The following is an 81,268-nucleotide window of genomic DNA, read 5'->3' on the forward strand; positions in this document are numbered from 1 at the left end:
CAAACACCGTCCCGCCAACCATCCGATGCTGAAACAAGGAAATCCACACCGCATACAACACCGGCACCACAAACACCACCACAAACACCAACGCAAACGGCCCCATAAACAACCAACCACGCCAACGGGCAGCCGTCCGCGAATGCTGCGGCACCGATGCCGTGTGACCGCCTGAGCTCACAACTCTCCTACCCATATCTTGACCCTTTTCAACAAACTCAAAATAACAGCGCGGCTATCCGCCTCTCGACAGGAACGTTTACATATAGGCAAGCGTTCCTGCCGAGGACAGTATGGGTTTCCTGTGCGCTAGCAGCTATTTGATAACAGCTATTTAACTGTGAAGCCCTGCTGACTTGCATATTTCTTCAAGCTATTCTGCCAATCGGTAATTGCTTGCTTAAAAGTGGATTGGCCATAGTAAGCCTTGGACGCATAATCGCCATAGATGCTGCTTGCATAAACATTAAACAGAATATTTTTGAAATGAGGATCGACATCTTTTGCGGCCTGCGACAGTACTTCGTTGAACTTTTGCCCGCCAAAATACTCAACAGCCTTGCCATCGCCCCCCTTGACAGACGTTGAATCCAAGAACTGCTTATCTGCCAAAGTCTTGGTATCGGCAGGGAATGCCCCAGCCCCAACGCGCAATTTGATAGATCCGCGGTCATGGGAGGCATATTGCACGAATTTGTATGCGGCATCAGCCTTAGAAGTCTTGTCGATCACAGCCAATACTGACCCTCCGTTTTCGGAGTTATGCTTATCGCCTTCATGCAGAACAGGCATGGGAGCAACTCGCCATTTACCAGCGGCCTGCGGAGCTGACGAAAGCAGATTCGGCGGCATCCAAGCCCCAATCAAAAGCGCGGCGGTAGAACCATCTCCTAAGCTTCTATTCCACTCATCCGACCACACGGACAGCTTTTTATTGACCAGATTCTCATCTGACATGCGTTGCCAAAATTCCAAAAACCGCTGAGTTCCTTTGTCACTCGAAAGGTTGATCGTTATATTTTGCCCATCGCTTGAGTAATCATATGGATGACCGCCAAAGGCCCATATCATGGCTTTGAAGAATCCAGCATCGCCGGAATCAGCCTCGATGTATGATCCGACTGCCTTTACTTTCTTGGCCGCCTCGTAATATTCGTCCCAGGTCTTCGGAGGTTCGGTCACGCCGGCCTTGTCAAAAACTTCCTTGTTGTAGAACATAGCCATGGGACCGGAATCCATTGGCAGCCCATAAATACCACCATTGATAGCAGATGAGGCCCAAGTTCCCTTTGTATAATCGTTCTTGAAATTACTGGGAACGTACTTGCTAATATCCTTAACAATATGCCTGATCTGAAACTCTGGAAGGTCTTCGTAGCTGAATTGGGCGATATCTGGCAAACCCGAACCTGCCTCTGAGGCATTGTTCAATGCTTTGTACTGATCATTGCCAACCCCGACATTGACTAATTTGACTTTGATATTAGGATACTTGGCTTCAAACGGCTTTATTACAGTTTGATATGTCTTTTCCCAAGCCCAGACTGTAATTTCCGTAGACCCTGCGGCATCTGATTGCCCCCCGGATTGAGAACTGCCGCATGCAGCCAAGCCCAACACTGACAATACGACTGTTCCGCTCGTCAGAATCTTTTTTACCGATATCATTGTTCCTCCCGCTATCCAGCGGCAATCGCATGACGCTTTTATGAATGAATCATCTTTGACTTCACGAAGCAACTTCAACATCAATGTTGATTTGACATTAAACCATACTCTAACACCTGCGCGTTAATACGCAACTACATGATCGCCAAACCGAACCTGACTGGACGCGGAAAATACCATTTAGGCCTCTGCAAAGGAGAAGACAATATTAAGCAGAGATATGGTGCTGTGCTCAATCAGCTCACCATCGAAAACAATTAACGATCATGACTATTATCGCCACCCAACTCCCTGTCAATCGCAAGAGCCTGTCCGCTTGTACGCAGTTGGGGGAGACTTCTGAAAATTTCAGACCTCATCACCTGGTTAGCCTCCATCACCTTGTGCCTTTGAACACCCTCCTCATATGCCCGGACGCCCAACCGTCTAGAGTAGACATCAGGAAGCGTTACAGCTTTAAGGCACCAAGGGAGCGGCCATTATGAAACCTATGTCTGGCTATGCCAAAGATCTGCAGCACTCGGGCATGATCGCCCGCGACTTGGACGAGACCATCGACTTTTACACCGACAAACTCGGATTCGAGCTGGTCGGCATATACCCCAACGGCGAGAACCGCTGTGCCTTCCTGCGCCTAGGTCATTTGACCATCGAAACCTGGGAGGGTGAGCCTGCGCCCATGCGCACCGGAGCGATCAACCACTGGGCGCTGGATGCACCAGACATCGATGCGGCTTACGAGCATGCCCTGGAGATGGGATTGAACATCAGAGAGGACTCCGTCCAATCCATTCCCACCTTCTGGCAGCGCGGAATCCGCTACTTCAACGTCATTGGCCCCAACCAGGAGACCATCGAATTCTGCCAGATTCTCTGAATGCCACCCGCATAAGCTGCAAAAGCCACACCCAGACGCGCGAATCGTGCAGGCAGTATGTGCATGGCACCTTGCCGGATGCTGCGCTCTGGCAGGACTGCCCCATACGGGCAATCCCATGTGAGTAATAAGACACATTTATCTGTGACCGGCAAGGAACTGAACCCACCTGAATTTCCTTAGAAAATAGCCGTTTTAGGCACAAAACCCCTTGCTATTCGACTTGTGTCTTTCCGCTAAAATGAGCATTGCGTCCAACGCAGGATGCCAGATAATGAAAGAAGTTTCTCATGACGAACATTGAGAATGTCACGGTGGCCGGCGGCGGGGTGCTGGGCAGCCAGATCGCCTTCCAATCAGCATTCAAGGGCAAGAAAGTCACAGTCTACGACATCAACGATGAGGCCATTGCAGCAGCTGAGCAGCGGATCAAGAACCGTCGCGGCCTCTACAAGCGGGACATCAACGCCACCGACGAGCAGTTCGATGCAGGGCTGAATAATCTGAGCTACAGCGCAGACCTGGCTGAAGCCGTCAAGAACGCCGATCTGGTCATCGAAGCCGTCCCCGAGAAACCCTCCATCAAGCACAACTTCTATCAGAGCCTGGCCAAGGTAGCCCCCGAGAAGACCATCTTCGCCAGCAACTCCTCCACCTACGTCCCCAGCACCTATGCTGCCGACACCGGTCGTCCGGCTAAGTTCCTCTGCCTTCACTTCGCCAATCACGTATGGCGCATGAACACCGCCGAGATCATGGGCTCCGACCAGACCGACCCCGACATCTTCAACGAAATCGTGGACTATGCCAAGGAAATCGGCATGGTCCCCATCCCTCTCCATAAGGAGCAGCCCGGATACATTCTCAACAGCCTGCTGGTCCCCTTCCTGGAGGATGCCGGCTACCTCTGGGGCAATGACATAGCAGACCCTGAAACCATCGACAAGACCTGGATGATCGGCACTGGCTCGCCCGTTGGCCCCTTCGGCGCCTATGATGCGGTCGGCCTGCGGACCATCTACAACATCATCGAGGAGCAGAAAGGCGACGACCCTGGCTTCAAGCCCTTCCTGGAGAAGGTCCGGAAGATGCTCGACGAGGGGAAGACGGGTAGTGACGCGGGCCATGGATTCTATGATTATCCGAACCCGCGCTACAAGGATGAGGACTTCCTCAAGGCCTGATCGTCTGTCTGCCGCATCTGTGAGCCAGGCCCTTCCAAGACCTGACTCTATTATAGAAGAGCGTATCCAAGGATGGATACCACAAATGAAAGAGGTTTCTATGACGAACATTCATAATGTCACGGTTGCTGGCGGCGGTGTGCTTGGCAGCCAGATCGCCTATCAATCTGCCTTCAAAGGCAAGAAGGTGACGATCTACGACATCAACGACCAGGCTGTAGCGGCGGCAGAGGAGCGCGTCAAGAACCTGCGCGATTCCTACAAGCATGACATTAACGCCACCGACGAGCAGTTCGATGCAGGCCTGAACAACATGTCGTACAGCTCGGACATGGCTGAGGCTGTCAAGAACGCCGATCTGGTCATCGAAGCCGTCCCCGAAAAGCCCTCCATCAAGCACGACTTCTACCAGAGCCTGGCCAAACTGGCACCCGAGGATACTATCTTCACCAGCAACTCGTCCACCTACGTACCCAGCACCTTCGCACCCGACACGGGCAGGCCGGACAAGTTCCTGAACATGCACTTCGCCAACCAGGTCTGGCTGAACAACACCGCAGAGATCATGGGCTCCGAGCAGACTGACCCCAGGGTCTTCAACGAAATCGTGGACTATGCCAAGGAAATCGGCATGGTTCCCATCGTCCTGAAGAAGGAGCAGCCCGGATACGTCCTGAACACCCTTCTCATTCCCCTGCTCAACGCCGCCGCCCACCTCTGGGGCCACGACATTGCAGACCCAGAGACCGTGGACAAGACCTGGATGATCGGCACGGGCGCCCCCATGGGACCCTTTGCCATCTTTGACGTGGTGGGGCTGCGGACAGCTTTCAACATCACCAAGGAGCAGCAGGGCGACAACCCAGACTTCAAGCCCTTCATGGAGAAGATCCAGAAGATGATGGACGAGGGCAAGACCGGCAAGGATTCGGGACAAGGATTCTACACCTATCCTAACCCCGCCTTTGCTGATCCTGACTTCCTGAAAGCTTGACAGGACCGCTCTTTCACCGAGCAGAGCCCACCCGTTCCAAGGGATCACGTCGTGACGTGCCTCCCCCAACGGGCGGGCCCGTTTTTCATCCGGCACGCTCAAACGAAGCCGCCCTCACGATGCACATTGACTTGGGCACCCGACACCGGCCGACCCGGTACATTCCTAAACATGCATTACGCCGACTGAATCTAGCGGAGGAAAACCGCTGAAATCACGAGAAACGATCGGACGGATCCGGGCCTCTACAACCGAACCGTTCCATTTGCCCGGCAGATTGACATAGTCCCCATCCAGCTGCAAAGGAAGCAGCCTGACTTAAGTATTTAACACGATCCTGATGCTGCTCGTGAGCGCGCCCAAGCGCTCGTTCGGACCGCCTACAGCATCCACTGCCAACGCTGGAACGACAATCCTCAAGCCCAGCCTCTTCCCGAACGAGCTTAGAGAAGAGACCGATCAGAGCGTCTGCCATCCACCTGATCCTGACTACCGGAACCTCGGATTCCTCGAGGACTGGAGCGAAGCCTGCTAAGTGGGCTGTGAGTCTGGAGCATGGCCCTTTCGCAGTCCACAACAGAGGGCGTGGTAAGCTTTGTATTTATGACATTTTTGTGAAAACCGCTAAAGGAAGAGGCAGATAGGGAAATCACAAAGGCGGAAAAGAGGAACAACGGCCTAGTGGCCGGAGAAGGAACAATGGCAGAGGACGATAAAATTTCGGCTGCAAAAAAGAGCGGCCAGCGCGAGCAGAAACAGCGTGATCGACAGACAGCCAAGCAACTGAAGAAGCAGCAGGCGGCAGCAAAACGCAAGGCCCGCAAGCAGAATCCCAGGCCGCATCGCGGCTGGAGCGAGCGTCTGCATCTGACCGATATCAACGTAGTGGACAGATCCACACTCAAACGGGCCATCGCCGGCACCGTGGTCGGTAACTTCATGGAATGGTATGACGTGGGGGTCTACGGCTACCTGGCAGTGACCATTGGCCGCGTCTTCCTGTCCGACGCATCCGATGCCGTACAGCGGCTCTTCTCTCTGGGCGTCTTCGCCGTCACTTTCGTCGCCCGACCCCTGGGCGGCGTGGTTCTGGGCCAGCTGGGCGACAAGATCGGTCGCCAGCGCATCCTAGCCTTCACCCTGCTGAGCATGTCCGCAGCCACCCTGCTGATCGGCCTCCTGCCCAGCTATGCTGTTGTCGGCCCTCTAGCGCCCATTCTGCTCATCGTGCTCAAGCTGATCCAAGGCTTCTCCACAGGCGGCGAATATGCGGGGGCCTCGACCATGGTCACCGAATACTCACCGGATCGACATCGCGGCTTCTTCGCCTCCCTGTTGGATGTGGGATCCTATCTGGGCTACGCCTTCGGGGCGGCGTTGGTTTCCCTGCTGGAGTTCTCCATCTCCCCGCAGGCCATGCTGTCATGGGGCTGGCGCATCCCCTTCATCATCGCACTGCCACTGGCCGCCATCGCGGTCTACTTCCGGGCCAAGGTCCAGGACACCCCCGCCTTCCGTCAGGCACAGGACGCCAGCGACGAGAAAACCAAGAGCCAGCACAAGAGCCTGCTGGACCTGATCCGGGGCTATTGGCGGGAACTGCTCATGGCCTTCATCCTGGTGGCTGCAGCAAACACCCTCAGCTACACGCTGACCGCCTACATGCCCACCTACCTGTCGGGCACCCTGCACTACAACACGGCCCAGGCCAACCTGCTTTCCCTGCCGGTCCTGCTCATGGTGGCCTGCTGCATCCCCATCACCGGAGCACTGTCCGACCGCTTCGGGCGCAAGAAAGTCCTATTCATGGGGGCGCTCACCGGACTGTGCCTGTCCCTGCCGGCCTTCCGCCTGCTGGAGCGTGAGACCACTGGCGCCGTCTTCGGCGGACTGGTTCTGCTGGCCATCCCGGTCATCTTCTTCGTAGCCAACCTGGCCTCCACCCTGCCTGCCCTCTTCCCCACTGCCTCTCGTTACGGCGGCATGGGACTGTCATACAACCTGGCTGTGGCCGTCTTCGGCGGCACTGCGCCTGTCATTATGGAGGGTCTGGTAACTGCGACCGGCAAGTCTCTGGCACCTGCCTACTGGATTATGTTCACCTCGACCTGCGGACTGATCACTGTGCTCTTCCTGGCGGAGACCGCCCGGCGCCCCATGCCCGGCACCCTGCCCACCGTGCTCAATCGTCAGGAGGCGCGCGACCTGGTGGCCACACAGGACCGCAACCCCGATCTGGATGTGAAGACCATCATCAAGGACGCCGAAGAGAGCGGCGTGCGCAAGACACCGAAAAAGCTGGCTACTGAGGCGCGCAAGCTTCTGGGCCTTTCCCGCACAGGCGCTAAGAAGAAGAAATAGTGAGCGCTATCAGGCCGGGTGGATCGGATGGCTGACTAGGTCGCGCTCGATCCAAGCCATGACCAGCCTGGCCAGGACATCAACCTCTGCATCGGTCAGAGACCGGCCGCGCGGAATGTGATGCCAGCGCTCAATGCACCCCCGGCAGCAGGTTGCTGTGGCATGCTGGGCCGTGAAGACCGGATGCCCACGGTAGGGGGTCTGTTTGCCATCCTTGAGCGGATGAGCAGGCCCCACACGCTTGGCCAGCATCTCATGGGCATGGCGGTCGATGGTATCCCTGCCCTTGGCGCGAGCATAGGCGCGATCCTTGGCCGATAGAGAGAATCCAGCCCGAAAGCGTGAATGTCCTAATCTGGCAAGAGTGTCCTGAATCCAGGCTTCATCCGCACTGTTTATCGCTGAACCGCTACCGCTCATTCCCTGGTTGCCTCCGTGTTCGGATTCCCTCTGGGATCCTCGTTCAGCCTAACCAAAGAGTCTGTACCCGATCAAGGTTTCCCATGCGGAATAATTCACCGAACATGGCACCAACAGGGACCAGTGTCGGGGGTAATGTGAAGACAGTACCTATATTCATCAACTATCAGACCCGCCATGATCTGTCATGCCCGGGTCACGAACAAGGGGGCTTCATGGCCAAAAGCAAGATGACTGTAGCCGAGATGATCGGGCTCTTCCTCACCCCTGACGCGCCTGTGCAGGTGACCGCCTTTGACGGGTCGGTCTTCGGGCAGGAGCAAGCGCCGCTGCATCTGGAAGTCAAGAATTCCCGTGCCATGTACTACATCACAGAGAACCCTAACGACCTGGGCTTGGCCCGCGCCTACCTGCAGGGCGATCTGGACTCTCCAGAGCTGCTGCCGGGCAACCCCTACCAGGTTCTCAAGGAGCTGATGGGTCTCAAGCACTTCGTCAAGCATCCCAGCAGGATGGAGCTGGCCCGTGCAGCTGCGGCCGTCTTCTCTCATGGTGTACGCGTGCCCGAGCCGCCGGCCATCGAGGGGCCCTCCCTGGCCAAGCGACTGACCGAAGGCATCCGCCCCCACACCCGCCGGGGGGACGCAGCCACAGTCAGCTACCATTACGACCAGTCCAACGACTTCTACCGGCTCTTCCTGGGCTCCTCCATGACTTACACCTGCGCCGTCTTCGAGAAGGCGGACAACAGCCTTGAGGACGCTCAGTGGCACAAGCTCAACATGGTCTTGGACAAGATGCGCCTGAACAAGGGCGACCGTCTGCTGGACGTGGGCTGTGGCTGGGGCTCCATGGAGATCGCGGCGGCCCGCCGCGGCATTCACGTCATCGGTGTAACTCTGGCCGAGGAGCAGGTCGAATGGGCCCAGAACTGGATCCGCCAGGAGGGTCTGCAGGATCTGGCCGAGGTCAGGCTGATGGACTACCGCGACGTTCCTGAGTCCGGATTCGACGGAATTTGCTCCATCGGCATGATGGAGCATGTGGGCTACAAGCAGTACCCCTCCTACTTCAAGGAGATGATGGACAAGCTGCGCCCCGGCGGCATCCTGCTCAACCACCAGATCACCCGCACCAACTCCCACGACCACAAGAGGGCCGGTGGCTTCATTGACCGCTACATCTTCCCCGACGGCGAGCTGGCCAGCCCGGCCGAGATCGAACTGGCCATTCAGGACACCGGCTTCGAGGTCATCACCCAGGAGAACCTGCGTCAGCACTATGCGCTGACCCTCAAGCACTGGACCGAGAACCTCCAGGAGCATTGGGACCAGGCCAAGCCCATGGTGGGCGCGCCGAAGGCACGGCTCTGGGGCCTGTACATGGCCGGCGCACGGCTCAACTTCGAGCTCGACAACATTCAGATACACCAGTTCCAGTGCATCAAGCCCGATCCCGAGACCGGCACGGACACCTACCCGCTGCGGCCTTGGTGGGATCGCTAGTTGGCCTGAGGCGACCGATAGCTACGCGGCCGATAAAGCCATAAAGCTCTGAAAAGGGGTGGGGAGTCGAAACCTCGCCCCTTCTGTTTCCGCCACCCGTAAAGCCTGCTACTCGTACGTACAGCACGCCATCGCAGAGTTTAGCGGCCTGTTGGCGCTCTAAGGCATCGAATGCCGAACGTTGGGCATAGCAGCCTTTCGGTTTGGATTTCAGGAAGACCTGTCCGCCGAAGCCTCCAGCCGAGCAAGGTCCAGGGCCTTGTTGAAGGCGTCCGAGGTCCAGCTGGCCCCAGCCACCTTTTCCACCTTGAGGTCCTTGAGCGGGCGCCCTTGGACTACGCCAGGCACAGCCTGGGCGAAGCGTTCCATATGGCCCCGCGAGATGGGCGAGTCGGAATGCCCCTGGACCTGTACCCGGCTCACCTTGCCTCCCGACAGGTCAAGATCCACATCGATGCTGTCAGCCCCGTCACGCCCGTACTTGCCCGTCAGAGCGTAGGTGCCGTCGTGATAGTTGCCCGTATCAGCCGGAGCAGTCGGCAGTCCATCACGGGAGACGGCCATGGGATTGCCCTCGCCCGCAGCGCCGGCTCCCGACTCTGGAGCAGAGCTGGACTCGGCGCCTGATCCGGCGAACTCGTCGTCCATGGGCTTGGCCTGCTGGCTTCCGCAACCTCCTAGGAGGGAGCCGACCGCCACCAGCGTCGCTAATGTTGCCGAAGCCGTAACCAGTCCGCGAGACTTGCTTGTGGCCATCTCAGCGTCCTCCTTCTGATTCAGCGGCTGATCCCGGCAGAGACCCGCCTGTCTTGGCTATTTTAGTGGGATCATGGAAGCCCACCGGAATATTCTGGTCCCCGGAATCGCCAGGAGCTCCGCTGAAGGCCGGCCGACCTCCGGCTGCGAGGTAGGCGCGCTTGGCCTCCTCATCATTCCATTGCTCGCCAGCCAGCACACCGTGGTTGAGCATGATCTCCCGCTGAGCGCATGAGGCCACTAAGGCATCATGGGTGACCACGATCAGGGAGGTTCCCTGGTCATGCAATTGCCGAAAGAGGTCCAGCACAATCCGCTCATTGGCCTCGTCCAGGTTGCCAGTGGGCTCGTCAGCCAGAATCAGCTTGGGTTCGTTGATCAGCGCCCGGGCCACGCAGACCCGCTGCTGCTCGCCGCCCGAAAGCTGGCTGGGCAGGTGCCGGGCCCGATCCGCCAGACCTACCCGATCCAGGGCCTTCATGGCCTGGTCCTCATCCACCACCGAATGGTAGTACTGGGCCACCATGACATTCTCCAATGCGGTCAGATGCGGGACCAGGTAGAACTTCTGGAAGACCAGGCCGATCACGTTCTTGCGCACATCGGCCAGCTGGGACTGGCTCAAGTCCTCCAGCGGTCGCCCCTGCAGACGGACCGAGCCACGGCTGGGCGTGTCCATGCAGCCCAGAATGTTCATCAGCGTGGTCTTGCCTGAGCCGGAGGACCCCACCACGGCCAGCCATTGACCTTGCGGGACGCTCAGGTTCAGGTCGTCCAGGGCATGCAGATCACCGTAGATCTTGGAAACATGGTCCAGATCCAGCAGCATGCCGCCGCCCGACTGGCCCTCGCTCGCCTTTGCCTGCGTCATTGTCATTCCTCCCTCAGAACCAGGGCCGGGTCGATACGCGAAGCCCGGAGGACCGGCCGAATGGATGCGATCATGGATATGGCCACGCTCAGCAGGACCGTGCCCAGGGCCAGCCACCAGTTGAATCCCAGCGGCCGCTGGAAGACGGACAGACAGAGCAGCCGGGCAAAGCCATAGCCCAGGGCTGTGCCGATCAGTCCTCCTGCCAATCCATAGCAGGCCGACTCCGCCAGAAACTCCATGGCTATTCCCCGCGAGGAGGCGCCAAGGGCCTTGCGCAGGCCGATCTCGCTGCGCCGCTGGGAGACGATGGAGGCCATGGTGGTCCCAACGCCCACAAAGGTCAGGACCAGCACCACCACCGAGACCAGCCAGAAAAGCGACTGGAGCATGGCTATGGTATGGCTGTCGCCCGCTGTGATTCTGGTGACCGGTCTGGCTTTGACCCCCATGGAGGTCATGTCGTTGATGTCGTTGGCGATGGTCTTTAGGCCAGACGTCATGGTGTTGACCGAATATTCGATAACATCGGTACCCCTCTTATCCCCGGTCAGGAGCTCCAGATCAGACAGGTCGGCGTAGATGATCCGATCCTCGGAGCCGCCGGTATCGACAATGCCCCCCACTCGAAAGTCACGGCCCTGGCCTCCGGCCTTGCCTGTGATGGTGACCTGTCCGGCGGGGTAGCCGATGGTCATCTGCTGGCCGGTGGTCAGCCCTAGCGAATCAGCCAGGTCCCGCCCCACCATGACCGAACCGGGCCGGGGCCAGGAACCCTCCACGCTCCAGTGACGGTTGAGCTGACGCACCTGGTCGGGATGGATGCCGGCCATCACGCGGGCGCCGGCATTGACCTGCACCGTCTCATATCGATAGGTAGCGTACCGGGCTGGGGCCTTGGCGGTCACCATATGGGTAGTATGGTCCACCATGCCTTGCTCGATGCCGGACCCGGACCGATTGCCCCCCTGAATGGGCGAGACGACCAGGTTGGCTCCGTAGGAGCGCATCTCCTGATTGATCTGCCTAGGGGCCTCGATGCAGACCGCCGCCAGGCAGAAGAGGGTGGCCGCACCGACCAAGGAGGCCACTACGGCCATCAGGGCCCGTCCCCGGCGACGAAAGACAGCCCCGAAGAGCATAGTCAGGAACATGCGGGTATTGGTCATATGGCTCTTATGGCGATCAGCGGCCATGAAGCACCTCCGCCGGCCGAAGCCGCAGAATCGATCTGATGGACGAGATGGATGCCAGCAGCACGGTCAGGGCCAGCAGCACGAAGACCAGCACAAAGACCATGGGCCTCATGGTAATGCCCGAGCCGAAGACCACCCTGCCTACGATCTGAGCCACTCCAGAGCCCAGCAGAGCGCCGACCAGAGCCCCGGCCAGGGCGATCAGGGCCGTCTCGGCCAGCACCAGTCTGGACACAGCCCCGTCGGTGGCGCCCAAGGCCTTGAGCAGGGCGAACTCCGAGGAGCGCTCGCTTATGGAGGAGGCCATCAGGTTGGCCACGGCTATGGCTGCCGCCAGCAGGCTGAGCACAGTCATCAGGATCATGACCGCCTGGGTCTTCTGCAGAACGTCGCCCTGCAGGGCTGCCACCTGTCTGACCTGCTTGGCCATGGATCCGGGGATGGCCTCTTCGATCTGGTAGGCGATGGATGAGGGGTAAGCCGTGCAATACCAGGTTTCCCATTCGTCCTGGGAGAGGGCAGCAGGGTTTCGTGCGGCCTTGCGGGCCAGGTCGTTCTCGGGCGTAGTCAGAGCCTTGACCTCCACCTGGTCGATCTGATCGGTCAGACCAGACATCTCCTGCAATGGCTTGGTGGGCAGGTAGAGGGAGGCGGCATCAGCATCACCGGAGTCGAAGATACCCACAATGGTGACGGTCCGCTGTTGATCACCCAGGTCGACCTTGACCTGGTCGCCAACCTGACGGCCGCCCAGCCGTGCAGCCAGTTCTTTGCCCATCATGGCTTCGGTCCCGCCGCCGGGCCCAGCCTCGTCCTTGGGCCAACGGCCTTGAACCTTCCACCAGGGCCGAAGACCTTTCAGACCTGCGGTGCTGCTCTCGCCGCTGTCCACCTTGACGGTCCGACCGAACCAGGTGCCCACCAAGGGGGCGCCTACCTGGTCCACGGTGCCGCGAAGGTCCAGTCGCGGAGCGAAGTCGGTGATGTTGTAGGCCCAGAAGATGGTCTTGATCTTGGGCACCTGGGACTCCTTGAGGAAAGCGGTGGGCGTGGACTCGTCGGCCGAGGAGCCGCCCCCCTGGTCGCCGTAGAGGTCGGAGACCACGGCATCCGCCTTGGCCTGGACCGTGATGTTGGATCCATAAGTGGACAGCTCCGCGTTGAGCTTGTCGCCTACGTCGAAGACCACCCCCAGCATGGCCGTAGCCACGCAGGCCGACAGGCAGACTGTGACGGCGATGAGCATTCTTCGCCCGAACTGGCGGCTGAATGACCGCAGCATCATTCGCATGAAGAACATACCAACCGCTCCCTCCCTCTCTTAGCTCTTGAAGTGCAATGACAGAGCATCCAGATCGGCGGTGCTGATCAGTATGGCGCCCCGGCCGGTCTTGTAGGGCAGAGGGACGGGATTGCAGCCGCCCTTGAACCCGATGGTGGCCAGGTTGATGGCTACGTCGCACTTCTTGCAGATGATCTTGCCGTCTTTTTCGTAGTAGCCCGCATCCCCGCAGTTCTCGCAGGCATCCAGACCGACACCATAGGCCGCGCCATTCTTGCGGATGATGATAAAGCGCATCTCGGTGCCGTCCTTGGCCCGGTAGCTGAATCGATGCAGGTGTCCATCCTCCACCTGGGAGAAACGTATGGTAGCCGTATCGGCAGTCAGGGAGTACCGCTCCGGAGGCGAGAGCACGGGCACCTGGTGAGCCTTGGCCGTTCCCACGGTCAGAGCCAGGGTGACGCCGATCATGGCCACCAGACTCCAGGCCGCCGACGCCAAGGCCCTTCGGCGGAAGGCCCGGTGGCTGCGGTCGTCGGCTGTGGAGGCTCCGGTCACCGGCATGTGCCAGCCTGCAGCCAGGCAGGCCAGGACTGGAATGATGAAGACCAGAACCTGGGCAAGAACCAGGATCAGGTCGGCGTTGTATCCCAGGGCCATGACTCGGAAAGCCCAGCCGTGCAGAAGAACCAGGCCGGTGGTCTGCATCAGGGCCACCAGGGCTACGCCGTGCCGGACCAGCAGCAGGACCACCATGAGCAGGGCGGCCAGGAGGAAGGCTATCCGGGGGCAGGAGTTACGCATGGTCCTCAGAATGGCAGCCACCGTCACAGCGGCAGCCAGACCGAGCAAGAAGCCCAGGGCGCGCAGGAGCATGGCCGAGGTCAGCACAGGCTCCCCCGGCTCTACAAAGGCCGTAAGCTGCAGAATGACATCGGGCAGGGCTCGGAAGGTCGTCAGGGCTATAGCCAGGGCCGCCAAGCCGTTAGCCAGATCCATGGCCCAGGGGCGGCGATGCCTGTCCGCAACCAGCCGGTCGGCGGCCAGCACCACCGCAATGGCCGCCAGATCAGCCAGAACACAAGCTATCAGGGTCGGGTAGTTGACCATGGTCCGGCGGTTAATAATCACGGTGGCGCGCAGGAGGGCAAAGACCAGCGCCCCCAGCACGCCGACCCCTAGGCCAATCAGTCGCCAGGAGGAGGAACGGGGCCGATCGCGGCCCTCGCCCACCCCTAGAAGCACGCTGAAAACCATGACCAGGAGGGCCGGAGCCAGCGTCCCCGGCAACACCGTGACAAATTGCTCAAGCATGGTGCATAGCAGCTTACCACTGGTGGGGCGTGTAGTCCCAGTCCCAGCTGACCACGATAGGCTCGGTCCAGAAGTGACCCTTCACGCCGGTCTCCGGGTCGACGTGCAGCATCCAACCCTTCTTCTCCGGGGAATCAATAGAATAGGTCAGCTTGTAGGATCCGGCCTTCTCCATCTTGATGTTGGCCCCGTAATGCGGGCCATCCGAGGCGTTCATCTGCATGAAGGTGCCGGACTGCTTGTCGTTGGGGTCATCCTTGTTCTGGATGGTGTAGTTGACGGTCAGATCCGGAATGAACTCGCCCTTGGCATAGCCTAGGTTGTTGTTGGGCAGGGCGTGAATATCAGCCTCCAGATGCAGGCTGGCATCGGCCGCCTTCAGACCCATGGATGCGGGCTCCATGTCGATGGGCTGGAAGAAGACTGTGCCGATGTTCAGAGGACCCTTCTGCTGATCGTCCGGCGGGATGGGAATCTCCTCGAATCCAGCCCCCTTGCCATCAGACTGGGAGCTGCTGGAAGCCTCAGGCGCGGGGGCCTCACGGGTGCCTGACCCGCTGGAGCCGCACCCCGCCAAGGCCAGAGTGCCTGAGAGCACCAGCGCGACCAGGGCGGTCAATTGTCTCTTCTTCATGATTGTCCTTCGCTTTTTGGTGTTTGCATAGATGCCGTGACCTCGGAGGGCACAGCCCCTTCGACGGCCTGATCGGCCTCCGTCTGATGGACGGCTGCCGACGGGGGCCCGCCGGAGTCCTGATTCGACTGCGATTGCTCCTGCTTGCGCAGGCGGCGGGTCGACACAATTGCCAGCACGACCACGACCAGGGCTGCCAGGATTTGAGCGCCGATGGTCTGCGTGTAGGGATACAGCCCGATCCAATCGCTGGTGGGCACCCCGGGCAGGTAGGTGGCCGGCACCAGGTCACCCTCGATCAGGGCATGGACGCCGCCCCCGGCGAAGATGACCACCATGACCGCCATGAGCAGACTGGTGATGATAAAGAAAGGCCGGATGGGGATTTTGACCGACGTGAAACGGATGAGCACGAAGACGATGACCAGCACTACAGCGGCAGCCGCAAAACCGGTCCAGATCTCCCGTCTGCCGCCCGGAGCCATGGCGAAGATGGCCTGGTAGAACATGACCGTCTCAGCCCCCTCCCGGAAGACCGCCAGGAAGGAGAGCAGGGCCAGGGAGATAACGCTGCCCTTCGAGATGGCAGCCACTGTCCGGCTTCGGATGTAGTGGTTCCAGGATTCCACAGAGGACTTGGACAGCATCCAATTGCTGGTATAGAGCAGCATGAGCATGGCTACCAGGGCCACCACGCCCTCCAGGATCTCCTGCTGGGGACCATTCCCGTTGAAGAGCAGAGTGAAAAGCAGGGCCACCAGCCCGCTGGCCACGAGGCCCGCTGCAATGCCCCAGTAGATGTGCCGAACTTTGTCTTTATGGCCGGACTTGACCAGGTAGGCAATGATGGCCGCCACCACCAGGATGGCCTCCAGCCCCTCCCTCAGCAGAACCACAAAGGCCTGGCCGAAGGCGGAGGTCAGGAAGGTCGTCCACCCGTTGACATGGTCCGCGGCGCCTCCGTCCAGAGTGGCCGCGTCTTCGATCAGCATGCTCTTGAGGTCGTTCACCAGGGTCTTGGCCGGCTTGCCCGCCACCATGGCCATCCGGGTCTCCTTGAACTGATATTCCACCTGAGAGACCCTGTTGCCGCTGATGGCGTTCATGACGTTCTTTTCGAAGCCCAGCTTTTCGTAATACTGGTAATAGGCCTTGTTGACCAGATCGGATCCCGCCTGGCCCTGTCCCTTGGAAGCCTGGGCGAGCGCCTGATCGAGAATCGGCGTCATCTCATGGACCACCTGGGTCCAGGTCCGGTCGCCCTTGCCATTGTTCCGATGCTTCTTGGCTGCATCCAGCCGTTGACGATCCGCCTTGATCTGCTCCTGCTGAGCCTTGGCGTAGGTCCGGGGATTGGCCAGTCCTGCGGTGGCATCCAGCTGGGTGGACGCAACAGCCAGATCGGCCTTGAGCTTTTCACTGCCCTGAATAAGAGCCTGCCCGGCATCCGGGGCATAGGCCTGATTCTGCAGGGCCTGGAACTGGCCGTCCAGAGCGTTACGCCTGTCCTGGCCTAAGGTCGACTCCACGACCGAGACGAATCCTGAGCCCACGTAACCTACGTTGTAGGCTCCCATGAATTGCGAGGCGGCTCCGGCGCGATCCCCACGAGCATAGTCCTCACACCCTCGGTCCAGCTGGCGAGACACGGAGCTGGCCACCTGAGCCCAACTGTCGTAATCCGTGGCTCCGCTCGCCGCCATGGCCGACTGCGGGGTCTGCAGAACCAGGAACACCAGGGCCAGGAGCAGGCATGAGAACAGGGAGCCAGCGACCTTGGCAGCCCGTGTCCTGCCGACCTGTGCAACCATAGGCGATGATCTCCTTCGTCAGTGCCTCGTCATCGAACCTAAGAGCAACGAAGGTCGATTTGACAGCTACCGAAAAACAATCTAGCCCAAGCACAATATGAAAACCAGACTTGTTTATTGCCTCAGCAGGCCATATAATTCGCTCTCGCCCAAGCCAGAATCAGTCGGCCAGCGTCGTCTCGCCCCGATGCTTCCGCAGGCAAATGCCACCGAAGACCAACAGCCAGAACAATCCCAGTATGGCCGGATACCGGGTATCGGAAGCCAGGAAGAGGGATAGGTAGATCAGGATGAAGAAGACGATGGCAACCGTTCCTGTCACCCGATAGGCCGGCATGATAAACCCGTCAGGCATGAAGTCCGGGCTGGTCCGGTAGCGGCGGTGAGCAAGCAGGGTCAGGATGTAGATGAAGATAATGACCGCGCTGGAGCAGGAGGTGAACAGGACGAAGGTGTCTTCGAAGCCAGGCAGCAGATGCAGCAGGGGGGACAGGAGGATCAGCGCTCCGGACAGGACGATGGCCCTGGCGGGCACTTTGCCGCGGCGCGAAATCGTATGCAGGCTGCGCATTACTGGAGAGCGGCCGGCGCCGGCCAGCTGGAAGAGGTTGCGGCCAGCGGAATAGAGCAGGGAGTTCAGCGAGGAGCTGGCTGCGGTGATGACCACGAAGAAGACCAGAGCAGCCGCCCAGTCGACGCCGGCGTAGCGGAAGACCATGACGAATGGCGAGGTGAAGCTGCCGTCGGCGTTGGGGCGGAAGGAGCGCCAGGGCACGATCAGCATGATGGCGATCAAGGCGCCCACATAGAAGATCAACACCCTCAGGATGATCTGGTTGATGGCCTTGGGCAGGACCTTGCGGGGATTCTGGGTCTCGGAGACGGTCACTCCCACGAATTCGATCATCTCGTAGGCGAAGAAGACCATCTGGAAGCTCATGAAGAAGGCCATCCACCCGTTGGGCGCCAGGCTCAGACCGGTGGTGATGTTGTCCAGGCCCGCATGGCCGGCCGGGCTGATCCGATCCTGTCCCGGCATGTGAACCGCCGGATAGTGGAATCCGGTGATGACCATGACCACGGCCGTGGCAATCATGGCCAGGATCAGGGTGATCTTGATCATGGAGAACCAGAACTCGGTCTCCCCGAAGACCCGCACGGCAATCAGGTTGACACACACCATGGCTGCCAGGAAGCACAGCTCGATCAGCCCCCGCCAGGCGCTCAGATCAATGCCGAAGGTGCCGAAGAAAGTGACGAAGTAGGTGCCCACGGCAGTCAGCTCGGACATGCCGATCAGGATGAGCACGATCCAGTAGGACCAGCCTGCGAAGGATCCCCAACCCTGGCCCAGGTAGCGACTGATGAAGGCGATGAAGGTGTGCTGGACAGGGCTGCGATACATGAGCTCGCCGATGGCCCGCATGAGCAGGTACATGATCAGTCCCACCCCGATGTAGACCAGAATGATGGAGGGTCCGGTCAGCGCTATGGACTTGCCCGACCCCAGGAAGAGCCCGGTGCCGATGGTGCCGCCGATGGCGATGAACTGCACATGACGGTTGCTCAGACCGCGTTCCATGCCGTCGCCTGCCGAGGTGCCGTCACCTTGATTCTGCTGTGCCGAAGGGCCATTGGCCTTACGATTCATCTGACTGCACCTCCTTGTCTTCACAACCCATCTATTATCGCCAGCCAGAAAGAGACGCCCATCGAGGCCGGTAGGACAGCAATATCACAGAGGTGCCGATAACCGGGAACAGACGGCAGGCACCGACGCCCATGGTAGGACCAGACAGTCACCATTCTGTGAATTGACTGTCTCATATGGCGGACGCCTCTATTCCACAATGCAAAGGCATAGTCATTCAGCTCGGACGACTCCGATAGGGTTGGCCCTGTCAGCCGGCCATATTCAGCTGACAACTACCACCATCTAAGGAATGACATCCCCATGGATCAACCCAAGGAGTCGCAGAGCAAGGACCTGCGCAAAACCCTGAAGAACAGGCACATCCAGCTCATCTCGCTGGGCGGCGCCATCGGAACGGGACTCTTCTACGGGTCCGGGGAATCCATCTCATTGGCAGGGCCGGCCATCATCATCGCCTATCTGATAGGCGGTTTGGCCATCTTCATGATCGTCAGAGCCATGAGCGAAATGAGCGTGGAAGACCCCAAGTCCGGCGCTTTCAGCTACTACGCCACCCGCTACTGGTCCAAGCGGGCGGGCTTTGTGTCGGGATGGAACTACTGGATGAACTATGTGCTGGTGTCCATGGTCGAGCTCTCCGTGGTAGGCACCTTCGTCAACTTCTGGTTCCCGGCAATACCCGCATGGGTATCCGCAGCCTTCTTCCTGGTGGTCATCACGGCCGCCAACCTGATGGGAGTCAGCAAGTTCGGCGAGTTCGAGTTTTGGTTCGCCATCATCAAGATAGCGGCCATCATTGCGATGATCATAGGCGGCCTGGCCGTCGTGGTCATGGCCCTGCCCACGGCCAACGGCCTGCGGGCCTCCTTCGCCAATTGGTTCACCGTAGGCGGCGGATTCATGCCCAACGGACTCATGCGTCACGGGTCCAACGGCCAGTGGACCGGTCTGCTCATGTCGCTGGCGGTGGTCATGTTCAGCTTCGGCGGCACCGAGCTCATCGGCATCACCGCCGGAGAGGCCTCCGATCCGCGCCGGACCATCCCCAAGGCCACTAACGCCATCATCTGGAGGATTCTGGTCTTCTACATCCTGACGCTTGGGGTGATCATGGCCGTGGTTCCCTGGAATGCCATCGGCAAGCCCAACGCCCAAGGCATGGTCATCAGCCCCTTCGTCCAGATCTTCGACTCAGTCGGAGTCCACGCAGCCGCAGGCATCCTCAACTTCGTCTGTCTGACAGCGGTCATGAGCGTTTACAACTCGGCCCTCTACTCCAACTCCCGCATGCTCTTCTCCCTGGCTCGGCAGGGCAATGCTCCCAAGTATCTGGGACGGCTGTCCAAGGGAGGCGTGCCCTACGCAGGAGTGCTGACCTCGGCCTGCATCATCGCCCTGGCCGTGGTCGTGGTCTTTCGCTGGCCACAGTTCGCCTTCAACTACCTGATGAGCATCGCCACGATCTCGGCCATCATCAACTGGTCCATGATCATGGTGACCGAGATGCTCTTCCGGCGTGCTGTCGCCCGTGGCGAGGGCCCCGGCGACCTGGCGGGCAAGACCGGCGAAAGCGCTCTGAACGCCCTGCACTTCAAGCTGCCCTTTGCTCGGGTGACTCCCTGGGCGGTCCTAGCCTTCCTGGCCATGATCGTAGTGCTCATGTGCTTCTCGTCCAGCTACCGAGTGGCCGTTATCGCCGGGCCCATCTGGCTGATCGTCCTCCTGGTGGCCTACCAGCTGACCCAGCGACAAGCACGGCAGTGATATAAGCAGACCTCACCAATCGTCATCGAAGACAGGGAAGCCGTTTGAGTCTTGTCTGAGAACCGCTCTATGCTTACCCGTAATTGCAAAGCCACTGAAGAGGTCGCCGAACCTATCAGTAACTGGGAACAGACAGTGCGGTGTCGTGCATGCCCAGCGAAAGGAGGTCCGGCCGAAACGGTTCGGATCCGCCCATCCGCTCCGTTGGGCCCGGGTCGAACAGGTCCGGGACTGTCGCAACCCGAGGTTGCGGAGCGCTATGTACAGTGTCACGGACGGGCAAGCCACCTACCTGGCTTCCGTGTGAACGGAGCCGGTCGAAACCGTCGTCATAGAGCTCTCAGGTCAGTTCGAGGAAAAGAGCAGTTATGGCGACCAGGCAGAGCGGAAAGGACACTCCTTCCGCATCCACCGACCGGGTCCAACGCAACCTCAAGACCCGGCACGTCTCCATGATCGCCCTAGGCGGCTGCATCGGCACCGGACTATTCATGACCTCCGGCTCCACTATTGCCAAGGCAGGGCCAGGAGGCGCCCTGGTGGCCTACGCGGCCATGGGCGTCATGGTCTATTTTCTGATGACCAGCCTGGGCGAGCTGGCCACACACCTGCCTGTGTCGGGATCCTTCTCCGCATACAGCGCCCGCTACGTGGATCCGGCCCTGGGCTTTGCCATGGGCTGGAACTACTGGCTGAACTGGGCCATTACCGTGGCTGTGGACATCTCCACCGCCGCCCTGTTGATCCAGTACTGGCTGCCCAACATCCCAGGATGGATCTGGAGCCTGCTGGTCCTAGTAGTCATCTTCCTAATCAACGCCCTGACCGTGTCGGCCTTTGGCGAGGCCGAGTTCTGGCTCGCGCTGATCAAGGTGGTGACGGTGATCGTCTTCCTGGTCATCGGTCTGGCCATGATCTGCGGAATCATGTTTCGTCCAGCTGTGGGCCTGAGCAATTTCACCTACAAGGACGCTCCCTTCGTGGGAGGGTTCGCCGCCATTCTCAACGTCTTCCTGATCGCCGGCTTCTCCTTCCAAGGCACCGAGCTGATCGGGGTCACGGCCGGCGAATCCGAAAACCCCGGCAAAGCGGTCCCCAAGGCCATCAACGATGTCTTCTGGCGGATCCTGCTCTTCTATGTGCTCTCCATCTTCGTCATCGCCGCCCTGATCCCCTACACCAGCCCCAATCTGCTGAGCTCCTCAGAAGGGGATATTGCCATGTCGCCATTCACCCTGGTCTTCCAGCGGGCCGGCCTGGCCTCGGCAGCCAGCGTCATGAACACCATTATTCTGACCTCGGTCCTCTCGTCCGCCAACTCAGGGGTCTACGCCTCCACTCGAATGCTCTACGCCCTTGCCAAGGACCACTACGCCCCCGCCTTCTTCGGACATACCACCCGTCATGGCATACCCATGGCCTCGCTGGTCGCCACCCTGGTGGTCTCCCTGGCGACCTTCGCCTCCAGCATCTTCGGCCAGAGGATCTACATGTGGCTGGTGGCCGCTTCGGGACTGACCGGATTCATCGTCTGGATCGGCATCGCCCTGAGCCATTACCGCTTCCGCCGCGCATGGGTGGCCCAGGGCCATCGTGTTGAGGAGCTGCGATACCACGCCAAGCTCTTCCCCCTGGGGCCTATTCTGGCTCTGATCCTATGCGTCATTGTCATCGGCGGGCAGAACATCGAGGCCTTCGTCAACTGGAACTGGCAGGAAATCGGCATCACCTACATCAGCGTGCCCCTGGTGCTTACGCTCTACCTGGGCTACAAGATCCGATACCATACTCGGATCGTGCCCTTGAAGAAGATGGATCTGAGCGGGGATCCGGAATCGCTATGAAAGATTTGCCAGCTACCATGACACATGGTGACCATGGAAGCCGAAAGGCCGCATCAATGGCATAGACTCCCTAAGCGTTCAAGGACCGGCTCAAGGACCCGGCCATATTGAATCTTTCCGGCATCCAGTCGGCATATCAGAAATCGCAATTTCAGCACGACCCCGGACTCCCCGGTGCGTCGCCCAGCCAAAAGGAGGAGGATCATGACGCAGAACACCAGCAATGCAGCGTCGAACATCAATCAATCCGACCGGGCCGGGCAAGAGCATCATGGCTACGGCAGCGTCAAGCGCAACCTCAAGACCCGCCACATCTCCATGATCGCCCTAGGTGGCTGCATCGGCACCGGACTGTTCATGACCTCCGGCTCCACCATCTCAGCTGCGGGCCCCGGTGGAGGACTTCTGGCCTACATAGCCATGGGCGTCATGGTCTACTTCCTGATGACCAGCCTGGGCGAGCTGGCCACACACCTTCCGGTGTCGGGATCCTTCGCCGCCTACAGCGCCCGCTACGTGGATCCGGCCCTGGGCTTTGCCATGGGCTGGGACTACTGGCTGAACTGGACCATCTCGGGTGCCGTGGACATCTCCACCGCCGCCCTGCTGATCCAGTACTGGCTGCCCAACACCCCAGGATGGATCTGGAGCCTGCTGGTTCTGGTCATCGTCTTCCTGATCAACGCCCTGACGGTCTCCGCCTTCGGAGAGACCGAGTTCTGGCTCTCCCTGATCAAGGTGGCTACCATCATCGTCTTTTTGGTCATCGGCATGGCCATGATCTGCGGAATCATGTTCCAGCCAGCGGTCGGCCTGAAGAACTTCACCTACAAGGATGCTCCATTCGTGGGAGGATTCCCAGCCATCATGAGCGTCTTCCTGATCGCCGGCTATTCCTTCCAAGGCACCGAGGTAGTGGGCGTGACCGCCGGAGAATCCGAAAACCCCGGCAAGGCGGTCCCCAAGGCCATCAACGATGTCTTCTGGCGGATCCTGCTCTTCTATGTGCTCTCCATCTTCGTCATCGCCGCCCTGATCCCCTACACCAGCCCCAACCTTTTGGGAGCCTCTGACGGGGACATCGCCATGTCGCCTTTCACCCTGGTCTTCCAGCGGGCCGGCCTGGCCTCGGCAGCCAGCGTCATGAACGCGGTGGTGCTGACATCCATCCTCTCGGCCGTCAACACCGGGGCCTATGCATCCAGCCGCATGCTCTACGGACTGGCCAAGGACCACTATGCTCCGGCCATCTTCGCCAAGACCACCAAGAGGGGCATCCCCCTGGCGGCCCTGGTAGCCACGGTCTGCATGTCCCTGGCCACCTTCGCCTCCAGCATCTTCGGGCAGTCCTTCTACATGTGGCTGGTGACTGCCACTGGACTGACCGGGTTCATCGCCTGGATCGGCATCGCCCTGAGCCACTTCCGCTTCCGGAGGGCCTTCAAGCTCCAAGGGCACGACCTGAGCGAGCTCAAGTATCACTCCAAGCTCTACCCTCTGGGCCCGGTCCTGGCCATGGTGCTCTGCGTCATCGTCATTGCCGGACAGGACATCCCCTCCCTGCTCAGCCTGAACTGGTCGCACATGGCCATGACCTACTTCAGCGTGGTTCTGGTCCTGGTCCTCTATTTGGGCTTCAAGTTCGTCAACCACACCAAGATCGTGCGTCTCAAGGACATGGACGTGTCCGGCGCCGAATCCGCCCGCTGAAGCAGCGGGCACAAAGGACACCTTTGAAGGGCCGCGTTCGGCATAAATAAGCAATGCTCCCGCCCAGATGGAATCGACCATCTGGGCGGGAGCACCGCCATGCCGGGGACACAGATCCCGTGTTCCAGCTGCTTCAGCTACTTCATCCGGGTCTGCCTTTCACTGGAACATGCAAGGCGATCCATCCGTGGGGCACGGGGATTGATATACCGAGCGAGCAGTTCACCGCTGCCTTTTCCTCCGAATCCACAGGAGCGCCAAGGCTCCCATCAACAGCAAAGCGGCAGCAGACAGCGCAAGTACAAGGACGGCGACACCTGTGGAGGTCAATGTTCCGGTTTTCCCTTCAGCCTGCTTCTGAATATCAGCTACCTGACGAAGCAAGCCTTCGAGTTCACTGATAGCTGCATCAACCTGCGCCTGCGTAGCAGCCGGGTCAGTCATCACCTTCCGTGCCCCTGCCACAGCCCGTGCAAGACGCTCAGACAGTTCAGGAGAGCCTGCTACAGGCTGCAACTTTCCTGCCTGGTCGAGGACCGCCTTAAGACGACTCTTATCGACCTTCGCGGAACCATGGCCATCTGGATTCAAAGCCTGCAAAGATGCCTGCGCCTGCACCAAATCGAGCACTGCTCGATCCACCTGATCCTGAGTCGCGTTTTCATCGGCCAAAACACCTTTAGCTCGGCCTAGCGCTTTGGAAAATGCCTGCCATGACTGAGTGGTATAAGCCTTCTCCTGCAAAGTATCAGCCCTATTGACGGCTTCTTGCAGCGTTCGTTTATTGGTGGCAGGTCTCACCGAGGCTTTGCTCTTCAACCCTTTGATGGCTTGTTGCAAAGATGCCGTGGCAGCATCGACCGCAGCCTGTTCTGCTTCCGGATCAAGCTGAATACCCCGTGCCTTGTCAAGAGCAGTGCGAAGTGCAGCTGCCGTGTCCTCCGTATAATCACTCTGTTTGATTGAGCCTGCCTGATTGATCACCTCAGTCAGATGCTCTTTATCTGCGCGTTTCTTCAAAGCCTGCTGTGCAGCCGCAAGCTTATTGAACGCATCATCGACATCTTTCTGCGTCGCCTTTGCCTCATCCAGCACTGTTCGAGCGCCTTTCAAAGCTGAACTGAAGTCACCCCAGGTCCCTGGCGTGTAGTCTTCCTCGTGGAGGGCGGATGCTTCCTTGACTAGATTTGTAAGATTGGTCTTGTCGACTTTCTCTGCCTGGTCCGGAGCATGCACCTGCCATTCCGCTACGGCAACGCCAAAGGTTCCTGTGCCTTGATGAGGGTCCAGGACCAGGCGCAATTTATCAGTGTATACAGGGGTGAATTCGGCAGTGCTCCAACCGCCATGATCCGTGGCATGATGCCCCGGGTCATTGCGCACTGTGGCATAACGGGCATTCTCCACATCCCGGAATTTCCCATTCTCATCCAGATATTGGATCTTCCAATTCCTGGGAATTTCCAATCCGCCTTTACTGTCATTGACAGTACGGAAATTAGCCCAGAACTGCACTCTGCTGGAGTCGATGGTGATTTTATGCGGCCATTCGTATTCAGCATACATTCCATCAACCGCCGCTCCCCAGGATCCCCATACTTTGGCATTGACATCAGCATCATCCTCTGATGGCCAAGTGTCATCAATGAGTATGCCATCATTGAGCTTGCCTTGTGCAGGTGACCAGGATGCTTCAGCGCTGACCGATGAGGTCGCGGACTTTTCAACCCATCCCACTTCTTTTTGGTACCGATCTACAACATGAACAGTCAACTTGGCGCGCGTTCCTGCGGCGACATCAGGCACTGCTCCTTCAACCGAATAGTCGCCAGGACGCTGCAAATCAATGGCCGCCACCTGTTGGGCATCCCAAGTCACCGGCAGTCCGCTTTTGTGAACGCCGTTGTTGTAGATGCCTGTAACTGTGGAAGGCAGACGCAGAAGGGTCCTATCGCTCCCTGTATACACCGTCTGCTCACTTGACTCGATACCGTTGATAAAGGGACTGTGCAGGTCAGATCGGACCCATACCGTCGCTGTCGATTTCTGAGAGGCGCCGATCACGGTGCCAGTCAGCTTGAACTCTCCTTCTGCAGACACCATATCTTTCGTTACCTCAGGCCAAAGCACGGTCAGATTCCTTCGCCAGCCTCCGCCATAAGCCACTTCTACATTTGTCGGCAACTGCGGCACGTGGCCAATTTCAGTAGGCAAATCCAGGTCCGGCACAGTCAGCGGATCCTCCGCATAGGTTTCGAACTCACTGACTCCGACAATGGCGCCCTTGGGGAATACAGCTCGAATCCCATCGGTATCGACCTGATCAAAAAGCACGGTATTGGGCCCATCCTTATCGACACCGTAAACCGAGCCAGGCCGCAACTGTACATCCTTCCAGTTCCCGGAGGCCGCGTCATGGTATTGCAGCTTCCACGAACGAACCATGGGCACACCGCCATTGTCGGTCCAGAAATACAGCGAAGCCTTGCTAAGGGGGACGTGCCCGGGCCACTGCAACTGCAGCCACGGCTCCTCTCCAGTATGAGGATCCCCCCAATTGTTCCAGCTGAGATTAGGCGTGCCGCCATCGTTGGACGTATTGCCATCATTGACTACCTTGACATTCCCGCTCGGAAGGTAGCTATTGGTGTAGCTGGCTGTAGCCTTGGCCTGAGGAGCCGTATTGAATAGACCGTCTGATGGGATTCCATGGACCCGTACATCCGCATGGCCATTCTTCTGCCCATCCGATGCAGTCAGTCGTAAGACATAATCCCCTTCCAAATTGAACTTGACCGTTGTGGACGGCGAGGAAGGATCGGCGAATGTCGCCTTTCCCGGGCCGGAAACCTGGGCCCAATTCGTCGTAAGCCGACCGAAAGGCATACCATCATCCTTGACGACTCCGGATAGCTGTGCACCCTGCGAGCCGATTTTTGACACATAGGCCTGCACAGAAGGCGGCTGGTTCTCTGTTGTAGGTGCGGTGATGCCAGTATGGTAGGCCTCAATCTCTTTCAAACCAGTACGCGCACCAGGTGCATGCGTGAATGTGACCCTCAGCTTTCTGGCTTGTATTGCGGGGAATCTGATCAGGTTGTAATTGGCCTCGGGCACATTGGGTGATCGATATTGTTGCTCGACCTGCTTCCACTGACCCGTTGCGTCCTGATACTCCAACCGGTACAGAGTGGGTTCCGCATATCCCTGAACGGTAAAGTTCGCCGCTGTCTTATAAAAATAGAGACGGATCTCATCAATAGTCAGCTGCTTTGCCAGACTCACTTCTAGAGAATCGACCGAGTTCGGCGAACCAGCAGTCCCCCAGAAGGGTTCATTGATGGTGCTACCATCCACGGCGGCACTCGCTGGCTGATTCGGAGCCTCAAAGCTGGCTTTGACCTGGGCCCCACGAGCCAGATCGGTACGGTCAATTGCTCTGGGATCAATGTTGCGGCCCGCCTTGGCGAAGATGTCAGTCACACGCGAATCAGCGGAATAGGTGACATTTTTGGCCTCTGCCAACGATTCGCGATCGAAAACGACCAGGGTTGCGGATGAATCTGCCTGATCACCCAACCGGGCCTTTCCTGTATGCGCATCATAAAGAACATGCGTCAATTTGTCCGAAGTCATGACTCTCCGCCCTGAAAGATAGAGGGAGAATCCTGCCGGCCCGTGATAATGACTGCCGTCCCGATCCCAAACGATTGTCATATCCTGCCCGTGGTAGCTCAGATTGTTGATCGTGAAATAGTTCCAACCTGGTATGGCTATAGGGTTCAGCTCGATTGTGGAATCCTGCCTAGGCACCAGACCTGCAACATCCTCGATCAAAGTCCAGTTCGTGGTTCCAAGCTGGGTGTGATGAATCCACGACCTATAGTCGATTCGCCCGCCATGTTCAGCGGTCGCCGTGTTCCAGAATTCATTTTGATCAGGATACCGGTTATCGCCGCCTTGATAGTGTGCGAAAGCATTCCAATACAGCAGTTTTTTGAACATTTCCTTGCTGATGTACCCCTTGTCGGAAGCATGATACCGACGAATGCCTTGCGCATAAATACGGAACAGGGGCACAGAATTGATCACGGAGAAATTGTTGGAGTAAGTTTTCCCCGGGTTGGCTTCAGCTCTGGCCTTGACGTCCTCTTGATTAGCGGTATAGAAGGGGAAGACAGGGAACTCATCGGCATCGGCGAACAGCCTCAGGGCACGTTCATAATCATCCTTGTAGTCGGCCTCCCCCTGAGCCGGCATCAGCCCAGCTGCGTATGGATAATAGTTGTTGTTCTCTTTCCACTTGGCGAATTGACCGTTGTGTTCCCCGATGAACTTGTGCTGAATGAGTTTGGTATCTGGATTCCAAAGCTGTTCAAGGATCTGCGAGCGGATCTCATCCGCGGTACGCGACATCGCCTCCGCGCCTTCACTGTTGCCCGCTGTGGCAAACGCCTCCGAAGCAGCCTTGGCGTTCGCCCAGACCCAAGCGCTTTCAGCCCTATCCATGGGTTCGCGTTCGTGCTCAAAGAAAGAGACAGCATCAGAATCATTGCCGGTCATGGAAGCCCAGTCCCAGTCGATAAGCTTGTTGCCGTTGCGATTGAAGGATGAATTCTTAGCCCCTATTAGAGCATTGACATCATTGCGCCCATAGGTCCCTATCGCTGAGGCAATATCGGCAGGGCCTCCATGCACCTTGAAGGATTCCCAGGCTGCATCGGTTATATATTGCGTGTAGCTGTTATTCCAGCTCGTTCCACCCGGGTTATCGACATATTGCCGGCTTTTGGATGTCTCGCCAGCCGCTACCCACGAGCCGTAAGCATATGTGGGATCACGAAGATACTTCAAATCATTGATGAACATGCACGTGGTCAGCACAATGGAATTGTTGTATCCGAGCACTCCTTCAATAGCTGCAGGGAACTGGTAGGTATTGCCCGGCATATTAGCATCAATGAAATTGAAACGGCTAAGCCACCACCGGTAGAAGACCGTCTTATCGATATTTGGTTCAGGCGTCTCAATATAGGGGATATTATCGGCCCACCATTTGTTATACGCGGTGACGTGAGCCTTATAGGCTTCTTCAGGCGATTCAGAACGGATGCGGCCATACTCTTGCTTGGAGGAAGGAAGCTCATCGGCAAGCAGCCCAAGCTGGAGTTTCCCGGTCTGCTCGCTGTTGGAGGAAAGGTGCAGATCAGCAGCAAGATGGCCATTCTCAGGACGCATGCCACTGCCCGAAAAGCGTGGATAGACAGTGGTCAAATCGCGGTTTGTCTTAACCACTCCAGTCAGCTCATCCCCATCTTCAACACTGGCAAGCGGCGATGTGGCGCGCAAAGTCACATCGTTCGCTCCGCCCTTGTTGATAATTCGGTATTGAGCGACAAGCACGTTTTCATTAGTGATGTACTTGACCAATTCCACGGATAGGGACGGATCATCCGTCTCAAAGCTGCCTCGCCAATAACTAGGGGTCTGCTTCCGCTTATCAGCAACCTCATGAACAGCCAGCTTTTGTTGTCCTTTATAAAAATCAACGGTAAAAGCGCCCTTGCTGCTGATCGTGTCCTTGTAGGCTATCTCGCCTCCAAACCCGAATACCGATGGTTCATGAGTACGCATATAAGCAGCTCGGCCGCGAGAAAATAGATACTGATTGGTATCTGCACCCTCGTAGGCATAGGTTCCGGCATCGTTGGTCCCCTTGCCGGTCGGCTGGTCGCCTTTTCTGGTGAGAATCCGATCAATCCAAAAATCATGATTAGTGTCTGTCCCCGCCCCCTGGGAAAGATCCTTGTCAAAGACCTTCGCAAGATAGCCAGCAGAGGGATCATAGGCCTGTCCGCTGGCTGGAATCGGATTATCCACACCTTCGAAATGGGGGTACCCGATCTCTGCATTCGCGCTGGAATACTCACTAGCAGACGCAGGCAGCACTCCGCCAGTGGCAAGCGTCGCCACTGCGGCAAAGGCGACCACCAGGGAGGCCAAGCCTTGAGATAATTTATACATACCATGTTCCTTTCGGGCGCATTTGCCGTCAAGCCATGTAGCAATCCACATCACTGTGAAAGAGCACAGCCCGTTGCCCAGCAATTTACCAAGCACAAAACAGCAAATGGCATTGATCTTGAAGCATCGAATTCAGTGTAAATCAGAGAATGCGCTTTCGCAAATCTAATATAGGATTTATTAACTTTGTTTTCGCGTTTTCGCTTTTTTATTTTCCTCGTATTACTTCCCTGTCGCCACACATGGACCGTCAAACATGCTGGCACTCATTGCTCCGCCTGATAACTGGCATCACCGACAGTGGCAGGCCCCAAGCGCTGAAACAATCAGGCCTTATTCGACCTCTCAAATGGTGGAGAGGGATAACCGAATCCCTGCGACAGCCTCGTTTGCAACTTTCCGCACAAACAATACGAGGCCGGGTTATCCCCTAACAATAGGCGCGCAGCGCTGCCGCACCCATGCTGACACCACGAGCATCCTGTACGGACCTGCCATTACACAAGCCGCTGGCTACATATTTCAAGATTCATATAAGGTCAATCGAGACACAAGGACGAGCCATTACACCATCCGAAGGTATCTATAGGCCGTGGACTCCGAGATGGACAGCAGCCTGGCAACCTTCGCCACCGAACCCTTGATGTTGAAACAACCCTGGTCATTCAACCGCCGTATCGCATCAAGTCGCTGTTCAGGACTCAATTGATCAATCCTCGCCCCTGCCTCGACGCAGGTTTGATCGATTACCTGTTCTATGACATCGTCCGCTGAAGCTACCAGGTTCTCTTCCTGCTGCTCGGTGTCATTATGGTCAGACACTGGGAAGTACATATCCTTCAACTGTTCGACCATATGCTCGATAGCCAGCAATGGCGTTTGATCGCTGTTAATACACAGTGCTCCGACAATCTTTCCTCGATGTCTTATCAGGTACGTGGAGGAGACAAGCAGGTTCTTGTTGGTGGAAGACCTTCCCCGGTATCCAACCACGTAATCACTGCCATCAGGTGTCCCATCGCGCACGAGATGAAGCAAAAAATCGGTCGCCGGAGAACCGACTTCCCGAGAAGACACCTGACCATTAGCTATAGCAATGATCGAGTTCTTCGTATTGGCAACATCATGCAACACCACTTCGGTTCTCGGCCCTAAAACCTCACCAAGGAAATTGACCAAAGGAATATACTGCTTCAGATATTGAGCATCATCTGCCGAATCAGACTCCTGATCGACTGTCCTGGCATTATGCACCATACGCGTTCACCCCATCGCATCTGTATACAACCGTATTTCACGCATGTCTGCCCAGGTCAGAGGGTGGCCTCCCAAAACGCTGGCACACTCCGACCTGTTACGGCAGTAGTTCTAAAGTAGACTCTCTCCTTTGGCGATATAGGCGGACATCTCATCCCGGGGCACCATAGACCCGCCAGTGCACCACGCTATATGCGTCGCCCTGGCCATAGAAGCATCATCCAACCCGATCTTTCTGATGTACTCCCCGCCGCTCAGGACTCGCCATGGTCCCACAAATCCGGCAGCAGCCGAAGGCTCGATATTTATGCCTGATGCATCATGAAGACTGGCCTCAATACGGAAGAGCTCATCATCATCTATGGTGAGGAAACCGTCCACTAGACCTTGCATGGCCTTGCCCACGAATCGAGACGGGCGTCCACAGGCCAGACCATCAGCTGCAGTCACATTATCGATTCCAAAGTCCTGAACGCTTACCTTATCGTGCAGACCAGTGTATGTGCCCAAGAACATGGATGGGCAATGGGTCGGCTCAGCAAAGATGCAGTGCACAGCATCACCGAAGACCGTCTTGAGCCCAAAAGCCACACCGCCAGGAGAGCCACCAACCCCACAGGGCAGGTAGACAAAGAGAGGATTATCCTGGTCCACTCGAACATCATAGGTGCGCAACTGGCCCGCCAGACGCCTTCCGGCTACGGCATAGCCCAGAAAGAGGGTGGTGGAATTTTCGTCATCGATGAAGTAAGCCATGGGATCGGACTGGGCCTCTTTCCTGCCAGATGCAACTGCGACCGAATAGTCCGATTGATACTCATAGACATGAACGCCATTGGCGCGAAGCTTGTCCTTTTTCCATTGTCGTGCATCCGCCGACATATGCACACTGGCATCAAAGCCCAGAGCTGCACTCATGATGCCGATGGACAGCCCCAAGTTGCCGGTCGAACCGACTGCGATCTTATACTGGCTGAAGAATTTCTTCATAGCGGGCGTCGCCAGCTTGCGATAATCATCATCGACAGTCAACAGTCCGGCATCAATGGCCAGGTCCTCAGCATGCTTAAGCACCTCGTAGATGCCGCCTCGCGCCTTAATGGATCCGCTGATAGGCAATTCACTGTCCAACTTAGCCCACAACTGTCCCGGCAACTGTTGACCATATCGATTGCCCAGCGCTGCAGCCAAGCCCGGAACCGCGACAAGCGGCGATTCTATGATCCCCATGGAACTCGCTGTGGCCGGGAACAGCGCCATAATTAGCGGTGCAAACCTCTTCAATCGATCTGCAGCGTCGTCAACATCCGTGACCGTCAGGCCCACGCGCTCAATTCCATCCTTTGCAGGCAAAACCTGATCATTGAACCAGGTCGTTTCTTGCTCCTGCATCAGTTCCTTCAAGAGCGGCAGGTCACTGGTCCATTGCGCAGCCGTTTTTCCGTGTATCAATTCATTCATGATTCGACTCCTTTTTATTCTCGCCAAGCCGTTGTCGTTTCTCGGCCAATCAAGTTAAACGACCAGACTCAGCAGCAAAGTAACTCCTAGAGCTATAACGGATGTGATCGATGTGCCGACTGTCAGTGTCTTGTAAGCCTGTGGAACACTTATATGCAAATATTCCTTGACCATCCAGAACAGAGAATCGGTCACATGCGTCAGCCCAATGGCGCCGGCTCCAATAGCCAGAGCCAGAATCGCAGGCGAAAGGCCGGGATTGGCCGCCAGCATGGGCAGCACGATGCCAGCAGCGCTGATCATGGCCACGGTGGCAGAACCGACAGCAAAATGCAGTATCAAAGCTATGAGCCAGGCCAGAATGATAGGACTGACCGGCAAATGGGAGAAGGCCTTGGCCAGACCAGGCGCAACTCCCGAAGCCGTCAGCACCGCATTGAAAGCTCCTCCGGCACCGATGATCAGCAGAATTCCACCGATCGGGCCAAAGGAACCGTCAGTTATTTCTTGCAACTGCTTCAACCCGAACCCCTTGTTTAGCCCGAGGGACCAATAAGCAAACAGGAGAGCAATGGTCAAGGCCGAGATCGGATTTCCGATGACATTGATCCACTTCATCGCCAGAATGTCACTCGGCAGCATCCGTGCGGATATGGTTCTGGTCACCATGATCAACAGAGGCAGAAGAATAGTAAGCAAGGTGATGCCAAAACCAGGAAGCTTCTTCTCGCTCTCTTCATCAAAAGAACCCATACCGCCTTCTTCGTCCTTTATCAGAGCAGGGTCATGTGCCGGTATGGCAAAATGCGCAAACAAGACTCCGCCGACTAGAACGGAAGGGACCGCAACGCACAAACCCAGTAAAATCACTGTCCCAATATCGGCATGCAAGGTCCCTGCGATTGCCGTAGCAGCCGGATGAGGCGGAAGAATGCAGTGCACCACCATCAAAGAAGTAGCCAAGGGAATGCCGATTTTGAGCCGTGATATGCCCGCCTCTTTAGCTACCACAAAGACCAAGGGCACCAGAAGAACAAAACCGACCTCAACAAAAACCGGTATCCCGCAAATTAAGCCAAGCAAGGCCATGATGATTGTTGCGTGCTGTTTGCCGAACACACGCAGCATGGTCTGGGCCAACCGTTGGGCCCCGCCCGAGACCTCCAGCAATTTGCCCAGAACAGCCCCGAATCCAATGATCAGTGTAAGAAATCCGAGGGTATCCCCAACACCCTTTTCTATAGTATCGATGATTTTATCCAGAGGCACCCGGGTAACAAACGCCACAAAGAAGGCCGCAATCAACAGAGCGAGCGATGGATGCATCCGGACCTTGACGATCAGCAGCACAATTAGAGCTATGGCAATCAATAAGACCACCAAAAGCGGACCAGTATCCATGACAACTCCTTTGTTTTCAGAACACTAAGTAAAGAAAATTTTACCGTTGTAACTATTTATTGTCAAACATAGCAGCAAATCGCTCTTGAAATATATCGGCATCAGGTCAAAAAAATCGCCGCCACATGGACGGCGATTCGCAAGAGGCCATAGGCCTCCTAGAGGTCACTGCACCTGGGAGCGGGCGATCTTGCCAGTGAAGGACTGGGCCTCATCGGCATCCTTGACGTCCTTGTTCCAGGAGAACATGGCGCGCAGCTTGGGGCCGACCTCCTCGATCTTCTCGTGGGAGTACTTCTCCTGGAGTTCCTTGAACTTAGGGGCGCCGGCATCCTGGTCGTCGATGAACTCCTTGGCGAAGGAGCCGTCCTGAATGCGCTGCAGCTGGTGGCGCATCCTGTCCTTGGTGGACTCGTCAACCACGGTGGAGGTGAAATCACCGTACTGAGCGGTGTCGGAGCAGGACCAGCGAGCCTTGTTCAGGCCGCCTTCGTTCATCAGATCAACCAGCATCTTGAGTTCGTGGCAGACCTCGAAGTAGGCGATCTCCGGCTGGTAGCCAGCCTCCGTCAGCACCTCGAAGCCGGCCTCGACCAGATGGTTGACGCCGCCCATAAGCACATCCTGCTCACCAAAGAGGTCGGTCTCGGTCTCTTCCTTGAAGGTGGTCTTGATGGCGCCGGCGCGCAGAGCGCCCAGAGCCTTGGCGTAGGCCAGGGTGATGTCCCAGGCATCGCCGCGCGGATCCTGCTCCACGGCCACCACCACGGGCACGCCACGGCCAGCGACATACTCACGACGGACGATATGGCCCGGGCCCTTGGGGGCCACCATGAAGACAGGATGGTCGGCGCTGGGCTTGATGTAGCCGTAATGGATGTTGAACCCGTGGGCGAAGGCGACCGCCGCACCCTCCTTGATGTTGGGCTCGATGTCGTCCCGCCAGATGTTGCGCTGGTACTGGTCGGGGGCCAGAATCATGACGATGTCGGCCTCTTTGGTGGCTTCGGGCACGGTCTTGACCTCCAGGCCCTGCTCCTTGGCGAAGGGCACCGACTTGGAATTGGCACGCAGGCCAACCACCACATCCACACCGGAATCACGCAGGTTCAGCGCATGAGCATGTCCCTGGGAACCGTAGCCGATGATGGCCACTTTCTTGCCTTGCAGAACCGAGAGGTCCCCATCCTTCTCATACCAGATCTGTGCTGCCATTATCTACACTCCTTTATGTGCGGTCCAACCGGACCGGCTCTTCCAGGCCGGGGAACGCAAAATACTGTGAATTCCTGTCGTTGTTCCAGGCGGACGATGCTCTTTCGACCGAGGCGACGGATTTTGTCCTTGACCCCGATCCGTACCCTTTGGGTACGGTATGCCTCCAACCATACTCGTGATATGGCCAGATGGACTGTCCGCAATTCGTTGTTCGGACACCAGCGCGATTGGAGGAACCGGCCGGCGGGATGCATCCAGGGCTTACTTGGCGAAGTCCACATCCTTGGTTTCGTGGCAGGTCAGCACTGCCACCAGGCAGCAGACCGCCATAACGGCCAGGTAGAGCCCGACCGAGCGCACTCCCCAGTGGGAGGAGAGCCAGGTGGCGATGGTGGGCACGAAGGCCGCGCCCACGATGGCCGCCAAGTTGTAGCCGATGCCGGAGCCCGAATAGCGCACGTTGGCGTCGAAGAGCTCCGGCAGGAAGGCGCCTATGGGCCCGAAGGCGATGCCCATCAGGGCGAACCCGACGCAGAGGAAGACCATGACCTGGAAGGTGTTGTGATGGGCCATGAGCAGGTAGGGGAAGACCAGGCTGAAGACCACCAGCATGACGGAGCTGCCGATCAGCACCCGACGACGGCCGATGCGGTCCGCATAGACGCAGGCCAGCACGATGAAGAGGGCGAAGACCAGGATGGAGACCATGAGCATAAGCAGATACTCCTGGTTGCTGAAGCCCAGTCCGCCGCCGCCCTGGGACTTGGGCTTGGTGCCGTAGGCCAGGGACCAGGTGGCCAGGGTATAGAAGAGGGTGTAGGTGACTGCGACCAGGAAGGTGGCCTGGAGCACCTGTCGCCAGCTCTTGCGGAAGACCTCCAGCAGAGGGGTCTTGACAACCTTCTGCTGATCCAGGGCCATCTGGAAGATGGGGGTCTCCTGCATGGAGACGCGCACAGCCAGCCCTACGACCACCAGGATGGCGGAGAGCAGGAAGGGCACACGCCAGCCCCAGCTCAGCATCTGCTCGGGGGTGCAGAACATCTCCAGCAGGAAGTAGGTTCCATTGGCCAGGAAGAAGCCAATGGGAGCGCCCAGCTCAGGGAATGAGCCGTAGAGCGCCCTCTTGCCTTCCGGAGCGTTCTCAGTGGCCACCAGAGCCGCACCGGACCACTCGCCGCCCAGGCCTATTCCCTGGATGAATCGGCACAGGCAGAGGACCACCACGGCCCAGAGCCCCCAGGAGGCATAGGTGGGCAGGACGCCGATCAGGACTGTGGAGCAACCCATGGTCAGCAGGGAGACCACCAGCGTGGTCTTGCGTCCCTGGCGGTCCCCGAAGTGTCCGAAGATCAAGGATCCCAGTGGCCGCGCGATGAAAGCGATGGCGAATGTCAGCAGGGAGGCCAGCAAGGCCACGGTCGGATCGGTCTTGGGGAAGAAGAGCTTGGGGAAATAGTTGGCCGAAGCCGTCCCGTAAGCGTAGAAATCGTAGAACTCGATGGCCGTGCCGACCATGGAGGCCCCGATGACTGTGCGAACCGAGCTGCGGGTCACACGGGTGCGGCCGGACACGGAGGTTGCCGGGGCCGGGGAAGCAACACTGACGTCGTTTGCCGTCATCACTTCATCTCATCTCCTTATAGAAAAACCCCGCTGTCAGCAGGGTCTGATGCGATGAAGCCTATGCTCGTCCAGCCCCGCCTTCCGACGGGGTCGAACAATGAAGATTGCCGAGTCAGTCCGCCGGTGAGGACGGGCTAATAATTCGTGCGGACACGGTGCCGAATCGGCGGGTGTCTGTCAAGCTGGTCATCACGGCGAACCTCCCTTCATCATCCTCGAATCGGATGCGTTCTCTGTGCATCCGCATTGATGCCGACCATAGGCCTGACCTCAGTCGGTCCAGCGAGACTGGTCCACTATGTGGACGGGTGGATGTTGGAGTCAATGAAGAACCGTCCCGGAAATTCGTCGGAGATCACGGCCTGACGGTCGGCATACATCAGCGCACAGGAGAAGGAAAATCCTGCGGCCAGCGAATCCGGCGGCACCAGAAAGAGGGCTGTGGCCAGACCATCAGCCAGGCCCGTGGGGTGTCCGTTATCGTTTTCGCCGGCCACCACCCAGGAGGCCAGCACACGGTCAACCGGACGACCATCGATGGCATCCAGAATGTGGTGAAGCGCCGTCAGCCCTGCCGCGGCCGCATCCTCGGAGCGATCGGTCCAATGGCGGCGACTGGGTGCCGAGGCGCACAAGGAGCCACGGGACAGCTCGATCCGACCCACGCCTGCAGACAGATCGCTGGGATCCTCCATGGCGATGGAGACCAGGCGAGAGGTACGCATACGCATGTCGCCACCGGCATCGATCAGATACTCCTCGACCCGAGGTTCAAGCAGATCGGCAATCAGATCCACCAGATAGCCCTTGCCGACTGCCCCGAAATCAAGGCTGACCGGACCGGCAGTCATAAGGACAGTACCCTGACGCCTGAGGTCATTGCCCCAGGTCGGCCGCCCATGGATACGTCCCAAATGACCGGCGGCATGGGCCTGCAGCCGGAAGGTGGGCTGCCTGCCGTAGCCTAGACGGGTCAGATCCTCGCCCACCATGGGGTCCAAGGCCCCGTCGGTGGCGGAATACAGCCTGTCATATAAGTCAAAAAGCCCCTGGCAGTAGTCAGGAAAGACGAACCTGCCCCCGTGAGAAGCCTGGGCCATTTGCGCAGGTATGGCATCCTGCCTGAACCGCGACAGGGCACGCTCGTAATCCTCGATCAGATCGGCAATGGCCCCGTGCAGCCGTTCTCCCAAAGGCCGATCCGTGGAGATGATAATTCCCGTGCCGACCGCCCCAGGGAAGGCGGTCAGGCAGGGCAGAGCCATGGAACTCCCTCAGCCGATCAGCGAGTGGATCTGTACGATCTGATCGCGGCCCGGACCAGAACCAACGGCAGAAATACGACAGCCGGACAGATCTTCCAGGCGGTGGATGTAGTCCTTGGCCTTGGTCGGGAACTCCCCGAAGCTCTTGGCGCCGGAGATATCCTCGCGCCAGCCCGGCAGCTCCTCGTATACCGGCTGAGCTGATTGGAACTCGGCCTGGTCCACGGGCATCTGATCCACCCTGACGCGGGAGCCGTCGGACCGGGTGATGTCGTAGCCCACGCAGACCGGGATGGTCTCCAGACCGGAGAGAACATCCAACTTGGTCAGCACGATGTCGGTCAAGCCGTTGACCTGCACTGCATAGCGGCTGACCAGCGCATCGAACCAGCCGCAGCGGCGGGAGCGACCAGTGGTCACCCCATACTCGTGGCCCTGACGGCGCAGCCATTCGCCCTGCTCATTGTCCAGCTCCGTGGGGAAGGGCCCCTCTCCCACGCGGGTCACATAGGCCTTGGCCACGCCAACCACCCGGTCGATCTTGGTCGGGCCCACGCCAGTGCCGGTGCAGGCGCCCCCGGCCGTGCAGTTGGATGAGGTGACAAAGGGGTAGGTGCCGTGATCCACGTCCAGCATGGTGGCCTGCCCCCCCTCGAAGAGGACGTTCTTGCCTTGTTCCAGAGCCTGGTTGAGCATTAATGAGGTATTGGCCACGTAGGGCTTGAGCCGCTCGGCGTATCCCGCCAGCTCTTCAACGGTGGCTTCCACCTCAATGGCCCGGCGGTTGTAGAGCTTGACCAGCATCTGGTTCTTCTGATGCAGACTGGCCTCCACCTTGTCGCGCAGATGGTCGACATTGAACAGATCATGCACACGAATGCCCACACGGTTGATCTTGTCGGCATAGGCCGGGCCGATTCCGCGGCCTGTCGTGCCGATCCTATGCTTGCCCAGGAAGCGCTCGGTCACCTTATCCAGCGTCCGATGGTAGGGGGCGATGACGTGCGCGGACTCGCTGATCCTCAACCGGCTGCAATCAACGCCGCGGGACTGGAGTCCATCGATCTCTTCGAAGAGGGCGGCTGGATCCACCACGACGCCGTTGCCGATGACCGGGGTGATGGCCGGGTGAATGATCCCCGAAGGCAGGAGGTGGAGGGCGTACTCCTGGTCACCCACGACCACGGTATGGCCGGCATTGTTGCCCCCGTTGAACCTGGCGACGTAGTCCATGTGCTCGCCGATCAGATCCGTTGCCTTGCCCTTGCCCTCGTCGCCCCACTGGGCCCCCACGATCACGATTCCAGGCATACGATGCTCCTTATCCACTGGTCGCCATCCAAGGAAACGACGGCAGACCATCCATAGATGAGCCTAACCCTACGCATGGAGCGGAAGACGAACCGATCCAGGCATCATAAGAGCCGAACAGACTCAGCTGCCGATCGTGGCTTCCCTGCCCGCATGACCCTCCTCGGACGGAAAGTTGTCAATCATCTCATGGCACGTCCCGCGCTGCCCAGCTGCTGGCAGGCTTCGACTACACGCGCCGCCATCGCGTCCTCGGCCTGGCGTCCCCAGGAACGAGGGTCGTACTCGCTCTTGTCCCCAACCTCCCCGTCCACCTTGAGGACCTTGTCGTAATTGACGAACATGTGCCCGGCCACGGCTCTGGTGAAGGCGTACTGGGTGTCGGTGTCCACATTCATCTTGACCACGCCATGAGCGACGGCCGAGGCGATCTCTTCCGGCTGCGAGCCAGAGCCCCCGTGGAAGACCAAAAGAAAGGGCTTGTCGGCAGGGGCGCCCGGGGCGGGGATGCCGCTGACCCGTCCATCGGATATGGCTCTGGCTGTTCTGTCCTGGATCTGCCCCAGCAGGTCAGGCCTCAGTTTGACCACGCCGGGCTTATAGGACCCATGCACGTTGCCAAAGGTAAAGGCCACCATGTAGCGGCCGCGCTCGCCCAGCCCCAGTGCATCAACCACCTTGGGCCCGTCATCGGGCGAGGAATAGAGCCGCTGATCGATAGCAGCCGAGTGGCCGTCCTCCTCGCCGCCGACTGTGCCCACTTCGATCTCCAGAATGGTGTGGGCAGCGCGGGACAGCTCCAGCAGCTCAGCAGCCGCAGCCAGATTCTTCCGCAGGGGCAGGCCGGAACCGTCCCACATATGTGACTGGAAGAGCGGATCCTGACCGTGGGCCACCTGGTCCTTCTCGTAGACCAGCAGGGGCCGCACCCACTCGTCCAGGTATTGCGGGGCGCAGTGGTCCGTATGCAGGGCCACAGTGATGCTTGGATATCGGGCGATCACCTCGTGGGCGAATCCAGCAAAGGCAATGGAGCCAACCACTCGGTCAGCCAGGCGCTGTCCGGACAGGTAGGCAGCACCTCCCACGGAGACCTGAATGATCCCGTCAGACTGTGCTTCGTCCAGCCCCTGCAGGGCCGCATTCAGGGTCTGAGTACTGGTCACATTGATGGCGGGATAGGCGTAGGACCCCCGTCTGGCCGCGTCAAGCATCGCCGTATACCGTTCCGGAGTCGCTAAAGTCATACCCTCATTATCGTCGGCTGCAAGGAAAAGCGGCCGACAATCCGCAGCCGCAGACATCACCGATGGATTCGCAGGTCTCTGCTCTGATGGCGAACACCCCACGACGCACTTTGACAAGACCTCAAGTCGCATGTATTTTAGCTCCGTACAGTTTGATAAAACGTTACATCAAACAGGTTGTTTGTTTCACGGCAGTAACGAATCAGCCCAGGGAAGGCACGACATAGGTAACAGAGGGTTGGGGCAGCCCATTCTTCTGGGAAGGAGACCAACGTGTCAGCAAGCAAGGGAACCGTCCGCAAGATCATCCTGGATCTGGACACTGGCATCGATGACACACTGGCTCTGTCCTACGTTCTGGGCTCCCCGGATGCCGAACTGATCGGAATCACCGGCACCTACGGCAATGTAGTGCTCGACCGGGGCGTCGACAACGATCTGCGGCTGCTGGCCATGTACGGCAGGGAGGACATCCCGGTCTTCAAGGGGATCGATCACCCCAGCACAGCCGACTCCTTCAGCGTTCCGCCGGACTCCGAGATCTTCCACGGGGCCAACGGCACCGGAAATGTCGAGATCCCCGCGCAGACCGACCGGCAGGCCAGCCAGCAGAGCTCAGTGGACTTCATCATCGACGCGGTTCGCCGTTACCCGAAGGGCGAGCTGGTCGTGGTGCCTACCGGCGCTCTGACCACCATTGCTGCAGCCCTGGAGCAGGCCCCCGACATCGTCGACCGCATCAGCATTGTCATGATGGGCGGCACTTTGACCCAGCCGGGCAATGTGGGTCCCTTCGCGGAAGCCAACATCAACCAGGATCCCGAAGCCGCCAACCGGGTCTTCGCCACTGCCGCAGACATCACCATGGTTGGCCTGGACGTGACCACCCAGGCTCTAATGAGCCGCAAGGACACTGAGGCCCTGCGCGCCACAGGCACCAGCGCCGGGCGCTTCCTGGCAGACATGACCGACTACTACATCGACATCAGCGAAAAGGAGAGCGGGGTCTACCTGGGCGGCTGCAACCTGCACGACCCTCTGGCCGCTGCCGTAGCCATCGACCCCAGCCTGGTCACCACCTTCGCCACCAATCTGATGGTCGAGACCGAGGGGCCGCAGCGGGCCCGTACCATCGGCAACCCCAGCAGACTTCTGGACCCGGTCAAGAACACCAAGGTGGCCCTGTCGGTCGACACCGAGCGGTTCACCCGGCGCTTCATGGACAGGCTTCTGACCCTGGTGAGCAAGACCGAGAGCGAACGATAGGAGGACGGCAGTCATGAGCGAATCCATCACCACCGGGGCTACCGAAGCGGCCATGGACGAGAACCGCCGCAGCACCAAGCGGGCCCTGCCGGCGCTGCTGGCCATCTTCCTGCTGGGCACCCTGATGATCCAAGCCTTCAACCTGGTCTTCCAGAATGTGGGCGACTCCCTAGGGATGTCCGCCAACGCCTCGCTGATCAGCACCCTGCCCGGGATCGTCCTGGGCGTGGTCTGCATGCTCTACGGAACCCTCTGCGACTACATCTCCCCCAGGAAGATGACTCTGTTCGGAGTGGGTGCCTTGATCATCGGCAGCCTCTTGGGCTTCTTCGGCTCATCGAACTTCTGGGCCGTCGTCCTGGCCCGCATGATCCAGACCGCAGGCGGTCAGGTGGCCGGATCAGTCTTTCTGGTCATGGCCATGAAGTACCTGAGCGACAAGGAGCGCGCCTTCTACCTAGGCATCTTCAACGCCGTCTACTACGCATCCTCCGCCGTGGGCATCTTCGCTGGCGGACTGATCACCTCCATCGATTGGCGCTACCTTTTCCTGGTGCCGCTGGTCTCCATTCTTTTGATCCCCCCGGTGCTGAAGTACACGCCGGACACCGGCATCAAGGGCGAGCGCATCGATGTCTTCGGCATCGCCCTGTTCGCGCTGATAGCCGGATTCGTGGCCGTCTACTTCTCCTTCCCGGCCACCTGGATGCTGGGGGTGCTGGCCGTCCTGATCCTGATCTTCGCCGGTTACGTCTGGAAGGGCGCCAACCCCTTCCTGAGCCGCGGATTCGTGACCAACGGCGCCTACATGGCTGTCCTCCTGGCCCTCTTCGTCTTCTACTTCTTCAACTTCGCCTGCGTGCCCATCTACAACGTGATTGGCGACCGCATCTACGGGATCTCCCTGAGCCAGGTCTCCCTCTGCCTGACCATCGTCTACATCGTGGCCACTCTGGTCGGCTGCCTGTCCGGCGCCATCATGAACGCCATGGGACGCCTGCCCATGCTGATCCTGTCAGCCCTGCTCATGATCGTCGGAGCGGCCGGTTCGGCCCTGATGCTCACCTCGGGCTTCTGGGTCCTGACCGCCTTGGCCTCGGTCTTCATCGCCGGCATCACCATGTCCTACACGCCCCTCTACGACTCCTTCTCGGCCACCCTGCCAGTGGACCAGAACGGACGCGGCATCGGCATCGGGGATCTGATGATGAACACCTCAGCCTCCATCGGGATGGCTGTATACAGCGGACTCATGGCCAATCCACAATTCGGGTCGCATGCTTTGGCAGGCGTCAAGACCGGCATCCAGGCCCAGGCGGCCAACATGTTCTGGGTCATGGCGCTGGCCGCCCTGCTGGCCCTGATCATCGTGGCCGTTTTCCACAAGGCCATGTCAGCCAAGGCTCCCCAGGAGCAAGGCTGATGTGACTGACACATACTTGGTCGGATGACCGCATGGCCTGGTCCGCTCTTCCCGGCTTTGGGGATGAGTCAGACCCAGGCCTGGCATCCGGCCGCTCGAACCGGGGAGGAAGCGGAGTTCGGACAGCTTTCGGCAATGTGTAGTCCCCCTCTTCCCTCAGCCGCCGAAAGCGAGAAGACCGCTCCCTCCCCCCGGTGGAGAACCCCCGTCATAGCCATAACTGGCGGGGGTTCTTCCATACCTTCAGCCCCAGCCTTCATGCTTTGCCTATGGTTCAGACCATGGATCGGAGCACAGCCTATGGAGATGTTCGAGTAGAGGGACCAGGGAATACAGCTGCACGGAATTTTCGCTCCCATCTTCAAGATCCGTCGGCCCTGGATCTTGAATCCAAGACAGGGAGCAGTTCAAGGGAGCTGAACCCGGTTTGGCCAAGCATCGAACGACTGATGGACTTGCAAGCGCCTGACTGCCCTGTCATGGCATTGACGAACGCAAATCCAGCCGCTGGCGGCAAGGGGTTTCACAAGAAATATTCGCAGACCAGTATGCACTCCAGAACAAAGAGAACCCGACGGTGCGTGAACACCGCCGGGCGAGAGAGAAGAAAGGGAAATCAGTTGTCGGACGGGGGTCAGCCGCCCGTTCGGTTTTTGTGCCGACACTTATAGTAAAGAACGCCTACCTTATGAGGACGATAGTGTTATCTGAAAATTCTCTGTGAATTCAGCAGGATCGGACGGCGGGCACAGGGCCGATTAGACTGGATTGCGGATGGTCTTCCGCCTGCCGAGAGACCTGCCGCCAACGACTCTGAAGGAGATACCTAGGCATGCTGCTCAGCGATCATGACATCCTGGATGCCCACCAGGCAGGACACCTGAATTTGGACCCGTGGACGCCGGCCATGGTCCAGCCCTCGAGCGTGGACGTACGACTGGACCGCTACTTCCGAGTCTTCAACAACCATCAGTACACCTATGTGGATCCCGCAGAGGACCAGGGTGCATTGACCGAGCAGTTCGAAGTGCCCAAAGACGAGCCTTGGATTCTGCACCCCGGCGAGTTCGTCCTGGGATCCACCTGGGAGTACGTCAAGCTGGACTCGACGCTGGCCGCGCGGCTGGAAGGCAAGAGCTCTCTAGGCCGTCTGGGCATTCTGACCCACTCCACCGCCGGATTCGTCGATCCCGGCTTTGAAGGTCACATCACTCTGGAGCTGTCCAACGTAAGCACGCTGCCGGTCAAGCTCTGGCCAGGCATGAAGATCGGCCAGATGTGCTTCTTCCAGCTCTCCTCACCCGCCCAGTACCCCTATGGTTCCAAGCACAACGGATCCCACTACCAGGGCCAGCGCGGACCGACCCCGTCCCGCTCCTACGTCAACTTCTACAAGGCCGACGTCTCGGACTGACTGCCCACAGCCATATCCACCGTCTCCTTGACTTCGAGCACACTTCAAGAGGTATAGCTGAATCTGCCGGAATGACCCGGACAAGATGACGGCAAGGAGATCAACCCATGGCAATCAAACAGACGGCGGGCCACGATCAGCTCGGCCGGTTCGCACCACAATTCGCCCATCTCAATGATGATGTGCTCTTCGGCCAGGTCTGGTCACGCGAGGATGAGCTTTCGGCCCGGGACCGCAGCATGATCACCTGCGCGGGCCTAATGAGCATGGGGCTCTTTCCCCAGTTGAAGAGCCATATGGTCATGGCCAAGAGCAATGGCGTCACTCGCGCTCAAATGGTGGCGCTGATCACCCATCTAGCCTTCTATGCGGGATGGCCCAAGGCATGGTCGGCTTTCGCCCTGGCCAAGGAAGTCTACGGCGAGGGCGACCGTGACGACAAGAGCCAGGACAAGGCTGCGACCGCAGCTGAATCCAGGACCGAGCCGGATTCAGGACCCTATCCCTTGGGAGATTCAGCTGACGGACCCAATTTCAGCGGCCATGTCTGGCTGCACCGCCTAACTGATCCGGACGCGGAATGCTCAGCCGGCAATGTGACCTTCGCACCTGGGTGCGTCAACCGCTGGCATACCCACCCGCATGGCCAGCTTCTGATCGTCACCGCCGGGCAGGGGTGGGAGCAGGAGGAGGGCCATCAGCCCCGCAGGCTGAAGCCCGGCGACGTGATCTTCTGCCCGGCAGGCGTCAGGCATTGGCATGGGGCCTCGGGCCGGTCATCCATGGCCCACATCGCCATCACTCCGGTCTCGAAGGGACAGCCCCCTGCCGAATGGATGGAGTTCCCAGACCCTGACCAGGTAGCCGCTCTGGGGTGACCCGCGCGCCGATCCACGCAGCCTGATCTGCACAAGTACAGTGAGTCTTCGCCCTGCAGATATCGAGTCCGACGCATGCCTGACCGGTTCCCGCCTGCCTTTACACTAAAGACATGGCTAACAAGAAAGGCCCGACCAAGGGTTCGGGCGGCAAACACCGCAATAAACTGCGCGGGCGGGGGCCTACCCCCAAGGCCGAAGATCGTGTCTACCACAAGGCCTACAAGGCCCGGCAGGCGGCCCAGCGCAGGCAGGCAGCCGATCCGCGTCTGGCTGCCCGTCGCCGGGCTGACCGGTTCGCTTCCGATTCCGACGATCTGGTCATCGGCCGCAACGCCGTCCTGGAAGCCCTGCGCGTAGGAGTACCGGCCAGTCAGCTCTATCTGGCCGCCCGAATGGACCATGATGACAGAACCAGGGAGATCGTGCGGCTGGCCGGACAGGAGGGACTCAACCTGCTGGAAGCTGACCGTCTGGAGATGAACCGCATCGCCCGATCCAGCAGCCACCAGGGCGTGGTCCTCAAGGTCCAGCCCTACCAGTATGCCTCCCTGCAGAGCCTGGTCGACAGGGCCGAGAAGCGCGCGGCTGCACTGGAAGGGGCCGACCAGGCGTCTAGGTTTGCCGCACGTCCGCTTTTCATCGCCCTGGATGGGGTCACTGATCCGCAGAATCTCGGGGCCGTGATTCGTTCCGCTGCGGCCTTTGGGGCATCAGGGGTGGTTCTGCCCGAGCGTCGCAGCGCCTCGGTCACAGCTGCGGCCTGGAAGGTGTCCGCCGGAGCCGCCGCCCATCTGCCTGTGGCCCGCGTGGTCAATCTGACCAAGGCCATTCAAGGGCTCAAGGAGCGCGGCTACTACGCAGTTGGCCTGGACGGCGCAGGCAGCACCATAGTAGGCGAGACCGGCTTCGAGGCCGATCCTCTGGTGGTGGTCCTGGGCTCCGAGGGCAAGGGGCTGAGCCGCCTGGTCCGCGAGAACTGTGATGCCCTGGCCTCCATCCCCATTTCCAGCTCGGTGGAATCCTTGAACGCCTCGGTGGCAGCCGGTATCAGCCTCTACGCCGTAGCGATGGCACGCCGCCGTTCCATCAGCAAAACCAAATAGCCTTGGCAGGTATCGGCAATCTGGACGCGATCAGACCACGCAGCAACAGCCAGCATGCAACAGAACCTTGCCGCACACAAACCCAAGAGTCAGCTGGAGGCCCAGACCGCGTCATCCTGATCGTCCTGGTCGGCAGCCGCATCCAGGCTGCCGGGGGCGTAGACCGATCTCAGCGAGTTTCGGCCGCCATTCGTATCCTCAAAGGATGATTGCGACGGCACTCCCCCGCGCGCTCGATCACGATCCGTCTGGGCGTCTGCTCCGGCCTGGCCTCCAGCCTTGGTCTGGATGTTCATGTCACTGTTGTTCGCGTCTTGGCCGCCCACCTCGCGGCCACCTGCGTCCTTGCCGGTCCTATCATGCGAGGCTTGCCCATCCTGACCAGCCTGAGCATGAGTGCCCTGCCAATTCATCTCGTCATCCACCACACCGGCATCGGCCTCTTCATTGATGGTCCTCATGTCTTCGGAGTCCAACCGGTACTCGGGCAGGGATTCGCTGATATAGCTCTGCACGGCCTCGGCCATGGGCACGTCGTGACCGGCCTTCTCGGCCATCAGCCAGCGGTGGGTCAGCACTTCATGGAAGAACTGGGCCGGTTCGATCTGCGAGCGGTATTCCGGCGGGATCATGCGCACGGTGGGCTCGAAGACCTCGCGCATCCAATCGGTGGCCACAATCTCCAGGTCCTCGCCCTGTCGCCAGGTGGATGCCCGGTAGGCATCCAGATCGTTGAGCAGCCGCCGGGCCTGGTTCTCCTGCACATCCAGACCGGTCAGCCTCAGCAGCTTGCGGGAGGCATAACCGGCATCGACCACCCTTGGGCGCACCAGCACCCGGTTGCCATCCTCCTCGGTCTTCATCTCCAGCTCGTCTACGTCGAAGCCCAGATCGTTGAGCCGGTTGACGCGGCGCTCGATCTTCCACATCTCATCCGGATCGAAGCTGTCCACGTCTGTCAGCGCGCTCCACAGTGAGTGATAGCGGTCCACTAGCCGGTTGCCTACGCCGACCTCGTCCACCTCGCCAGCCAGCAGGTTGCCGGAACCCAGATCCATAAGCTCGCCGATGATGTTGGTCCTGGCCAGGTCGATGTCATACTCGCGCTGCCCGTCGGTCAGGCTGGGATGCAGATCGCCAGTCTCGGCATCGACCAGACAGGCCGAAAAGGCATCGGCGTCACGCAGGAAGAGCACGTTGGACAGGGAGACATCTCCCCAGTAGAAACCTGCCAGATGCAGCCTCACCAAGAGGACCGCCAGGGCATCGATCAGGCGCTCGGCCGTGTCCGGACGCAGATTACGGGCGAATAAGGCGCGATAGGGCAGCGAGAACTTGAGATGCTGAGTAACCAGCATGGCCTCCAGAGGCTCGCCCTCGCGAGTATGCCGACCGGTGACTACAGCGATGGGGTTGACCGTAGGAAGTTCCAATTTCTGCAACTTACGCAGGAGCTCATACTCACGCTCGGCCACCCGCTGGGTGATTTCCTTCATGGCGTAGACATCGTCGCCCACGTGTACAAAGCGGACCACGTGCCGGGAGATGCCTCTGGGCAGGTTGGCCAGCAGATCCCGAGGCCAGGTGGCCAAAGGCCGCTCCCAAGGCAGTGTGAACATCCTGGGATTGGAGCTGGTGGCCGTGATGTGCAAGGCAGCTGGCTCCTGCTCGTAAGAGGGATCGGCCGTGGTTTTTATCGAGGTGGCTTTCAGGGCACGGGGATCCAGAGAGGAGGCCGTTGCCCGGTTGATATTCACGCTAGTCATGCTTCTCCGTCCCATTGCCGCCCATCCTATACGGGAGGAGCCCCGCACGGATGCGCCGCGCGGGGCTCCTGGTCACCCGGTCAACAAGGAAAGGAAATGATATCGACAATCAATACGGGCTCTGCGGGTCGGCGGAAAACCGTTGCCGAATCGCAGAGTCGCAGGAGGGCTCAGTTCAGCCGCAGCTCGGTGGCCGGGGAGAACAGGTGCATCTTGGCAGGATCGATGTGGATCTTGACCACGTCGCCCACCTTGGGCAGGTCGCGCGGATTGACGCGAATGGTGGTCAGCTTGTTCTGGTCGGACATGACGATGGACTGCTCAGCCGCACTGTTGTCGGTCAGAATGTTGCCGTAGATGTAGCCGTCGGAACCCAGGTCCTCCACGTTGGCCACCTTCAGAGAGAAGGCTTCGGGCTCAGCGGCACCAGCCAAAGAAGCATCCTCGGGACGGAAGCCCACGACGATCTTGCCTTGATCGTCGGGGGTCAGCTTGCCGACGGCCTCGCGCGGCAGGCTGATGGTGTCCTCACCGATCTTGGCCTGTCCGTTGACCACGGGATGGATGTTGATGTTCATAGAGGGCGACCCGATGAAGCCGGCCACGAAAACGTTCTCGGGCCGATCATAGAGCTCGGTAGGCGCGCCAACCTGCTGCAGGACGCCCAGCTTGATGACGGCGATCCTGTCGCCCATGGTCAGAGCCTCGGTCTGATCGTGGGTCACGTACAGGGTGGTGACGTTGAGCTGACGCTGCAGGGCGGCGATCTGGGTACGGGTCTGGACACGCAGCTTGGCGTCCAGGTTGGACAGAGGCTCATCCATCAGGAAGACCTTGGGCTGCCGCACAATGGCGCGGCCCATAGCTACACGCTGACGCTGACCACCGGACAGAGCCTTGGGCTTGCGGTCCAGGTACTCGGTCAGATCCAGCACCTCTGCAGCCTTCTCCACCCGCTGGCGGATCTCATCCTTGGGTGTGCCGGCGATCTTCAGGGCGAAGCCCATGTTGTCGGCTACGGTCATATGAGGGTAAAGGGCGTAGTTCTGGAAGACCATGGCGATGTCGCGATCCTTGGGCTGCATGGTCGTCACGTCCTTGTCGCCAATCATGATGCGGCCCTTGTTGACCTCCTCCAGGCCGGCCAGCATGCGCAGGGTGGTGGACTTTCCGCAGCCGGAAGGCCCTACCAGAACCAGAAATTCACCGTCTTTGATGTCCAGACTGAGGTCACTGACCGAGGGCTCATCGTTGCCCGGGTAGATACGAGTGACGTGGTCGAATACCACTTCTGCCATTGTTCATCCTTTCATCGGCAGGTACGTGCCGAACGATCCGTAGTGAAGGGGTTGATGTTCACTGTGGTTTCCGTCCTGGGGTCAACACCGACATCGGCATGGCCATGTGACGGTTTTCTATTGTGCGGTTAAGAGAAACTCTCCCTTGAGCCAGTGCCTACTATACACCGATATACACCGATGCCTGAATTAGCCGTGCGTGCCGTTGACTATGATCGGGCTTGCCGGGATTGGCAGAAATCCCATGATTTCGCAGTTTCAGCGAACACACGAGAGCCTTGCTGACTCAATCCTTGGGCTTGGCTGAATCTTCGGAACCGCGCTCGAAGACCGTTCTGGCCACATTGATCGCATTAATGACCCTCGGAAAACCCACGTAGGGAGCGCATTGAAGTATGGCTTCGACCACGGCCGCCTTGCTCAGCCCTACATTCAGGGCTCCCTGTATGTGAACAGCCAACTGCGGAGCCGTATCCCCCTGCGTAACCAGACTGCCTATCGTAACCAGCTCACGCTGCTGAAGATCGAGTCCTTTCCGGGTGTATATGTCGCCGAAGGCGAATTCTACTATCCAGCGGCCAAGATCCGGGGCTATGTCCTGCAGGGAGTCAATGACTGCCTGACCTCCCTTGCCGTCGATGGCGGCCAAGGCCTCAGATCCCTTTTCAAAACGCGAAGCTTCCATAAAGTCTATTCTTTCTATTGTTTTGCATATTTTCCCGCAGATAATATTGCATCGATGCCTGTTTACGCATTATACCATCGGCGGCCAAGCCTCCTCCGGCAATTGGAAATGCGACGAAACCGCAGAAGGCGACAATCAGGTCCTTTTCAACAAGGCGGGGCACAATGGAGATATGAGCGATCTTGAGGGATTGGATCTGAAGCCTGGACGGCTGGTCGGGGGCTACACCCTGATCGAGCCTCTGGGCGGCGGCGCCATGGGTTCCGTCTGGCGCGCACGTGATGACGGGGGCCAGGACTACGCCATGAAGATCCTGCGGGAATCCCTGGCAGAGGACGACCAGGACTCACCCGACAGCCCAGAAGAGCGTAACCGCGCCTCGGCCCGCGAGCGCCTGCGACGCGAGGCTCTGGCCCTGCAACGGATCCGCCATCCAGGCGTCTGCCGGATCGTGGATATGGAGCTTGATGATGCCTTGGCCTTCATCGTGACCGAACTGATCGAAGGGCGCAATCTGCGCGACGACGTGGCTGTCAATGGCCCTTACCGGGGCGACGACCTGGAACGGCTGACGCGGAAGCTGACCGATGCCGTCGCAGCCGTGCACCAAGCGGGTATCGTCCACCGGGACATCAAGCCCACCAACGTCATGATTTCGGTCTCTGGACCGGTGCTGGTGGACTTCGGCATCGCCATGGGCCAGGGGCAAAGCCACGTGACCCGGACAGGACTGGTCATGGGGACCCCTGGCTTCATCGCCCCTGAGATCATCGACGGAGCTGAGGCTGATCAGGGAACCGACTGGTGGAGCACAGCAGCCGTTTTGGCATACGCAGCTACCGGACGAGCTGTCTTCGGCACCAAACCCATGATGGCGGTGCTGGAGCGCGAAGCCTCGGGCAATGCCGACCTATCCGGGCTGCCCATAGGCACCATGAAAGCCCTGCGATCGGCCCTCTCCCCTAACCGGATGGCGCGCTGCACACCCCAGGAGCTCTTGGAGGCCATCAGCCGGGATGCCATGGACCCGCAAGCCTGGCAGCTTGAGCAGGACGACCAGGATGTGAGCGGGCAGCAGACCGACGGGAAGCCAAACAAGGATCGTCAGGAGACGATGCGCCCTTTTGGCGACGACTCTTCGGAGGCTGAAAGACGGGCCGACGCCCCCACTATGCTCGTCGAGCCGGCAACCATAACCATGCCGTCGAGCGCGCAGGCTGATCCAGAAAGTCCGCGAACGGCCTGGTCACGGCTCCTGACAGACGGCAAAGCCGATGAACGAACGACCCTCCTGCCTGACTTGGAGCAGCCCACCAGCCTTTTGAATCCTCTTCCGGCGGCCGAGGAGCAGACGCAGACTTGGCAGGACCATCAGCCCCTAGCCGACCGTCAAGATCTTCAAGCCACCAGCCTCCAGGACCCGTTGCCGCCGGCCCGGCCCCTGTCCGACGGGTACCACAGCGGCATGAATGCCCACTGGCTGGGGGACCAGCCCGCCGCCCAGATTCGACGCCTGCGCTACCTCAATGCCGGAACCCCCTGCCTGGTCATGCTGGGAATGCTCCCTGCCCTGCTGACAGCACTGGCCCCGGTCTCGGCTCTGGCGACCGCCGGAATCCTCCTCTGGGCCCTCAGCACCGCAGGATGGAGCATTAAAGCTCAGATCGAACGCGAACTGCGCCGTGACGGCCCTCGGCGAGGCACTGACCGTCTGCTGAACGCAGCTGCCCTTCCCTGGCACCTGCTCAGGGGACTGGCAGCCGCTCTGCTGCGTCTGCCGGGCATAATCCTCATACAGGTTCTGGTCGCCCTGCCGCTGACCTGGGCGGGCATCCTCACCACTGTTCGTGCAGGCCTGACCCTGGGCGGGCATCTGCTGACCTTACCCCTGCCAGCGGCTAGACCTCTATCCGCGGGCGGACTGGCCATGGCTCTGGCGACACTGGTCGGCTGGCTGCTGACGACGCTGCCGACGAAGAATCGCTCAGACCATAAAGTCGGCAGCGGCAACATGGCCCTGCGTCTGGCGGCGGGCCGCATCCCCCTGGGACGCCAGGATCCCGAAGCGCCAGGCAATCCTCGCCGCGGGTGGATTCTGCTCCTGCTCTGGCTGCTGATTGTGGCCGTCCTGGTAGCCGGGCTGATCGTCCAGCCTTCCATGGACTGGTCCCCCATTCGCCTCCTGCGCGTCTAAGGCCATGCTCCACCCCTGGCGGCTACACTATGCTCAGTATGCCAAGGAAAGGATCCAGGTCATGTCCAAAGGCAAGCAGAACCGTCAGGCCGCGCTCAAGGCCCAGGAAGAGGCCCGACGGCTCCAAGAGGCCAAGGAACGACGCCAGCAGACCATGATCGGCGTCATCGTCACCGTGGTGATCATTGCCATGATCGCCCTAGGCGGATTCGTTTACTGGCGCAGCCATCGCCCGGTCAAGACCCAGGACCTGGAGCAGGCCCGTCAGGCTGTCGCACGGGTCAAGGAGAAGCCCTCGGCCGCCAACGACCAGGGCGGCTTCCTGATCAGCTCACAAGGGCTCAATAAGCCGGTGGCCAAGGCTCCAACCGTGGAGATCTACATGGACTTCATGTGCCCAGGCTGCGGCGCCCTGCACCGCGGGCTGGACTCCACCCTGACCGGTCTGGTGGATGCCGGACAGATCAACCTGGTCATCTACCCCATGAGCTTCATGGACCGGCTCTCCACCGACAGCTACTCGACCAGGACAGGCACGGCCACCATCTACGTGGCTCAGCACGATCCCGACCATCTGCTGCCCTTCATCGCCAATCTCTACGCCAAGGACTTTCAGCCGGACGAGTCCGACTACCATCCCATCAGCAACGACAAGATTCGCCAGCAGGCCATCAAGGCCGGGGTCGATCCCCAAGTGGCCGACCAGGCAGTCAAGGGGCACTACCGGGCCTGGATCAAGGCCATGGATACCTATACCCCCCTGCGCAAGGAGCTCTGGAATCCAACCGGGGCCAACAAGGGGCAGATGAGCACGCCCACGGTGCGTATCAACGGCAATTACTGGGATCTGAGTGACCTGTCCCAAGCTGGCATGGACTACCGCTCAGGCCTGCTCAAGGCTCTGGGTCTGGACCAGGCCAAGGTGGGCGTCAAGGGAGCGATGCCTGCCATCGGCGCCTCCGGTCATCCGCGCTCGCTGGATTGAACCAGGCAGGTATAAAGAAATTTCGCGCCTAGCGTCCTCTTGGGCACACGGTGATGGTACGATATCATTCCGTACCGCGGCCCGGAATGCTGTTATGGACCACCGGGACCGCCTCCTTAGCTCAGTTGGCCAGAGCAGCCGCCTTGTAAGCGGCAGGTCGTCAGTTCGACTCTGACAGGAGGCTCTACGCTAGAAATGAACCAGCAAACCCATCTATTCAGCTTTGTCTCCAGGCGGGCTATAATAATGGATATTACCTGGATAATTACCTGGATAATTGCAAATACTTCCCTCGAGTAAGTCATTTCGGAGGCTTGTTCTCCGAAGTACGAACGGAGCCTTTTCCCCAACCAACTCCGTTCGTATCCGAGGACGGGATTATTCCCCTTCATTCCCGTCCTCTTGACGTTGACCTGTCGGCACAAGGCCCGGGTCTCAAAGAGCCGACCGGCCATTGATGGTCGGTCGGCTCTTTTATTGCGGCCCATCGGCAACAAATGTGGATATTTGCCCGACCTTGTTGATTGTGCGGCCTCGCTCCATGCCCGCGCCGCTAAAATTGCCTGGTACAGACAAGGCAGGAACGGGGAGGCGAGCGCATGGCCAGACGCTGGACACCGCGGCGTTTCGTCGTGCTCAGAAGAATCCGCGTGGTCTCCTGTGCCCTCCTGGTTGTTCTGGCCATGGTCCTGACCTTCGGCATCACCGCGCGCAAGAGCGTGGCGCTGAGCGTCAACGGGAAGACCAAAATGGTGACCACCTACGCCTACAGCGTGGACGGTCTGCTGCGCCAGCAGGGAGTCAAGGTCAAAACCCACGACCTGGTCGATTCCACCTCCGGAGGCCAGCTGCGCAACCATGCTGCGGTCACTGTGCGCTCCGCCTATCAGACCACCATCGTGATCCAGGGCCAGCGGGTGCCCTTCTGGACCACGGCCGCCAGCATGGACCAGCTGCTGGGATTCTTCGAGGAGAACCGCAAACAGGCCATGAAGGTCACCGTGGATGTGGGCAACGTCTATAACCAGCTGACCGGCGGTCTGGTCATCAACCAGGCGGGGCCGGTCACGGTCGTAGCCGACGGGAAGACCTCGGTGGCCCCTGATGGCAAGCTCCCAGCCGCCTCCATTTTGGATTCCAAGGGCATCGTGCTGGGCAAGGAGGACCGGGTCAGCGTGGAGCATGACCAGGGCGCCACTGTGCTGCGGGTCCAACGGGTCACCCACGGCAACACCCAAAGGACGATCCCCATATCCTTCTCCACGAGGACCGTGGTCGACCCGAGCCTGGCGCCCGGTCAGACCCAGGTGCGGCAGGCGGGCGTAGCCGGTCAACGCCTGCAGACCATCCAGGTCACCTACGTGGATGGACAGGCTGAATCAGAGCAGGTGGTCAAAGAGGAGACCGTAGCCATGCCAGTGGATCAGGTAGTGGCCGTCGGTCCCGACAAGCCAAAGGAGGGACAGAACAGCGGACAGCAGTCCCAGGACACAGAGAAGAACTCCCAGCAGGCGCAGGAGACCCCCTCTCAGAGCCCTTCGTCCAGCCAGGATTCGCAGTCGCCATCGACACCAGCCCCTACGCCAGCACAGACCGCTCAGCCGAAGCCGCCAAGCACACCAGCTCCAACTAAGCCCGATAACAATCCAGCTCCGTCGCCAGCGCCAAGTCCATCTCCTGGCGGTCTTTGGCATGCGGAACCTGGTGTAGCCCAGGCCTACGCCGGGGGCGCCGCCGCCCAGCGCGGATGGACAGGTTCGCAATTCGATGATCTAGTGGCACTCTGGACCAAGGAGTCAAACTGGCTCTGGCATGCCCAGAACCCCAATTCGCCCGCCTACGGCATTCCCCAGGCTAACCCTGGCTCCAGGATGGCGCTATTCGGAGCCAACTGGCGTGACGATGCTGCTGTCCAGATTGATTGGGGACTCGACTACATCAGCAAATCATATGGGGATCCCAGCACGGCCTGGCGCCTCTGGAACGGACGTCATCCACACTGGTACTGACTCCTTACCACATCCACGAGCAACGAACCAACATGAACACTAAAATCGAAAGCGACAGTCTTCTAGGTGCCGCTGACATCCGACGCATCGCCGACCAGATCGACATCCACCCCACCAAACGACTGGGGCAGAACTTCGTCATCGATCCAGGAACCGTCCGCAGGATCGTGCGTTTGGCCGGGGTGGCATCCGGCCAGCCTGTTCTGGAGGTGGGTCCTGGTCTTGGATCCCTGACCCTCGGTCTGCTGGAGGCGGGCTGCCTGGTGACCGCCGACGAGATCGATCCCGTCCTGGCCCGGCAGCTGCCGCAGACCGTCCGCGAGCGCATGCCGGAGAGCCTGGACCGACTGACTGTAATCAACCGGGATGCCCTGACCCTGACCCCTCAGCTGGCAGGCGCCGCAGGCACGACCGCCGACCTGACTATGGTGGCCAACCTGCCCTACAACGTAGCCACTCCAATCATTCTGACCCTTCTGGCCCGGTTCGCCAATCTGAGCCGGTTCCTGGTCATGGTCCAGAAGGAGGTGGCGGATCGGCTGACGGCCACCCCGGGATCCAAGGTCTACGGCGCCCCCAGCCTGAAGCTGGCCTGGTACGGCCATGCCTCCCAGGCGGGTAGAATCGGGCGCCATGTCTTCTGGCCAGCCCCCAATGTGGACTCAGCCCTAGTCTCCTTCACCCGGGACAAGGATGGGCGCGAGCACAGCGACGAGGGGACGAGGGCCCGGGTCTTCTCCCTGATCGATGCAGCCTTCGGACAGCGCCGCAAGACCCTGCACGCTGCTCTGAAGGGGCTGGTGACCGCCGAAGCCTTCCAGGCTGCAGGCATTGACCCCGCACGCCGGGGGGAAACCATGACCATCGAGGAGTTCGTAGCCCTGGAGCAAGCCCGCCGCGAGGTAACCGCGTGAACCCTGCAGCCGAAAGGGACGGCATTGTCCTCTCCTGTCCCGCCAAGATCAATCTGAAGCTTCGTGTGGGACCAAGCCGAACCGACCTCGGAGGACGACACCGTCTTGACACCATTTACAGCGCCGTGGGGATCTGGGACCAGGTGGAACTGCGCCGGAGAGAGCCTGGCAGCGGCTTCCACCTGAGCTTGGAGGGCGATCACTTGGGCGACCTGGACCGCCGTGATGCTGATCCACGCGCCAACCTGGCCGTCAGGGCCCTCCTGGCCATGGCCCAGGCCACTGGGCATCAGCCTGATGTGGCCATTCACATCGTCAAACGGATACCTGTAGGCGCCGGGCTGGCTGGAGGATCCACGGATGCAGCCGGAACCATGCTGGGCCTGAACCAGCTCTGGAATCTAGGGATGGCTGCCGCCGAGCTGGATCGAATCGCTGCCGGTCTGGGCGCAGACCTGCCCTTCTGCCTGCATGGAGGGCTCAGCGAGGGCACAGGCTTCGGCCAGATTCTGGAGCCCCTGGATCTGGATGGTTCAAAGGCCCAGCAGCTGTCACGGGCTGGGCTGACCGGGCATCTCCTGATCGGGGCCTACGAGGATCAGCTAAGCACAGCCCAGGTCTACAAGGCCTACGACCTGATCGGACCCGGCCCCCACGACCTGAACGACCTGCAGGAGACCGCCTGCACACTGCACCCGCGCTCGCGCCAGGCCTTGGACCTTGCCCGGCGGGCAGGCACCGGACCGGCCTTCGTCTCTGGATCGGGCCCCTCAGTGGTGGTCATGGCCCCTCGCCCCGAGCAGGCAATCGCACTGATAAGGCTCTGGCGGGAGCAGAATGCCGTGGACAGAATAATCGAGGCTGACTCTCCTGTCCTGCCTGGAATGGTCCCCCTGCGAGTCACCCATGAACAGTAGAGTAGGCAACATGACGAATCCCGAACCACTCGACGAACGCGAGGCCCGCAGGCAGTTCGTACGACGGCGGCAGAAGATGGTCTTCACCATAGTCGTCAGTGCTCTGGTGGCCATCCTGGTCATATGCAGTCTGATCATCTTCGGGTCCATCGGGCATACCGCCAAACACGCCACCATCGCCAAGCCCAACTATGGGGTTGCCGTGCCCTGCCCGCCTGACAAGTCCAAGCTGGTCAACCACCCCGACATCCGTGTACGGGTGCTCAACGGAACCAACAAGTCCGGTCTGGCCACTGCCCTGGCATCGGCCCTGCGCAACCGGGGATTCAACATGCAGGATGTGGCGGACTATCCAGGCAAGACCGAAACAGCCCGCACCCAGATACGCTTCGGGGCTTCGGCCATCGACCGCGGCTACACGGTGGGATCCCAATTCAACGATGCCATCCTGATCATGGACGACCGCAGCGACGATCTGATCGATGTGGTCATCGGGGCCACCTTTACCGACCTCAACGATGAGGACAGCACCTCTGTAGTAGGCCGCAAAATCGAAGCCATCAAGGGCTGCCGGGCCGACCCCTCCTCCATCAAGAACCTGCCCAAGGCCCCCAAGGCCTGATGCTGCCGATCCTGCATATTGCCGGATCTTCCAACCAAGGGCACCCAGAAAAGGTTTGCCCCTGGATCAGGCTTGGTCGGCGCCTTCTCTTTGCCACCAATCCTGCAGCTCCTGCTCGGCTGTCTGCTGATCGACCGGGCCCTGATCCAGACGGTAGTCCAGCATGTGCCGATAGGCGCGCCCCACCTGCGGTCCAGGCTTAAGGTCCAGAATCTGCATGATCTGTCGTCCATCCAAGTCGGGCCGAATGGCATCCAGATCCTCCTGCCGACGCAATTGAGCCACCCTGTCCTCCAGCTCGTCCATGGCGGACGAGAAGATCTGAGCCTTGCGTTTGTTGCGAGTGGTCGCGTCAGCCCTGGTCAGGCGATTGAGCCGCTCATAAAGCGGACCGGTCTCCCGGGCGTAACGGCGTACAGCCGCATCGGTCCACCGCTCGTCCACGTAGCCATGGAAACGCAGGTGCATGGAGATCAGGTCGCAGACATCGGCGATCAGGCGATGGTCGAAGTGCAGAGCCTTGAGGCGCTTGCGGGCCAGCCGGGCTCCGACTGCATCATGATGATGGAAGCTGACCTTGCCACCGGGCTCAAAGCGTCTGGTGGCGGGCTTGCCGATATCATGCAGCAAGGCGGCCAGGCGCAGGGTCAGATCCGGGGCAGGCACAGGTCCGTCAGGTCCCGTCTCCAGAGCAGTGGCCCGATCCACTACCATCAGAGTGTGCTCGAAGACGTCCTTGTGCCGGTGATGCTCGTCTATCTCCAGCTGAAGGGCGGGGACCTCGGGCAGAACGATGTCGGCTAGACCAGACTGCGTCAGAGCCTCGATGCCCTGGACGGGGTGATCGGCCAGCATGAGCTTGGTCAGCTCATCGCGAATCCGCTCGGCCGAGACGATGCTGATGCGTTCGGCCATGCGGGTGATGGCCTCTGCGGTCTCCGGGGCAATGGTGAATCCCAGCTGAGCCACGAACCGCACGGCCCGCATCATCCGCAGGGGGTCGTCGTCGAAGGACTGGCGGGGATCTACCGGGGTCCGTAGCACCTGCTTGGCCAGGTCGTTGACCCCGCGGTAGGGGTCTACAAAGACCAGATCAGGCACTCTCAGAGCCATGGCGTTGACGGTGAAGTCGCGCCGTGAAAGGTCGCCCTCAAGACTGTCCCCATAATCCACATCGGGCTTGCGAGAATCAGGATCGTAGGTGTCTCGCCGGTAGGTGGTCACCTCCACCTTGACCTCGGTTCCGTCAGGACGCCGCCGAAGTGCGCCCAGAGTGCCGAATTTGCGCCCCATGTCCCAGAACCCCGACCCCCAGTGACGCAGGATGGGCTCGAACTGCTCGGGCCGGGCCGAGGTGCAGAAGTCCAGGTCGTGGGAGGGCCGGTGCAGGAGCAGATCACGTACAGGACCTCCTACCAACGCCAGTTCATATCCCTGCTCGGCGAAGAGGCGCCCGAGCTCAATGGCCTCCGGCCAGACTTGGAAATCCACGCTTACCCTTTCCTATGGAGTTGATGCGCCTACTAGCATACCGTTACCCCACCTGCACATTACCTTACGTAAAGTTGGAGTATGATTACGCCCGCGGACATGGCGCGCATGCTTGCACATAGTGCCGACTCTGCGGGCACTCATGCCCGCGGCCAGCAGAGACGAGGCCATCTTGTGGAGACCGTAAGCGAACGTCTGGATCCGCAGGTCCGCGAGCGCATACAGGCCGAGGATGACGCCCCTACGCCTGCCCTCATGCCCCGGCACAAGCACGCTTCCGGTCCTTCCACCTTTGCCTCCCTGGATGCCCAGGAGCTGCCCGTGGTGCGTGAGTATTCAGCGGGCGGATTGATCTTTGACCGGCACGACCGAGTAGCCATCATCGCCCGGCACTCCCGCTCGGGACACCTGGAATGGTGCCTGCCCAAGGGGCATATCGAGAAGGGGGAAACACCCGAGCAGACGGCCGTACGCGAAGTCCACGAGGAGACGGGGATACTGGGTAGGGTGACCGATTCCATCGCCACCATCGACTACTGGTTTACCGGGACCAATCAGCGGGTCCACAAGCTTGTTCATCATTTCGTCCTGCGAATGATAGGCGGATCCCTGAGTGTGGAAGGCGATCCCGACCATGAGGCCGAGGATGCCATCTGGGTGGACTTCTCCGACCTGACCTCAGTGCTCAGTTACCCCAATGAGCGTAAGATAGCCTGGCTCTACGCAAGGAAGTACAAAAAACAGCCATGATCCAGACCCCTCTGCGCCCGAGCGGGCGCATCAGCCAGCACACTCATGCCTTCGGACGATGGTCCCGGTGGACTCGAGTCCTACCGGCAATCGTCCTCCTGCTGGCCCTGGTGATGGCTCTCTGGCACCCGACACCAGCCCTGGCTGTCGCTAATCGCCAAAACTCGGCTGAGGTGGCCCTGCGCTGGTCGACGCCAGTGGTGAGCAACAAGTCCGGCTACTCACTGCGCGCCACGGTGACCAACACCGCGAACCGGCCCATGGAAAATGCCCGTCTGACCGTGTCCACCAGCGCCCTTTACTCCTTCAGCTCCCGGGCCGATATGCAGGCCTGGTCCGAAGCCCACGCCCGCATCCCGACCCCGGACGTGCTGGGTACGCAGACAGTACCGACGATCCCGGCTGGGCAGAGCATCGAGGTTTCTGTCAACGTGCCCGCTGATCAAGACGCGCTCAAGAAGATGACCAGCTGGGGGCCCAAGCCCGTCCGGCTGTCCCTGAGCGACGATCAGGACCGAGTCCTGGGCGACGTCTTCACCTTTTTGACCCGAACCTGGGATGGCCTGCCCACCGCAGGCACCCCCGCCCTGTCCCTGACCATGGTCATGCCCCTGACCTCCTCGGACTGGAACATTGACGATAAGGCCATGACGGCGCTGATGACCCAGTCCGGCTCCGAATCCGAGCCAGGTTCGGGAAACGATAAAAACCAGGGCGTGACACTGACACGCCAGGGAATCCGACGTCAGGAGGATCAGAGCCAGCTGTTGACCAAGCACGGGTCCCTGCAGGCCCTGGGCGATCCGGTCTACCTGTCCACCTTTGCCAACCGTCCGCGGATTCAGGGGCTGATCCAGCCAGCCAACTTCGACATCACCGGGTACACCTCCCAGAATCAGGATCGCTATCCCAAGGCTGGGGTCACGCCAGAGTCCTGGAGCGCCCAGACCGCAGCCAAACTCTATCCTGACGCCACGCCTGGCGCATACGCTTGGCAGGGTATACAGGAGTGGACCATGGAGTCCATCACTACAGCCCGCCGTGCTGGCTACCAGACGATCATCGCCCCCCAGGGCTTCGAGGCCGGCGCCGGCACCTCCGCTCACACCGGCAAGTACACCATCGAGACCAAAGCGGGAAAAGTAACCGTCCTGTCGGCCCAACGCGAGCTCAGCAATCTGGCCAGAGGCCACCCCAGCTCCACACGTGCCACCGGAGAGCAGACCCCAGCGGGGCAGACGGCCCGCTTCATCGCTCAGAGCGCCTTCTATCAGATGGAACAGCCCTACGCCGAACGCTCCCTCCTAGTCTGCTTCGACGCTGACCAGGACACCCAGCAGGCGGATCGGATCATGACCGAGCTGGAGCGCGCCCCATGGATCAGCCTGGAGTCCATGAACAACCTGATGCAGGCGCCCGACTTCACTGGCGGGTCGTCAGGGCTGCTCAAAGCCCTGGAACTCGGCAGTGACAGCGACAACGCCAGACATGGCGATGGCTCGACAGGCACCTTGGACTCCCTGATCGCCAGCCGGGGCGACATCGACCGGTTCGCCACCTCCATCCTTGCTGACGGAAGGCAGGAGTCCCAACCCACCGCCAGTGCCACAGCAGGCAAGACCGACAGCCAGGCCCTGGCCCGCCAGGATGCTGACGCCACCGCCCGCCAGCCCAAGGATCCGCATCAGTGGCTGAACCAGCTGACCGCCGCCCACGACGACCTGGCTCTGAAGTCACTGGGCGGAACCGCAGCAGCAGCCGGTTTGGCAGATCAGGCCGAGGCCATATCCCACCGACTCCTGGACGGGGTCAGCATCACGCCCAGCGAGTCTCTGAACGTCGTCAGTGAGACGGCATCCATGCCCGTGACCGTCAGCAACAGCCACCCCTACCCTGTTCACGCCCGCATCAGCGCCCGAACCGACTCCATGGAGATCGTCACCTCGCGTATGGCGGAGGCGGTCATTCCCGCCCGGTCAGAAGCCCAGGTGACTTTCAAGGTCAGGGTGGCAGCAGCCGGCAGAGCCAATGTGGATATCGGCCTGCTGGACAGCCAGGGCCGACCCTTCGGCCAGGTGCGCCGGGCTCAGATCACCAGCAATCTAAGGCTGAGCGACATGAGCGGTCTGATTATCATTGTCATCGCCGTGCTCCTAGGACTCCTGGGGCTCTGGCGGCAGTTCCACCGTACGAAGGACCCGGACGAATGAGCTCCGTAGGGCGCAATTCCGCCATCATGGCCACGGGCACTGCGGCTTCCCGCGTGACCGGGCAGATTCGCACCATCCTGCTGGCAGCCGCCATAGGCACCACCGGAATCGCGGCCGACGCCTACCAGACCGGCGCCATGATTCCTCAGGTCATGTTCACTCTGATCTCAGGAGGCATCTTCAACGCCGTACTGGTCCCGCAGATCGTGCGCACCCTCAAGGAACGGGACGCAGCGGACCGGCTGAACAAGCTGATCACGGTCGCCATGGTCCTCATGGCCCTGCTGACCCTGCTGCTGATGCTGGGTACACCGGTGCTGACGACCATCTATCTGAACTCCAAGTGGAATCCGGCGCAGCGAGCCCTGGCCAACTCCTTCACCCTCTGGTGCATGCCCCAGGTTTTCTTCTATGGGCTCTACACGGTCCTAGGACAGATCCTGGCCGCCAAGGGCCGGTTCACTGCATACGCCTGGAGCTCGGTGGGCGCCAACGTCATCAGCTGCCTGGGCTTCCTGGTCTTCATCCTCCTGTTCGGCAACGCCCGCAATCAGCCGGTCGGCTTCTGGGACAATGGCAAGGTGGCCCTGACCGCTGGGGCCTGGACCCTGGGAGTGGCCTTCCAAGCACTGGTCCTCTTCATCCCCCTGATTATGAGCGGTTTCCGCTACCGCCCACGCTGGGGCCTGCGTGGAATCGGCCTGCGATCCATGGGCTCAGTGGCGGCATGGAGCATGTGCGTGGTGATCATCAACCAGCTGGCCAACGTGGTCAATGCCCGCATCAACAACGGCGCGCCTCTGGAGGGCAACCCCTTCGACATCGCCGGCAACGGCTCCTATCAGAACGCCTACACGATCTTCATCCTTCCCTATTCACTGGTAGCCGTATCGGTCAGCACGGCCCTCTTCCCCAAGCTGTCAAAGGCGGTTTCGGACGGCCGAATCGGGGATGCCCGCAATGATCTGAGTCAGGCCCTGCGCAACGTTGGACTGGTGATGTTCTTCTTCGCCGCAGTCCTCCTGGCAATTCCAGTGCCCATCACCCGAGCCCTGCTGCCCTCTGTGGGCGTCCATGAGGCCGTCCTGATCTCAGGGCCGCTGATAACCCTGTCCCTAGGGCTGGTCCCCTCGAGCGCCTTCCTGCTCATCCAGCGCACCTTCTACGCCTTCGAGGATGGTCGCCATCCGTTCATTTTCGCAGCCGTCTCCAATACCATCCAAGTAGCGCTGGTTCTGGTGTCCATACGTCTGTTTTCTCCCCGCTACTGGGCGGCTCTGGTGGGGCTGAGCCTGTCCCTGAGCAGCATTCTCAGCTTCCCCATCCTGGCACACATGCTGCGCAGCCCCTTGCAGGGGAATCTGGACGAACGCCGGATCCTGACCACCTATGCCAAGGCTTTCCTTGCTGCAGGGCTGGCCCTGGCAGCTGTCCTGACGGTCAAGACCCCGGTGACCCACCTGGTCGGCGCCTGGGTCCAAGATCGACAAGGCCATATGAGCTGGGTGCAGGCGCTCTTCATCTGCATAGTCATCACCCTGCTGGCAGCGATCATCTATGCCGTGACCCTGACAGCCCTGCGCACGCAGGAATTCACCCAGCTCTTGGTCGATCTGGCTCGTCGTCTAGGCAGGACTGCCCGGCACCCCGTTCGCAGCCTGGATGCCCTACAGGGACGGCCCTCCCGAGTGGCCGACCGCTCGGTCAGAGTGGTGCATTCCTCCTTCCCCGAGTCTACCCTGCCTGGCATGGACGCGGCGCTGGAGAACTTCGAGGAAGCCAGCGAGCCCGGCACTGATGAAGAATCCGCGATAGCCGGGCCTCCGCCGCCGCCCCAGACTCTGCAACCCGTTAGGATTGGCCCTAGAAACAGCAAGGTCCACCACGGGGTCGCCGACTACCGGCGGCGCCCCACTTCTGATGAGAGCTCGACAACCATGAACGCGCATATCGGAGACACCATCCTCGGCAGATACACCCTGGTCACCCTGCTCCGCCGCGCGAATGGTCTAAGCGCCTGGCGAGCCAAGGACAGGGTTCTGGATAGGGACTGCCAACTCTTCATCGCCAGGGATTCAACCTGCATGGACCGGATCAACGTCAACGCCTCCAGCCTGGCGCTGAGCAAGGACCGTCGCTTTACCCCGGTCTACCAGCTGCACACTCGTGACAAGGTCTCCCTGATTGTCACCGCCCCCGATGCCGGCATGTCCCTGAGGGATTACATGCACGGACCCGCTGGGGAGACACTCAGCAATCGGGCCATCGGCACCATCATGGGAGAGGTCTCCGAGGCCATGCGCACCATGCACGCCGCCGGCATGGTAGATTATGCGGTCTCCACGAGCACCATCAGACTGGCACCAGCCTCGATCACTCTGGCAGATGCCCCTATCTCGCCCATGCTGAAGCACCCGTCCGCTTCAACTGAGGAGGGCCTGACGGATGAGAAGTATGCCATACGCGAGCTGGCCGGCGTGCTCTATGCCATGCTGACCGGCCGGTCGGATCAGGACGGACGGCAGCCCAGTCTGCAGGAGCTGCCCGAGCACACCGCAGAAGAGTTCAGAATCATCTGCACGCGTGGGTTGGGCTTGACTAACGAACAGGGAGCTGCGCCGATTCCGCTGGTCACCCTGGCGGAGCTTTCGGCCCTGCTCAGCCCCTGGATCCCGCCCGAGGAGCTGACTGACAGCGATCTGATCTGGCCCGAGCTGGACGGCCGTGCCTCCATCGAGGCCGTGGCTCTGCGCCCCGTGGACCCCAAAAACGTACTCCCGCTTCCTAAAGGGCTGACCTCCTCGGCCCTGCCGGCCGCTCAGACCGTATCTCACTATGAGCCGCACTGGAAGACCAACCAACTGCTCTTCCCTGGCCGTAGCGAAATCGAAATGCTCAATCCAGAAGATACGGATACCGACCTCTTCTCGCTCTTTGACGAGCGTCAGCGGTTGCGCTCGCTGAACAGCTCCGCCCGCAAGACCGCATCCATGAATGTGAGCGCTCTCAGGGCGACTTCGGTCAGACCCGCAGCCATGAATGAGGATGAATCCAAGGCCGTGACTGGACGGATGCCAGTCGTTAAAGACGAACGACATGGACCGTCCGAGGCTCTCAGCGGCAACGGCGTGACTGCCAACAATCCTGTGGCACGAGGATTCTCCCAATGGGACTTCCACAAATCCAGCAGTGGGGAGGATGATGCGGCAGGCAGCCGCCAGGTCAAGGCAGCACCCAACCGGACCGCATCACAGGACGACAGGGGTACACATGCGCTCCGAACAGGAACTGCGGCCCCCGAACCTCCTGTCGCAGGAGAACCTGGATCCCGGAATGAACATTTCGGTTCCGCCGCTGTTTCTGACAGGACCAAGACCTTCAGCCAAGCCGCCCGAACCTCCAAGAACCCTGATTCTGACGAGGAGCAACAGGCTACGCTCATGGAGCCGCAGCCTCCCAGTTTCACGCCTGGAATCCACGCCATGCCTGAGCCAGCGACCTATTCAGCACTTCCAGACGATGAGCAGGATAAGGACCTGGATAACGAGGCTGACATGGCCGACACCCGTCTATTCGGCCGCTTCACGACTCGCACAGTGGTCATTGCAATAGCAGCCATAATCGTTGTGGTGGCCCTGGTCTGGGCCCTCTCGACCATTACCGGGTCCCGACCTAATGTCAGCAAAAATGAAGGCGGCTGGCCGGTCATGTCCAACGTTCCCTTCCCCGGCAAGACCAATGAGGGCGAGGAAGCAACTCCCTCCAGCAACGGCAATGGCGGTGACCAGACCCAGGCTGGAGCCGATACTCAGACTGACAAGGTCAGCCATGCCGACAAGGAGGTCAGGAAGGTTCCCGATCCGCCCAAACCCAAGAACACCACGGCCTATCAGTCGAATCGTCAGCGCTTCCTCAACAAGCCTGCCGGCCTGCAGGGCTATGGATGGTATATGCACCTGACCAAGCCGGAAGAGGTCTCCCGCCTGATCATCGTGGCACCTCAGAGCGGTGGCCATGCCCAGATCTATGCGAATTCCACAGCGGCTCAGCCCAATCAGGGACAGCCATTGGCCGACTTTAGCTTCGATCCTTCAGGCACCACTCAAGTCACCCTGCGCGAGCCGGTGACCACTCAGGACCTGGTCGTCTGGGTACCCATGGATGGCATGCCAGGAGACACTCTGCGCTTCACTTCCGTCCAGGCCTTCTAAGCTTGTCTGCGGGTCGATGCCCGAATAGCGAGCACTCCACGGGATCGACCTGCAGACCACCTGTTGACCGCCGCTGCTTGCAAACTCCATGGACCACCAGCCAGGCATGGCTGCCCACCCATTGATATGCCAATATCATGGGTGTACCGAAATGGTAATGTGTTGGATTTTTCCTCCAACATGACGCCTGCAGGTAATACAGTTTCCTTAGACAATGGCGGCAGGAAGGCGGAAGTCAGTTATGGCGGATGATCCCAATATCGCATCCAAGGTCATCAAGAACGATCCCTGGTACAGCTCCTATGCGGCACGGGCCGAGCAGATGCGCGCCTCCGAAATTCGTGCTCTCTTCGCTGTAGCCAATCGGCCTGAGGTAGTGTCCCTGGCTGGCGGCATGCCCTACCTGGGCCGGATGCCCTTTGATAAGCTGGCCGACCAGCTTGGCGACATGCTGCGGAGCAAGGGCCAGGTGGCCTGGCAGTATGGGTCAGCGCAGGGCGATCCCCATCTGCGCGAAGATGTGCTGCCCATTATGGAGCTGGAAGGCATCAAGGACGTCCAGCCGGATGATGTGGTCATAGTCAACGGTTCCCAGTCGGGACTGGACCTGATCACCAGAATCATGTGCGACCCTGGCGATGTGGTGCTGGCTGAGGCACCCAACTATGTCGGTGCCCTGGGCGTCTTCCAGTCCTTCCAGGTCGATGTGGTCAATGTGGCCATGGACGGCGACGGACTGATCCCCGAGGCTCTGGAAGAGACGATTTTGGAGCAGCGTCGTCAGGGCAAGGCGGTCAAGTTCCTCTACACTGTGCCCAACTTCCACAATCCTGCCGGCGCTACCATGAGCGTCGAGCGGCGGCCGCAAGTCATTGAAATCGCCAGAAAATACCACGTGCTTATCGTCGAAGACAATCCTTACGGACTGCTGGCATTCGACGGCCAGACCTATCCGGCCCTGCGCTCTTACGACTCGGAGGGCATTGTCTACCTGAGCAGCTTCTCCAAGATCATCGCCCCGGGCATGCGCGTAGCCTGGATGGTGGCGCCTCCTGGCATCCGACAGAAGCTGGTTCTGGCCAATGAATCAGCCATTCTCTGCCCCTCCAATATGAGCCAGATGACCATCACCACCTACCTGGACAACTTCGACTGGAAATCCCAGATCAACGATTATCGCGGGATGTACAAGGAACGCTGCGATGCCATGGACGAGGCTTTGAAGAAGTATCTGCCCTACTGTTCATGGCTGAAGCCCAAGGGCGGCTTCTACATCTGGCTGCAGATACCCCAGGGGCTCAATGCCAAGGACATGCTACCCAGGGCGATCACTGCCAAGGTGGCTTATGTTTCAGGTACAGCCTTTTACGATAACGGCGAAGGGGCAGACCATATGCGCCTGTCCTTCTGCTATCCCACCCCCGATCGGATCCACGAAGGAATACGCAGACTGTCCACGGTCATCGAGAATGAACTCGCCACCGTCCGGCTGTTCGAGCCTGACAGCGGCAAGGAAAGGGGCTGAATCATGGCGGCCAAGCACAGCAAGACACCTCGGCAGCAGACCGGCGGCAAAACCTCGACAGCCGATAAGGCCAAGACAGTCGCGAGCGCAGCGACGACCACAGCAGCAAACACGGCCACTACCAAGGCTGCGGCCGCTGGCGAAGTGGCCAAGATAGCCAAGCGGACCTCGCACCGCTCCATCCGCAAGGCCACGCCGGTCACCATGGACGATGTCCGCTCCCTGGCGAGCGAGGCGACCAAGCGCGCTGATAAGTCGCTCCTGGTTATCTGCGGCGGCCTCAGTCATGAGCGTGACATCTCCATCAGCTCGGGACATCGAGTCCAAGGATTCCTGGAAGAGGCCGGATGGACGGTACACGTACACGACATGGATGGTTCGCTCCTGCCATACCTGACCGATGAATCGACCCGCCCTGATCTGGTCTGGCCGCTGCTGCACGGCGCCAACGGCGAAGACGGCTCTATCCGTGATGTCTTGGAGATGGCAGGCCTGCCTTACATCGGATCCCGCGCCAAGGCCTCCCGGACGGCCTGGAGCAAGCCCATAGCCAAGAACGTTGCCCGTATGGCCGGATTGCAGACGCCACATTCCGTAACCCTGCCTGAATCCATGTTCCGCGAGCTGGGAGTCGAACCCGTTATTGATATGCTTCTTGGCTCGCTTGGCCTCCCGCTCTTCATCAAGCCCACCATGGGCGGCTCAGCCATGGGTTGCACCATGGTGACTGAGCAGAGCCAGCTTCCCCAGGCTTTGATCAACTGCTTCGCCTACGGTGATGTGGCCCTGATCGAACAGGCTGTCACAGGCACCGAGGTCTCCGTATCAATCCTTGAATTTGACGGACACCCATTGGTTCTACCCCCGCTCGAGATCTGGACACCCTCAGGCACCTACGACTTCGAGGCTCGCTCCACGCCTGGCCCAACAGAGTTTTATGTTCCAGCCCGGTTAGATGCCAAGACCACAGAGACTGTGAGTGATGCCGCGCTGACCGCTCACCGTGCTCTAGGACTCCGCGATATCTCACGCACCGATTTCATCGTCGATGCGCAAGGTCAGCCGCAATTTCTGGAGTCTAACGTGGCGCCAGGCATGACGGACACTTCGCTTTTGCCGCAATCAGCCTTGGCAGCCGACTACAACCTGCCAGAGCTATACACTGCATTAGTTCAATCAGTTTTGAATCAAAAACGAACTGACTGAGATCTCAAAGCCTGCTCTGTTCTGCCTATCATTTGGCCATCATGAGCAAAGTCCATGTGATGCGAGGTGTGCAATTTATGCAATATGCACCACATGGACCCGCAAGGCACAAGGTGCGATGCACACGCGCAGAGACGAGAGTGCACAGGACAAGTACCAAAGCAAACAAGACGAACTACCAGACAGAGCAGCACACTTACTGTAAGGGCATGAACTACCACGGACTGGACATTACCCATGACGGACAGTGAATCCCGCCCGCTAAAGGCGTGATCCCAGCCACGATGTGAATCGTATGACCATGGAGACAGCCTTTATAAGATTGCAATCACTGAAGATTCAGCATTAATTAACACAAGAGATTTTGTCAAGACAGGCCCGACTGCATATTACAGATAGGCATCGTTGCTTGCATATCAGCGAAATAGGGTCACCCGTATTACTGCATCGAGAACGTTGAGCAAGATATGAATCGGAACCCGAAAATTGCCACTCTACCGTCAACATTGCTGTCCCGGAGCATTCGCCGCGGTTTGTTCGTACTCAACGCTGCGTGCACGATGTTTCTATAGGCTTTCATTGATCAAGCCATATTGCTGGTGACTGGCTGCTACCTTCCCTTGCGCCAAAACCCATTGAAAAAATTCGTTGATTCCATGCAAAACGGAAACACGCAGATCCCATCACATCTGTCCTTGTTTAAAGACCAGACAATCGCAAGGCCAAACAAAGGACCGAAACCGAACTGTCTCCATGATCATCATGATCGGCATGAGCAAGCTGACCACGGCCTTGCCAAATATGTTTTACTCGTCTCTGCTGCTTTCCCTGCTCTTGTCCTGCACATGCGAAGAATTCGTATCATATTCCTCCTGAGTTGAGGAAGCATGCCGTTCGGCTGTTCTAGCAGTCATATCTTCATCAGCCTCAGAATTTTTATTTATTCTCGAAGATTCAGCATTCAACTCGTCATCATTGTTATCAGAGCTTGGAGGGTTCCAAAAACGCCAGCTATGCCAGCTGTCATCCTTACTCTTATCGTCTGTTTGATGACTTGGATGCTCCCGCATCAACCGTTCAACGCGGAGCATAAACCAGATCAGCACCAGAATCGTCCCAAGATTGGTTACGATGGCAATTATGACGGTTTTCTCCATGGTTCAAGAATAGCTGATCTTGTCAGCACCGAGCCTACGTTGAGACAACCTGCATCCTTTTCGCCCACCGCGTGTGGCCCGGTCATCCTGCACGGATACAGTAGCGATATGAAGCAAACTGTTCATGATGCTATTGTCATAGGGTCCGGACCTGCAGGTTACACAGCCGCTATTTATCTTGGCAGAGCCGGCTATGCCCCGCTCGTTATTGCTGGAGCCCTATCGCCCGGCGGTCAGCTTATGAACACGACAGAAGTAGAGAACTTTCCCGGATTTCCCGAAGCTGTACTTGGCCCCGATCTGATGGATCAGATGCGCGATCAGGCCGAGCATTTTGGTGCTCGAATCGAATACGATGATGTCGTTTCTGGTGACTTGAGCGGAGACATCAAACGGATCATCACCGATGGCGGCGAAGAGTATCAAGCTCGAGTAGTCGTTATCACCACAGGTTCTCAATATCGTAAATTAGAGATTTCCGGCGAGCGCGAATTTTCAGGGCGAGGAGTATCCTACTGCGCCACATGCGACGGCTTCTTCTTCAAGGACAAGCCGATCGTGGTCGTCGGTGGTGGCGACTCGGCCATGGGTGACGCAGACTTTCTGACGCGTTTCGGCTCTTCCGTAACCCTGATTCACCGTCGCCAAGGCTTCCGCGCTTCAAAAATCATGGTGGATCGTGCCAAGGCCAATACCAAGATCAATTTCCTCCTTGATTCGGTTGTCACCCGGATTAACGGCGATGATAGTGGGGTGACCTCTTTGGATATACGCAATACAGCCACCGGCCAGGAATCCTCTATTCCAGCGAATGGAGTTTTCGTCGCTATTGGATTCACTCCTCAGACTGCTTTCCTTAATGGTCAAGTTGATCTTGACCAGGACGGCTATATCTTGGTCAAGGGTGGATCAACAAAAACTTCCACACCTGGAGTATTTGCCGCAGGTGATGTGACCGACAAAATCTATCGTCAGGCCATCTCGGCTGCTGGCATGGGTTGTCGTGCTGCCTTAGACGCTCAGGAATATCTTACGAGTTTGGGTAACTGATAAGTCCTTATACGCCTCGAGGACAACAACATATGTGCCTGGCAGTTGACGATTGCCAGGCACATCGTTTATTAATTAGATAGACATCGCTGTTGAGACGAACTGCATATCTGATCTTTGTGCATAACCATTCAACTATTGGCGCTATGCAGCTGAGATACCGATCCAACCAGATATAAATACCCAACAAAATAACTCAGCTTATTAGTCAGCAGTGATTTGCAATCCAGCAGACTGGCAATAGCTAGGCATGTTTCGCCACAGCTTTCAGCCCTAACTGCAAACATGTCTGGTCAGCGAAAGGAATATAGTCACTACTACTGCCCAATTGCACTTGTTGCAAGGCAAATACAGCGATTGCTCCTTAGCTCATACCAAACTCGATTAGGCTCTGAAGCAATCGCCAATATCAACTGCAGGATTTGGATAAGCAAACCCTGCAGCTGCATTTTTCAGAATGGTATCAAACCCAGCCGTTATCGTCCGAACGGCTGTTGTTGCTTGCGGGTTGATTCTTCTCCAGAAGAATCGCAACAATTCGGTCCATGTCTTCCGGCGAAGAAAATACGATTTCTATCTTCCCATGCTTTTTAGTGCCCTTTATAGCCACTTTCGTCTCAAAGTGACTTTCCAGATCCTGGCGCACTGGACTATTGGCCCAGACGTTTACCCTCGGCTTTTTTGCTTTCTGCTTCGCTTGCCCGGTCTGCAACGCTACGAGTTCCTCGGTAGATCTTACCGACAAACCCTCAGCAATGATCTTATCTGCTACAGCAGTCATGGACTTTTCATCCGGCAAAGTCAGCAAAGCCCGGGCATGCCCAGCTGACAACACACCTGAGCTTACTTTTTTCTGCACACTCAGGGGCAGCTTCAGCAGCCGGAGCGTATTCGTGATTTGAGGTCTTGACTTAGAGATTGACTTAGACAAACCGTCCTGAGTCAACCCGAACTCATCGATCATCTGCTGATAAGCCGCTGCTTCTTCCAACGGATTAAGGGCCACTCTATGAAGATTTTCAAGCAAGGCATCACGCAACATGGTGTCATCGCTCGTTGTTTTCACAATTGCTGGTATGGTATCGAGGCCAGCCAATCGAGTCGCACGCCAACGACGCTCACCCATTATGATCTCATAATGGGTTGGCCACCGAAGATTTGCCTTGCTCTCATTTAAAAGCGCGCTCGATCGTTCCTCGCCAGCCGCAATGTCAGCAACTCTGGACTTAGCTCCCGCGCCGACGAGGGAGGTTGTTTTACCTCCGATGAATTGTGAACTGTCTGCAGGTGTGGATTTGCGCACCACTATAGGCTGCAAGACCCCAACTTCCTTAATTGAGCGCGAGAGCTCCAGCAGTTCGTCTTCGTCGAATATTTGCCGCGGTTGTTGGGCGTTGGGCCTAATATCATCAACACGCACTTCAGCCAGGTACCCACCTTGGACAGGCTTCAATTGCTCTCGGCTATGGTCATCCGCCTTATTAGGTGTGTTATTATCGCGTGCCGTTGCAGTATGGTTAACGCTTTGTTGAGCTTCCAGTACTTGTGGATCGACAGCCTCGCTCGATTCCATTATCGGGGATGTTTCACGTGAAACATCTGTCGTCGCAGAAGCAAAGAATAAATCACTGGGGTGTTCCAAATTACCGATAGGCGGGACAGACCGGCGCTTAACAGTCCCTTTCGCTGTTGATGTTTCACGTGAAACATCCTCGTTCAGCGATTGGGAGATACTGACGCGCGTTTGCTTTATGTTATGAGAATGCTTACGGACGCTGTTAGAAGAATTTCCCGAAGCCGCTTTGTGAGAGCTTGAATGACTTGAATGCACAGTACTGCGTTCTGGTTTTGCGCGGCCTTTTAGTGTAGTGTTCTTCGCTGAGTGCTGCATCCCATGCGATTCCGTATCCGGTTCTTTAAGCTCAGGATGCTGGCTAGCAGGATACGGTGCTTTATTATTTTGCCGCTGACTCATGCCAGCATTGATTTCATCCACTTCACCTGGCAGAGCGGGAAATAGAGCTCCTAAGCCCTTGCCTAACCGTGAACGGCTTGTCATGTCCTCACTCCCCCTGTCTTCTGTTGGCGATATGTTCCAGCACTTGCTCGGACCTCTGAGCGATTTCTAATGCCGCCTCTTCGTAGGCGATAGCTCCTGCTCCTTTAGGGTCATAGGTGACAACACTTTGGCGAAAGCTGGGAGCTTCAGAAATCTTGACTGAACGCGGGATTGTCGTATTAAGCACGATCTCCGGATAATGTTCCTTGACTTGATCAAACACTTCTTTGCTGAGCAATGTGCGTCTGTCGTACATGGTCAACAACATGGTCGAGATCACGAGATATGGATTATAGCTTTGCTGAACAAGTCCTATTGTATGTAGCAGTTGTTGCAAACCTTCAAGGGCATAGTATTCAGCTTGAACTGGTATCAATACCTCATTAACCGAACACATGGCATTCAGGACTAACAATCCGAGACTTGGCGGGCAATCGACCAGAACATAGTCATAATGCTGATGGCAGGCTTTGAGATAGTCGGCGACGGCTTTTTTCATTAACTGATTACGGTTGGGCATATCCGCAACTTCCAGCTCCGCACCACTCAAATCTATAGAAGAAGGGACAACTTCAAGGTTGGGAAATTCCGAGGAGACGACTTTAACATCGTTAATTCCGAGACGACCCTCAAGCACATCGTATGTAGATGGCATTCCAGACTCATGAGCCACACCCAATGCAGTAGAAGCGTTGCCCTGTGGATCTATATCGATGACCAACACACGTTCGCCGAATTCAGCAAATGCGCATGCTAAATTGACGGTAGTCGTTGTTTTCCCTACACCACCTTTTTGATTTGCGATAGCAATGTACCGCGTCTTTGAAGGGTGAGGGAATTCAGTTTGACGCAAGACCTGGTAGCGTGCAGAAAGATCTGCCATCTCCGCGCCGGACACCGAACCTGTCCCGTCAGCGAATATCCGATTCAGAATATCCGTTGCCGTCTCTAAACCTGATGTGTCCGACATATTTTGCTCACCAGCATCAGGAGTATTTCTCGAAACGGGTTTCACCTTCTTCGATGTGGTCACGAACCTTCCTCCTTTTGATAACCACTTAATTTTCCCGTCCTCGTTGGACATGTCAGAACAACCATAAGTTATGCACCTGCATTGTTCATAACTGTGGATAAATGTGGATAGCTTCCTTGTTGGTTCTACAAGCTACACATACTTAAGAATATTAAATCTGCCTTGTAATTATTGATAATTCTGACTCTTTCCATACTGGAAAATAGTCTGTGAAGCGTGATGTGGACAACTCCTCCGGTGCCCTTAAATTGTGCATAACTTACTATCAGACAAGACAGGTTTTCTATTATCCAAGTAACACGCAAAATTTATGAGTATAACTAAGGATCTCATTCATCTATTATTGAGTCGTTATAAACACGGCCGCAACGCTGCAATCAGTAATTTTGTACTACTCCCTTACACAACTGCCCAGCAGAATAGTGTTTCACGTGAAACATTCACATTAACATAAAAAGTAACCTGCCTGGCTGAAAGGCAACTTTGATAGTGCGTGGTTAAAGTATGTTAGTTATGATTTCAAAGCGTTTTCTATCGTAGCTGACGACTATAGCCTACATAGGCTTCGAAACGTTCTATCGAACAACTGATAATCCGTACCGATTATTGCGTTCTAGCTATCTAGTTTAGAATGCAGTATTACTGTATTTTGCTTGTTGTTAGAAAGACCAGAACTACCACCGGCTACATAAAAACGCATTTTTTCATTCTCGGGTTATCTTTTTAAGTCTGTTGCACTTGTCTGTCTTCCTGGTATTGCAGTAACTCAGACCTGAATTGCTGTGTATAACATTGATTGTTTCACGTGAAACATTCAGAACCTTTTGCATGGAAATCATTCAGCCAAGAAAAGGTGAGCGAATAAGTTACATGAGGTAGTATCCTAGAACATTCCGATCTTCATCAATGTCCTCTTTTAATATAAAGACATGATGGGCAGATGAAACAATTACACCTACAGCTTTCTATAATCAATCAAGCAAAGATAATCAAATGACATATATTTATTTAGAGGGAAGGCACGCACACCGATTGACAATGTTTCACGTGAAACAATTCTTAATACTAGAAATGAAAATCATAAGTCGCTAACCAGCCGCCGGTTTATTACCACTCTACCAATGAACAACAAGTTAATCCATATCAAGCACTGACTCAGAGACGCTACTTTGCATCACATGATCGTTCACTCTTACGATTCCACAAAAGGCCACACATGAAATTATGAATTATACTTTTCAATAATGAACTTTGTGAGGACAAACCTACTAGAAAGATCAGTAACAATGGGATGACGAGACCTCCCTATCATTACAAGTACTATGAGCAGTGCAATATCGCAGCATAAGCTATTTGATAAGCACAACCAGTCAAGTGTAAATACAAAAGGTGAGCACTATAAAACAGATGAATTACCAATTGCAAATATCAAATGGCAGCATCGCCGGAGACTGCGGCTGCAAGTTATTAATCTGGCTTTACAATTGGATCGAAATACTCGATTCTCTGATAATCATTATCAGGATAAGACCAACAATATTTGGCAGATAAGACAAATAAAAGTACAATTCCCGTCAGATAACGTATAAAGATATAGGGATTTATAAAAACGAAAGGAGAAGGTTATTTCAAATAATGTAAATGGTGATAGACATCTGCTAGTTACCTTTTCTACAGAGTCGTAAAAGAGAAAATTGATAGCTCTGAAATGGCTGAAAAGACCATCGCAGATGAACAACATGAGGCGTAAAAGTGCAAGCCACACCTCTTCAACCAGGAAGTCGTCAATACATGACAGTAGTGACCTCTTAAGGTTCTGTCTATACAAAACCGAATAGATCAAACCTGTCGTGTCCGTCAATGAATAAAATCTCATCTTTATCATTGATAAACTATTCTCTAATCTTGCCGATTCATATCTCGTCGGCACCACAAACTTCGAACAGCCTATCCATCAAATCATGGCATATTAACTAGATGCTTTAACGCTTGTCGACAAGAACCACGTGAGTATCCTCAAGGCCAGCTGCAACAGGGGCCTGACACACTCGTGGATTCTCTCCATGACATTTCTTGATCTCTTTGGCAGCCTTATCAATCTCAGCCTGCGCCGAACGACCCTTCAGCGCAATAAGCTGGCCCCCAGATCTCAAAAGGGGCAGGGTCCATCCAGCAAGCTTGGTCATAGGTGCTACGGCGCGACATGTCACTACATCAAAAACCACTGGAACGGAAGGATTGGCGTCACCATTTGCCGATCTTACTCCACCTACCGCTGTTGAGGAATCCTGCCCATCAGTTTCCTGGTAGCTGTTCTTATTACTGGCTGTAGCCAAGGTTGAAAAACCTCGGTCAGTGGCTGAAACCAGACATTCCTCGCTCCGGCGACGACTATGACGCCTACTGTGTGAACCTCTTTTGCTGCGCCTGGTTGATGCATGAGAGGATCGGGGGGTCAGATCTTCTGCACGTCTACGAAGCACTGACACATTAGCAAGGTGCAACTCATCAACAACTTCCTGCAGCCAGTGGATTCGCCGCTCCATTGGCTCAACAAGGAAAACCTTGCACTGCGGAAGACACGCTGCCAGTACAATACCAGGAAAGCCCCCGCCGGAACCTATATCCGCCACCGTTGCTGTCTGGCCTTCAGTAGTCAAGCGTTCTCGCACGAAAGGCACAATGGCAGCCGAATTAAGTATATGCCGCTCCCAAATAATGTCTTCATCGCGAGGACCAATGATGCCTTTCTCCACACCCTCACGTAAAAGCTTGTCGTGAAAATGCTGCATGGGTACCAAAGCATCGCCGAGCACCTGCCTCAAGAGAGGACTATCGTTCAGCTCATCGTCCACAACAGCCATGTAAGCTCCTCACATTCACATTCGACGTGCAGTCATTCACAAGCACTTGCCACGGCAGCGTCATACTGTCTCATATACAGCGGAATTGCACCCTGCCATAATCGAAAAACGCTGGATTCCAAAGACTGTCATCAACAATAGTTTTCAGTTACAAGAGAACGACGAAGGTCATACATCAGTATCCTAACGGAAACAGCACAGGAGACAGTCGCTAATAGAGGATCATCAACCAAGGGTATTCCTAAGAAGTAAACAACATGATAAACGTAAGCATCATCATGAAGCAGGCAACATTACGCACCTGGCAGGTGGCATGACCCTGGCCGATAGCCCAACATACTTAGACAGCATGGCTGCACCGAAAAGGACCTATCCAAAAAAGTGCTACGCCATAAATGCTTCATCGAAGTATAGCCCGTATAGCTTTACAGTCACTCCCTATCGGCATCCTCAGGATCGTCGTCAGTCGCGTAATCAGCCGAATCATCGACCTGACCAGTTTCATCCCCGTCAAGCGAAGCATCATACCCGACTGGCACATCCTCAACATCGTCAGACAGATCCTCGTCTTCGCCCTTAGCCTTCAGGTAGACAGTGACGTAACGGTGGGGCTCCTCCCCATGAGATCGTGACTTCAGCCCCTCCTCGCGGACCATGTCATGGACAATCTTGCGCTCGAAGGAGTTCATAGGCTTCATGTTGACAGGATCACCGGTTTCACGAACCTCATCGATCACGTCCAGAGCCTGTTCGCGAAGATGTTCACGCTTGCGCCTCAGGAAGCCGTCCACATCCACAATCAGATGGGATCGCTCTCCTATCTTCTGCTGCACGGCCAAGCGCGTCAGTTGTTGAAGAGCGTCAACTACCTCGCCATCCTTGCCAATCAGATGCTTAATGTCCGTATCGTCATCAGCCACAATCTGCACGGTCGGACGGTGGTTGCGTACCCCCATCTCGATATCGCCCTCGTAATCGACAATGTCCAGCAACCCCTCCAGATAGTCGGCGGCGACATCCGCCTCCTCATTGAGTTGCTCGATGGTCTTTCCCTGGTCCAGAGACTGAGACATCTATGCTCTCCTTACACGCGTTCACATCCGATTCATAACCTCAGGTCCACTGGACAACCTGGTCACCAATCGAGTGTCCAGTATTGAGGATACACGGACGTGGTGATTGCAGACTACTCCAGTATCCGCCCGACCGAAAGCTTGGTCACCACGCCGGCCACCACTGCCTGTAGCCGCATCAACGGCCACGACCTTTGCGATGGGGCTGAGAGCGCTGATGGGAGACATTTTTGTTCTTCCGGGCCTCCTCCTCAAGCCGTTTGGCCTCCATCAACTGCTCCTCTTCCAGAGGGATCAGCCCCTGGCGCTTGCGACGGGCGTTCTCACGGCGGTGATCCCGCTCCTCCTTGCTCTCGGCGGCCGGCGAACCCGGCGTGGGCATATGGCGAACCTGGAAGAGCGTTCGGCCCAGATTCCACAGATTGTTGGTCAACCAGTAGATCAGCACGGCGAAGGGGAAGTAGATGCCCGAGAAGATGTACATGACAGGGAAGATGAAGGCCATCATCTGCTGCATCTTGTACTGCGATCCCTGCATGGCCGACCTCGGCATGTTCCGCCGAACATTATGGAACTGCGAATAGAACATGGCCAAGCACATAAGCACGATGAAGACCACAATGACTATGCGGCCTGTACCCTGTGCGGACATGAAGTTGTCCGAAATCCGCAGCCCGAAGAAAGTGGTCTCTTCGAATTCTCGCGCCACCTGCCGATTGAAGGCACCCAGGGGTGCCCGCTTGCCCCGGGCAATGAAGGGTACGGCTGAAAGCACATAGAACATGGTCATGAAGACTGGGCCCTGGACCAGCATGGGTAAACAGGACCCCATGGGGTTGGCATGATTATCCTGGTAGACCTTCATGGTCTCCCGGCTCATGGCCTCTCTGCTGGCTGGATCCTTTTTATTGCGGTACTTGTTCTGGATCTTCATCAGCTTGGGCTGCATGGCCTGCAGCTTTTGCATGGATCGCAGCTGCTTGATGAAGAGCGGCAGGACGCACAGGTTGACGACCAACACCAACATCACTACCGAAAGCGCCCAGGCCATCCCCGGTCCCTGGTGGAACCCGAGGAAGGTCAGGAACTTGTGGCAGTAAGTCATGATGTAGGTCATGAGCCACTCGATAGGGTACAGGATCTTGTAGAAGAATCCATATATACCAGTATCGAAGGTGAACGTATCATTGTTCTGGAACATTGTCAGGCCGTCTCCTTGTCTGGGGCCATGGGGGTCAGCCGGGCCTCCTCATGGGCCTTGGACCACGAGAACCGATAGAAGATGGAAAATCTTCGAGGCACGTCATCGATCCCGCCATTGTTGAAGGGCGTGCATCGCAATAACCGCAGAACGGCCAAGATGGTTCCGCGTAAGGCTCCAAACCGACGCAGGGCGGTCAAAGCATACTGGGAGCAGGTCGGGTAGTAACGGCACCTCGGCGGCGACAGGGGCGAGATGTGGCGCTGATACCAGCGGACTGCACTCTGCAGCGCCTGGGAGGCCATGCCGCTCATGCCTGGCATCCTTCCCTGGCTTCCACACCTTGAACTGATTGACGCTTGAACCTAGCGAGATGCAGACCGGGCTGTCCCTGCGCATCGAGACCTGCGGCAGTTTTTTCAGACTTGCGCATAAGGTCACGGAAGAGCCTGTCCACTTGCTCCTCCAGCTGCTGGTAGGTGGCTCCGGCAGCGCTGGGTTTGGCACGCATGATCAGATCACAGGAGGATGGCAGCAGGTCCTCCTTGGATCCGGCAAGTTGTCTGAATCTGCGCTTGACCTTGTTCCTGGTCACGGCCTTGCCCACATTTTTGGATACAGCAAGCCCCATGCGGCGTCTGCCTGCAGGCAGGATGTCATGCCGCCCTTCGTGCACAGCCGATGTCGCCGGCAGCGGGGTCGCCGTCCGGTCAGATCCGGGGATCAGATAATGAATAACCAGATCCCTGCTGCTGACCCTATGGCGTCGCCTGAGCACCGCCGTGAACTCCCGGTGGCTCCTCAGCCGCTCCACCTTCTGAAAAAGGATTAGGATCCGACTCAGGCGGAGAGCGTCCGGCGGCCCTTGGCCCGGCGACGGTTGATCAGGGCGCGACCAGAACGGGTACGCATGCGAGCGCGGAATCCGTGCTTCATGTGACGACGACGATTGTTGGGCTGGAATGTCCTCTTCATATTTCGTTGCTCCCGTGTGTAGACATACTCGAGTACGGCTCGTTATGAGTCAAGCTATATCACGGTACACATGAGTAGGGACGGAGTCAAACAGGCTTCCGTCACCCAACTGGTGAGGACTGCTCATACCCTGCATAAGCACTGTCGTATCGGGAGAAAGAGCCTCCTTACTTATCCACAAATTACAGCACTGTTATTCACATTCAACGTAGATACAACACGCTATCCTGTGGATAACCACGCAAAGTCGGTGTAACAATGAGCTACTGTCGACTTAGAGAGAAGCAGAAAGATCGGGACAATCTGTCATCGAGAAGAGAGGAGCTCACTG

Annotated in this window: 56 protein-coding genes, 1 tRNA gene, 3 pseudogenes and 1 riboswitch; of the genes and pseudogenes, 27 read left to right on the forward strand and 33 right to left on the reverse strand. The window is 58.2% G+C overall.

The window, feature by feature from the left end:
• Together DKK75_RS08230 and DKK75_RS07655 are read right to left on the reverse strand one after the other, a co-directional pair.
• Positions 1-181: pseudogene (locus DKK75_RS08230) on the reverse strand (carbohydrate ABC transporter permease); the annotation flags it as partial.
• A 149-nt stretch (positions 182-330) separates the two neighbouring features.
• On the reverse strand, positions 331-1,668 hold the full coding sequence (locus DKK75_RS07655) for an ABC transporter substrate-binding protein (RefSeq protein WP_110452838.1): 1,338 nt from the start codon (positions 1,666-1,668) through the stop codon (positions 331-333).
• Between the two features lie 478 nt (positions 1,669-2,146).
• On the opposite strand from DKK75_RS07655, the gene DKK75_RS07660 reads away from it, so the two are divergent.
• The 5 genes from DKK75_RS07660 (at position 2,147) to DKK75_RS07680 (ending at position 7,084) form a co-directional block, all read left to right on the forward strand.
• On the forward strand, positions 2,147-2,545 hold the full coding sequence (locus tag DKK75_RS07660) for a VOC family protein (protein WP_181414522.1): 399 nt from the start codon (positions 2,147-2,149) through the stop codon (positions 2,543-2,545).
• Between the two features lie 290 nt (positions 2,546-2,835).
• Positions 2,836-3,729, forward strand: coding sequence for a 3-hydroxyacyl-CoA dehydrogenase (locus DKK75_RS07665; RefSeq protein ID WP_110452840.1), 894 nt, complete (start codon positions 2,836-2,838; stop codon positions 3,727-3,729).
• Positions 3,730-3,829: 100 nt separating this feature from the next.
• Complete coding sequence (locus tag DKK75_RS07670) at positions 3,830-4,723, forward strand: 3-hydroxyacyl-CoA dehydrogenase (protein WP_110452892.1); 894 nt, start codon at positions 3,830-3,832, stop codon at positions 4,721-4,723.
• Positions 4,724-5,063: 340 nt separating this feature from the next.
• On the forward strand, positions 5,064-5,258 hold the full coding sequence (locus DKK75_RS07675) for a hypothetical protein (RefSeq protein ID WP_110452841.1): 195 nt from the start codon (positions 5,064-5,066) through the stop codon (positions 5,256-5,258).
• Positions 5,259-5,422: 164 nt separating this feature from the next.
• Positions 5,423-7,084: an MFS transporter gene (locus tag DKK75_RS07680; RefSeq protein ID WP_110452842.1), complete on the forward strand. Its 1,662-nt coding sequence runs from the start codon at positions 5,423-5,425 to the stop codon at positions 7,082-7,084.
• 9 nt (positions 7,085-7,093) lie between these two features.
• Here DKK75_RS07680 and DKK75_RS07685 read toward each other — a convergent pair whose 3' ends face one another.
• A complete protein-coding gene (locus DKK75_RS07685; RefSeq protein ID WP_110452843.1) occupies positions 7,094-7,504 on the reverse strand; it encodes a DUF4186 domain-containing protein in 411 nt (136 codons plus the stop codon).
• A 215-nt stretch (positions 7,505-7,719) separates the two neighbouring features.
• Here DKK75_RS07685 and DKK75_RS07690 point away from each other — a divergent pair, with 215 nt between their 5' ends.
• Positions 7,720-9,009, forward strand: a complete 1,290-nt coding sequence (locus DKK75_RS07690; protein ID WP_110452844.1) for a class I SAM-dependent methyltransferase — start codon at positions 7,720-7,722, stop codon at positions 9,007-9,009.
• Positions 9,010-9,219: 210 nt separating this feature from the next.
• Here the strand turns inward: DKK75_RS07690 and DKK75_RS07695 are convergent, their stop codons facing one another.
• The 8 genes from DKK75_RS07695 to DKK75_RS07730 all read right to left on the reverse strand — a co-directional run bounded on the left by DKK75_RS07695 (position 9,220) and on the right by DKK75_RS07730 (position 18,524).
• Complete coding sequence (locus tag DKK75_RS07695) at positions 9,220-9,765, reverse strand: FMN-binding protein (protein WP_110452845.1); 546 nt, start codon at positions 9,763-9,765, stop codon at positions 9,220-9,222.
• Position 9,766: 1 nt separating this feature from the next.
• The gene (locus tag DKK75_RS07700; protein ID WP_110452893.1) at positions 9,767-10,594 is read right to left on the reverse strand and encodes an ABC transporter ATP-binding protein; all 828 of its coding nucleotides are present in this window, start codon (positions 10,592-10,594) and stop codon (positions 9,767-9,769) included.
• 44 nt (positions 10,595-10,638) lie between these two features.
• Positions 10,639-11,805: an ABC transporter permease gene (locus DKK75_RS07705; protein ID WP_181414523.1), complete on the reverse strand. Its 1,167-nt coding sequence runs from the start codon at positions 11,803-11,805 to the stop codon at positions 10,639-10,641.
• A gap of 16 nt (positions 11,806-11,821) precedes the next feature.
• The gene (locus DKK75_RS07710; protein ID WP_110452847.1) at positions 11,822-13,132 is read right to left on the reverse strand and encodes an ABC transporter permease; all 1,311 of its coding nucleotides are present in this window, start codon (positions 13,130-13,132) and stop codon (positions 11,822-11,824) included.
• 21 nt (positions 13,133-13,153) lie between these two features.
• Complete coding sequence (locus DKK75_RS07715; protein ID WP_110452848.1) at positions 13,154-14,428, reverse strand: DUF2318 domain-containing protein; 1,275 nt, start codon at positions 14,426-14,428, stop codon at positions 13,154-13,156.
• 13 nt (positions 14,429-14,441) lie between these two features.
• Positions 14,442-15,062, reverse strand: a complete 621-nt coding sequence (locus tag DKK75_RS07720) for an iron transporter (protein WP_110452849.1) — start codon at positions 15,060-15,062, stop codon at positions 14,442-14,444.
• Positions 15,059-16,873 carry an FTR1 family iron permease gene (locus DKK75_RS07725; RefSeq protein WP_110452850.1) on the reverse strand — a complete coding sequence of 605 codons (1,815 nt, stop codon included), beginning with the start codon at positions 16,871-16,873 and terminating at the stop codon, positions 15,059-15,061. The genes DKK75_RS07720 and DKK75_RS07725 overlap by 4 nt, the downstream gene beginning before the upstream one ends.
• Positions 16,874-17,033: 160 nt before the next feature.
• Entirely contained in the window at positions 17,034-18,524 is a 1,491-nt protein-coding gene (locus tag DKK75_RS07730) for an amino acid permease (RefSeq protein ID WP_110452851.1), read from the reverse strand.
• A gap of 303 nt (positions 18,525-18,827) precedes the next feature.
• On the opposite strand from DKK75_RS07730, the gene DKK75_RS07735 reads away from it, so the two are divergent.
• The 3 genes from DKK75_RS07735 (at position 18,828) to DKK75_RS07745 (ending at position 23,845) form a co-directional block, all read left to right on the forward strand.
• Positions 18,828-20,291: an amino acid permease gene (locus tag DKK75_RS07735; protein ID WP_110452852.1), complete on the forward strand. Its 1,464-nt coding sequence runs from the start codon at positions 18,828-18,830 to the stop codon at positions 20,289-20,291.
• Positions 20,292-20,380: 89 nt separating this feature from the next.
• Positions 20,381-20,559: riboswitch (Lysine riboswitch) on the forward strand.
• 100 nt (positions 20,560-20,659) lie between these two features.
• Entirely contained in the window at positions 20,660-22,135 is a 1,476-nt protein-coding gene (locus tag DKK75_RS07740) for an amino acid permease (RefSeq protein WP_110452853.1), read from the forward strand.
• A gap of 204 nt (positions 22,136-22,339) precedes the next feature.
• Positions 22,340-23,845, forward strand: coding sequence for an amino acid permease (locus DKK75_RS07745; RefSeq protein WP_110452854.1), 1,506 nt, complete (start codon positions 22,340-22,342; stop codon positions 23,843-23,845).
• A 222-nt stretch (positions 23,846-24,067) separates the two neighbouring features.
• Here the strand turns inward: DKK75_RS07745 and DKK75_RS07750 are convergent, their stop codons facing one another.
• The 9 genes from DKK75_RS07750 to fbaA all read right to left on the reverse strand — a co-directional run bounded on the left by DKK75_RS07750 (position 24,068) and on the right by fbaA (position 40,655).
• The gene (locus DKK75_RS07750) at positions 24,068-29,869 is read right to left on the reverse strand and encodes a discoidin domain-containing protein (protein WP_181414520.1); all 5,802 of its coding nucleotides are present in this window, start codon (positions 29,867-29,869) and stop codon (positions 24,068-24,070) included.
• Between the two features lie 564 nt (positions 29,870-30,433).
• Positions 30,434-31,126 (reverse strand): helix-turn-helix transcriptional regulator, encoded by a 693-nt coding sequence (locus DKK75_RS07755; RefSeq protein WP_110452856.1) that lies wholly within the window; start codon positions 31,124-31,126, stop codon positions 30,434-30,436.
• A 111-nt stretch (positions 31,127-31,237) separates the two neighbouring features.
• Positions 31,238-32,587: a D-serine ammonia-lyase gene (locus tag DKK75_RS07760; protein WP_110452857.1), complete on the reverse strand. Its 1,350-nt coding sequence runs from the start codon at positions 32,585-32,587 to the stop codon at positions 31,238-31,240.
• A 54-nt stretch (positions 32,588-32,641) separates the two neighbouring features.
• On the reverse strand, positions 32,642-33,988 hold the full coding sequence (locus DKK75_RS07765) for a GntT/GntP/DsdX family permease (protein WP_110452858.1): 1,347 nt from the start codon (positions 33,986-33,988) through the stop codon (positions 32,642-32,644).
• Positions 33,989-34,153: 165 nt separating this feature from the next.
• Positions 34,154-35,203 (reverse strand): ketol-acid reductoisomerase, encoded by a 1,050-nt coding sequence (gene ilvC / locus DKK75_RS07770; RefSeq protein WP_110452859.1) that lies wholly within the window; start codon positions 35,201-35,203, stop codon positions 34,154-34,156.
• A 264-nt stretch (positions 35,204-35,467) separates the two neighbouring features.
• Positions 35,468-36,829 (reverse strand): MFS transporter, encoded by a 1,362-nt coding sequence (locus DKK75_RS07775; RefSeq protein WP_110452860.1) that lies wholly within the window; start codon positions 36,827-36,829, stop codon positions 35,468-35,470.
• Positions 36,830-37,128: 299 nt separating this feature from the next.
• Complete coding sequence (locus DKK75_RS07780) at positions 37,129-38,097, reverse strand: FAD:protein FMN transferase (RefSeq protein WP_110452861.1); 969 nt, start codon at positions 38,095-38,097, stop codon at positions 37,129-37,131.
• Between the two features lie 9 nt (positions 38,098-38,106).
• Positions 38,107-39,408: an adenylosuccinate synthase gene (locus DKK75_RS07785; protein WP_110452862.1), complete on the reverse strand. Its 1,302-nt coding sequence runs from the start codon at positions 39,406-39,408 to the stop codon at positions 38,107-38,109.
• Positions 39,409-39,590: 182 nt separating this feature from the next.
• On the reverse strand, positions 39,591-40,655 hold the full coding sequence (gene fbaA, locus DKK75_RS07790) for a class II fructose-bisphosphate aldolase (RefSeq protein WP_110452863.1): 1,065 nt from the start codon (positions 40,653-40,655) through the stop codon (positions 39,591-39,593).
• Positions 40,656-40,928: 273 nt separating this feature from the next.
• Between fbaA and DKK75_RS07795 the strand changes: the two genes are divergently transcribed.
• The 5 genes from DKK75_RS07795 (at position 40,929) to rlmB (ending at position 46,742) form a co-directional block, all read left to right on the forward strand.
• Positions 40,929-41,921, forward strand: coding sequence for a nucleoside hydrolase (locus DKK75_RS07795; protein ID WP_110452864.1), 993 nt, complete (start codon positions 40,929-40,931; stop codon positions 41,919-41,921).
• A gap of 13 nt (positions 41,922-41,934) precedes the next feature.
• Positions 41,935-43,344 (forward strand): MFS transporter, encoded by a 1,410-nt coding sequence (locus tag DKK75_RS07800; protein ID WP_110452865.1) that lies wholly within the window; start codon positions 41,935-41,937, stop codon positions 43,342-43,344.
• An 832-nt stretch (positions 43,345-44,176) separates the two neighbouring features.
• Positions 44,177-44,758, forward strand: coding sequence for a dCTP deaminase (gene dcd, locus DKK75_RS07805; RefSeq protein ID WP_024627087.1), 582 nt, complete (start codon positions 44,177-44,179; stop codon positions 44,756-44,758).
• Positions 44,759-44,865: 107 nt separating this feature from the next.
• A complete protein-coding gene (locus DKK75_RS07810) occupies positions 44,866-45,636 on the forward strand; it encodes a carboxymuconolactone decarboxylase family protein (protein WP_110452866.1) in 771 nt (256 codons plus the stop codon).
• Positions 45,637-45,749: 113 nt separating this feature from the next.
• Positions 45,750-46,742, forward strand: a complete 993-nt coding sequence (gene rlmB / locus DKK75_RS07815; protein WP_110452867.1) for a 23S rRNA (guanosine(2251)-2'-O)-methyltransferase RlmB — start codon at positions 45,750-45,752, stop codon at positions 46,740-46,742.
• 356 nt (positions 46,743-47,098) lie between these two features.
• Here rlmB and DKK75_RS07820 read toward each other — a convergent pair.
• The 3 genes and pseudogenes from DKK75_RS07820 to DKK75_RS07830 form a co-directional block, all read right to left on the reverse strand.
• A pseudogene (locus DKK75_RS07820) lies at positions 47,099-48,508 on the reverse strand (DUF4032 domain-containing protein); the annotation flags it as partial.
• 170 nt (positions 48,509-48,678) lie between these two features.
• Positions 48,679-49,806, reverse strand: a complete 1,128-nt coding sequence (locus tag DKK75_RS07825; RefSeq protein ID WP_110452869.1) for an ABC transporter ATP-binding protein — start codon at positions 49,804-49,806, stop codon at positions 48,679-48,681.
• Positions 49,807-50,092: 286 nt separating this feature from the next.
• Positions 50,093-50,491, reverse strand: a complete 399-nt coding sequence (locus DKK75_RS07830) for a carboxymuconolactone decarboxylase family protein (protein ID WP_110452870.1) — start codon at positions 50,489-50,491, stop codon at positions 50,093-50,095.
• A gap of 172 nt (positions 50,492-50,663) precedes the next feature.
• On the opposite strand from DKK75_RS07830, the gene DKK75_RS07835 reads away from it, so the two are divergent.
• From DKK75_RS07835 to DKK75_RS07865, 7 genes are all read left to right on the forward strand, one after another.
• Positions 50,664-52,685 (forward strand): serine/threonine-protein kinase, encoded by a 2,022-nt coding sequence (locus tag DKK75_RS07835; RefSeq protein ID WP_110452871.1) that lies wholly within the window; start codon positions 50,664-50,666, stop codon positions 52,683-52,685.
• A 61-nt stretch (positions 52,686-52,746) separates the two neighbouring features.
• A complete protein-coding gene (locus DKK75_RS07840) occupies positions 52,747-53,670 on the forward strand; it encodes a DsbA family protein (RefSeq protein WP_110452872.1) in 924 nt (307 codons plus the stop codon).
• 110 nt (positions 53,671-53,780) lie between these two features.
• A tRNA-Thr gene (locus DKK75_RS07845) sits at positions 53,781-53,854 on the forward strand.
• Between the two features lie 415 nt (positions 53,855-54,269).
• The gene (locus DKK75_RS07850) at positions 54,270-55,679 is read left to right on the forward strand and encodes an aggregation-promoting factor C-terminal-like domain-containing protein (RefSeq protein WP_110452873.1); all 1,410 of its coding nucleotides are present in this window, start codon (positions 54,270-54,272) and stop codon (positions 55,677-55,679) included.
• Positions 55,680-55,711: 32 nt separating this feature from the next.
• Positions 55,712-56,593 (forward strand): 16S rRNA (adenine(1518)-N(6)/adenine(1519)-N(6))-dimethyltransferase RsmA, encoded by an 882-nt coding sequence (gene rsmA, locus DKK75_RS07855; protein ID WP_110452874.1) that lies wholly within the window; start codon positions 55,712-55,714, stop codon positions 56,591-56,593.
• The gene (locus tag DKK75_RS07860) at positions 56,590-57,510 is read left to right on the forward strand and encodes a 4-(cytidine 5'-diphospho)-2-C-methyl-D-erythritol kinase (RefSeq protein ID WP_110452875.1); all 921 of its coding nucleotides are present in this window, start codon (positions 56,590-56,592) and stop codon (positions 57,508-57,510) included. Before rsmA ends, DKK75_RS07860 begins: the two co-directional genes overlap by 4 nt.
• 10 nt (positions 57,511-57,520) lie before the next feature.
• The gene (locus DKK75_RS07865; protein WP_181414521.1) at positions 57,521-58,132 is read left to right on the forward strand and encodes a LytR C-terminal domain-containing protein; all 612 of its coding nucleotides are present in this window, start codon (positions 57,521-57,523) and stop codon (positions 58,130-58,132) included.
• A gap of 66 nt (positions 58,133-58,198) precedes the next feature.
• Here DKK75_RS07865 and DKK75_RS07870 read toward each other — a convergent pair whose 3' ends face one another.
• On the reverse strand, positions 58,199-59,623 hold the full coding sequence (locus DKK75_RS07870) for a CCA tRNA nucleotidyltransferase (protein ID WP_110452877.1): 1,425 nt from the start codon (positions 59,621-59,623) through the stop codon (positions 58,199-58,201).
• Between the two features lie 108 nt (positions 59,624-59,731).
• On the opposite strand from DKK75_RS07870, the gene DKK75_RS07875 reads away from it, so the two are divergent.
• From DKK75_RS07875 to DKK75_RS07895, 5 genes are all read left to right on the forward strand, one after another.
• A complete protein-coding gene (locus DKK75_RS07875) occupies positions 59,732-60,373 on the forward strand; it encodes an NUDIX hydrolase (RefSeq protein ID WP_375315008.1) in 642 nt (213 codons plus the stop codon).
• A complete protein-coding gene (locus tag DKK75_RS07880; protein WP_110452879.1) occupies positions 60,370-62,583 on the forward strand; it encodes a DUF6049 family protein in 2,214 nt (737 codons plus the stop codon). Before DKK75_RS07875 ends, DKK75_RS07880 begins: the two co-directional genes overlap by 4 nt.
• Positions 62,580-66,794 (forward strand): murein biosynthesis integral membrane protein MurJ, encoded by a 4,215-nt coding sequence (locus DKK75_RS07885; protein WP_110452880.1) that lies wholly within the window; start codon positions 62,580-62,582, stop codon positions 66,792-66,794. Before DKK75_RS07880 ends, DKK75_RS07885 begins: the two co-directional genes overlap by 4 nt.
• 241 nt (positions 66,795-67,035) lie before the next feature.
• The gene (locus tag DKK75_RS07890) at positions 67,036-68,319 is read left to right on the forward strand and encodes an aminotransferase-like domain-containing protein (RefSeq protein ID WP_110452881.1); all 1,284 of its coding nucleotides are present in this window, start codon (positions 67,036-67,038) and stop codon (positions 68,317-68,319) included.
• A 3-nt stretch (positions 68,320-68,322) separates the two neighbouring features.
• Positions 68,323-69,525: a D-alanine--D-alanine ligase family protein gene (locus tag DKK75_RS07895; protein ID WP_110452882.1), complete on the forward strand. Its 1,203-nt coding sequence runs from the start codon at positions 68,323-68,325 to the stop codon at positions 69,523-69,525.
• A gap of 806 nt (positions 69,526-70,331) precedes the next feature.
• Here the strand turns inward: DKK75_RS07895 and DKK75_RS07900 are convergent.
• Positions 70,332-70,682: a hypothetical protein gene (locus DKK75_RS07900; protein WP_110452883.1), complete on the reverse strand. Its 351-nt coding sequence runs from the start codon at positions 70,680-70,682 to the stop codon at positions 70,332-70,334.
• Between the two features lie 108 nt (positions 70,683-70,790).
• On the opposite strand from DKK75_RS07900, the gene trxB reads away from it, so the two are divergent.
• Positions 70,791-71,732: a thioredoxin-disulfide reductase gene (trxB, locus tag DKK75_RS07905; protein ID WP_110452884.1), complete on the forward strand. Its 942-nt coding sequence runs from the start codon at positions 70,791-70,793 to the stop codon at positions 71,730-71,732.
• A 463-nt stretch (positions 71,733-72,195) separates the two neighbouring features.
• Here trxB and DKK75_RS07910 read toward each other — a convergent pair whose 3' ends face one another.
• From DKK75_RS07910 to rpmH, 8 genes and pseudogenes are all read right to left on the reverse strand, one after another.
• A complete protein-coding gene (locus DKK75_RS07910; protein WP_110452885.1) occupies positions 72,196-73,791 on the reverse strand; it encodes a ParB/RepB/Spo0J family partition protein in 1,596 nt (531 codons plus the stop codon).
• A 4-nt stretch (positions 73,792-73,795) separates the two neighbouring features.
• Positions 73,796-74,761: a ParA family protein gene (locus tag DKK75_RS07915; protein WP_181414525.1), complete on the reverse strand. Its 966-nt coding sequence runs from the start codon at positions 74,759-74,761 to the stop codon at positions 73,796-73,798.
• A 2,045-nt stretch (positions 74,762-76,806) separates the two neighbouring features.
• Entirely contained in the window at positions 76,807-77,688 is an 882-nt protein-coding gene (locus tag DKK75_RS07920) for a 16S rRNA (guanine(527)-N(7))-methyltransferase RsmG (protein ID WP_110452887.1), read from the reverse strand.
• Positions 77,689-78,119: 431 nt separating this feature from the next.
• The gene (locus DKK75_RS07925; protein WP_110452888.1) at positions 78,120-78,761 is read right to left on the reverse strand and encodes a Jag family protein; all 642 of its coding nucleotides are present in this window, start codon (positions 78,759-78,761) and stop codon (positions 78,120-78,122) included.
• Positions 78,762-78,939: 178 nt separating this feature from the next.
• Positions 78,940-79,962 (reverse strand): membrane protein insertase YidC, encoded by a 1,023-nt coding sequence (gene yidC / locus DKK75_RS07930; RefSeq protein WP_110452889.1) that lies wholly within the window; start codon positions 79,960-79,962, stop codon positions 78,940-78,942.
• A gap of 2 nt (positions 79,963-79,964) precedes the next feature.
• Positions 79,965-80,276: a membrane protein insertion efficiency factor YidD gene (yidD, locus tag DKK75_RS07935; RefSeq protein ID WP_110452890.1), complete on the reverse strand. Its 312-nt coding sequence runs from the start codon at positions 80,274-80,276 to the stop codon at positions 79,965-79,967.
• A gap of 107 nt (positions 80,277-80,383) precedes the next feature.
• A pseudogene (rnpA, locus tag DKK75_RS07940) lies at positions 80,384-80,776 on the reverse strand (ribonuclease P protein component); the annotation flags it as partial.
• 26 nt (positions 80,777-80,802) lie between these two features.
• On the reverse strand, positions 80,803-80,937 hold the full coding sequence (gene rpmH, locus DKK75_RS07945) for a 50S ribosomal protein L34 (RefSeq protein ID WP_015022700.1): 135 nt from the start codon (positions 80,935-80,937) through the stop codon (positions 80,803-80,805).
• Positions 80,938-81,268: the final 331 nt, after the last annotated feature.

The sequence above is a fragment of the Bifidobacterium asteroides genome (assembly GCF_003202695.1).
Classification (GTDB): domain Bacteria; phylum Actinomycetota; class Actinomycetes; order Actinomycetales; family Bifidobacteriaceae; genus Bombiscardovia; species Bombiscardovia asteroides_G.

Bases quoted from the DNA above. Each gene is read 5' to 3' on its own strand.
- DKK75_RS07700 (WP_110452893.1), bottom strand. From the start codon at position 10,594: ATGCTGCTGGATCTGGACCATGTTTCCAAGATCTACGGTGATCTGCAT.
- DKK75_RS07715 (WP_110452848.1), bottom strand. From the start codon at position 14,428: ATGCTTGAGCAATTTGTCACGGTGTTGCCGGGGACGCTGGCTCCGGCC.
- DKK75_RS07920 (WP_110452887.1), bottom strand. From the start codon at position 77,688: ATGGCTGTTGTGGACGATGAGCTGAACGATAGTCCTCTCTTGAGGCAG.
- fbaA (WP_110452863.1), bottom strand. From the start codon at position 40,655: ATGACTTTAGCGACTCCGGAACGGTATACGGCGATGCTTGACGCGGCC.
- DKK75_RS07760 (WP_110452857.1), bottom strand. From the start codon at position 32,587: ATGAATGAATTGATACACGGAAAAACGGCTGCGCAATGGACCAGTGAC.
- DKK75_RS07720 (WP_110452849.1), bottom strand. From the start codon at position 15,062: ATGAAGAAGAGACAATTGACCGCCCTGGTCGCGCTGGTGCTCTCAGGC.
- DKK75_RS07725 (WP_110452850.1), bottom strand. From the start codon at position 16,873: ATGGTTGCACAGGTCGGCAGGACACGGGCTGCCAAGGTCGCTGGCTCC.
- DKK75_RS07900 (WP_110452883.1), bottom strand. From the start codon at position 70,682: ATGGAGAAAACCGTCATAATTGCCATCGTAACCAATCTTGGGACGATT.
- DKK75_RS07875 (WP_375315008.1), top strand. From the start codon at position 59,732: ATGCTTGCACATAGTGCCGACTCTGCGGGCACTCATGCCCGCGGCCAG.
- DKK75_RS07730 (WP_110452851.1), bottom strand. From the start codon at position 18,524: ATGAATCGTAAGGCCAATGGCCCTTCGGCACAGCAGAATCAAGGTGAC.
- DKK75_RS07710 (WP_110452847.1), bottom strand. From the start codon at position 13,132: ATGTTCTTCATGCGAATGATGCTGCGGTCATTCAGCCGCCAGTTCGGG.
- DKK75_RS07775 (WP_110452860.1), bottom strand. From the start codon at position 36,829: ATGACGGCAAACGACGTCAGTGTTGCTTCCCCGGCCCCGGCAACCTCC.
- DKK75_RS07925 (WP_110452888.1), bottom strand. From the start codon at position 78,761: ATGTCTCAGTCTCTGGACCAGGGAAAGACCATCGAGCAACTCAATGAG.
- rlmB (WP_110452867.1), top strand. From the start codon at position 45,750: ATGGCTAACAAGAAAGGCCCGACCAAGGGTTCGGGCGGCAAACACCGC.
- DKK75_RS07670 (WP_110452892.1), top strand. From the start codon at position 3,830: ATGACGAACATTCATAATGTCACGGTTGCTGGCGGCGGTGTGCTTGGC.
- DKK75_RS07665 (WP_110452840.1), top strand. From the start codon at position 2,836: ATGACGAACATTGAGAATGTCACGGTGGCCGGCGGCGGGGTGCTGGGC.
- DKK75_RS07675 (WP_110452841.1), top strand. From the start codon at position 5,064: ATGCTGCTCGTGAGCGCGCCCAAGCGCTCGTTCGGACCGCCTACAGCA.
- DKK75_RS07800 (WP_110452865.1), top strand. From the start codon at position 41,935: ATGAGCGAATCCATCACCACCGGGGCTACCGAAGCGGCCATGGACGAG.
- rpmH (WP_015022700.1), bottom strand. From the start codon at position 80,937: ATGAAGAGGACATTCCAGCCCAACAATCGTCGTCGTCACATGAAGCAC.
- DKK75_RS07840 (WP_110452872.1), top strand. From the start codon at position 52,747: ATGTCCAAAGGCAAGCAGAACCGTCAGGCCGCGCTCAAGGCCCAGGAA.
- DKK75_RS07690 (WP_110452844.1), top strand. From the start codon at position 7,720: ATGGCCAAAAGCAAGATGACTGTAGCCGAGATGATCGGGCTCTTCCTC.
- yidC (WP_110452889.1), bottom strand. From the start codon at position 79,962: ATGTTCCAGAACAATGATACGTTCACCTTCGATACTGGTATATATGGA.
- DKK75_RS07705 (WP_181414523.1), bottom strand. From the start codon at position 11,805: ATGACCAATACCCGCATGTTCCTGACTATGCTCTTCGGGGCTGTCTTT.
- yidD (WP_110452890.1), bottom strand. From the start codon at position 80,276: ATGAGCGGCATGGCCTCCCAGGCGCTGCAGAGTGCAGTCCGCTGGTAT.
- DKK75_RS07825 (WP_110452869.1), bottom strand. From the start codon at position 49,806: ATGGCAGAAGTGGTATTCGACCACGTCACTCGTATCTACCCGGGCAAC.
- DKK75_RS07850 (WP_110452873.1), top strand. From the start codon at position 54,270: ATGGCCAGACGCTGGACACCGCGGCGTTTCGTCGTGCTCAGAAGAATC.
- DKK75_RS07785 (WP_110452862.1), bottom strand. From the start codon at position 39,408: ATGCCTGGAATCGTGATCGTGGGGGCCCAGTGGGGCGACGAGGGCAAG.
- DKK75_RS07740 (WP_110452853.1), top strand. From the start codon at position 20,660: ATGGCGACCAGGCAGAGCGGAAAGGACACTCCTTCCGCATCCACCGAC.
- DKK75_RS07895 (WP_110452882.1), top strand. From the start codon at position 68,323: ATGGCGGCCAAGCACAGCAAGACACCTCGGCAGCAGACCGGCGGCAAA.
- dcd (WP_024627087.1), top strand. From the start codon at position 44,177: ATGCTGCTCAGCGATCATGACATCCTGGATGCCCACCAGGCAGGACAC.
- DKK75_RS07695 (WP_110452845.1), bottom strand. From the start codon at position 9,765: ATGGCCACAAGCAAGTCTCGCGGACTGGTTACGGCTTCGGCAACATTA.
- DKK75_RS07745 (WP_110452854.1), top strand. From the start codon at position 22,340: ATGACGCAGAACACCAGCAATGCAGCGTCGAACATCAATCAATCCGAC.
- DKK75_RS07765 (WP_110452858.1), bottom strand. From the start codon at position 33,988: ATGGATACTGGTCCGCTTTTGGTGGTCTTATTGATTGCCATAGCTCTA.
- DKK75_RS07830 (WP_110452870.1), bottom strand. From the start codon at position 50,491: ATGGAAGCTTCGCGTTTTGAAAAGGGATCTGAGGCCTTGGCCGCCATC.
- DKK75_RS07885 (WP_110452880.1), top strand. From the start codon at position 62,580: ATGAGCTCCGTAGGGCGCAATTCCGCCATCATGGCCACGGGCACTGCG.
- DKK75_RS07890 (WP_110452881.1), top strand. From the start codon at position 67,036: ATGGCGGATGATCCCAATATCGCATCCAAGGTCATCAAGAACGATCCC.
- DKK75_RS07865 (WP_181414521.1), top strand. From the start codon at position 57,521: ATGACGAATCCCGAACCACTCGACGAACGCGAGGCCCGCAGGCAGTTC.
- DKK75_RS07880 (WP_110452879.1), top strand. From the start codon at position 60,370: ATGATCCAGACCCCTCTGCGCCCGAGCGGGCGCATCAGCCAGCACACT.
- rsmA (WP_110452874.1), top strand. From the start codon at position 55,712: ATGAACACTAAAATCGAAAGCGACAGTCTTCTAGGTGCCGCTGACATC.
- trxB (WP_110452884.1), top strand. From the start codon at position 70,791: ATGAAGCAAACTGTTCATGATGCTATTGTCATAGGGTCCGGACCTGCA.
- ilvC (WP_110452859.1), bottom strand. From the start codon at position 35,203: ATGGCAGCACAGATCTGGTATGAGAAGGATGGGGACCTCTCGGTTCTG.
- DKK75_RS07655 (WP_110452838.1), bottom strand. From the start codon at position 1,668: ATGATATCGGTAAAAAAGATTCTGACGAGCGGAACAGTCGTATTGTCA.
- DKK75_RS07910 (WP_110452885.1), bottom strand. From the start codon at position 73,791: ATGACAAGCCGTTCACGGTTAGGCAAGGGCTTAGGAGCTCTATTTCCC.
- DKK75_RS07780 (WP_110452861.1), bottom strand. From the start codon at position 38,097: ATGGCTCTGCCCTGCCTGACCGCCTTCCCTGGGGCGGTCGGCACGGGA.
- DKK75_RS07915 (WP_181414525.1), bottom strand. From the start codon at position 74,761: ATGTCGGACACATCAGGTTTAGAGACGGCAACGGATATTCTGAATCGG.
- DKK75_RS07750 (WP_181414520.1), bottom strand. From the start codon at position 29,869: ATGTATAAATTATCTCAAGGCTTGGCCTCCCTGGTGGTCGCCTTTGCC.
- DKK75_RS07735 (WP_110452852.1), top strand. From the start codon at position 18,828: ATGGATCAACCCAAGGAGTCGCAGAGCAAGGACCTGCGCAAAACCCTG.
- DKK75_RS07685 (WP_110452843.1), bottom strand. From the start codon at position 7,504: ATGAGCGGTAGCGGTTCAGCGATAAACAGTGCGGATGAAGCCTGGATT.
- DKK75_RS07755 (WP_110452856.1), bottom strand. From the start codon at position 31,126: ATGGTGCATAATGCCAGGACAGTCGATCAGGAGTCTGATTCGGCAGAT.
- DKK75_RS07680 (WP_110452842.1), top strand. From the start codon at position 5,423: ATGGCAGAGGACGATAAAATTTCGGCTGCAAAAAAGAGCGGCCAGCGC.
- DKK75_RS07835 (WP_110452871.1), top strand. From the start codon at position 50,664: ATGAGCGATCTTGAGGGATTGGATCTGAAGCCTGGACGGCTGGTCGGG.
- DKK75_RS07810 (WP_110452866.1), top strand. From the start codon at position 44,866: ATGGCAATCAAACAGACGGCGGGCCACGATCAGCTCGGCCGGTTCGCA.